Genomic DNA, 114,175 nt, shown 5'->3' on the forward strand with positions numbered 1-114,175 from the left:
TCCAGGAGATCCGCGAATGGTTCGACGGACCGGTCCTGCTGTCCGGCTCCATCGCCCACGGCCGCTCCGTCCTCGCCGCCCAGGCCGCCGGCGCCGACCTCGCCTACATCGGCTCCGCGTTCATCGCCACCGAAGAGGCCAACGCCGATCAGGGCTACAAGCAGATGATCGTCGACTCCACCGCCTCCGACATCGTCTACTCCAACCTCTTCACCGGCGTGCACGGCAACTACCTGCGCGGCAGCATCGAGGCCGCCGGACTCGACCCGCACAACCTCGCCGTGTCCGACCCCTCCGCCATGAACTTCGGCATCGGTGAGGACGCCGACACCGCTGCGAAGCCGGAAGCCAAGCCGTGGCGCGACATCTGGGGCGCCGGACAGGGAATCGGCGCCGTCGACGCCGTGGTCCCCGCGGCGGAGATCGTGGACAGGCTCGATCACGAGTATGCGGATGCGCACCAACGCCTCCGCAGACTCTGATCACTTCACGTCACTTCATGCTGCGCTCGATCACGCGTCGTCCCCGCGATGCACCCGCACCCGCGCCTGGGCATAGGCGGCGAGGGTCGATTCACCGATGATCGGGGTGGCCGTGAAGAACTCGATCGCGATTCCCTGCGTGGCCAACAGGTCGTCGGTCCACAGGTCGCGGATCCGCGGATCCACACCGCTCAGACAGAGTTGTCCGCCGACCGCGTCGAGTCGCCGGGCGTAGTCGGCGATCACGGTGAGGAAGGTGGCGCTGACGGTTGTGCGGCCGCGGAGTCGGAGGATCACCACCGGCGACCGGGCTGCTGCGGGGCCGGGGAGCCGCGCCTGGAGCGTGCGCGCGCCCGCATAGAAGAGGCTGCCGTAGACATCGAGGATGACGATCTCGTTGTCGGACAAATGTTTCGGTGCGGGGTCCTCCAACAGCCGGTCGCCCATCACCCGGAGGCGGACGACTTTCAGGTCCATCGCCTCCTGATTGAGCTGCAACACCAGCGACAGCGCGACGCCGATCCCCACCGCCGCGGTGACGGGAAGTAGAAGCGTGGCGACGAACGTGGTGGTGAGCGCGATCCGAGAGGTGAATCCGCTACTCCAGATCGCCATGACCCGGGTGACATCGAGGGACCCGACGGCGGCGATGATCAAGATCGCCGCGAGTGTCGGCATCGGAACCTGCCCGACCACACCCGCGAACGCCACGAGGATCGCCAGCATCCAGATCCCGGACCAGATCGACGCCCAGCGGGTGCGCGCCCCGGCGGCGTTGTTGAGCGCGGTCTGGCTCACCGATCCTCCGACCGGCATACCGCGAAACAGCGCGGCAGCCACGTTGCCGATGCCCTGGCCGGTGAAATTCCGATTGGGTTCGGACCGTGAACCATCGGGGTTCGGAACGGCTTCGGCGACACCTGCACCCTGCACCCTGCACCCTGCACGATGACCGCGACGGCGACCGATCCACTGATGAGACTGGGAGTGAGCACGGTCGCGTCCGGTAGATGCGGCAGCGGGAATCCGGTCGCGATCACCCCCACATCCGATACGCGGGTGACCGATCCCCAGCCGAAGACGACCATGAGCAGGGTCGGCACGATCAGCGCTGCCAGCGACGCGAACAGTCTCAGGCGCGTTCGGCCGAGGCCCGCCATGAGGACGAGGGCAGTGAGTCCCAGCACCAGCGACGGCCCGTCGATCTCACCGGGACGAGCGAGCGCATCCACAGCTTTCGTCAACGCGACCTGCCCCTCGGCGTCCGTCCCGAGCAGCGTCGGCAATTGTCCGAAGATGATGTTGGCGGCGATACCCATCAGAAAACCGGTCATCACCGAATGCGACACGAATCGTGTGTACCGGCCCAGCCGCAGTAGTGCGGCAGCGATCATGACAACGCCGCCGATGAGGGTCAGCAGCACCAGTGCCGACGGCCGGTCGTCGGGTGCGACGTTCGTCAACGCCGATCCGGCTGCCAGCGCCGATGCGCTCGTCGTGGTCACGATCATCAGCTTGGTGCTGGTGGACAGCCCGCCGAACAGCCTGCCTGCCATGCTGGCGTACAGGCCGTGCACGGGACTGACACCCGCCAGGACACCGGAGGCCATACCGTCCGGAACGCTGCCGATGGCGCCGGGGAGACCGGCGATCACGTCCGTGCGGGTCATCCGCTCCCGGGGCACCAGGGCGCGCAGGCGGCGGGAGAGCCCGCTCATCCGATTCGGCAGGCCGGTGCGTAGAGTTCCGAGGTGCCGTCGGGGCCCAGGACCGCCCGGGGGATGATCATGCTCGGCTCCTTCCACGGCGCCCGGCGAACCGTCGGTCCGGTCATCATGAGCCTTTCGCGGTCGGCCGCTTCATCCCCGCCGGGTGAGGCCAGCACTCGGCTGTGCGGGCCAGTATCGAAGAACGGCCAGTCCATTGAGGGGCGTGCCGACTCCGAACAGGAGCGATCGGATGATGCTGGTTCCGGAGACCCAACGTCGGACGTTGACCGAACTCGACGATCGCTTCAACCTGTCCTCGGGGGACCGCTCCGCGAAGAGGTCCGCGTTCTGGGCGATGTTGACGCTGTCGGCGATCATCGCGGTGGCAGGCGTCGTCGGGGACTCCACGGCCACCGTGATCGGCGCCATGATCGTCGCGCCACTGTCGACACCCATCCTCGGCGTCGGGCTGGGAATTACCACCGGCCGGGCCTCGCTGGTGGGCAAAAGCCTTCTCATGGTGGGGCTCGGTGTCGTGCTCGTCGTCGTCCTCGGCGCGGTGATCGCGCAGTTGGTGCCGAATCCCACCAATGTGCTGACGAATTCGCAGGTGCTCGGGCGTACGTCACCGACATTGATGGACCTGACGGCCGCACTCGCCACGGGTCTGGTCGGTGCCATCGCCGCCGCGCGCCGCGATGTCGGCGACGTCCTGCCCGGTGTCGCCATCGCGATTTCCCTGGTCCCGCCACTGGCGGTGGTCGGGGTCTGCCTGGGTTCCGGTGCGCCGGCCCTTGCGGTGGGGGCGTTCGTGCTGTTCGCGTCGAATGTCCTGGCCATGATCATCACCTCGAGTGTCGTGTTCGTCGCCGCGGGATACGCGGCCGAGGCGGACACGGGGGTAGGCGGCCGGCGCGGCCGGGCGTACGTCGTGCTCGCGGCCGCACTGGTGGCTGTCGCGATCCCAATGGTGGTCAACTCCCTGTCGTCGCTGTGGGCCCGCCAGATCGCGACCGCGGCGCAGCAGTGGCTGGACGACGTTCCCGGGGCACAGGTCACCGATGTGTCCTGGCAAGGCCACGTCGCGACCGTCGACGTCCTCGGCCCGGAGCAGTTGCCCCCGGTCAGCGCGCTGCAGGACTCCGTCGATGCGCTGGTGCCCTGGCACCCCGAGTTGCAGATCGTCCACACCGTCGGTTCGCGTCTGCCCGTCGAATGACGTGGAGCCGACCACAAGGTAATGAGTTCCCAAAATCGTTATCACCGCTCGAGGGTGATGCGAAGAAGACGGCGCGGGGCAAAAGCTGAGTAATTCGCACACGAGGTTTCCGGCTCGTTCCGAACGAATCGGCGCGGGGCGCGTGAGGTGGGGGGTGGACTGAGGAGGGAGCTCACATGCGGGTAGTGGTGCTGGGAGGTGACGGGTTCTGCGGTTGGCCGAGTGCGCTCCACCTGTCGGCGAGCGGGCACGACGTCACGATCGTCGACGATTTCGTTCGCCGGCGGGCGGACGACGAACTCGGGGTGCAGTCGTTGGCCCCGATCCGTTCCCTCGCCGAGCGGGTCGACGCGTGGCACGAGGTGTCCGGACGCGAGATCGCCGTCGTGGAGTTGGACGTGGCCCACGACTACGACGTGATGACCGAACTGCTCATCGACCTGTGCCCGGACGCCTTGGTGCACTTCGCCGAACAGCGGTCGGCGCCGTATTCGATGAAATCGCCGCCCCACAAGCGGTACACGATCGACAATAATCTCAACGCCACACACACCTGCTGGCCGCGGTTGTCCAGGCCGGCATCGACATTCATGTCGTCCACCTGGGGGCCATGGGGGTGTACGGCTACGAGACCGTCCCGGTGGACCTGCCCGAGGGGTATCTCACGGTCACCTGGGCGCCGTCAGGTCCTTCGGGTGGGCGGCATGGTGCAGGGGATTAACGGTGAGGACGCCGACATCTGCATGCGCCTCGCGGCGGCGGGTTTCCACAACGTGGCCGATCCGAAAGCCGTGTACTACAGCGAAACACCGGCGTCCTATGCCCACCTCCGTGAGCAGCGCACCCGGTGGTTCCGCAGCATCTACCACCTCGCTGCACGCAACCGGGCGGTCCTGCTGGACCGGCGCACGATGATCGGCACCTTCGTCCTGCCGTTCAATCTGGTCAACGCCGCGCGTCGTGCCATGCTCGCGCCGCTGCTCATCTACGCGGCGATCGCAGGATTCGCATTCCACACGACGTTCACGTCGCTGCGCTGGCAGCCCATCGTCGCCACGTTGCTGGGCATGTCCATGATCATGACCGTGATCGTCTGCCTGATCTGGCGGCCCGATTCGGTGAAGTACATCCCCGCCTACCTCTGCTTCCGCCTGCTCCGCAGCTACTTCACCCTGGCCGCAGTCCTGACGTTCGTCTACCCACCCATGTACCCCCGGATCCCCGGGAACCTGCGACTGTTCCGGCGTCGTCACCGCGCCGAGCCCAGTCTCACCCGTAGAGGATGAAATTGCTCGGATGCGTTGATTCGAGCGCCGTCGAGGGGCGATCGCTGGCACGCTGAAATCATGTCTCCCGCACCGAATCCGCCATCGGAATCGATCGTCCGGCAACAACACGTCCTCCGTGAACGCCTGCCGTTCTCCGACACCCAAGATTTCGACGATGCGAACCGAGGTCTCGTCGCCCGGCGCGAGCCGAACGCCGTGAAGGCCGACGGCGGAACGGTCTTGTGGGACAACGACACCTATGCCTTCCTCGACGGTGATGCCCCCGACACCGTGAACCCGAGCCTGTGGCGTCAATCCCAGCTGGTCGCGGTCGCCGGTCTGTTCGAGGTCGTGCCCGGCGTCTACCAGGTGCGCGGCCTGGACCTGTCGAACACCTCGTTCATCGAGGGGGACGAGGGCGTGATCGTGGTCGACACCCTGCTCTCCGCCGAGACAGGCAAGGCCGCGCTGGAGCTGTACAGGCAACACCGCGGCGACCGCCCCGTGAAGGCCGTCATCTACACGCACTCCCACGTCGACCACTTCGGTGGCGTCAAAGGATTCGTGTCCCAGGACGAGGTGGACGCGGGCACCGTGAAGATCTTCGCGCCCGAGGGGTTCGTCGAGCATGCCGTCTCCGAGAACGTGTATGTGGGGACAGCGATGGGCCGTCGCGCCGGCTACATGTACGGGGCGGCACTCGCCCGCGGACCGCAGGGCCAGGTCGGCGCCGGCCTCGGGCAGACCGTGTCGATCGGAACCGTCACCCTCATCGCGCCGACCGACCTCGTCACGACCACCGGCCACGAGGAAACCGTCGACGGCGTGCGCATGGTCTTCCAGATGGCGCCCGACACCGAAGCTCCGTCGGAGATGCTCATCTACTTCCCGGATTTCAAGGCGCTGTGCGCGGCCGAGGACGCGACCCACACGTTCCACAACCTGCTGACCCTGCGCGGCGCGGTGGTCCGCGACCCCCACGGCTGGGCGGGCTACCTCACGGAGACGATCGACCTGTTCGGCGGCGATGCCGAGGTCGTGTTCGCCTCGCACCACTGGCCCACCTGGGGTGCCGAGCGGGTGGTCGAGTTCCTGACGAGCCAACGCGATCTGTACGCCTACGTGCACGACCAGACTCTGCGGTTGATGAACAAGGGCTTCACGGGACCCGAGATCGCCGAACAGATGCAGTTGCCGCCCGCGCTCGAGAACACGTGGAGCGCCCGCGGCTACTACGGTTCGGTCAGCCACAACGTGAAGGCGATCTACCAGCGCTATCTCGGCTGGTTCGACGGCAACCCGGCCAGCCTGTGGGAGCACACCCCGGTCGAGCAGTCGAAGCGGTACGTCGAGTTCATGGGCGGCGCGGACGCGGTGGTCGCCAAGGCACGCGACTCGTTCGACGCGGGTGACTTCCGCTGGGTCGCGCAGGTCGTGAACCATGTCGTCTACGCACAACCCGACCATGCCGAGGCACGAGCGCTGCTCGCCGACACGTACGAGCAACTCGGTTACGGGGCCGAGAACGGTACTTGGCGCAGCTGGTACCTCTCGGGCACGACCGAACTGCGCGAGGGCAATTTCGGTACCCCCACCGAGACCGCGGCGCCTGACGTCGTGGCGCAGCTGACGCCGTCGATGCTCTTCGACGCCATCGCGATTCAGGTTCACGGCCCGAAGGCGTGGGACGAGAAGCTGTCGATCGACGTCGTCCTCACCGACGCCGACGAACGCTACCGCCTGCTGCTCGCCAACGGAGTGCTGACATACAGCCCCCGTCCACAGAAAGGCGACGCCGACGCAACGCTCACCACGACGAAGAAGGCACTGCCTGCGCTCGCCCTCGGATCCCTGTCCGCCGACGACCTCGCGAAGGCCGGCATCGAGGTGAGCGGCGACGGATCGGTCCTCGCCCGCCTCGCCGCACTGCTGGAGCCGGGCGACGCGAACTTCGCGATCGTCACCCCGGACTGACGCGGTCCGGATGCGACGACGGCGCCCAGCTCACCCCGTGACCGGGAGCCGGACGCCGTCGGCGTAATCGTCGGGAAACTCAGTGCCCGCCGTTGTCCTTCAGACGCTTCAGTGACGCCTCGACCTCGGCCTTCGCCTCGGCCAGCCCGACCCAGTCGGCGGCCTCGACGTGCTTGCCCGGCTCGAGGTCCTTGTAGTGGACGAAGAAATGCTTGATGGCGTCCAGTTCGAACTGCGGGACATCGCCGATGTCCTGGATGTGATCCCAGCGCGGATCGCCCGCCGGAACGCACAGCACCTTGTCGTCGCCGCCGGCCTCGTCGACCATCTTGAACATGCCGACCGGGCGTGCCTCGACGATGACGCCGGGGAACACGGACTCGGGGAGCAGGACCAGCGCGTCCAGCGGGTCGCCGTCCTCGCCGAGGGTGTTGTCGATGAAGCCGTAGTCGGCCGGGTAGCCGAACGCGGTGTACAGGTAGCGGTCCAGCTTCACGCGACCGGTCACGTGGTCGACCTCGTACTTGTTTCGCTGACCCTTGGGGATCTCGATGGTGACGTCGAACTCCACGCCGATTCCTCGCTGTCGTGTCGATGATGATTCGGGGAGAGGATATCGGGTCGAGGATAAGGTTGGGAGTCTGACCACCCACGAATCACAGTAAAGACGGAGGCGCGTTGCCGGGCCAGGGAAAGAAGAAGATGGGCTCGTTGGCGGGACGCCACCGTCGGAACATGCGAATCCTGTTCGCGTCGGTCGTCGTCGTGGTGCTCGCGATGGCGGCTGTTCTGGTGGTCGCGGTGACTGCACACAACGCGTCGGCGGGCCGGGGTGAACTGACGATCGCCCCGGAACCTGCGCCGATCATCGCGGCCCCGCAGGTCACGCCGGTCCCGGACGACGCCCCCATTCCGTCGGCGCAGGGAATTGCCGCGGCCGTCGGTCCGGCCGCCGCCAACCCGGACCTCGGCAAGTTCAGCGGAACCGTGGCCGACGCGGTCACCGGTCAGGTGTTGTGGAGCGTCAACCCGCAGACCCCGATGACGCCCGCGTCGACCACGAAGGTCCTCACCGCAGGATCCGCGCTGCTGTCGCTGCCGTCCGATCACCGCGTGTCGACGACGGTGGTGCAGGGGTCGGCTCCCGGCCAGATCGTCCTGGTCGCCGGTGGCGATCCCACCCTCACCGCGAAACCGGTCGGCGAGAACGGCTACTACCCGGGCGCGGCGCACATCTCGCAACTCGCCGATCAGATCCGGAATGCGGGCATCCAGGCGACGAGCATCGTCGTCGACACGAGCATCTATTCGGGCGACACCATGGCGCAGGGGTGGTTCCCGACCGACGTCGGTGCCGGATTCATCACCCCCACCGAACCGATCATGATCGACGGCGGCCGGTCCGACCCACTCGTCGACGAGTCGCCGCGCAGTTCGACGCCCGCACTGGACGCCGGGCGAACGCTCGCCGGTGCGCTCGGCATCGACCCGTCCGCGGTCGCGTCCGGTGTCGCGGCGCCCGGTGCGGCCACCGTCGCCAGCGTGCAGTCCGCGCCGCTGCGCGACCGATTGCAGCAGATGATGGAACACTCGGACAATGTGCTGGCCGAAGCGATCGGGCGGGAGGTTGCCATGAATGCGGGCGCGGAAGCATCGTTCACGGGAGCCGTCGCGGCCATCGGCCGGACGCTGTCCGGCGCCGGATTCGACCTGTCGGGGCTCACGCTGCACGACGCCAGCGGATTGTCCGTCGACGACCGGATCGCACCGCAACTGCTCGACCAGGTCCTGACGGCCGCCGCGGGTGACGGCAAACCCGCGCTCCGGCCGATGCTCGACTACCTGCCGGTGGCAGGCGCCACGGGCAGCCTGTCGGACCGGTACGCCTCCGGGAACCGCACCGGCGCCGGATGGGTGCGGGCGAAGACCGGCACCCTGTCCACGGCCAGCGCCCTCGCCGGGTACGTGGTGGATCAGAACGGGCGGGTTCTCACGTTCGCGCTGATGTCCAACGACCGGCCGCCGGAGGTCAGTCGTCCCGCCCTCGACGCACTGGCGGCTGCGCTCCGCACGTGCGGGTGTCAGTGATGGCCGCCGAGGGAAACGCCTTCCGCGGCGCCGTCGACTGGAACCTCGCAGCGAGGACCGGGGTGAAACTCGCTCGCAGCGGCCCGGCCACGTCGCGGTACACGGCCGAGACCGTGGTCGCGGAACTGGCCGACGCGTCGATGCGCGCCGAACTGCCCGTCCGGGAGGTGACCGGCCTCGCGGACGGGCTGCCCGTCCCGACCGCGCAGATCCTCGACCGGGCGGGCTGGATCCACGCCGCGGCGCACTCGATGTCGCAACTCACGGGCGGCGACGCCGCTCCCGGCCTGCTGGTCGGCAAACCGGCGGGCATCCAGGCCGGGGCGATGCTCGCGTACCTGTCCTCGGCGATCCTCGGCCAGTACGACCCGTTCACCGGTGACAACGGGACCCTGCTGCTGGTCGCGCCCAACGTGGTGTCCGTCGAGCGGACACTGCGGGTGCAGCCCAGCGACTTCCGGTTGTGGGTGTGCCTGCACGAGGTGACGCACCGGGTGCAGTTCTCCTCGTCGCCGTGGCTCACCGGGTACATGCAGCAGTCGGTGGAGACCCTCGGATCCGCCGACGACGAATCCGTCGCCGACATCGTCGGCCGGCTCTCCGCGGCGATCCGCGACCGGGGGCACACCGAACCGGACGAGTCCGGCGCACCCGGCGGCATCGTCGGACTGCTGCGCGCCACCCAGGCCGAGCCGCAGCGCGAGGCACTCGACCGGCTCCTGGTGCTCGGCACCCTCCTCGAGGGACACGCGGATCACGTGATGGACGCGGTCGGACCCGCCGTCGTGCCGTCGGTGGCCGCCATCCGCGCCGCGTTCGACAACCGGCGCCGCCGCAAGAGCAACCCCGTGCAGCGCGTCATCCGGGCGCTGCTCGGGATGGACGCGAAGATGGCGCAGTACGTGCGCGGCAAGGCGTTCGTCGACGCCGTCGTGGACAAGGTCGGGATGGAACGGTTCAACGTCGTCTGGACCGGCCCCGACACCCTGCCCCGACTCGCGGAGATCGACCATCCCGACGCCTGGGTGTCCCGGGTACTGGGCTGATCCGGGAGATGCTGCTTCCCGAGGAGCCGGCGATCCTCGAGGTTCGTCACGCCGTGCGGCGGTGGATCGCGGCGCACGCCCCGGACGGTGACGTCGCGGTAGGGCTGTCGGGCGGCGCCGACTCGCTCGCGCTGACGGCGGCGGCGGCCGCGGAGGCGCGTTCGGTCCGCGCCCTGGTCGTCGATCACCGGCTGCAGCCGGGGTCGGCTGACGTGGCCGGGGAAGCGGCCGCACGTGCGCGGGTCCTCGGCTGCGCGACCGCCGAGGTGCTCCCCGTCGACGTCACCGGGCCCGGTGGGCTCGAGGCCGCCGCCCGGCAGGCCCGGTACCGCGCCCTCGACGCGGCCCGCGGAACCCGCCCGGTGCTGCTCGGACACACCCTCGACGACCAGGCCGAAACGGTGCTGCTGGGGCTGTCGCGCGGTTCGGGCGGCCGATCCATCTGGGGGATGAGCGCTTACGACAGTCCGTGGGGACGACCGCTGCTGGACGTGCGGCGTGCGATGACCCGGCAGGCCTGCGCGGAGCTGGGCCTCGCCCCGCACGAGGATCCGCACAATTCGTCACCCGACTTCGTGCGGGTGCGGTTGCGCACCGAGGTGCTGCCGCTGCTCGAGGACGTCCTGGGCGGCGGTGTGGCCGGCGCCCTGGCCCGCACTGGCGAGCATCTGCGGGAAGAGGGGGCCGTGCTCGACGCGGCGGCCGCCGACCTTGCAGCGAAAGTCGTGGTGGACGGCGAAATCGACGCGGCTCTCCTCGCGCTGTCGGCCCCACCCGTGCGGCGGCGGGTTCTGCGCAGCTGGCTGCTGGGAGCGGGGGCGCGCGGGCTCGGAGACACCCAACTGCGGGCCGTGGACGACCTCGTCGCGCGGTGGCGCGGGCAGGGACACGTGGCGGTCGGGGGCGGAACACCGGACGCGAGGTTGGTGGTCCGCCGACGACGTGGCAGGCTGAACGTCGGATTGGACGACCAACGAAGGGTTTGATCGCGTGTACGAAGGCGACATCGCATCGGTACTGATCTCCGAGGACGAGATTCGTCGACGTACCGTCGAACTCGCCGAGGAAATCGCCAAGCGCTACCCGGAGGGCGCCCCGGAAGGGGATCTGCTCCTGGTGGGTGTCCTCAAGGGCGCCATCTTCTTCATGACCGACTTCGCGCGGGCCCTTCCCATCCCCACCCAGATGGAATTCATGGCCGTCAGCTCCTACGGGTCCTCCACGTCGTCGTCCGGCGTCGTCCGCATCCTCAAGGACCTCGACAAGGACATCGCCGGCCGGCACGTGCTGATCGTCGAGGACATCATCGACTCCGGTCTCACGCTGTCCTGGCTGATGCGCAACCTGTCCAGCCGTAACCCCGCCTCGCTCGAGGTCGTCACCCTGCTGCGCAAGCCCGACGCCATCAAGGTCGACGTCAACGTCGCGAACGTCGGCTTCGACATTCCCAACGAATTCGTCGTCGGTTACGGCCTCGACTACGCCGAGCGGTACCGCGACCTGCCGTACATCGGAACGCTCGAGCCGTCCGTCTACGGCGGCTGAGTTCGACCCGTCAGCGGACGGGGTCGTGGGACACGGCCAGCTCCAGCGCCCGGAGGTCCTGCTCCAGCTGCCGGAACAGCCAGTACACGCCGACGAACGCGAAGATGCCGCCGACGCACAGGATGCGGACCGCGATGATCACCAGCGTGATCTCGTCGGGCGACAGGAACGTCACCCCGGCCACCCCGGCCAGCGGAACCGACGCGGCCACGGCCAGGTACAGCGTGCTGCGACGGTCGAGACCCCGCAGCTTGTGGGCGTCGGCGCTGCTGGCGATGTCCTGCGGCAACAGGGTCGGGTAGATGCAGCGCACCGCGAAGAACGCGACCACGAAGAACGGGTACGCCACCGACACGGCGCCGCACACGATCAGTGACGCGATGAAGTGCACATACGCCCCCGGTGGCACGTTCCCCGCCGCGAGCTGCAGCGAAATCGGGTAGGCGATCCCCGCGATGAGCCACAACCCGAACACCACCAGCACCACGCGGTCGCCGAGCAGCAACGTGTCGGTGCGGGCACGGGCCAGCGCCTGACGGTCGTACGTCTTTCCCTTCCGCAGCCCCCGCGGAACGAGCAGCGGATACCGGCACCAGTACAGCAGCAGGATCGCGCCCAGCGGGAACGCGATCGAGTTGATCACCAGCTGGATCCCCTCGAACGACTGCTGGGCCTGCGGCGTCAGATTGCTGATGATCAGCATCTTGTTGTGGTGGTAGTTGTACGCGCCGGCCAGGGCGTTCGGCACCGCGATACCGATCACCAGAATCGGCAGCGCGAACCGGCGCAACCGCATGCGCCAACTGTTCGGCGGCGGATCGACGAGATCACGGGCCCGCGGGTTCAGGCACAGGTCGAACTGCTGGGCCAGTTCGGCGCCGGACGACCACCGGTCCGCCGGCTTGGGCGCCAGACACGTCAGCAGTACCCGGCGCAGCGACGGCGGGCAGTCGGCGGGCAACTGGTTCAGGAATTCCGGGTCGACGTCGCGGCTGCGGCTGTTGAGCATCGCCTCGAGTGCGGCGAGCGACTCGCTCGACACGTCCTCGTCCTGGAACGGGCGCCGTCCGCACATCAGCTCCCACAGCATCACGCCGAGCGCGAAGATGTCGCTGCGGGTGTCGAGGTCCGCCGCCGTTCCGGGCATTCCGCGGTGACACGCCTCGAGTTGCTCGGGGGACATGTAGGCGAGGGAACCGCCGAAGTAGGCGAGCGGGGACGCCCCGGTGACGGTGTCGCTGAAACTGATGTTGAAATCGGCGAGCTTGGGCACGCCCTCCGCCGTCAGCAGGATGTTGGCGGGTTTGATGTCGCGGTGCAGGACGCCGCGTTTGCCTGCGTAGTCGAGGGCCTCGGCCAGTCGCCGTCCCAGCCACGCGATCGTCTCCGGCCACGTCAGCGATGCGATCTCGTCCCGCACACTCGAGTCGGTGGGCCTGATCTCGCCCTTCTCCCGCATCTCCTCGTCGACCACGTCCAGCAGGAGCCTGCCGTTCCGGTCCTGTTCCGGGGTGACGCGGACACGACGCAGAACCCGCAGCAGCGTGCCGCCCGGCAGGTATTGCATGTACAGGAGGCGCAGCTGCCGGTCCTCGAGCAACCGCTGGTCGAACACCCGCACGATGTAGTCGTGGTCGAGTTGCGCGAGGGTCTGCGGCTCGTTTCCCTTGTCGTGCGAGATCTTCACCGCGACGAGCCGCTGCATCGACCGCTGGCGTGCCAGGAAGACCCGGCCGAACGCGCCGCTACCCAGACCCATCAGCAGGTCGAAGTCGTCGACCTGCTGCCCGACCTCCACGTCGTCGAGAGCCGCGCTGCTCGGCGGCGTCGTGATGAGTGTGTCCGGTTGCCGGGCCGTCACGGTCGGAGCGGCCGTCGCGGTCTGGTCGGCGGGTGCGGTGCGCTCGGCGGCGGCGGTCTGTTCCGCAGCAGCGGTCTGCTCGGCAGTCATCGTCAGTGCCGACAGGGTTTGCTCAGCGGTCACCGTCGACGGGCCGGCCGCGACCGTCGCTTCGCTGGTCTGTTCGGAGTTCGTGGCTCCGACGGTTCGTTCGGCAGAGTCCGATCCAGCGGCCGATCCGTCTCTGCCCGACCCGTTTCCTCTGTTCATTGCACATCGAGGGTTCTACTGGGCGGGTTCTCTGGGCACATCGAGTTGTCTGGAGCGGTGTGAAGAGTCCCAACCAGGGACAAGCGAATGGTAACCCCGCAGACCTACCGCATCCAGCGCGAATACTGGAAATCCCTGGTCCGCGGCACCATATACTCGTGAGATGGGGCATTCCCCGTTCACTCCCGCCGCCGTCGTCGCCGAGCAGGTCCGCTCGGGCGTCGCGAGCCCCGGGGAGGCCGTGGAGGCCTCGCTCGCCGCCATCGCGGAGCGTGAACCCAAGATCCGGGCGTTCGTCACCGTCCTCGAGGAGCAGGCCAGAGCCGACGCGGCAGCGCTGTCACGACGACCGGATCTGGCCACTCTTCCGCTGGCGGGAGTGCCTGTCGCGATCAAGGACGTCATCCCCGTGGCCGGACTGCCGATGCGCGAGGGATCGACGGCGACCAGCGCTGAACCGAGAGCTACCGATCACGCCGTCGTCGCACGACTGAAAGCGGCGGGAGCCGTGGTGGTGGGACTGACGACGCTCCCCGAACTGGCGGTGTGGGGATCCACCGACGCGCCCGGCCACATCACCCGCAACCCGTGGAACCTGTCCCGGACCTGCGGTGGTTCGTCCGGGGGCGCCGCCGCTGCCGTGGCCGCGGGAATGGTGCCGCTGTCCCACGGGACCGACGGGCTGGGTTCGATTCGCATCCCCGCGGCGAACTGCGGGGTGTTCGGCATCAAACCGGGCCGCGGGGTCGTGCCGTCCGAGCTCGGTGCCACGTCGTGGTTCGGGATGGCCGAGAACGGGCCGCTGGCCACGACCGTCGGCGACGCCGCCCTGATGCTGTCCGTGCTCGCCGACCGTCCCGACCTCGCCCGGATCGGCGCGTCGGAGCCGCTGCGCATCGCGGTGGCCTCAGGCTCGCCCACGTTCCTGGCCACGGTCGACCCGCAGTGGCGGGACGCGGCCGTCCGCGCCGGCACGGAGCTGACCGGTTCGGGGCACGACGTCGAACCGGCGACGTTGCCGTACCCGGTCAACCTGCTTCCCGTCCTCGCCCGCTGGACCGCGGGAACGGCCGCCGACGCGAAAGGGCTCGACCTGCGGCAACTGCAACCGCGGACCCGCAGGCATGTCGCGCTGGGCCGGGCACTGGGCCGATTCGTCCGCCCGGCGCAGGTCGACAAGCTCGAGGAGTCGCTGCGCGAGTTCTTCGAGAACTACGACGTCGTCATCACGCCCGCGCTCGCGCAGCCGCCGCTCGCGGCCACGGCGTGGAGTGAGCGGTCGTGGGCGTCGAACGTGGTGGCCAATGTGCGGTACGCCCCGTTCAGTGCGTTGTGGAACCTCGTCGGCTGGCCGGCGGCGAGTGTTCCGGTCGGCACGCACTCGCATTCGGGCACACCGCTCGCCGTGCAGATCGCGGCGCCGCCCGGCGGTGAGGCGAGAATCCTGGCACTCGCCGCCCACATCGAGCGGGTCGGCGGCTGGCCGAGGGTCGCGCCCGTCCGGTGAAACCCCGCACATTCGTATCCGGATCGAGTCCCGGGGAACCGATGGGCCTCCGTGTGCGTTGACAGAAGAGAGACCGCTCGCGACAGCGGTTGGCTGCTACCTGGAGTCGCCGGGGTGCCTTCGCGGTAACCTGGTTTGTCCGGTTGGCAGCCGGAAGGCGCACCCGGAAGACCCGCACTCTCGAAAGGACCGGCCAGCTCGGCCGACCTGTATGAACCGTAAGACTGTGTTTCGAAACCTGGCGATAGTCGCCGGCATCCTGCTGGTGATCTACGCCTTCAGCTACTTCGGCAACGACACGCGCGGATTCAAGAGTGTCGACACCTCGGTGGCGATCGCGCAGCTCGACGCCAACAACGTCGACAAGGCGCAGATCGACGACCGGGAGCAGCAGGTGCGCCTGTGGCTGAAGGACGGCAACGACGCCACCGACGGCAAGACCGAGATCCTCGCCAAGTATCCGGCGTCGGCGTCCGAGCAGATCTTCAACGAGATCTCCGACAAGGGCCTGCAGAGCTACAACACCACGGTCACGCAGGAGAGCTGGCTCACGTCCATCCTGCTGTTCGTCCTGCCGATGGTGATCCTGCTCGGCATCTTCTTCTTCGTGATGAGCCGCATGCAGGGCGGCGGTCGCGGCGGCGTCATGGGCTTCGGCAAGTCGAAGGCCAAGCAGCTGTCGAAGGACATGCCGAAGACGACCTTCGCCGACGTCGCGGGTGCGGACGAGGCCGTCGAGGAGCTCTACGAGATCAAGGACTTCCTGCAGAATCCGGCGCGCTACCAGGCACTGGGCGCGAAGATTCCCAAGGGCGTCCTGCTCTACGGCCCGCCCGGAACCGGTAAGACGCTGCTCGCCCGCGCGGTGGCAGGTGAGGCCGGGGTCCCCTTCTTCACGATCTCCGGTTCGGACTTCGTCGAGATGTTCGTCGGTGTGGGTGCGTCCCGTGTGCGGGACATGTTCGACCAGGCCAAGCAGAACAGCCCCTGCATCATCTTCGTCGACGAGATCGACGCCGTCGGACGCCAGCGTGGCGCGGGCCTCGGTGGCGGCCACGACGAGCGCGAGCAGACCCTCAACCAGTTGCTGGTCGAGATGGACGGTTTCGGTGACCGCACCGGCATCATCCTGATCGCGGCCACCAACCGCCCCGACATCCTGGACCCGGCGCTGCTGCGCCCGGGCCGCTTCGACCGGCAGATCCCGGTCGGCGCCCCCGACCTCGCCGGTCGCCGCGCCATCCTCAAGGTGCACTCGCAGGGCAAGCCGATCGACCAGCATGCCGACCTCGAGGGCCTCGCCAAGCGCACCGTCGGAATGTCGGGCGCCGATCTGGCGAACGTCATCAACGAGGCCGCGCTGCTCACGGCCCGCGAGAACGGCACCGTCATCACGGAGGCCGCGCTCGAGGAGTCGGTCGACCGCGTCGTCGGCGGTCCGCGCCGCAAGAGCCGCATCATCAGCGAGCACGAGAAGAAGATCACCGCGTACCACGAGGGCGGGCACACTCTCGCCGCGTGGGCGATGCCCGACATCGAGCCCGTCTACAAGGTCACCATCCTCGCCCGCGGCCGCACCGGCGGTCACGCGATGACGGTGCCCGAGGACGACAAGGGCCTGATGACGCGGTCCGAGATGATCGCCCGGCTCGTGATGGCGATGGGTGGCCGCGCGGCCGAGGAACTCGTGTTCCACGAGCCCACCACCGGCGCGTCCTCCGACATCGACATGGCGACGAAGATCGCCCGGTCGATGGTCACCGAATACGGCATGAGCGCCAAGCTGGGCGCGGTGCGGTACGGGCAGGAGGGCGGCGACCCGTTCCTGGGCCGCTCGATGGGTCAGCAGTCCGACTACTCCCACGAGGTCGCGCGCGAGATCGACGAGGAGGTGCGCAACCTCATCGAGGCCGCGCACACCGAGGCGTGGGCCATCCTCAACGAGTACCGCGACGTGCTGGACATCCTGGCCACCGAACTGCTCGAGCGCGAGACCCTCACCCGCAAGGATCTCGAGAAGATCTTCCACAGCGTCGAGAAGCGCCCCCGCATCACTGCGTTCAACGACTTCGGCCACCGGACCCCGTCCGACAAGCCGCCGGTCAAGACGCCGCGGGAACTCGCCGTCGAGCGTGGTGAGCCGTGGCCCCAGCACCCCGAACCGGTGTTCGCACAGCAGCAGTCGCAGCCGGTCCCGCCTCAGCAGCAGTACCCGCACCCGGCGCCCGCCAACGGCTACTCCCAGCCGGCGCCGACCCGGCCGCAGGGTGGGATGACGCAGCCGCGTCCCGATTACGGCGCCCCCGCGGGCTGGTCCGCTCCGGGCTGGCCGCCCCGCGATCCGGGCAACCAGAACCCGGAGGGTCAGTACCCCGGTAATCAGGGTCCCGTGAATCAGGGGCCCGGCAATCAGGGGCCGAGTAACCAGGGTCCTCCGGGGAACCAGTGGAACCCGCCGCACGAGCAGCGCGGCACCGGGGACGACGACGCGCAGACGAGGCCCTGGAAAGGACCGGACGGATCGAACTGATCCGCCCGACACTAGGCTGTTGCTTCGGGACGGTCGGTCCCGGTACTGGAGGAGTTTCGGTTGTCGGTGAATCATCTCGGTAGTGAGCCCGTCGCACTCGAGACAGGCCGGGTGTTCGATCAGCCGCGGGCCGAGGCGGCGGTGCGTGAACTGCTGATCGCGATCGGTGAGGACCCGGACCGTCCCGGACTCCGCGACACACCGGCCCGGGTTGCCCGGTCGTATCGGGAGGTCTTCGCGGGCCTCTACACCGACCCGGACACCGTCCTGAACACGACGTTCGACGAGGGGCACCAGGAATTGGTGCTGGTCCGCGACATCCCGCTGTACTCCACGTGTGAGCACCATCTCGTGTCGTTCCACGGCGTCGCTCACGTCGGGTACATCCCCGGCCGGACGGGCAAGGTGACGGGGCTGTCGAAGCTGGCCCGCGTCGTCGACCTGTACGCCAAGCGTCCACAGGTCCAGGAGCGGCTGACCAGCCAGATCGCCGATGCGGTCATGCGCAAGCTCGACCCGCGCGGCGCCATCGTGGTCATCGAGGCCGAGCACCTGTGCATGGCGATGCGGGGAATCCGCAAGCCCGGTGCGAGTACCACCACCTCCGCGGTGCGTGGTCTGCTCCAGTCCAGCGCGGCCTCACGTTCCGAGGCTCTGGACCTTATTCTGCGGAAGTGACCGTGATCGAGTTGCCCTCGCCGGGCCGAACCGTGGTGATGGGCGTCCTCAACGTCACCACCGATTCGTTTTCCGACGGGGGCCGTTTCCTCGATCGCGACGCGGCGCTACAACGCGGTCTCGAGCTGAAGCGTCTCGGCGTCGACATCGTCGACGTCGGCGGCGAGTCCACCCGACCCGGCGCGGCCCGGGTCGATCCCGACGTCGAGGCCGCACGGGTCGCACCCGTGATCGCGGACTTGGTGCGCGAGGGTATCTGCGTCAGCGTCGACACGATGCGGTCCTCCGTCGCGGAGGCCGCGATCGAGGCGGGCGCGTCGATCATCAACGACGTGGCCGGTGGCCGCGCGGATGCGGCGATGGCGTCGGTCGTCGCGAACGCCGGGGTGCCGTGGATTCTGATGCACTGGCGTTCGGCTGCCGACTACGTGCACCGCGGTACCGCCGACCATTACGACGACGTGGTCCGGGAGGTCCGGGACGAACTGATGACCCAGGTCGACCTGGCCGTGAAGGCCGGGGTGGATCAGGGTTCCCTGGTGCTCGATCCGGGTCTCGGTTTCGCGAAGAACGCCGACCACAACTGGGCGCTGCTGAAGGCGCTGCCCGAATTCAACGAGCTGGGTTTCCCCGTGCTCATCGGAGCCTCCCGCAAACGATTCCTGGGCGCGCTGCTGGCGGACGCGGACGGCGAACCCCGGCCACCGGCAGGCCGGGAGACCGCGACGGCCGTCGTGTCGGCGCTGGCCGCGACGCACGGCGCGTGGGGAGTGCGCGTGCACGACGCGCAGGCGTCCCTCGACGCCATCGCTGTGGCCGAGGCCTGGACAAAGGGTGCAGCCGGACGTGAGTGATCGAATCGAGTTGCGCGGCTTGAAGGTTCGTGGCAACCACGGCGTCTTCGAACACGAGAAGCGGGACGGTCAGGACTTCTACGTCGACATCACCGTCTGGATGGACCTCGCGGTCGCGGCCGCGTCGGACGACCTCGCCGACACCCTCGACTACGGCGGGCTGGCCGAGCGCGCGGCCGCGATCGTCGCCGGTCCGCCGCGGGACCTCATTGAAAACGTGGCCGCGGAGATCGCGGACGGGGTGATGACCGACCCTCGCGTCCGGAGCACCGAGGTGGTGTTGCACAAGCCGTCCGCGCCGATCCCGCTGACCTTCGCGGACGTGGCGGTGGTTGCACACAGGTCGAGGCCATGAGCCGCGCGGTGCTGTCGATCGGGTCGAATGTCGGCGACAGCCTGGCCCATCTGCAGTCCGTCCTCGACGGGCTCGACGGCGCGGTCGTGGCCGTCTCGGCGGTGTTCTCGACGGCGCCGTGGGGCGGTGTCGAGCAGCAGGACTTCCTCAACGCGGTCGTCCTCGTCGACGACCCCGCGCTCGACGGCTACGGCTGGTTGCGGCGCGGGCAGGAACTAGAGACGGCCGCCGACCGGGTGCGCACCGAGCGGTGGGGCCCGCGCACGCTCGACGTCGACGTCGTCACGTGCGGCGACGTTCGCAGCGACGACCCCGGACTGACCTTGCCGCACCCGCGGGCGCACGAACGCGCCTTCGTGCTGATTCCGTGGCTGGACGTCGACCCCGAGGCCGTGCTGCCCGTGGACGGGGCGAGCACCCGGGTGGACTCGCTGCTGGCACTGCTGGACGAGGACGAACGGGCCGGTGTGCGCCGGACGGACCTCGTCCTGAACCGGCGGTCGCGATGAAGCCGGAACCGACGGGCACGATGAAACCCACCCGGATCTGGGATCTGCTGTTCCTGGCCGCTCTCGCCCTCGCCGCTACCTGGATTCTGGTTCGCGTGTTCTACGGGTCGTTTCCCCCCATTCCCGTGTACGCCGGGGCATCGCTGTATCCGGTCGCGCTGATCGAGGTCGTTCTCGCGTTCATGGTGCGATCCCGGGTCAGCAATCATCAGGTGGGCGACGGCCCGCGTCAGCTGCACCCCATCACCGCCGCCCGGGTGGCGGCGCTCGCGAAGGCGTCCGCGCTCGTCGGTGCGGCGACGGCCGGCGTGTGGGGCGGTTTCCTGCTGTACCTGCTTCCGCAGCGTTCGGTGCTCCGGGCGGCGGTCTCGGACAGCCCCGGAGCGTGGGTGGGTCTCGTCGCCGCATTGGCGCTCGTCGGCGCGGCACTGTGGCTGGAACACTGCTGCCGCACCCCCGACGACCCGTCGGACGAGCCGGCGCATTAGGACTGTGGGGGATCGCCGCAGGTCGGATGGAATGCGCGGCGCACCCTTGTGGGCCAAGTACCCTGGCACCATGACGAATCCTGGTCGCCTGAAGTCTGCGCGCCGCAACAGGCGCAGCGCGAGCCAGATGATCGTTGCGGGGTTGCTGGCTCTCGCGGTGATCGCGTCCCTGTTCCTGATCTTCAGCGACAGCGTCCAACTCCTGAGAGTGGGCCTGGTGGCGGCACTCTGGGCCGCGACGATCGGTGCCATCGCGATGACGAAGTACCGGCGCGAGTCGGCGCTGGACAAGGCGAAGGTCAACGATCTGCAGACCGTGTACGAGTTGCAGCTGGAGCGGGAGATCTCGGCGCGGCGCGAATACGAACTCACCGTGGAGAAGCGGGTGCGCAGCGAAGTGCGCGCCGACGCCGACGAACTTGCCGCGCTGCGGGCCGAGCTCTCGTCGCTCCGCAAGAATCTCGAGGCGTTGTTCGACGGCGCGATGCCGACCGAACGGATCGCGCTGCGTGCGGATTCGACGCGTGTGCAGGAACTCGCCGGGGGCTCGTACAGCAGCTATCAGCCTGCCGCGTCCGGCCTGTACGTCCCGGGTGCGGGACACGCCGCCGGGGCGGGGCATCAGAGCGGTTCGGCTCAGCAGTCGCAACCGTTCGCGAATCCGGACGACGATCCGGTCACCGCCGAGACGTCGATCGTGGAGCCCCTCGACGCCGGCCGAGTCGAACCCGAAATCGAGGTCGAGCCGGAACCGGAGCCCGTCGCCGAGGTGGTGCCCGCGCCGAAGCCTGCACCGAAGCCCGAACCGAAGCCTGCACCGAAGGCCGAATCGAAACCCGCACCGAAGCCCGAACCCGAGGTCGAGGCGGAAGCGGAGCCCGAACCCGAACCCGAGGGACGTCGCGGGCGTCGGCGGGCGGCCGAGGACGAAGAACAGTCCGGCGCGCATTCGAACGGGCTGTCCGTCGCCGAGATCATGGCGAACATGCAGTCGGTATCGGGGTCCGCCCAAGCCGGCGGCGGCAGGCGTCGCCGCGCCGAATAGCGTCGGACGCGCCCGGGACAACCCGCACGGTGTGAGGCATATATCACTCTGCCGGCGCATGGCGGGGTGCGTTCGAGCCGGGCTATCCTCACCTGGAACGTCTGGTACCCGCCGAGCGGGACTGGAACGAACGAGAGGACGAAGGTGACCTCTTTCGGGATCACTAATGGCCCTGCGCCTGCGAGGTTGACGGTAGGAATCGTCTCCGCCGGCCGGGTCGGTACAGCAATCGGTGCCGCGTTGGAGCGGGCAGGTCACGTCGTCGTCGCCTGCTCGGCGGTTTCCGACGCGTCACGTCACCGGGCACGCACCCGGCTCCCCGAGACCGAGGTCCTGCCGGTGGCAGAGGTCGCCGCGCGCTCGGAACTGCTGATCCTCGCAGTTCCCGACGCCGAACTGCCGTCGCTGATCGCGGGCCTGGCCTCCACCCGGGCTGTCCCCAACCGCGCGATCGTGGCCCACACGTCCGGAGCCAACGGCATCGGAATCCTCCAACCGCTCACCGAGCAGGGCATCGTGCCGCTCGCAATCCACCCGGCGATGACGTTCACCGGGCACGACGAGGACACCGTCCGTCTCTCGTCCGCGTGTTTCGGCGTCACCGCCGCCGACGACATCGGGTACGCCATCGGGCAGTCGCTGGTGCTCGAGATCGGCGGGGAGCCCGTCCGGGTCCGCGAGGACATGCGGCCGCTCTACCACGCCGCGCTCGCCCACGGCAGCAATCATCTCGTCACGCTCGTCGTCGACGCCGTCGCCGCGCTGCGGGTCGCGCTCGAAGGCCAGGAACTGCTCGGTCAGGAATTGATCGGCGACGAGCCCAACGGTCTGGCCGAACGTGTTCTGCAGCCGCTGCTCTCGGCGGCACTCGACAACGCGCTGCGGCGCGGACCGTCGGCTCTGACGGGGCCCGTCGCACGGGGCGACTCCCAGGCGGTGGCCACGCACCTGCGGGTACTCGAGGAAGTCGATCCGCAGATCGCGGCCGGCTACCGCGCCCTCTCACTGCGGTCGGCGCAACGCGCCGGCGCGTCACCCGAACTGCTCGACATCCTGGAAGACCGGAGGTGAGTTCCGTGAGCGATCTGCACGGCGGATACAAGCGCGGAGAACTGACCGTGCACCACGACCCGCAGATTCTGACGCGGGTCTCGAAGGCGCTGCGCGGCGTCGGTCGTCAGGTCGCGCTCGTGCCGACGATGGGGGCCCTGCACACGGGCCACCTGGAGCTGGTGCGTCAGGCCAAGCTGACCGGCGCGGTGGTGATCGTCTCGATTTTCGTCAACCCGTTGCAATTCGGGGCGGGCGAAGACCTCGACGCCTACCCGCGCACCGTCGACGCAGACCTCGAACTGCTGCGCGAGGCGGGAGTCGAGCTGGCGTTCGTGCCCACCGCGGCCACCATGTACCCGGCAGGACCGCGGACGACGATCCTTCCCGGACCGCTCGGCGCCGAACTCGAGGGCGCGTCTCGGCCGACGCACTTCGCCGGCATGCTGACCGTGGTCGCCAAGCTGCTGCAGATCGCCGCGCCGCACGCCGCGTACTTCGGCGAGAAGGACTACCAGCAGCTGACGCTGATCCGGCAGATGGTGACCGATCTGAACTTCGACGTCCGGATCATCGGGGTGCCCACCGTGCGTGAGCACGACGGACTCGCGCTGTCCTCGCGGAACCGTTACCTCGATGAGGCGCAGCGCAACGCGGCGACCACATTGTCCGCGGCGCTGATCGCGGGGGCGCACGCCGCCGCCGGTGGCGCCGAGGCGATTCTGGCCACCGCCCGCGAGGTGCTGGCGTCGACCCCCGAGGTCGACGTCGACTACCTCGAGGTGCGGGGCGTCGATCTCGGTCCCGCCCCCGAGCGGGGAGACGGCCGGCTGCTCGTCGCAGCCCGGGTCGGAACCACCCGCCTGATCGACAACGTCGGTGTCGCCGTCGGCACCGGATTTCTCGAACGTGACACCGAGGCGTCGGACCCGTCCACGCCGGACGAGCTTCTTTCCCGCTAGAAGAGTAAGGACCGGAACATGTTTCGCACCATGATGAAGTCGAAGATCCATCGCGCCACCGTCACCCACGCCGACCTGCACTACGTGGGTTCGGTGACGGTCGACCAGGATCTGATGGACGCAGCAGACCTGCTCGAGGGCGAGCAGGTGTGCATCGTCGACATCGACAACGGCGCGCGGCTCGAAACCTACGTCATCGCCGGCGAGCGGGGGAGTGGCGTCATCGGAATCAATGGTGCCGCTGCGCATCTGGTCAAGCCCGGCGACCTCGTCATCCTCATCGCCTACGGCGTCATGAACGAGCAGGAAGTGCGGGACTACGAACCGCGTGTCGTGTTCGTCGACGCCGCCAACACGCCGGTCGAACTCGGCGCCGACCCGGCCCACGCGCCGGAGGGCTCCGGCCTGATCACCCCGCGCATGCTGTCGACGCTCGACGCCGAGCGCGAATCCAGTCTGGTCTGACCCATGCTCCTCACCGTCGACGTCCGGAACACCAACATTGTTCTCGGACTGTTCACCGGTACCGGTGAACACTCGAAGTTGGTGCAGGACTGGCGGATGCGCACCGACGCGAGGATGACGGCCGACGAGCTGGCCCTGATCTTCCGCGGGCTTCTGGGCCGGCACACCGACCAGATCACCGGTGTGTCCGCGCTGTCGACGGTGCCGTCGGTGCTGCGGGAGATCCGCGTGATGCTGACGCGGTACTGGGGGCACGTGCCGCACGTGCTGGTGGAGCCCGGGGTGCGAACCGGTGTCCCGCTGCTCGTCGACAACCCCAAGGAGGTCGGCGCCGACCGGATCGTGAACAGCCTTGCCGCGCATCACCTCTACGATGCGCCGTGCATCGTGGTCGACTTCGGGACCTCCACGTGCGTCGACGTCGTGTCCGCGAAGGGCGAGTTCCTCGGCGGCGCCATCGCGCCCGGTCTCGAGATCTCCTCGGACGCCCTCGCGTCGCAGTCGGCGGCGCTGCGCAAGGTCGAACTGGTGCGTCCCCGCTCCGTCGTCGGCAAGAACACCGTCGAGTGCATGCAGTCGGGTGCGGTGTTCGGGTTCGCCGGCCTCGTCGACGGACTGGTGCGTCGCGTGCGCAGGGAACTTCCCGCGTTCTCCGGTTCCGATGTGGTGGTGATCGCGACCGGTGACCGTGCGCCGCTGATCATGCCCGAGACCGAGACCGTCGACGAGCACGAGCCCGACCTCACCCTCGAAGGGCTGCGCCTGGTCTACGAGCGGAATCAGGCCCGCCGGGGAGCGCGTCGCAGTCCGCTCGAGTGATGGGTTCCCTCTTCGTGGAAGTTATGTCAGAATGGTCCCCGTGAATCTCTGCACGAGTGCTCAGGAGTGTTGTCGAGGCTGAACGCTGCCTTGACCAATTCACACTTCTGGGAGTCTCTCTCGTGCTCGCAACGTATTCTTCTGCATCTGTACCCACCCGTCTTCGCCCGGCCGATCTGCTGCGCATCACCGATCAGGGTGCCTCCGAGGTCCTCGACGGCCGCCACGACGTGCTACTTCCGCAGAGGTGGCCCACCGACGAGCGCTGGTCGACCCGGCTCTACTCGGACGACGACGTGGATGTCTGGCTGATCAGCTGGGTTCCCGACCGGAACACCGAATTGCACGACCATGCAGGCTCTTTCGGCGCGCTCACCGTTCTCAGCGGCGCCCTGTCCGAGTTCCGTTGGGCGGGTGACCGACTGCGTCACCGTGTCCTCGGCGCGGGCGATCAGGCGTCGTTCCCGCTCGGCTGGGTCCACGACGTGGTGCGGGCGCCCGACGCACCCGGGGCGGAGGTGGTGACACCGACGCTGAGTGTGCACGCCTACTCACCGCCCTTGTCTGCCATGTCCTATTACGAGGTCACCGACCACGGCACCCTGCGCCGTACCCGGACCGAGCTCACCGATCTCCCCGAGGGTGGTTCGAAGTGAACATCGACCAGATGCTCGAAGAGGCCCGCACCCAGATCGACCGCATGTACGCGTTCGAACTGCCCGAGGCCGTGGCGCGCGGCGCGATCGTCGTGGACATCCGGCCGCAGGCGCAGCGGGCGATCGAGGGAACACTGCCCGGCGCGCTCGCCATCGAACGCAACGTTCTCGAGTGGCGCTGCGATCCCACCAGCTCGGCGCACCTGGCGCTGGCCGTCGATCACGACGTCGAGTGGATCATCGTCTGCTCCGAGGGCTACACCTCGAGTCTCGCCGCGGCGGCCCTGCAGCAGCTGGGCTTGCACAAGGCGACCGATCTCGTCGGCGGGTACAAGGCGATCAAGGCGGCGGGACTGCTGGGGTCGCTCGTCGCGACGCGGCACTGCGCGCGGGAGCTGGCCACCGTCTCGGCCCACTGACGGCGAGCCCTCTCGGCCCACTGACGGCGAGCCGTCTCGGCCCACTGACTCAGTACGCTGACCTCGGAATAGGGGGACGCGGGGCTGTCGATTAGGCTGGTGACCCGTGAGTGAAGTAGCAGCCCAGCCAGTCGACGACACCCCCGAGCAGCTTCGGATCCGCCAGGAGAAGCGTGAGCGCATCCTCGCGGAGGGGCGCGAGGCGTACCCGGTGTCGGTGGCGCGCACCCACTCGCTGGCGGAGATCCGGGCCAAGTATCCGGAACTCGAGCCCGACACGGCCACCGGCGACCAGGTCGGTGTCGTGGGCCGGGTGATCTTCGTCCGGAACACCGGCAAGTTGTGCTTCGCGACGCTGCAGGAAGGCGACGGCACCCAGCTGCAGGCGATGATCAGTCTCGCCGCGGTCGGGGAGGACGCGCTCGCGTCCTGGAAGGCCGATGTCGACCTCGGTGACTTCGTGTTCGTGCACGGTGAGGTGATCAGCTCCCGTCGCGGTGAGCTGAGCGTGATGGCCGATTCGTGGCAGATCGCGTCCAAGTCGCTGCGGCCCCTCCCGGTTGCGCACAAGGAGATGAACGAGGAGTCCCGCGTCCGGCAGCGTTATGCCGATCTGATCGTGCGCGCGGAGGCGCGGGAGAATGCGCGCAAGCGGGTGGCGGTAGTTCGTGAGCTTCGGAACGCGCTCGAGCGTCGCGGGTTCCTCGAGGTCGAGACGCCGATGCTGCAGACGTTGCACGGCGGCGCCGCGGCGCGGCCGTTCGTCACCCATTCCAATGCGCTCGACATCGATCTCTACCTTCGAATTGCGCCCGAGTTGTTCCTCAAGCGGTGCGTTGTCGGCGGTATCGAGAAGGTGTTCGAGATCAACCGGAATTTCCGCAACGAGGGTGTCGATTCGACGCACTCGCCGGAATTCGCGATGCTCGAGACGTACGAGGCGTACGGCACCTACGACGATTCGGCCGCCATGACTCGCGAGCTCGTCCAGGAAGTGGCGCAGGCCGCTTTCGGTTCACAGATCGTCACCCTCGCGGACGGCACCGAATACGACCTCAGTGGTGAATGGAAGACCCTCGAGATGTACCCGTCGCTGTCGCAGGCGATCGGTGTCGAGGTGACCCCCGATACGACGGTCGAGGAATTGCTGGCTCTCGCCGAGAAGGTGGGCCTCGAGGTCCCCAAGGACAAGGGTTACGGGCACGGCAAGCTCGTCGAGGAACTGTGGGAACACCAGTGCGGTGATCAGTTGTTCGAGCCGACGTTCGTCCGTGACTTCCCGGTCGAGACGTCACCGTTGACCCGTGACCACCGCAGCAAGGCGGGCGTCACCGAGAAGTGGGACCTGTACATTCGCGGATTCGAGTTGGCCACGGGCTATTCGGAATTGGTGGACCCGGTCATCCAGCGTGAGCGGTTCGTCGATCAGGCGCGGCTCGCGTCGGCCGGTGACGACGAGGCGATGGTCCTGGACGAGGAATTCCTCGCGGCGATGGAGCAGGGAATGCCGCCGACCACCGGTACCGGAATGGGAATCGACCGTCTGCTCATGGCTTTGACGGGATTGGGAATCCGGGAAACAATCCTCTTTCCCATTGTTCGTCCTTCTTCTCGCTGATTCACCAGGGTGAATTCACGCGGTTGAATTAGATCCATTCCTCGTATTCCGATTCGGAAGAACAGGGGTATGGTTACCTCCGGGTCGTAGCTCACGTTGACGATGAGATGTCGCTTCATTCGAGAGGAAATTCATCCCATGGCAAAGAAGGTCACTGTCACCCTGATCGACGATGTCGATCAAGAGGCGTCTGCCGACGAGACGGTCGAGTTCGGACTCGACGGTGTTCAGTACGAGATCGATCTTTCCTCGGAGAATGCGGCGAAATTGCGCGAGCAGCTCGATGTGTGGGTTTCTCACGCCCGCAAGGTGAGCTCGCGCAAGCGCGGCAAGGCGGTCGCGGCTCCCGCGGCCACCAAGTCCCGAGTTTCGGTCGATCGCGAGCAGAGTGCCGCCATCCGTGAATGGGCGCGGAAGAACAACAAAAAGGTTTCTGCCCGTGGACGTATCTCCGCCGAAATAATCGACGCCTACAACAAGGCGAACTGAAAGTTAGCTGGGAACAGAATTCTCTGATTCGCTCCGCGAAGCGACCTGGGCTGTTACCGTCCCGCTCTGATCCGATAATCGGGTAAGGCTGGGGGTAGCTGTGCGTCGCTTCGTGTCCGTGTCGGGAATCCTGTTCCTGGCATTCGTGATGTGGGCGGGCGCGGGGGTGGCGACCGCGGCGCCCGTCTATCCGGTTCCGGACTCCTTCCTCGCCGGTGTGCCGCTCGAACTGGGAAATCCGGGCGGTTCGGCCCCCGGTTCGAACGACTGGACCTGCCGGCCGAGTGACGCCCACCCCGAACCGGTGGTCCTCGTCCACGGCACCGGGGGCGCGCGCCAAACCAACTGGGCGGTATATGCACCGCTTCTCGCCAACGAGGGCTACTGCGTGTACTCCCTCACATACGGCAATTTCCCCGACCTGCCGTGGCCGCTCGACGCGATCGGCGGGATGACACCGATCGACACCGGCACCGCTCAGATCGCCGCCTTCGTCGACGAGGTGCTGTCGAGTACGGGGGCGTCGAAGGTCGACCTGGTGGGACATTCCCAGGGCACCGTGCAGGCGAACAATTACGTGAAGTTCTTCGGCGGTGCCGGCAAGGTCGCGAAGATCGTGTCGCTCGCACCGCCGTGGCACGGCACGTACGGAAACGATCAGGTCAGTGCCGGCCGGTTCATGCGCTCGCTCGGCATCGACGACGAGGTGGCGGCCGGTTTCCCTGTCTGCGGGGCCTGCCCCGAGATGCTGCAGGGTTCGGCGTTCATCGACCGGATGCGTGCGGGCGGCGTCTACGCGCCCGGCATCGACTACACGAACATCACCACCCGCTACGACGAACTCGTCGTCCCGTACACGAGCGGCCTCGAACCGGGACCGGACACCACCAACATCGTCGTACAGGACGGATGCGAGCAGGACTACTCCGATCACGTCGCGGTGGCGGGTTCGGCACGCGCCGCGGGTTTCGTCCTGAACGCGCTCGATCCCGCGCATCCGCGCGACGTGCCGTGCCGGTTCGTCGCCCCCGTCGCGGGGTAGCCGCCCCGGACTGCATTCCGCTGCGCCGCCGGTTACCCGGGGAGCTCCGACCAACCCGCTGGTATGGACGCCGACGCCGACCGAAACGAACGGGTAGCGAATTCACAGCTCGCCGACATACCCTGTCCGGATACGCAGGCCTCGTGCCCTTCGGGGTGCGGGCCGCCGACCTCGGTTACTCCGGTGGCTACGAAAAGGTGGTCCGAATCGCCTCCGCTCGACCTGTTCGCTCCAGGCGTACAGCGAAAGGGAAACGATTGCCGGAGCTGGGGCGTTGAATACGGATAAGCAGGCCTGCTCTCCCACCTAAAGGGGTGGAGGGGCAGCAGGTCGATCGGCAGCCAACTACAGTAATAGATGGGGTCGTGGAACCTTCGTCGGTTCGGGGCTTCTGCCCTCGGAGCAGGCGCTGGCGATCTGCTTGTAGTGCCGGAGCGAAACGCGGCGAACAGGGACGAGACACCCGGTCTCGTGACTGCACGTCGGAAAGTGTGAGGGAGAGCGATGTTCGAGAGGTTCACCGATCGCGCACGGCGCGTTGTTGTCCTGGCTCAAGAAGAAGCCAGGATGCTCAACCACAACTACATCGGTACGGAGCACATCCTGCTCGGCCTCATTCACGAGGGCGAAGGTGTCGCTGCCAAGTCGCTGGAGTCGTTGGGCATCTCCCTCGAAGGAGTGCGCAGCCAGGTCGAGGAGATCATCGGCCAGGGCCAGCAGGCCCCGTCCGGCCACATCCCCTTCACCCCGCGTGCCAAGAAAGTCCTGGAGCTCAGCCTGCGCGAGGCACTGCAGCTCGGACACAACTACATCGGCACGGAGCACATCCTGCTCGGCCTCATCCGTGAGGGTGAAGGCGTCGCGGCGCAGGTGCTGGTCAAGCTCGGCGCCGACCTCAACCGGGTGCGTCAGCAGGTCATCCAGCTGCTCTCCGGGTACCAGGGCAAGGAGCCGGCCGAGTCCGGCGGCACGCGCGGCGAGGCGGGCACCCCGTCCACGTCGCTGGTGCTCGACCAGTTCGGTCGCAACCTCACCCAGGCGGCCCTCGAGGGCAAACTCGACCCCGTCATCGGCCGCTCGAAGGAAATCGAGCGTGTCATGCAGGTGCTGTCGCGCCGTACCAAGAACAACCCTGTGCTGATCGGCGAGCCCGGTGTCGGTAAGACCGCCGTCGTGGAGGGTCTCGCTCAGGCCATCGTCAACGGCGAGGTCCCCGAGACGCTCAAGGACAAGCAGCTGTACACGCTCGACCTCGGGTCGCTCGTGGCCGGCAGCCGTTACCGCGGTGACTTCGAGGAACGCCTGAAGAAGGTCCTCAAGGAGATCAACACCCGCGGCGACATCATCCTGTTCATCGACGAGCTGCACACCCTCGTGGGTGCAGGCGCGGCCGAGGGCGCCATCGACGCGGCCTCGATCCTCAAGCCGAAGCTCGCCCGCGGTGAGCTGCAAACCATCGGTGCCACCACCCTCGACGAGTACCGCAAGTACATCGAGAAGGACGCCGCCCTCGAGCGCCGGTTCCAGCCGGTGCAGGTCGGCGAGCCGACGGTGGAGCACACCATCGAGATCCTCAAGGGTCTGCGCGACCGCTACGAGGCGCACCACCGCGTGTCCATCACGGACGGTGCTCTCGTCGCCGCGGCCACCCTCGCCGATCGCTACATCAACGACCGCTTCCTGCCGGACAAGGCCATCGACCTCATCGACGAGGCCGGAGCCCGGATGCGCATCCGCCGGATGACCGCACCGCCGGACCTCCGCGAGTTCGACGACAAGATCGCCGACGCCCGCCGCGAGAAGGAGTCCGCGATCGACGCGCAGGACTTCGAGAAGGCCGCGAACCTGCGCGACAAGGAGAAGACCCTCGTCGCTCAGCGCGCGGAGCGGGAGAAGCAATGGCGTTCCGGTGACCTGGATGTCATCGCCGAGGTCGACGACGAGCAGATCGCCGAGGTCCTGGGTAACTGGACCGGCATCCCCGTGTTCAAGCTCACCGAGGAGGAGACCACCCGTCTGCTCCGCATGGAGGAGGAGCTGCACAAGCGGATCATCGGTCAGGAAGACGCGGTCAAGGCTGTCGCCAAGGCCATCCGTCGTACCCGCGCAGGCCTGAAGGACCCGAAGCGTCCGTCCGGTTCGTTCATCTTCGCCGGCCCGTCCGGTGTCGGTAAGACGGAGCTGGCCAAGTCGCTCGCCAACTTCCTGTTCGGCGAGGACGACGCCCTCATCCAGATCGACATGGGCGAGTTCCACGACCGCTTCACGGCGTCGCGGCTGTTCGGTGCCCCTCCCGGCTACGTCGGCTACGAAGAGGGCGGGCAGCTCACCGAGAAGGTGCGCCGCAAGCCGTTCAGCGTGGTCCTGTTCGACGAGATCGAGAAGGCACACCAGGAGATCTACAACACGCTCCTGCAGGTGCTCGAAGACGGCCGTCTCACCGACGGTCAGGGCCGGACCGTGGACTTCAAGAACACGGTGCTCATCTTCACCTCGAACCTCGGCACCTCGGACATCTCCAAGGCTGTGGGTCTCGGCTTCACGTCCGGCAAGGGCGACGAGTCGAACTACGAGCGGATGAAGCTCAAGGTGCACGACGAGCTGAAGAAGCACTTCCGTCCCGAGTTCCTCAACCGCATCGACGACATCGTCGTGTTCCACCAGCTCACCACCGAGCAGATCGTGCAGATGGTGGACCTGATGGTCGCGCGCGTCGAGGTGGCCCTGAAGAACAAGGACATGACGATGGAGGTCAGCGAGAAGGCCAAGGCGCTGCTGGCCAAGCGTGGCTTCGATCCGGTCCTGGGTGCACGGCCGCTGCGTCGCACCATCCAGCGCGAGATCGAGGACCAGCTGTCGGAGAAGATCCTCTTCGGGGAGGTCGGACCCGGTCAGATCGTGTACGTCGACGTCGACAACTGGGACGGCGAAGGCGCGGGCGAGGACGCGAAGTTCACGTTCCGCGGAGAGACCAAGCCGGTCACGGTGCCCGACGAGGTTCCGGTCGACCTGGCGAAGTCGGGCGCAGCCGACTCGGAGTAAGACAGGCAGTAGACGAACGGGCCGCCGGTGGTTTTCCACCGGCGGCCCGTTCGTGTGTGCGGGGTCAGGCGCTCTTGCGCCCCGACCAGTTGGCGAGCCGCTCGGTGGGGCCCGCCGTCGGCTGCGGTTCGACGACCTCCGCGAACGGCACGTGCCCGCCCCGGGTTTCCGCGGGGATCGCGTGCCGGGCGACTTCGAGCATCGCTTCGGCCAGTTCCGGTCGGGTTTCGGAGGGTTGCCCGGTGGCGATCGCGAGGTCCCAGCCGTGCACCAGGGTCTCGTTGATGTATCCCCAGATCGCGGCGCGGCCGGGCACCGTGCCCCACGGTGCGGTCACCGTCGCGTCGAGGCGGTCGTCGCCGGTCCAGACGGGCCACATGCGGTGGGTGGCGGAACGGTACGCGTCGCCGTACCCGCCCGCGGGGATGTCGGTGACGATCAGCGGAACGGTGCCTGGGTCGCCGCCCTCGCCGATCACTCGGGCGCGTTCCACAGTCGCGACCAGGTGGCCGAGCAGGGTTCGGACGTCGAAGTCGGCGCACGGTGTCGACGCCGTCAGCTGGTCTTCGCGCACGGTGTCGATGAGGCCGGTGGTCCAGGCGAGGGCTTCGCGGTACAGGGGTCGGGGATCCGTCGTGTTTGTCATGAGCCAACTATCGCCGCAATACATGACATCTTCTGTCGTGTATTTCTGCGAGACTTTTCGCATGCGCGCCGACCGCCTGCTCTCGCTCGTCCTCCTGCTCCGCAACCGCGGGCGGATGTCCGCTTCGGCCCTGGCCCGCGAACTGGAGGTGTCACCCCGCACGGTGCTGCGGGACATCGACGCGCTGTCGACGGCGGGAATCCCGGTCTATGCGGAACGCGGCCGGGACGGCGGTTTCGAACTGCTCCCGGGATTCACCACCGACCTCACCGGTCTGACGGTGGACGAGGCGAAGGCACTCCTGGCGGCGGGTTCGGCGGTGACGTCGGAATCGCTGGGCATGGCGCCGGCGTTCGCGTCGGCGATGCGCAAGGTGGTGGCGGCGATGCCGGACGCGCACCGCGCGGCGGCGACGAAGGTGGCGGAGCGGGTGTTCGTCACCCAGGGCACGTGGCTGACCGACGCGCAACAGGCCGACGACCATCTGGGGCTGATCCAGCAGGCGGTGTTCGTGGGACGGCGGCTGAGCATCCTCTACGCGTCGCGGGGCGACGATGCCGCCTGGCGCGTCATCGACCCGCAGGGGCTGATCCACGCGGCGGGACGGTGGTACCTGGTGGCGACGGACGCCGGACGCGACCGGACCTATCGGCTCGAGCGGATCGAGGACGTTCGCGAACTCGACGAGCCCGCCCAGCGATCCGCCGACATCGACCTCGCCGCGATCTGGGAACGTCGGCGCGCGGCATTCCGGGCGCGGGGGACGCCGGTGCTCGCCGACATTCTCGTCCGCCGGGAGCGACGCGACGATCTGGTGGAGCGCGTCTTCGACGTCCGATCCGAGGGGCCGTTCGACGACGACCGGGTGCGCCTGGAAGTCGTGTTCGGCGACGACGCCCACGCGAGTGGGGTGCTGTGGTCGTTCGGTGAGGACGCGGAAGTGCTGGCACCGGACGATCTGCGGGCCGCCCTGCGTTCCCGGGCGCTGCGGATGTCCGCTCGGTACGAGTAGGTTCGACACGTACACCCGAAGAATCACGAGAGGATGTGGCATGCCGACACGTACCGCACGGACCGCTTGGAACGGATCGCTCGAACAGGGAAGCGGCCAGGTGGAACTCACCAGTTCCGGTGTCGCGACCTTCGACGTCTCGTTCCCGAAGCGGGCGGCCGAGGAGGCGGGTGGAACCACCAGCCCGGAGGAACTGATCGCGGCGGCGCATTCGTCCTGCTACGCGATGCAGCTGTCCGCACTCATCGCGGAGGCCGGCGGAACCCCGCAGAGCCTGGAGGTGAAGGCCGATGTCTCACTCGGACCGGACAACCCGGGTTTCAAGCTCACCGGCATCAAGCTGACGGTCCGCGGCGAGGTGGACGGTCTCGACGCCGACGGCTTCGCCAAGGCCGCCCAGGCCGCGAAGGAGTCGTGCCCGGTGAGCAAGGCGCTCACCGGTGTCGAGATCACGCTGGACGCGGCACTCGAATCCTGAGTGCAGCCGGCTACTGCCGGGTGAACCGTGCGCGCACTTCCTCCATCTTTGCCTGAAGTTCGTCCGGGCTGATGACGCCCTTGTCCATCAGCGCGTGAGCGGTGGCGACGACGGACCGGGAGCGGACGGGGAAGTCGCGGTAGACGGTTTCGCCCAACTGGTCCTCGGTGTGGCGCCTGTCGCGATTGTCCCAGGCGCCACGCCAGGACAGGCATTCCGCGGTGGCCTGCATGCTCGATTCCCACGGGTCGGGTTTGCGATCGAGGTCCGGCAGCGTCACGTCGTCGCGAGTTGTCTCCGGCGTCAACGTGTTCAGGATGACGTCGTAACCCTTGTCCGTCATCATCGTGCGGTTCCTCCGTTGTCCGAGGGTGGTGTGGTTGCCGTCCAGTCGACCTGCGGGACGGCGACGCCGATCATGGTGTCGCGGGTGACGATCGACGCGAGCTGTTCCTCGCTCCACCCGTCGGTGCCCTCCGGGCGCATCGGCATCACCATGAACCGCGATTTCTGATTCGAATCATGCACGCGCACTTCGACATCCGCCGGGAAGTGCAGGCCGAACTCCGCGATCACCTCGCGGGGCCAGCGCACCAGCCGGCGGCGATAGTTGGGCGTGCGGTACCAGTCCGGAGACATGCCGAGAACCGGGCGCGGGTAGCACGAACACAACGTGCAGACGATCACGTTGTGGACCTTCGGGGTGTTCTCCAGCACGTAGAAGTACGTGTAGTCGCTCGGCGTGCCCGACCCGGTGGGATCGCGCCAGTCGATCCCCACCTCCTTGCAGGTCTCGGTGCCGTCGGCCAGCAGTCGCTTCTTGAATTCCGGATCCACCCACGCCTTCGCGACCAATCGCGAACCACCCGACGGCCCCACCGATTCGGCCCATTCCGAGAAGCGGCGGTGATCCTCGCGGGAGAACAGGCCCTTGTCGATGGACAGTTCCCGGATGGCGGTCTCCAGGACCCCGAATTCGCTGATCTCCTCCGAGGCCTGGATCGGTGCGTGATCGTCGTGCGAATGCGTCATGTGTCCGCCTCTCCTGCCGGCTCGAGCCAGCGCTCGGAGCACTCGGTTTCCAAAGTGTCGATCTCGAATCCGGTGTAGCGGGGCCACAGGTCGGTCTGCTGGAAGCGGACGACGTAGAACGGTTCGGTCCGTCCGTCGTCCACCCGCCCCCACGCCTCGTCCTCGGGGATCACCCACTCCGGGCGGTGTTCGACGACGACGCCGGTGTGTCCGCGGATGAATGCCTGCGTACGGGTGTGAAACATCGACGTCGCGTTCTTGACGGTGACGCGGTCGCCGATCTCGAACTTCTTCGTCATGACCGGCCTCCCGCCGCTGTCCCGCCGGCGGTCCGGGCCCGCACCTCGTCGATCTTGGCGGAGAGTTCGTCCGGTGTGATCAGGCCCTTGTTGATGAGTGTCTTGGCTGCCACCGTGATCCACCGCGCGTAGTACGGCAATCCGAAGTAGAGCGTGGCACCCAGGTCGTTCTCGGCCCGGCGGCGCTCCTCGGAGTTCCACACGCCCCGCCAGCCGAGGCATTCGCACGTGACGTACGTGCTCATCTCCCAGTCCTCTTCGACCTTCTCCTCGTACTTGACGGGGAGGGCGGGCTGGCCGCCGACGTCGTGCAGGACGTGCCGCAACGCATCGAACGCGGAATTGGACAGGTAGTACGGCGAATCCATCTCTTCGTGATGGACGGGGCCGTACCCCGCCACCCTGTTCGCCTGTGCTTCGAAATCTGCTGGAGAGTTCATCGCGTGCTCCGTAGTGGTGCAACTAGTGACAGGGAACTCCCAGGAGATGGCGGCCGTCGTGCATCAATTCGTGCAGGTACATGCCGCTTCGGGAGATCGCGCCCTGGTCGAAGCCGACCAGGTAGAGGGTGAGCAGAGCGAGCAGGACGACTCCGACGGCAATCAGCACGACGGCGAGTGATTCGACGGACTTGCTCGGTGAAGAGACGTAAACCATGGCTACTCCTGGAGGAGTTCGGGTTCCGCACTTATCGGCCGCCCAGTGTCCGGGCATTGCGACGATCACCCTCACTCGGCGGCACGATCGATACGACGTTACTCGCGCCGTGTCGACACCCTCACCGTACCGTTCGGTCGAATTCTTTGTGCGTAAATGCAGCGCGGCGAACCAAGACACGCTCCCGCCGAACCAGCCGGAACAGAATACGGCACCGATCTGTTCCACAGGACTGTGACGACACAGCAGAACGCCGACGGCGACATCGAGATCGAAATCTGGTCCGACGTGGCCTGTCCCTGGTGCTACATCGGTAAGCATCGCTTCCTGTCGGCCCTCGCCGAGTTCGAGGGACGCGACCGCGTGACCGTGGTGTGGCGCTCGTACCAGTTGTCCCCGGACACCCCGGCAGGGCAGCGGCGCAGTGAACTCGACGCCCTCGTGGAGAGCAAGGGGATGCCGCCGGAACAGGTCCGGCAGATGTTCGGGCACGTTGCGCAGACGGCGGCCGACGAGGGCCTCCGTCTCGACTTCGATTCGGTGATCGCGGCCAACACGTTCGACGCGCACCGGCTGATCCATCTCGCGGGTGACAGGCGAGATGACGTGGTGGAAGCGCTGTTCCGCGCCCACTTTGCCGAAGGTGCCGTGATCGACGACCGCGAGACCCTCGTCGACATCGCGTCGCGGGCCGGGCTCGACGCCGATACCGTGCGCGCCGCGCTCGCGTCCGATGCCGCGGCGGACGCCGTCCGGGCCGATCTCGAGACGGCGCGTGCGCTGCAGGTGTCGGCGGTGCCGTTCTTCGTCGCCAACCGGCGCGTCGCGGTGTCCGGTGCACAGCCGAAGGACGTGTTCCTGCAGCTTCTGGTGCAGGCGAGCGCGGACGATCAGGTGCGCGCGACGTAGCGATTCGCGCAGGCCGAACCATGCAGCGCGGCGACCACCGCGACGAGATGCGTGACCCGGCCTCTTGCCAACACCCGGAACGGCGGGCAGATTGAAATGCACGTCGTCGGCAGGGAGGCACTGTGCACGAGCAGGCAGGAACCCGAGATGCATGGCCCGCTTTGAAGGTGGACGACTGGACGTCCACGAGGGAAACCCTGCACATGTGGACGCAGATCGTCGGGAAGATCCGGCTGGCTCACGCACCGTTGATCAATCACTGGTGGCAGGTGCCGCTGTACGTGAGCCCCCGTGGCCTGACCACGTCGACCATCCCGTACGGCACCGGCTGTTTCGACATCGAGTTCGACTTCTTCGACCAGCAACTGGTGATCCGCACGAGTGAGGGCGCCAGGGGGACGGTTGCACTCGAACCGAAGTCGGTGGCCGACTTCTACGCGGAGACGATGGACACGCTGGCCGAGCTGGACGTGACGACGACGATCCTGGCCCGGCCCAACGAGGTGGAGCCCGCGGTGCCGTTCGCGCAGGACACCCAGCACTGCTCGTACGACGGGGAGTCGGTGCGCCAGTTCTGGCGGCAGCTGGTGCAGGCCGACCGTGTCCTGCACGAGTTCCGCTCCCATTTCATCGGGAAGGTCAGCCCGGTGCACTTCTTCTGGGGCGCGCTGGACCTGGCCTGCACCCGGTTCTCGGGACGGACCGCGCCGACTCACCCCGGGGGAGCACCGAATTGCGGAGACTGGGTGATGGTGGAGGGCTACTCACACGAGCTGAGTAGCTGCGGGTTCTGGCCGGGCGGCGGCGCGGAAGGCGCGTTCTATGCGTACGCCTACCCGGAACCGGACGGCTTCGCCGACTATCCGGTGGGGCCGGACGGTGCCTTCTACAGCCCGGAGTTCCGGCAGTTCCTGCTGCCGTACGAGACCGTCCGGACCGCGGACGATCCCGATGCCGCCCTGCTGCAGTTCCTGCACGGCACGTACGACGCGGCCGCCGACCGGGGTGGCTGGGACCGGGCCGCCCTGGAGGCGGACCCGGCCCGATGGGACAACTCCCGCTGACGCCGAACTCAGACGGCGTTCGCCGCGGCGGGCGTCTTCGCCCGGCTGGCCCGCTCCGTGAGGAACGCGAAGCCCAAGCCGAGCACCAGCCACAGCGTCGCCTGGGTCGCGAGCGACGACAGGCGGAACTGCCACAGCAGCACTGCGGGGAAGTCGTCACCCACTTCGTTGACGGTGGGCAGCACGAGGTATCCGATGGTCACGACCACGAGGAAGGCGAGAACCGGTGCCGCGATCCGCACCGACAGGAACTCCTGCGCCACCACTGCCTTCGACGCGAACACCGAGGCCACCACCGCGAGCAGTCCCAGCACGACGGCGGCGAGCCACAGCCAGGTGCGCTGGTTGATCGTGTCCGGGTCCCCGACCGCCGGCGGGTTGGCGGGGTACTTGAAGAACGGCACCGCCTCGATGGCCAGCCACCCCAGCGTGGCCAGTGTCAGACCGAGTACCGGCCCCGACAACGTGGTCACCCGGCGCGCGTAGTGGGCGACGACGGCGAAGATCGCGCCGAGCGCGAGCCCCGCGAGGGAGGTGGCGAGAAACAGCCCGAAGCGCTGTCCGTTGCGACTGACCAGTGCATCTTCCTCGTCGTGGGAGTGCCCGGCCGGCTCGTCCGCCGCGGATGTGTCGTGCGTGTGCTCCGGGGCTTCCGCTGCGCTGTGCGACTCTTCGATCGCGATGGCCGCGTCGATGTGCGACTCACCGAGGACGAATGCGACGCCACCGGCCAGGATGCCTGCGATGAGGCCGGCGAGCAGACCGCGGATGAGGAGTTTCGTGAAGGAATCGGTCAGTGGCATGGCAGACCCAGGAGGTGGCGTCCGTCATGCATCAGTTCGTGCATGTACATGCCACTGCGCGAAATCGCGCCCTGGTCGAATCCCACGAGGTAGAGAGCGAGCATCGCGAACAGAACGATCGCGAAAGAGATCACGGCGAGACGGGTCGTGTCGACCGACGAGCCGGGTGCGTAGGCGAGTGCCATAGTTCCTCCTGGGATTTCGCGTCCCCTAGGTCCAGGCGATGGCCGCAGTATCTGGCTGTCGAGGTGGTTCCCGTGAAGGACTACTCCGATTTACAGTGGCGCGACCGCTCCGGGATTACACCGGATTCCTGCCGAACCATCGCATTGTCCTGCGAACTTTTGCACCCGGCGGGCCGTCGTGTCAATCCTTCCGCCCCGCCGCACCGCTCAGCTCTTGTTCGCCGCCGTGACGTCGAGAACGACCTCGAACTCCAGCAGCGACGCCCCGGACGCCACCGGCTTCTGCCGCTCACCGGCGTGCGCCTCCCTGGCCGGACCGTCGCGCCACGCCGCGAAAGCCTCTTCGCTCTCCCACTGCGTGACGACGAAGTAGCGGTTCTCGCCCTTCACCGGACGGAGGAGCTGGAAGCCGAGGAAGCCGGGAGAGTTCTCCACGGCGTGCGCGCGTCCCGCGAAGCGCTTCTCGAGTTCGGGGCCCGCGCCCTCGGGGATGTCGATTGCGTTGATCTTCACCACTGCCATGCGGGCGAGGTTACTCCGCTAGCGTCGGAGAGGTGGCGGGTGAGAGTGCGTTGCACGACGAGGGTGGAACGGGACAGCCGATTCTGCTGCTGCACGGGCTGATGGGCAGCGCCCGGACATGGGGGCGGCAGGTGCCGTGGCTCCGCGAGCACGGCCACGTCTTCACGTTCGACGCCGCCGGTCACGGACGTCCCACACCTCCGGAACTGACCACCGAAGCGTTCGTCGACGACCTCGCCGCCGCCCTCGCCCCCGTCACCGAGCCCTGGGTCGTGATCGGCCATTCGATGGGCGCTCTCCACGCCTGGTTCCTGGCGGCCGAATACCCGGAGAAGGTCGCGGCGCTGGTGCTCGAGGACATGGCACCCGACTTCCGTGGCCGCACCGCGGAGAACTGGGCGGCGATGATCTCGAACTGGCCGCAGCCGTTCGCGACACGGGAGGACCTGTTCGAGTTCTTCGGCCCGGTCGCCGGACAGTACTTCCTGGATTCGTTCGAGAAGCGCGCCGACGGGTGGTACCTGCACGGGGACGTCGACACGTTCCGCGACATCTCCGAGGAGTGGGGTGGCAGGCACTTCTGGGATCAGTGGGCGGCGGTCACGGTGCCGGCGCTCCTGATCGAGGGCGAGTTCACCATCACCCCCGACGGCCAGATGCGGGCCATGGCCGAGCAGCATCCCGGCGCCCGGTACGTCCGGATCGAGCAGGCCGGGCACCTCGTCCACGACGACCAGCCGGAGCAGTACCGGAAGGTGGTCGAGGAATTCCTGGACGGGCTCCGCTGAGAGCCGCAATTCCGTAGCCGGCTGCCGCGATGTCCCTGCGGGGTGAATGGTTGCCAGCCCCGGGGTGTCTATCGCCCGGCGCGGTGAAGCCTCACGCTGGTTGAAAGCCCGGGAGTCCGGGACCTCAACCGCTAATCGAAGGCGCGCAATGTATTTCGATTTCCGTGACAAGCCCGAACGTCTCTGTGTCAAAGAGATGGTTCACGGCTACAACATATCCTGCTGCCTATTCGTGGCCGTCGAGCTGGAGCTCGCCGATCTGCTGGCGGAGGGCCCGCTATCGCTTGTCGATCTCGCCCGACGAAGCGGAACTGATCCCGATGCGCTGAAGCGGATCCTCCGTCTGCTGATGAGCGCCGGGATCTTCTCGGTGGACGAGCAGGACAAGTACACACTCACGCCGCGAGCGGAGTTCTTGCGCAGGGATGACCCGGAATCGATCGCAAGCGAGGTGGAGCTCTTTGCCGGCGCAGAAACGTACCTGGCCTGGAGCGAGCTGCTCCATTCCGCGCGTACGGGACAGACGGGATTCGGCCAGTTCTTCGGCAAACCCCTCTTCGAGTACCTGGCCGATCACCCCGATTCCGCCCAGCGCTTCCATCTCGGCTGGCACGAGATCTCGATCCGCGCCGGTCTCGAGACCGCGGAAGCGGTCGATTTCACGGACAATCGGCACGTCATCGATGTCGGCGGCGGCTACGGCATCGTGACCGCCCAGCTGTTGCGCAAATACGGTCATCTGCGGGCCACGATCTACGACCTGGAGTTCTCGCTGGCCAGGACCGGTCACACGTTGCGGGAACATGGCGTCGACGAGCGCTGCGACATCGTGCCCGGCGACGGCCTGGAAGAGGTGCCCGGCGGGGGCGACGTCCACCTGCTCAAGAGCGTTTTGCACACGATGAACGACGACGACTCGGTGCGCATCCTAGCCAATTGCGCGAACGCGCTCGAGCCCGGCGGCCGGATCCTGGTCCTGGAGCGGGTGATCAGCGAGGACGGCGGATACGTCTGGGGAAACGTGGTAGACGTCGCCATGCTGGTCATGACGGGCGGCCGCGAGCGAACGATTCAGGACTACGCGCGCGTGTACGAGCGCGCCGGCCTCGAACTCACCGGCAGTACGCTCCTGCCCTGCGGCTTCAGCGTAATCGAGGGCGGGAAGTGAGACCGGCGCGCGAGCCCGTGCATCCCTCGAGTGGACGTCGAGGAGCTGGGTCGGCATGGCTCACATATTGATCGTCGGCGGACATGACGAGACCTTCCGGATGATCGAGGATCTACCGGTCGAGCTGTCTGTTTTTCAGAATTCCGAATCGGTCACCGCGCGGCAGACGAGGCGCGCCCACCGGCTGTGCGTATTCGACTACCGCAACCAGACCGAGGCGCTCTGCATGGCGCGGGCGCTGCACGAAGTCCAACCCGTCGATGCCGTCGTGTCATTCACCGAGCACGGCCTCATGCCGGCCGCCGTGATCAAAGAGGCTCTAGGCATCAAGGGCAACACGCTGGAAGCCGTCCGGTTGACCCGCGACAAGATCGCCATGCGCGAGCACATGGCCGGCCGTGATTTCGGAGCTGTGCTGACCCGAAGCTGCCATTCAGCCTCCGAGGTACGGAGCTTTCTTCGCGCAGTGGGCGGCCCGATTGTCGTCAAGCCGGCCGCAGGCTCCGGCAGTTCCGGCGTCTTTCGCGTCTCGAGCCTCGACCAGGTCGAATCCGCATTCGCCCGATCTCGCGGCGAGTACCCCGGGCCGACCCTCGTCGAAGAGTTCATCGACGGCCCCGAATACAGCGTCGAATCCTTCAGCACGGATGGCCGGCACGACATCATCGCGGTGACCCACAAGACCACGACCGGCCCGCCACGGTATATCGAAACCGGTCATCTGATGCCGGCCGTGATCGCAGCATCGGCCCTTGCCGAGATCCGCGGTCTCGTGACCGATTTCCTCAATTCGATCGGTCATTCCTTCGGGCCCGCCCATACCGAAGTGCGTTTCGGCCCGTTCGGTCCCCGGATCATCGAGGGCAATACCCGCCCGGGCGGCGACTTCATTTGGGAGCTGGTGCTCCGTGCGATGGGTCGCGACCTGGTCCGGGAGTCGATCTGTCATCTTGCCGGACTGCCGCCGCAGTCGCGAACACCCGGGCGCGGAGCGGGCTGCGTCGCATTCTTCGCCTACGAGAATGTGGTGATCGAACGCGTGCAGGGCATCGAGGCCGCGCGTCGGGCCGAGGGGGTAATCCGGTTGCAGTGTTCTCTCGAACCGGGGCAACACCTCGGTCCGCTCCGATCCTCCGCGGATCGACAGGGCGTCATCGTCGCGGTCGGCACCGATCTCGGGGACGCCGAGCGCCGGCTGGCCGACGCGCAGGCTCAGATTCGGGTAGACACGAGCCCACTCCCGCGCTGACAGGGCAGATCCAACGCACTGCCCGATCAGCAGGAGGTGGGGCGGCGCGTGGACTGCTCGATCGGCATCACACGCACGGTCGTCAAAATTTCGCGAATGAGTGCTGTCACTTCAGAGCTCGACCGACCGGTGACGATGCCGCTGACTGGTAATTCGAAATCGAAATAGCTCACGGTCTCCGGAAGCGGAGCGTCTGCATCCAGCTCCTTCCATCGAACAACATCCGGGTGGGTTCGAAATCTTTCTCCACCCCGTATCGCGCAGTGCCGCGACCGAAGCAGGTGACCGGGGAACATGAAGTCCCCGTAGACCTTGCTACTCGCCGTCCGCTCGAACCACCGGCTCAACGGATTCATTTCGAGAGGTGACCAATCGAGGTTGCACGCCAAACTGGCCGCGACCAGGTCGATGCCCGTGGCAAGCCGGAACGTCTCCTTGATATGTCCGCCGCCCGGGCGGGCGCCGACCTCCAGGAACACCATTCCCTCTGCGGTCTCGATCATTTCGAGATGAAATGGGCCATTGTCGATGCCCACGGCCCGGAGGTACTCGACCGCTGTCGTGCAGCGCCCACCGTCGTCGTCGACTTGAATCGATCCCTGCGGAACTCCCTGGGCGAACTCGAGGCAAGTGCCCAGATATCTGCTGGCGACGATCGCCACCGGCGCACCGGCAAGCATCACGCCATCGAAGTGGAAGATCGGCCCCTCCACATATTCTTCGAGCTGGAAGCGCTCCGGATCCCAGTCCTCCAGGCCTGGCGGGTTATCGAGAATCGCCGTGCCCGCGTCAGCGTAGGTCGCGAAAACGAAAACATCCTTGCTGGCGGTTCCATCGAGTGGTTTGAGCACCGTCTTCCCGGCCCACGGAGCGGCATCGGCGGACGAAGCGGTGAGTGCCTCGTCGCAGCGAACAAATTTGGGCACGCGAAGTCCGCATCCTGCGACCGCGGCTTTCATCGCTACCTTGTCGTTCACGATGTGGACCTGCTCCGGTGATATTCCTTCTACTCCGAGACTCCGTCTTATCTGCGCTGCGTCCATCATCTCGTATTGGGAGACGCTGATGACCCTGTCGAAGGAATCGCCGGGGGAGAACAGGGTGCGAACCTCCTCCGCCAGGCCTGCTCGACCCGGCCGTTCGACCGTTTTGCAGGGAAGGTCCGGCGGCACGGTCGCAAGTTGCGCGCTGGTGCCCACGTAGACGACATCGTGAACTTCATGATCGATGACACGATGGTATTCGATGAAGGAGTAGGGAACGCGGTGGAGGATCAACAGTTTCATTCAGATGACTCCGCTGGATGGAATACCGATCGGCGTAATGGACTTTCGCTCTCCAGTAGTATCCCGAGGCGACGGGCGTGGAGCCAGTAACCCTTGGGGGGACAGATCGCCCACCTCTCGTGGTCGTTATCGAATGGCGGACCGGCCGCGGGTCACGTGCCGATACTCGGTTGCAATCGCATCGACCAATGCGGACTTCGCATACCGGATCTCGTCGATGCCGGCAACCCCCATGATTTCGATCGCAGTGCCACACAGAAATGCGGCGTCGAACGACCCGATCTCGTTGTAGGCGATATCGCGTTCCGTTACCGAGAGATTCAGTCGCGGGCACAGCTCATCGATGATCACCCGTCGGGTGATTCCGTCGAGCGCTAATTCGGCAGTGGGCGTGAACAATGCGTCTCCCTTGGCGAAGAACACGTTCGAGCCGCTCGACTCGCAAACAACGTCGGCTGTCGAGAGAAACAGCACATCGTCGTAGCCGGCAGCCCGTCGGTGGTGGCTCAAGAAGCTCAACGCGTAGGTCGACGACGTTTTCGCCTGATACGGGTGACACGAGGCGGGTGCACGCCGCCACGTCGCCGTCGAGAGCCGATACCGCTCCGCGGTCGAGTTCGACGGAAACGGCAGGGCGAACAGGACCACCTTGCTGGAAGAGCCCTGCGCCTTGAAGCTCACATCCGTGTCGTCGTAGAAGACCAAACACTTTATGTACGCATCGGCCAGATCGTTGGCCCGCACCAATTCGCGGCAGGCATCGGCCAAGTCCGCATTCGAATAGTGCAAGGTGTGCCCGAACAACTCGGCGGACCGGCGCAACCTGGCTACGTGGTCGTCACATTTGAAGATGCTTCCGCCGTACGTGCGGATACCGTCGAATACCGATGTGGCATACGATAACCCATGAGTGGCGGGTGACAGGCTCACCTCGTCGAATCGGACGAATTTTCCATCTGCCCAAACTGTTTCGCTGATCATCTAGTCTCCATGTCGCGATCTCGCGTATTCCTGCATCGCCTGTGTACGCCTCGTGTTGACCGGAATCAGCCAGTTGTCCAGATCGACGATGTGAATTGCACCCACCCGGCCCTTGGCGTCGATGGCGCCTCGACCGAGGCAGATGTCCGTGAAACCCAGCCGATCCGCGAAATGATACATCTGGTAGTAGTCGGCGATATACAGATTCAACCCGCGCGGAATTCGGTCATGGTCCAGTCCCCGAACGAGCTTGGTGAACACGCCACGCTGATCGTCGGCGTAGCTCAGTGATCCGGCCAATGGAGTACTCGAAGACTTGTCGTAGTCCAGCTTCACGAAGTATTTCTCACCTTCGGGCGAGCGTGCCAGCATCTGTAGTACATCGCTCGTGTATAGGTTCCTCGCGTGTCCGTATTTGGCCACATTCAATGCCTGAAGGCCGGCGAAATCGCGCAGGACTCGATCGTCCTGCGCCAATTCCGAGAGACGGTGTATCTCGGTTGTGCACGCCGCCTCAGCCTTCCTCGTGAGCCTGACGATCGATTTGTATTGACTGGCTCCTACCGCTGTTCGCAGGGCGAGGTCCACGCTTCGCGAAGACCGGAAGAATGCCGCCTGCATGAATGGAACGGCAATGACGTCGGCGCGCCGACAGCGATCGTTTCTGCGAACGGAAGGGACCAGCAACCAGTCGGCCGTTGATGCCAGACTCGACAATTCCGCCAGTGTCCGATCGTCGGGCTCGTCGCACACGGGCATGTAGAAGTATCCGGGTGCGACGTACGCTCGCTCGTGATGCAGGGCGTCATCGTTGCTCACGCCGTCATGAAGCACCGCGTTCCAGTGCGCGATGTTCCTCAGCGGAAGTTCTGGCCGTGGAACGTCGTGACTGTTACAGAACGCATTGCGTTGGGGTAGCCATTCCATGGTCTTCCTCCTTTCCATTCCGGTTCCGATCGGCTGTCGTGGGCGGCCGGCCAGAATTCTCGACGAGACGCCGCTCACCGTTGAAGTGGAAGACCCGATTGGCAAGTGTGGCCAGCTCGGGATTGTGCGTGATGATGAAGAAAAGCGTGTCCGGCAGCGCGGAGATCAAGGTCCGCAATAGCGAGAGTTCTGCTCCTGCACTCAACTCGGAAGTCGCTTCGTCGAGAATGGCGATCGCTGGGCGATTGATCACAAGGTCGAGGAGCGCCAGCCGCTGCAGTTCCGTCTTGCTCAGACTCAACTGGCCGGTGGCGGGGACGGGCTCGTCGAATCCGGAGCGTAGTCGCCTGACGACGTCTGACACGTCGAGATAATCGACCGCGCAAGCTAATTCGAGCGGCGGCGGGCTGTTGAAGTGTTCGATCAGTCGTCCCGGCTTGAAGATCGGACTCGACGTCAGTAGCAGGATGTCCTCGGCGTGGGAATTCGAGACGTATCCCGTCGTTCGGCCCAATGTCGAGACGGCGCCTGTTGTCGGCTGCAGACTGCCGACGACCAACTTCGCAAATGTCGACTTCCCGACCCCGCTCGGGCCCATGACGACCACGACGTCTCGGCTGGCGAACGACTCCGAAAACTCCTCCAGCAGCACCGCCCCGGTGCGCGGCGCGACGTACGCGACCTCCGACAGCGACACGAGCGGTGCGTCTTCGGCTGCTGAGCCGGTCCAGCACGGCGTCGGTTCGATCAAAGGCATGTGCAGACGATCCGCGCTGTCGAGAACCTGCCTGAGGTCTACCAGGCAGCGGCCCGCTCGGGCGAAAACAGCGATGAGGCTGTACGAGAGACTGAGCGCGAGAACACTGGTGAGGCCGGGTCCGCCGCCGACATGGACAAACACGGTCGAACCGATGACGACAGACAGGAAGAGGACCCCCATCAAATCGAGCTTGTAGTTGAACCAGCGGCGCGCGCCCGCATTGTCCATCGAAGCGAAGGCACGATTCATCAAACTCTTGTTCAGCCAATTTACGAGGGCCGAGTTGTCGCGTGCCAAGTCGAATCGAGCTGAGCTCCAGGTAATGGCCTCGACCCGCTCCAACACTGTCGACGTCGTACCGATCTCTTTGTCGTTGAACTCCTGCAGTCGCCTACCCGACCGCTTCGAACTGTGCCAGTAGGCGAAGCACATCGCAGCGAGGGGCAACAGGACGAAAATGTTCTTGCTCAATACGAACCCCGCGGTCGTGAGCAGTAGCGTGGCCGCACCCAGCGTATTCAGAAGTACTTCTGGCAGAACTTCGTCGATACGTCGTTGATCCCAAGTCAGTTTGCCTTGATAGTCCTGATAGTCCTGATAGTTCGGATAGTCCTGATCGGCCTCGTCGAAGGCCGACCTGGAGGGCTTTGGACTCGTGACTGCCGTGAAGTATCTCAGACACTTCACGGATGCCGCCATGATGCTGCGCTTGACTATGAGCAGAGAGGTGAACATCGACAGCAGTGCCCCAGCCGACAGTGCAGCGATGAGGGCTATCGCTGCCGTCCGCGCATTCGTCGTCGAAATTCCGCTGGCAGCGATGTAATCACCGACAATCGTCAGAACGTCGCGGCACGCAAACAGGACGCATGCGACAACCGCGACCTTCGCGACGCCCAGGTTGATCAGACTGCGGCGTGACGAGTTCGCGAATTCCGGTCGGTCCATGGCCTGGGGACGGCGCGACCGATCCTCTCGAGCGAGCCGATTTTTGCCGTCGTGAACAGTGTTCGCCGCCCGTGGTGCGAGGTTTCGTATCACCTCCACTACCTCGCCCCCGGCCACCACCCAAATCTCGTCTGCGGCATCTATTTCATCGGGCTTGTCCGTTGCGTAAATGACCGTGGTGTCGCGCCATGGCCCGCGCAGAAGCGAGGCCAACAGCCCACTCGCCAGGTCGTCGTCCAGCCCTGCCGTGGGCTGATCCAGGTACACGAACGTCGGTTCGGCCAATATTGCCCGCGCCAGTTCGAGGCGCTTTCCCTGTCCACGGGACACGTCCCAGCTCTCGGTCCGGTCGCGTGACTTGCTCGAGAGGTAGTCGTCGTAGAAGGTTTCGGGAAGTCGGGACAGATTCAAGGCTCGACGGGCCTCGTCGTCCGCGAATTCGCTTCGATAGAGACACATATTCTCGTAGAGTCCGCCAGGGAATATCCACGGTTCATCCGGTACGAAGAATGTTTTGTTGCTCACTTGACTGCTGCGGCGTGCACCGATTTTCAGAACGGATGTCTTGCCACTGCCTGCCCCTCCGACCACGGCGATGTGCTTCGCCGTGGTTTCCGGTAGGGGCGTTGCCGCGGCGTCGGTGTCCAGTGGGTGGGGACTGGATAAATACTTCGCGACGTTGGTGTGCCCGACGATGCCCTGGGAAAGGCTCTGAACAATGAAGGGAATATTGTTGGCGACGGATTTCAAACCTCCCACCAGCGCCATTGCGGACAACAGGCCCGCTGGATCGACGTACCCGACGTGGGCCAGCTGGGTGAATACCGCGGCAAGCATGGCAACGATCGGGGTGAGCGTCGATATGAGATTGATCCGCGCGACAAGACGCGCCGCTTTCAGGAGCGCGCGCTCCTCACCGTCTCGCTTGTCGGCATAGCGCCGAAAAAGTTCGTCGTTCCAGTTCTTGAGCCACGCGAGTAGGCGATTGTTCATTGAGAACAGGCCGACTTCGATGCGATCTGCCGCCGTCGCCGATAGTGCAGCATGCGCGGCATTCAATTGTTTGGCGTTCCAGTAGATCACCCCGGAACTCATGAGAATCACCGACAGAGCCGACAGGGCACTCAGCCCCAGCGCCACGAAGAAGTACGCGGAGGTGAAGGAGATGGTTGCCAGTGCCAGAATGATGAATATCATTCCTGACCAGGCGTTTTCGACGCGTGATGCCTCCCGGTCCAGCATTGTGACAAGGTCGACTGGTTGGTCGGAAGGGGAAACGCTGCGTTTCTTGTGCAGCAGCCTTTGCTCGATGTACGTCCGGGCTCCGATGCCTACCACGTCGGCTTGCATGAAGGTGTGATTCAACGCAAGCCACGCCAAGTACGTCAATACGATGCAGGTGATACCGAGCGTGAGGTTCGTCGTGAGCGCTGAACCGCCTGCGACGAGGTGCTGGATCAGCGATTTCAGCGTGAGCGCAGCACCGAAGGCGCATCCTGCATTGATCGCGATGGCCACGAGCCCGAGCATGATGTCACGACGGAGCCCGCCGAAGACGGATCTGCTGAGTCGCTCGCCTCGGGGCGCGTTCACGCTGTCCCGTTGCGCCGCATCACACCACCGCTGCCACCTGGCAAGATGCGAGGCGTTGGGCGACGGGTCGAGCCGAGTTCGAGGTTTGGGAGCCTCGAACCAGACCATTCTCCTGAGGACGCTCAGCATGTGGAGTACGTGGGGACCGCCGTGTCGGCCAGGGCGATCGACGCGATTCTGTCGCACAATTGGGTGATCATCTTCCATCCTTCGGCGAGTGCTTCGCGGAGTTCCCGGATCTCGGCCGGCGTTGCTCGATCGAGCAGATCCATACCCATGCTCACGTGCTCGCCGTCGTCGTCTCCGTGTTCTTGGAAGTGCGGGATTGCCGGAAACGCGCGCGCCGCTTCCCGGTGCCAGATTTCGCCACTACCTTCCAGCACCACATGCATCAGCAGAGTGCGCACCATGTCGCTCCGGTAGAGCATTTGATGCCTGAACCACTCCATTGTCGATACGAACGTCGCATCGGTGACCGGTGCGTGCGCTGATCCCCGTTGGTTGCGCAGGTTGTCGTTATGGCCCAGTTCCTCGACCAGATGGTCGAGCGCTACCTGCTTGTGCGCCGCATCGGTGGTCATCGCGACTCGCAGGTGCAGCAGGTCCTGAAACACGTCCGACCAGGTTTGCTGGCAGTCGAGCAGCCGTTCCCGAACCCGTGGGTCGTCGAAGGAGGGGTCGTCGATCAGCCGCAACAGGTTGCTGGTTCCGAATTGCTGCAGGTAATTCTCGTTGTCTGCCAGGAGCACAGCCGCCCGATTCGGTACCTCGCTTGCAAACACCGCGTTCGGCTTCTCGGCGTCCTCGTAGAGGGCCTTGCCGTTGAACTGGATCGAGAGCGCCCAGAATCCGTCCCGGGTTCCTTCGAAGCCGTGCCAGGAGTCGCCGGGTACGAGGATCATGTCTCCCGCGACGACCTCCTGCTCTGCATCCCCCATCGTTCGTCCGGAACCTTCGCAGATCAGGATCAGGCTGGATTCGGGGTGCTTGTGCACCGCCAGCACCTCACCGCACTCCAACCGGACCCAGCTGATCGCCAGATTGCTGGAAGTGGGAATGAATTGCGCCAACCGAGGGTGCCGGCTGAATATCTTGACGACACCCAGGTCGTGTCTGTTCCCGCCGACAACCGCTTCGTTGATCGTCTCGAGTGCGTTTCTGGCGATTATCTGCATAGATTTCTTCCTTCTGTGAGGCACGTGCGAATAGCTGCTATCGACCTGGCTCGAGCACTGGTGTCGTTCCCAATCCTGGGCACGTGTGTGCCGGATGGACAGACACCCCAGGGGTGAAATCGTCACCCCCAGTAGAAGGGTGCCGGGAAAGCTCCCTAGGGTGTCTATCCGAATTCGCCGCGCGCCGTCGAAGATTGCTGAACACCGCAGTACGGATGAAAGGCGAGTTTCGCATTGATTTCCGAAACGATGCTCGAAGCCGAGGAGAAATTCGTTCGTTCCGGCGTGATCGGCGTCGGGGGCACGTGTCTTCAGGCTGCTGACGCGACGACCGATGAATTGTCCGGCCACAATATCGAGAGTGCGCTCAGGCAATGGGATTCGGGGTGCTCGGAGTTTCCCCATGCGGCTGTCGCGGACCATTACCGGACAGTCGGGCGTAACGGGGTCCGGCCCCACCTGGTGGCCATGCTGCGAAACTTCCACGGCAACAACCGTGCGAATCATGTTCTCGGCGCTTGGCTACCGATGACGTTCGATGCGCAGGACGGCGACTATTTCTCATACGTCGGGCTCGACTATTTCGACCAGGTCGTCGGGTGCGATGACGTCCAGCGTGTCGACGCATTCGTAGCTGCCGCGGCCCTGGACCTCGCGTTGCTGGAGGCGCGAGCACTCGGGAGATCGGCACACGCACCCCAGGCGGTCCGGGCGCGCGCAGCGACGCGGGTCGTGACACAACTCGCGAGACTCGCACCCGATTTCTCGCTCGACCCTTCCGTGGCTGAGGCTGGCCTCGAGGCGCTGAATCAGCCGGGCGCCGAATACAGTTCGTTTGCCTCAGTCGCCGCGCCGGCTCTCGATGGCCTCCCCGACGAGATCGGAACTGCAGTCCGGCTGACGTTGTTGCCGACGACTCGCCTGCACGACGAGCAGATGTTCATCCGCTGCATCCAGATCTTCGAAGGCCTGTATCGGCAGGTCGCGACGGCGATTTCGATGGCGATCATTGACGTGCACCACGGTCTGGCCGCAGCGGCAAAGGAGCGCCTCGACCAGGCATCGATCCGCCTCGAAGCGATGCCTGCGCTCTTTCGGGTTCTGACGACGATGCCGGTCGACGCCTTCTCGATTATTCGCGGCTTCACCCATGGGCGGAGCGCGGTGCAGTCGCGTGCGTTCCGTGAGATCGAGTTCTCCTGCGCTCCAATCGATCCTGGCGACTTCGAGCACAGTACGAAAATTGACGTCGGGGAGGCTACATTGCAGGACGTCTATCTCGCGATGCCGAAAACGCATCCGGATGCAAGCGTTCTCGAGACGTCGATGCGGCGCCTGGACCGCGCGTGGGGTGCGATGAAGCGAGGTCACTGGGGCATCACCCTGAAGGTCATCGGAACTGTACCCGGCACCGGCGGGACGGCAGGCGCGTCGTACTTGAAAACTGCTGCCATGAAGTCACTCTTCCCGCGGCTGTCCGAGGTGGCGTGAACATGAGCGACATCAACCACCGAGTCAGAAAACAAATCATGGGATACATCGTGTCCCAATCTATTTCAGCCGTCTGTGAACTGGGTGTGCCCGACCGACTGGCGGACGGCGCGTGCTTGCTCGACGATCTCGCGGCGAGCGTCGGCGCCGACGCCGACGCACTTGGCCGATTCTTGCGGGTACTCGTCGCAGAAAGCTTGCTCGAGGAAGACGGCGGAGGACGATTCGCGTTGACGGAGGCCGGTGAGCTCTTGCGGGCAGACACTCCGGGCTCGCTTCGCCACCTGGTCGGCCTGATGTCGAACGAGGCCTACCTCGTGTGGGGGCACGCAGCCCATTCGATCCGAACGGGGAAGGAATCGTTTTCGGCGGCTTTCGGCAAGCCGTACTTCGAATGGTTGTCCGAGAATCCCTCGGCAGCCGATGAGTTCGCACGGGGCCAGGCAGGGCTGGTCGAGCTGCGGTTGCTGCCTTTGCTCAACCACGACTGGTCCGGCGTGGGAACGGTCGTCGACGTCGGAGGCGGGACGGGCGCACTGATCACCCGGTTGCTCGATCGGCACGCGCATCTGCGCGGAATTCTGTTCGATCTGCCTCATGTGGTCGCGGAAGCGCCGTCGAAGTTCGGTTCGGCCGGCATCGGTGAACGAACGACAGTTGCGGGCGGGAGTTTCTTCGACGATGTCCCGGGGCAGGGTGACGTGTACGTGCTGTCTCAGATTCTGCACGACTGGGACGACGTGTCCGCAGGCAAGATCCTCGGCAGTTGTCGGCGAGCGATCCCGGCACGCGGACGATTGATGATCGTCGAGCAGGTCCTGCCGGAAGCAGCGACAACCCACCCCATGGCTCTGCTGGACCTCCACATGCTGGTTCTGCTGGGAGGTCGCGAGCGCACGATCACCGAATGGCGCCGACTGTTGACCGACCACGGATTCACGCTGGATTCGATCACGCACGGTCCCCGGTCGTCCGTCATCGAAGCGGTTCCGGTGTGAGCCGCTAGCTTCCCTCACCCGCGAGTGCGAAGAGGCCGTCGTCGGTCTGCTCGACGAGTCCGTCGACGAGCAGGGAGTGGAGGGCGCGGTCGCGCTGCCCGGGGTCGTCGAGCCACACCTGGTCGAGTCTGACCCGCTCGACGGGGGTGGAACTCTCGCGGAGCACGGCCATCAGCTTGCCGCGGACCTGACGGTCGGTGCCTGCGAACTTCTGGACCTTGCGGCGTTCGCCGGTGTGCGCGGGACGTCCGGCGTCGACCCAGGCGCAGGACGGCAGCGGGCAGCGTTCGCAGCCGGGGGTCCGGGCGGTGCACACGGTGGCCCCGAGTTCCATCAGGGCGGCGGAGAAGGTGGCGGCCCGCACGCGGGTGCGAGGCAGAAGCGTCGACACGTCGGCGAGGTCGCGGGTGGTCGACGGATTGCCCGGCTCGGCGCTTCCGTGCACGGCTCGCGCGACCACGCGGCGGACGTTCGTGTCGACGACGGGGACCCGCTGTCCGTAGGCGAAGCAGGCGACGGCCCGCGCGGTGTAGGCGCCGATGCCGGGCAGTCCGAGGAGGGTGTCGACGTCACTCGGAACCACGTCGCCGTGTTCGGCGGCCAGCACGCCGGCGCATTCGTGGAGTCGCAGCGCGCGACGCGGGTAGCCGAGCTTGCCCCAGGCGCGGAGCACGTCGGCCTGGCTCGACGCGGCCATGCGGGACGGGACGGGCCAGCGCTGCACCCATTCCTCCCAGATCGGGGCCACCCGGACGACGGGTGTCTGCTGCAGCATGATCTCGCTCATCAGGATGTGCCAGGCCGTCACACCGTCGCGGCGCCACGGCAGGTCCCGGGCCTGCGCCTCGTACCAGCTGATCAACGCGGAGGAATCAACGGCCACTTCGCCCTCACAGGTCCCTTCGTTCACGTGGGATACGGAATTTTCGCGCTCGTCATGTTCCCGTCGCGACGGCCCGGCAGGCCCGGTGCACAATGATCCCATGCCGAATTCCAACCCCATTTCCGCCTGGAAGGCCCTGCGACAGGGTAATGAGCGTTTCGTGAGCGGTAGCTCGCTCCATCCCAGCCAGGGCATCGCCGATCGGGCGAAGCTCGTCGGCGGCCAGCACCCCACGGCCGTCCTGTTCGGATGCGGAGACTCCCGTGTCGCCGCCGAGATCATCTTCGACCAGGGCCTGGGCGACATGTTCGTCGTCCGCACCGCAGGTCACGTGATCGACGACGCCGTGCTCGGGTCCATCGAATACGCCGTCGGCGTGTTGAACGTGCCGCTCATCGTCGTGCTCGGTCACGACAGCTGCGGTGCCGTGAAGGCGACGCTCGACGCCCTCGACGACGGCAACGTGCCGCCCGGGTTCATCCGCAGCATCGTGGAACGGGTCGCCCCGTCGATCCTCAAGGGACGCCGAGAAGGCCTCACAACCGTCGACGAACTCGAAGGTCGCCACGTGGTGGAGACCGGCGCGCTGCTCATGCAGCGGTCGCGCATCATCGCCGAGAAGGTCGAGGCAGGCACGTGCGCCATCGCCGGTGTCACGTACAAGCTGTCCGACGGCCGCACCCACCTGCAGGGAGCAGTCGGGGACATCGGTGAGCTCGTCGACTGATGGCGACACGCCGCGCCCGCTGAGCCGTTGCCGCGCGACGCCGAACTACCGTTGACGTCGTGCTGGAACCGAATGGACCGTTGCCCCCCGAGATTTACTGGCGCCGCAGGGCGCTGGCGATCGGCGGCGCCATCGTCGTGTTGCTGCTCGTCGTGTGGTTGATCAACTCACTTCGCGGTGGTGGCGACTCCGAGACGGATCCGGCAGCAGCGAGTTCGTCGCTGACCACTCCCGTCTCGATTTCCCCGACGGCGTCGGGTTCGTCCACGTCCAGCGGCGGGTCGGGCGGCTCCGGCGGCGGGGGTGGCGCGGCGGCAGCCGGCGGTGAGGCCTCCTCCGGGACGTCCGGCTCGTCCGGGGCGTCGAGCAGTGGCTCGTCGAGCAGCGCGGCTCCCAGCGGCCAGCCGGTTGCCGCGGGGCAGTGCCCGGACCAGTCGCTGGCCATCAAGGTGGCCGCGGACAAGCCGACGTACCCGGCCGGTGAGGAGCCCAGCTTCACGACGGTCGTCACCAACATCGGCACCACACCGTGCGAGCGTGATCTGGGCAGCAGCCTCCAGCAGGTGCTCGTCTACACGATCGACGGCGCGGTGCGCCTGTGGTCCAACATCGACTGCTTCCCGCAGTCCGCGGCGGACGTGCGCACCCTCGCGCCGGGTGAGCAGGCCCAGTTCACCGTGAAGTGGTCGGCCAAGACCTCGGCCCCCGACTGCCTGACGCAACCGGAACCCCAGCGTGATCCGGTGGGGCCCGGTGCGTACACCGTCGTGGGGCAGCTCGGTCAGCTCCGCAGCGCGCCGGAGCCGTTCAACCTCAGCTGATCCTCGGTGCGGCGTCGACGCGGGAGCGTCGGTCGAACTCCTTGTCGAGGTCGCGGAGATCGGGGTCGGCGAGCAGCGCCGCGAGAAGGATCCGGGCCTGACCTGCCCGGAGGTCGGTGGAGAACAACGCGCCCGCCGAGACGAGGTCGTGCCCGCCGCCCCCGCCGCCGTACGACGGGGAGATCGGGCCGTGGGGCACCCGGGTGGTGACCACCACGGGGATCCCGGCGGACACGCAGTCCCGGACGGCCTCGACGACGGCGGGATTCGCGTTCCCGGATCCGAGCCCGTCGAGCACCAGTCCCCGGGTTCCCGCGGCCCGGCACGCGTCGATCTGGACGCGGTCCGCCCCCGGATAGGCGGCGACGATGTCGACGCGCGTTCCGGAGATCGGATGCCAGGGCAGCGGGTCGCGACTTCGCGGGGAAATGCCGCCGTCCGGTTGGGCGGAGCGGAACGCGTCGAGTGACGTCGTGTCCGTCTTTCGTGTCCCCGACGCCGGGTGGAGGGCGCCGCCGAACGCGATCAGGACACCCGCGCCGCGCAGGGCGGGGTCTGCTCCCGCGGTGATCGCATCGGCGAGGTTGGCCGGTGCGTCGGACTCCGGGTGGTCGAACGTGCGCTGTGCGCCCGTGAAGACCACCGGTCGGGGGTCGGCGTGATGGAGGTCGAGCAGGTACGCGGTCTCCTCCATCGTGTCGGTTCCGTGGAGCACGACCACCGCGTCGAGGCCGGGATCGCGCAGTTCCGAGGCGACGGCGTCGCGGACCCGGTCCATGTCGGCGAACGTCATGCTCGAACTGTCCTTCGACATCAGGTCGACGACGCGGAGTTTCGTCCCGGTCTGCGCGGTGCCCAGCAGATCCGGGCCCGCGATCACCGGTCTGCTGACACCGTGCCGGTCCTGCCTGCTGGCGATCGTGCCTCCGGTGGTGACGACGGCGACTTTCGGCACTGTTGTCCTTTCTTGCTAAGCGGTGGGGCGGTCCGAGGCGAGGGTGCGGATGCGGTTCCTCGCGCCGAACCAGCCGATCACCAGCAGCGGGGCGATGATCGCGATGGACCCGACGGTCCACGTTCCGACGGGGTGATCGAACGCCATCAGTATGACGACGCATCCGAGGAAGGCCAGGGTGAGGAGCCCGGTGTAGGGGGCGCCGAACATCCGGAAACCGGGCCGGGCGAGTTTCCCGTCCTTCGAGAGTTTCCAGAGTTTCAATTGGCACAGCACGATCACGGCCCAGGCGCTGATGATGCCGAGTGCGGCGAGGTTGAGGACGATCTCGAACGCCTGCGCGGGGACGACGGCGTTGAGTCCGACCCCGAGCAGGATCACCAATCCGGTGAGGGCGATGCCGCCGTACGGGACGCCGGACTTGTTCATCCGGGCGGCGAACGCGGGCGCCGATCCGGCCATGGCCATGGAGTGCAGTATTCGGCCGGTGGAGTACAGGCCCGCGTTGAGCGAGGACAGTGCGGCCGTGAGCACCACGAGATTCATGATCGCGTCGGCGCCCTGCACATCGATGGAGCCGAAGAACGTGACGAACGGGCTCTCGCCGGCGTGGTACTCGGTGTAGGGGAGCAGCAGCGACAGCAGCAGGACGGATCCCACGTAGAAGACGAGGATGCGGACGATGACCGTGTTGATCGCCTTGGGGATGACCTTCTGCGGGTTCTTCGTCTCTCCCGCGGTGGTTCCCACGAGTTCGATCGAGGCGTAGGCGAAGACGACGCCCTGGATCACGACGATCGCGGGCAGGATTCCGTTGGGGAAGAGACCGCCGTTGTCGGCGATCATGCTGAAGCCCGGGGAGTGGCCTTCGATGGGCGTCCCGAACAGCACGAAGTAGATGCCGAAGCCGAGGAACGCGGCGAGGGCGACGACCTTGATCAGCGCGAACCAGAACTCCAGTTCACCGAACACCTTGACGGAGATGAGGTTCAGGCCGAGGACGAGTACGACTGCGGCCAGGGCGAACACCCATTGGTCGACGTTGCCGAGCGGTGCCCAGTATTTCTTGAAGAAGTTCATGTACAGAGCGACGGCGGTGACGTCGACGACCGCCGTCATCGCCCAGTTCATCCAGTACAGCCAGCCCGCGGCGAATGCCATCTTCTCGCCGAAGAATTCCCGCGAATACGAGACGAACGAACCGGACGTGGGCCGGTGCATCACGAGTTCGCCGAGAGCCCGAAGGATCAGGAAGGCGAAGAACCCGCACAGGGCGTAGACGAGGACGAGTGCGGGACCGGCCTGCTGGAGACGGCCGCCCGCGCCCATGAACAGTCCGGTGCCGATCGCTCCGCCGATCGCGATCATCTGGATCTGTCTCGGGCCGAGCGCTTTCCGATAACCGAGGTCTTCCTCGACGAAGATGTCTCCGGAGGTGTCGTCCTTCTCGATCGTCACGAGACCACCTCCGCGGCCGCGGCGACGGGTGCTCTGCGGTCCGCACCGGAGGCTCTCAGATTGGCGAGATGCTCGGGGCTGAGGAGGCGGTCGAGTTCGTCGCGGTCGAGCAGGCCAGCCTCGATCACGAGGTCGGCGACCCGGCGCCCGGTGACCAGGGCCTCCTGCGCGATCCGGGTGGACGCGGTGTATCCGATGTACGGGTTCAGTGCGGTGACGAGTCCGATGGAGTCCTCGACCCGGGCCCGCAGGAGATCGGTGTTGGCGGTGATGCCGAGCACGCAGCGGTCGGCCAGGATCCGGCAGGCGGCGCCGAGGTGCCGCATCCCCTCGGACAGGGAGTGCACGATGATCGGCTCGAACGCGTTGAGTTGGAGCTGCCCGGATTCGGCGGCCATCGTGATGGTGACGTCGTTGCCGATCACCTCGTACGCCACCTGGTTCAGGACTTCGGGAATCACCGGATTGACCTTGCCCGGCATGATCGACGAACCGGCCTGCACCGGTGGCAGATTGATTTCGTTCAGGCCCGCGCGCGGCCCCGACGACAGCAGGCGGAGGTCGTTGCAGACCTTGGACAGCTTCACCGCGATCCGCTTCAGCACGCCGGAGAGGTGGACGAACTGGCCGACGTCCTGGGTCGCCTCGACCAGGTCCGTGGCCAGGACGAGGGGGAGCCCGGTGAGGTCCCGCAGCGTGTCGCACGCCGCCTCCGCGTACCCGGCGGGAGCGTTCAGACCCGTGCCGATCGCGGTCGCGCCGAGGTTGATCTCGTGGACGAGGAGAGCGGCCTCGCCGAGGCGTGCCCGGTCTTCGTCGATCATCACGGAATACGTGGCGAACTCCTGGCCGAGCGTCATCGGGACCGCGTCCTGGAGCTGGGTGCGACCCATCTTCACCGTGTCCGCGAACTCCACGGCCTTGGCCGCGAACGCGTCCTGCAGCACGCGCATCGCGTCCAGCAGGTCGTCGATCGCGAAGATCGTGGCGATGTTGACCGCGGTGGGGTACACGTCGTTGGTCGACTGGCTGAGGTTGACGTGCTCGTTGGGGTGGAGCTCGGCGTACTCGCCGCGCCCGTGGCCGAGGATCTCGAGTGCCCGGTTGGCGATCACCTCGTTGGCGTTCATGTTGGTCGACGTCCCCGCACCGCCTTGGATGACGTCGACGACGAACTGCTCGTGCCAGCGGCCGTCGACGATCTCGCGGCACGCCTGCCCGATCGCGTCGGCCCGGCGGTGATCGAGGATCCCGAGCTTCTCGTTGGCGCTCGCGGCGGCCCATTTGACGAACGCGAGCCCGCGGATCAGGTAGGGGTTGGTGGAGATGGGGCGGCCGGTGATGGGGAAGTTCTCCACGGCCCGCAGCGTGTGGATTCCCCAATAGGAATCCGCAGGTACTTGGCGGTCGCCGAGCAGATCGTGTTCTGTTCGCGTTTCGAGCACTTGATCATTCCTCACAGGGATTCGCGCGAGCGTGTTCCGCACGATGCGGTGGACGGAGTCTGTTTGCCCGAGGAGGGGTAGATTTCTCGGTCGAGCCACCCGGCTATCCACCTGCCAGGCTGTCAGACAGGTGCAATTGTTACCGCGCTCACTCGCAGCCGTCAACCCCCGGGCGGTATCCCGTGTTGACGGCGACGCCGGGGCGTGGGAACAATATCCTCATGAACCTGTCAGACAGCTGGGCAGCCAGGCGTCCCGTCACGGCCCGGGTCAGCGCCGCGGAGGCCGTCCTCGCGGATCTCCGTGAGGCGATCACGTCCGGCGAGCTGTCCGTCGGGGAGCGACTCCCGTCCGAAGCGTCCCTCGCGGCACGGCACGGCGTCAGCCGTTCGGTGATCCGGGAGGCCCTCCGCTCGTGTCATGCGCTCGGACTCACGGAGACGAAGTCGGGCCTCGGCACGTTCGTCGTCAGCGATTCGATCGCCCGCGACCTCGACTTCGGGAACTACGCGGCGAACGAACTCGTCGAGGCCCGTCCGCACGTGGAGATCCCCGCGGCCGGCTGGGCGGCCCAGCGGCACACGGAGGAAGACCTGGCCGCTCTGCGCGGTCTGGTGGACCAGATGCGGGAAGAAGACGATCCCCTCGTCTGGGTGTCCCTCGACGCGCAGTTCCACGCATGCATTGCCCGGACCAGCCGGAACCGCGTGTTCGAATCCGTGATCGTCGACATCCGCGAGGCCCTCACCCGGCAGTCCGAGACGCTGAACCTCGTAACGGGGCGTCAGCAGAAGTCGAACGACGAGCACGACCGGATCGTGGACGGAATCGCCTCGCGCAGCTACGACAAGGCGGCCCAGGCCATGGCCGAGCATCTCGACGCCGTCCGCGTCGCACTGGAATCCGTGGTCGGAGAAGCCGATCCGGACCATCGACAGTAAGGAAGACACCATTTTCACTACGATTCCCCTCGACGCCCGGCACGCGCGATCGTGGCTACTGGTGTCCGCTTCGCGGACCGAGGATTTCGACCTCGCCGACCGGTGTGACGCCGATGCCGTCATCCTCGACCTCGAGGACGGTGTGGTCACCGCGGAACGATCCGACGCCCGGCGGTCCGTCGCCGAATGGCTCTCCGGCGGCGGTGCCGCGTGGGTCCGGATCAACGCCGCAACCACCGACGACTGGTCGGCCGACGTGGACGCGCTCCGGGGACTGTCCGGTCTGCAGGGCGTCATGCTGGCGAAAAGTGAATCCGGGCAACAGGTCCGGGACACCGCAGCCCGGCTCGGCGGTACGGTTCCGGTGCTCGCACTGGTCGAGTCCGCGCGGGGAATCGAGTTCGCGTACGAGATCGCGTCCGAATCCGCCACACTGCGATTGGCCTTCGGCAGCGGCGATTTCCGGAGGGACACGGGCGCCGGTGCGGAACCGGACGCGCTCGCGTACGCCCGGGGCCGCCTCGTCGTCGCGAGCGGCGCCGCCGGAATCGCCGCACCGATCGACGGACCCACACTTGCCGACGATCACGACACCCGGATCGAGGCGCTGGCCGTCACCCGGTCGATGGGGATGTCCGGCAAGCTGTGCATGAAGGCCGCGCACACGGGCGACGTCAATCGTGAGCTGAGCCCGACGGCCGCGGACGCGGCATGGGCGGACGAGGTGATCGACCGACTCGGCGTCGACGGCGCGGGTGTCCGGAGCGGCAGCGACCGGCCGCAACTCGCGCGAGCCCTGACCATCCGCACGCGGCTGGACGCGCTGCGGCTGTCGTACTAGTCGTACGGGCCGGAGATCGACGTCTCGGCGAGCCGGGACAGGCCCTCGCGGATGTGGCGCGCCCACAGCCCGCCGATGCCCTCCACCGACTGCAGGTCGGCGGCCGTCGCGGCCAGCAGCGACTGCAGCGTCCCGAACGAGCCGACCAGTCGGTGGATCTGGTTGAACTGAAGCCGGGGAACGCGGGTGAGCACGCGGTAGCCGCGGGGACTCATCGGCGCCTCGAGCGCCTCGATGGTGCCCGGGTACCCGAAGGCGCGGGCCAGCGTCGTGAGGTCGAGAAGGTCTGCGTCCGTGATCCGGTCGAGCGCGGTGAGCGATTTCTCGACGTCGTCGGCCGGCGCCGGGCCGGTGCCCGCCAGGTAGTCGCGCACGATGAGTTCCCGCGCCACGTCGTTGTCGCCGACGAGTTCCTCGAGCTGCAGCGCGAGCTGACGCCCGTCCGTGCCGAGTTCGAGCACGTCCTGCTCGATCTCGACGGACACCCGCCGCACCATTTCCAGTCGCTGCACCACGGTCAGTGCGTCGCGGAGCGTGACGAAATCCTCGATCTCCACCACCGACAGCTGGCGGGTGACCTCGTCGAGCCGCGCCTTGTACCGCTCGAGGGTGGCCACCGCCTGATTGGCGCGCGAGAGGATCGTGGCGGAACCGTCGATGACGTGCCGGATGCCGCCGACGTACACGCTGACGATGCTCATCGACTGGCTCACCGACACCACGGGGTAACCGGTCTGCATGGCAGTCCGCTCGGCGGCGCGGTGGCGGGTGCCGGACTCGACGGTGGGGATCTTGTGGTCGGGTACGAGCTGGACGTTGGCCCGCACGATGCGGGAGCCGTCGGTGGACAGGACCACGGCGCCGTCCATCTTCGACAGCTCACGCAGCCGAGTGGGGGCGAACTCCACGTCGAGCTCGAAGCCGCCGTCGCAGATCTCTTCCATCTGCTCGTCGTAGCCGAGGACGATCAGCGCACCCGTGCGACCGCGCAGAATGCGCTCGAGCCCGTCCCGAAGTGCCGTTCCGGGAGCCAACCGGGCAATCGTTTCGCGCAGCGCAGACGACGACTCGGCATCGTTCATCGCGCAATACTCCCGCTGAGGTAGGCGTCACTTGTCGGGGACCGTCGTGGAAACACGTCCGGACCCGCGTTTAGATTACCTATCCATGAGTGGTACCTGGACTTTGCCCGACGACCTGACCCTGCCGGAACTGGTCGACAGCTTTCCCGCCGCAGGTCAGCCCGTGCCGCAGCACTGGTCACGGTGCTTCGGGTGCGGCGACGAGTCGCCCGCGGGCATGTCCATGAGCTTCACCGCCGGGCAGGGACTCGACGTGTGGGGACGGCTCGAGGTAGCGCCCCGCTACCAGGGCGGTCCCGGAGTGATCCACGGCGGCATCCTGTCGACGGCGTTCGACGAGGCGCAGGGCATGGTCTGCCGCGCCGCAGCCGACGGTCCGGTGGTCACGGGTCATCTCGAGATCGACTTCGCCCGGCCCATACCGCTGGGCTCGGTTCTCGAGTTCCACGCCCGGATCGACGGCACGATCCGTCGCAAGGTGTACACCAGCGCCGAGGCGCGCATCGTCGAGGGACCGACGGCCGACCCCGACGTGGTGGTGGCGACGTCCCGGGGACTGTTCCTCACCGTCACGGCCGCGCACTTCGAGAAGACGATGGACTTCGTGGACGGTGTCCCGGAGCAGCCGTTCGGCACCTCGTCGATCTGAGCATCCGACCGTCACCGCAGCGACACAGTCCGCCTGAGCATCACCGCAGCGACACAGTCCGCCTGACCGTCACCGCAGCGACGCTATGGCAGCGCCGAGGTTCCCGACCTCGGTAACCCTCATTCCCTTGGGCGCCGCCCCGGAATCGAGGGGCACGATGGCGCGGCCGAATCCGAGCCGGTGTGCCTCCGCGAGCCGGCGCCCGACTCCCGCTACCCGCCGCACCTCGCCCGCCAGCCCCACCTCGCCGAGGATCACGAGCCCGTCCGGCACCGGCTTGTCACGCACCGCCGACGCGACGGCGAGCGCCAGCGCGAGATCGGCGGACGGTTCGGTCATCCGCATGCCGCCGACGGTGGCCGCGTAGACGTCGTTCTTCGCGATCGGCACGCCGCACCGGCGGTCGAGCACGGCCAGGACCATGGCGACGCGGGCGCTGTCGAGGCCGCTGACGGCGCGCCGAGGTGCAGGCATGGACGTGGCGGCCACGAGGGCCTGCACCTCGCCGAGGAGGGGTCGCTTGCCGTCCATCATGACGGTGACGGCGGTTCCGGGGACGGCCTCGGCGCGGTGGTGGAGGAACAGCCCGGACGGGTCGCTGATGCCGGCGATGCCGTCTTCGCGCAGCTCGAAGCAGCCGACCTCGTCGGCGGCGCCGAAGCGGTTCTTGACGCCGCGCACCATCCGCAGCGTGGAGTGTTTGTCGCCCTCGAAGTGCAGCACCACGTCGACGAGGTGCTCGAGCGACCGCGGGCCCGCGACGGCGCCGTCCTTGGTGACGTGACCGATGAGGAGCACCGGCACGCCGCTGGCCTTCGCGAGGGACGTGAGGGCGCTGGTGACGGCCTTGACCTGGGTGACGCCGCCGACCACGCCGTCGACGTCCGCGGCCAGCATGGTCTGCACGGAGTCGACGATCAGCAGGGTGGGGCGCACCTGCTCGACGTGGCCGAGGATGGTCGCGAGATCGGATTCGGCGGCGAGGTAGACCCGATCGTGGACGGCGCCGGTGCGGTCGGCCCGCAGTCGCACCTGCCCCGCGGATTCCTCACCCGTGACGTACAGGGACCGGTCGTCGGGACCGCGCCGGGCCCACTGGTGGACGACCTCGAGGAGCAGGGTCGACTTGCCGACGCCGGGCTCGCCGGCGAGGAGGACGACCGAACCGGGCACGACGCCGCCGCCGAGAACCCGGTCGAGTTCGTCGATGCCGGTTGGTTTGGCGCGGGTGGACGTGCTGTCGATGCGCGTGATCGGAGTCGCGGGGGTGGACGGAAGTACGGCTCCCGCTCCGGCTTTCGCGAGGGAGGCGCCGGGGCGGCTCGCGACCGCTGTGACGACCGGGGCCTCGTCCATCGATCCCCAGCTACCGCACTCTGGGCACCGCCCGACCCATTTGGGGACCGTGCACTGGCACGACGAGCACCGGAAACTGGACTTGAGTTTGGCCACCGGGCCAGCCTAGGTACCGGGTCCGACAGCGGACCCGGTCCGGTTGCTAGTGTCCGCCGCCTTCGGCTTCGGTGCCCGGCGACGTGTCCGACACGTGGCGCTCGGTCTCGTGGCCCGCGTCGACGGGAACGGAGACGGTGACGTTGCCGGCCTTCTCGAACTCGAACGTGACGGGGAAGGTGAGGCCCGGGCGGACGCCTTCCTTCAGGTTGTTCAGGGTGACGAGGACTACGTCGGTCGGGGCGTCGGCGTCGCCGGCGGACTGGCCCGCGGCCTCCGCGCTCTCGGCGGCGTCCTCGCCCGGCAGGCCGGCGACGAGCGCGGTCTGCGGCGCGATCTCCAGTCCACCGGTCTTGTCGCCGAGGGTGACGGACTGTGCGTAATCGGTGCTGATCTTGGTCAGCTTGTCCGGAGTGTCCTCGTTGTTGTTGATCGCGGTGAACGCGAGGACGGCGTTGCCGCCCGGCTCGAGGCTGTACTCCGCGGAGTTCGGGTAGACCACGTGGACGTTGCGCAGAGCGATCGACTCGACGTTCGCGCTGTTGCCGTTGACCGCGGCGACCTGACTCGACGTCTGGGTGATCTGGCCCGCACTGCACGCGGACAGCACGAGGGCTGCGCCGGCAGCGAGAGCGACGGCGGTGGCGACTCGGCGAGTCGGCTTGTCGAGAGCAGTCACGAGTTGTCCTCCGGGGTCAGGTTCGCACTTCAACTAGGCAGAGTAGTAGTTCGTCCGCGCGGCCTGCTCGCTGGGTAGTCACAATGGTTGTCTGCGTGCGGTTTCGGCGACGGAGAACCGCCCGATCGGGGTGTCCGGAATGCACGTATCGGGGGTCCTGTCAACCCCTACGGTCAGGCAACGATGCCCCTGACCTGCACCGTTGATGCGACCAGGATCCGGACACGTGTTAAACTCGAATGATCGAAAGGGGCACGGGACAGATGATTTTTAAGGTCGGAGACACCGTCGTATACCCCCATCACGGTGCGGCGCTGATCGAAGCAATTGAAACCCGCACCATCAAGGGTGAGCAGAAGGAATATCTCGTTCTCAAGGTTGCTCAGGGCGATCTCACCGTACGGGTTCCCGCAGACAACGCAGAGTACGTAGGCGTACGCGACGTCGTCGGCCAGGAAGGTCTCGACAAGGTCTTCCAGGTGCTGCGGGCACCGCACACCGAAGAACCCACCAACTGGTCACGTCGCTACAAGGCAAATCTCGAAAAGCTCGCGTCCGGTGACGTCAACAAGGTCGCCGAGGTCGTTCGCGACCTGTGGCGTCGTGAGCAGGACCGCGGCCTGTCCGCGGGAGAGAAGCGCATGCTCGCGAAGGCGCGGCAGATCCTTGTCGGCGAGCTCGCACTGGCAGAAGGCACCGACAGCGACAAGGCCGAGACCATTCTCGACGAGGTCCTCGCGGCCGCGTCCTAGACAGTCGCGATCAGTGGCCGAGGGAAAAGGTCCTGTAGTCGCACTGGTTCCCGCCGCAGGTCAGGGCGTTCGGTTGGGTGAAAATATGCCCAAGGCGTTCGTTGATCTGGGCGGGACGACCATGCTGACACGCGCGGTCGACGGGCTCCTCCAGTCGGGGGCTGTCGACCGCGTCGTCGTCATCGTCCCGGGTGAACTCGTCGAGTCGACGCGAACCCTCCTCTCCGGAAACGTCACCGTGGTGGCCGGTGGCAGCGAGCGAACCGATTCGGTTCGGGCCGGACTCGCCGCCGCGGACGACGCCGAATACGTCCTGGTGCACGATGCCGCCCGCGCGCTTACGCCGCCGTCGCTCATCGCCCGTGTCGTTGCCGAGCTGAGGTGCGGCCGCAACGCCGTCATCCCCGTCCTCCCGGTCACGGACACCATCAAGACCGTCGACGTCCTCGGTGCGGTCACCGGCACCCCCGAGCGGTCCGAACTGCGCGCCGTGCAGACTCCGCAGGGTTTCACCGCGGAACTGCTCCGACGCGCCTACGACGCCGCCGACGGCATCGCCACCGACGACGCGGGACTGGTCGAGCGGCTCGGGGAACGGGTCCGCAGCATCGTCGGAGAACCCACCGCATTCAAGATCACCACCCCGCTGGACCTGATGCTGGCCCGCGCGCTGGTGGAAGAGGGAGCGCACTAGTGCGAGTCGGAATCGGGACGGACGTCCACCCGATCGAGCAGGGGCGGCCGTGCTGGATGGCCGGCCTGCTGTTCGAGGACGAGAACGGCTGCGCGGGCCATTCCGACGGCGACGTGGCCGTCCACGCCCTGTGCGACGCCCTGCTCTCCGCCGCGGGACTCGGCGACCTCGGCTCCGTGTTCGGAACCGGGCGGCCCGAATGGTCCGGGGTGAGCGGTGCCGCGATGCTCGCGGAAGTACGCCGGCTCCTCGAAGAGGACGATTTCGGTGTCGCCAACGCCGCGGTCCAGGTGATCGGGAACCGACCGAAGATCGGACCGCGTCGAACCGAGGCGCAGAAGGTGCTGAGTGACATTCTGGGCGCACCGGTTTCGGTGTCCGCGACCACCACGGACGGACTGGGCCTCACCGGCCGCGGCGAGGGGATCGCCGCCATGGCCACCGCGTTGGTCATTCCCGGTGGAAGCGCCAGGTAGGATCGCTGGTCGTGACCCTGCGCCTATTCGACACCGAGACGCGGGCCTTGCGTGACTTCGTTCCGCTGGCCCCTGGACACGCATCGGTGTACCTGTGTGGCGCCACGGTGCAGGGCGACCCCCACATCGGTCACGTACGCAGCGGTGTCGCATTCGACGTGCTGCGGCGCTGGCTGCTCGCCCACGACTACGACGTGGCGTTCGTCCGCAATGTCACGGACATCGAAGACAAGATCCTGAACAAGGCCGCCGAGGCGGGCAGGCCGTGGTGGGAGTGGGCCGCCACGTTCGAGCGCTCGTTCACGTGGGCGTACCAGCAGCTCGGTGTGCTGCCGCCGTCCGTCGAACCGCGGGCCACCGGCCACATCACGCAGATGGTCGAGTTGATGCAGCGGCTCATCGACAACGGTCACGCGTACGCGGCCGGCGGCGACGTCTACTTCGACGTCCGCAGTTATCCGCAGTACGGCAGCCTGTCCGGGCACAAACTCGACGACGTCCACCAGGGCGAGAGCGCCGGCGAATGCAAGCGCGACCCCCGCGACTTCACGCTGTGGAAGGCGGAGAAGCCGGGCGAGCCGTCGTGGCCGACGCCGTGGGGCCGCGGCAGGCCGGGCTGGCATCTGGAGTGCTCCGCGATGGCCGAGTTCTATCTCGGACCGGCGTTCGACATCCACTGCGGCGGCCTGGACCTGGTGTTCCCGCACCATGAGAACGAGATCGCGCAGGCCAAGTGCGCCGGCGACTCCTTCGCGCAGTACTGGTTGCACAATGGCTGGGTCACCATGGGCGGCGAGAAGATGTCGAAGTCGCTCGGCAACGTGCTGTCCGTGCCGAACGTGCTGAAAAAGGTTCGGCCGCAAGAACTTCGGTACTACCTCGGCAGCGCCCACTACCGGTCGATGCTTGAGTACTCGGACACCGCCCTCGACGAAGGTGCCGCCGCGTACCGGCGCATCGAATCGTTCGTCATGCGCACCCAGGAGCGCGCCGGTGAGGTGCCGAGCGGTCGCTGGACGGACGCGTTCGCGCGGGCGCTCGACGACGATCTCGCCGTCCCCGCGGCGCTCGCCGAGGTGCACGGCAAGGTCCGCGAGGGCAACATCGCTCTCGATGGCGGTGACCTCGAGGGTGCGCGCGCGATCGCGTCGCAGGTCCGGGGCATGCTGTCGATCCTCGGTGTGGATCCGCTGGACGAGCACTGGACTCAGGAGACCGCGGATGCGTCCGCGGCAACCGATGCCCTGGACGTTCTGGTCCGGGCCGAACTCGAGCGCAGGCAGAGTGCCCGCGCCGAGAAGAACTGGGCTGTGGCCGACGAGGTGCGTGACCGTCTGATCCGGGCGGGCATCGAGGTCACCGATACCCCCAACGGGCCCGAGTGGTCTCTCAAGGCAGGACAGTAGTAATGGCTGGAAATTCGAGCAGGCGCGGAGCCATCCGCAAGGCCGGTACCAAGAAGGGGCAGGTCGCCGGATCCGGCGGCCAGCGCCGCAAGGGTCTGGAAGGACGCGGCGCCACCCCGCCCGCCGAGGCCCGCACCAAGCACCCCGCCGCCAAGCGTGCCGCCCGGGCCGCCCGGGACGCCGAGAAGCAGCCCGGCCGCGGTCGTCCGACCGCCGGTCGCAAGGTGCTCGACGGTCCCGAGAACGTGCTGGGGCGCAATCCCGTCGTCGAGTGCCTCCGTGCCGGTGTCCCCGCGACCGCCCTGTACGTCGCGGTGGGGACCGAGAGCGACGACCGCCTGAAGGAATCGGTTCAGCGGGCGGCCGACGCGGGCATCTCCATCCTCGAGGTTCCGAGGACCGATCTCGACCGGCTCAGCGCCAACGGCATGCACCAGGGCATCGCGTTGCAGGTGCCGCCGTACCGCTACGCGCACCCCGACGATCTCATCGCGGAGGCACGCAAGCATCAGGAGGCGCCGCTGCTCGTGGCCCTCGACAACATCACCGACCCCCGCAACCTCGGTGCCGTCGTGCGCTCGGTGGCCGCGTTCGGTGGGCACGGTGTGGTCATCCCGGAGCGGCGCAGCGCGTCGGTCACCGCGGTCGCCTGGCGCACCAGCGCCGGCGCCGCTGCGCGCTTGCCGATCGCCCGCGCCACCAATCTCACTCGCACGCTGAAGGATTGGGCGTCCAAGGGCGTTCAGGTGGTCGGGCTCGACGCGGGCGGCGACACCACACTCGACGAATTCGACGGTAGCGGTCCGGTGGTTGTGGTGGTCGGTTCGGAGGGCAAGGGGTTGTCGCGTCTCGTCCGCGAGAACTGCGACGCCATCCTCAGTATCCCGATGGCGGGCCCCGTCGAATCGCTCAATGCGTCCGTCGCCGCGGGTGTCGTGCTCGCCGACATCGCCCGTCGCCGCCGCAGCTAGCTCCCGTCACCTCGGGATCGGCGACGCCACCGCGCGGTGGAACCGGACCCGGTGTCCGGGTCGCAGTTGCGCGGCCATCGGTTGGTCCGCCTCGGCGACCACGGCGATCACAGGATAGCCGCCCGTCACCGGGTGGTCGGCGAGAAACAGGATGGGCCGGCCGTCCGGGGGCACCTGGAGAGCGCCGGCCACCATGGCCTCGCTCGGCATCTCGTCCCGCACCGAACGGTGCAGCGCCCCCGGACCCTGGAGCCGGGCGCCCACCCGGTTCGTGTCGGAACTGACCGTCCACGTCTCGCGGAGCAGCGCGGCGACGGATGCCGGGGTGAACCAGTCGTCCCGCGGTCCGAGCCGGACGCGCATCGTCACCGGATCCTCGGGTGTGACGGGCGGGGGGATGCTCTCGTCCGCAGGCCAGTCGCCCGCGTCCGCGCCGACCAGCAGCCGATCGCCCTCCGCCACCGGATCGGGGCCGATCCCCGACAGCGTGTCGGTGGACCGGCTCCCCATCACCGCGGGCACGTCGATACCTCCGCGGACGGCGACGTAGCTGCGCAGTCCCTCCGACGCGAAGGCGATCTCCAGAAGGTCGCCGGCGTTCAGGTGCAGCATCGTGTAGTCGGGGCGGGATTTCGAATTGACGGTGACGGGGTTGTGGGCGCCGGTCACGGCGACGCTGACGGTGCCGGCCGCGCGCACCGCGAGACCGCCGAGCGTGACCTCCAGCGTGGCTGCGTCGGAGCTGTTGCCCACCAGCCTGTTTGCGCTGTCGTGCGCGATCCGGTCGGCGGCACCCGACGCGCCGACGCCGATGGACGCGTAACCGGGGCGTCCGCGATCCTGCACGGTGGTGAACGGTCCGGTGCGCACGACCTCGAGCCAAGCCATCGTTCGATTGTCCCGTATCCACGGGTCTGTGGATACGCTCTCGACCATGTTGACCGCGACGCTGTACGGCCTCGGCACCGCCCTGCCCCTGCTGATCGGTGCCGCCATCGGGCTCCGCTACGACCTGCCGCGTCCGGTCCTCGCGGCCCTCATGGCGTTCGGTGCGGGAACGATGGTCGCCGCCGTGTCCACCGAGTTGTTTCAGCCGGCGTTCGAGACCGAGGGGATCTGGACCGCGGGCGCGGCCCTGTTCGCGGGGGCGCTCGTCTACGTGGTCGCCGACCGGCTGATCGAGAACAAACTCGGTGCGGGCGCCCTCGGCTGGGCATTGATGCTCGGTTCGCTGCTCGACGGGATCCCCGAGAACACCGCGCTCGGGGTGACGATCAGCAGTGCGGGTGGAGTGGTGCTGCTCGTCGCCGTCGCGGTCGGAAACGTGCCGGAGGCGGTCGCGGGCGCGGCGTCCATGCGGTCGCAGCCCAATTTCAACAGCGGTCGCGCGCTGTCGGTGTGGGCGGCCACCGCCGTCCTGCTGGTGCTGGTGGTGATCGCCGCCGACGCCGTGTCCGACACCATTTCCGACAGTGCCATCGCGACGATCCAGGCGTTCGCCGGCGGCGCGACCATCGCCGTGCTCGCCGACTCGTTGATGCCCGAGGCCTACCGGGAGGGCGGCTGGTGGGTCGGGCTGTCCACCGCCCTCGGGTTCCTCGTCGCGTTCGGGCTCGGCGCGTAGCCGAGCCCGAACGATTCGCTCACGCGGGCAGCGTGGCGACCGTGTACCCGTGCGCGGCAGCAACTTCCGCGGACAGCAGTTCTCCGTCGTAGGTGCTCAGGCCCGCCGCGAGTCCGGGGACGGTCGCGGTCGCGTCCTTCCAGCCCTTGTCGGCGAGCGCGACGACGTAGGGGAGGGTCGCGTTGGTGAGGGCGTAGGTGGAGGTGCGGGGCACGGCACCGGGCATGTTCGCGACGCAGTAGAACACCGAGTCGTGAACCTGGTAAGTCGGTTCGGCGTGCGTGGTGGGACGCGAGTCCTCGAAGCAGCCGCCCTGGTCGATGGCGATGTCGACGAGCACCGAGCCGGGCTTCATCCGCGAGACCAGGTTGTTGGAGACGAGGGTGGGGGCCTTGGCGCCGGGGACGAGGACCGCGCCGATCACCAGGTCGGCGTCGAGGACGGCCTGTTCGAGTTCGAGGGTGTTGGAGATGATGGTCTTGACCGAGCCCTGGTAGAGCGCGTCGATCTCGCGGAGGCGGGCGATGGACAGGTCGAGGACGGTGACGTCGGCGTGCATGCCGTGCGCGATGGCGATGGCGTTCTTGCCGGAGACGCCGGCGCCGATGACGACGACCTTGGCCGGGCGCACGCCGGGGACGCCGCCCATGAGGACGCCGCGGCCGCCGCCCTGGCGCATGAGGTGGTAGGCGCCGGCCTGCGGGGCGAGGCGTCCGGCGACCTCGCTCATCGGGGCGAGCAGGGGCAGGGACCCGTCGGCGCCGACCACGGTCTCGTAGGCGATGGAGGTGGTCTTCGACGCGAGGAGGGCGTCGGTGCAGTCCTTGGACGCGGCGAGGTGCAGGTAGGTGAAGAGCACCTGATCCTTGCGCAGCCGTGAATACTCTTCGGCAATAGGCTCTTTCACCTTCAGCAGCAGCTCGGCCGATCCCCAGACCGCAACCGCGGAGGAGAGGATCTGGGCGCCGGCGGCTTTGAAGTCCTCGTCCGTGAACGACGACCCGAGGCCTGCACCGGATTCGATGATCACCTCGTGGCCGCGTTCGGCGAGTTCGTGGACACCGGCGGGGCTGATGGCCACGCGGTACTCGTGGTTCTTGATTTCGCGGGGGATGCCGATCTTCATGGGAACTCCGTGCTGTTGGAAATTCGATTGGTAGGTGACAATGGTGAAGAAAGCTCCACTTCGTGCCAATAGTTGTGAAGATAATTCTCTAAGATGGGGGTCATGACTCGCGACTATTCGGATGCACCCACTGTGGGGCGGCTCTCGTCGAAGGATGTTCGGCCCACCGTGCAGATCGACGACGTCGACCGGATCCTGCTCGATCAGCTGTCCCGGGACGCGCGCACGCCGAACAATGCGCTGGCCGCGATGGCGGGGATTGCTCCGTCGACGTGCCTCGGCCGGGTGCGCTCACTGGTCGAGCGTGGCGTCATCCGCGGATTCCACGCCGACATCGACCCGGCGACGCTCGGGCGTGATCTCCAGGCGATGATCGCCGTGCGCGTGCAGGCCAGCGCACGACAGCATCTGGGCAAGTTGTCGCATCAACTCGCTCTGCTGGACGAGGTGCTGAACGTGTACTTCATCGCGGGCGCCGACGACTACCTGATCCACGTCGCGATGGCGAACAGCGACGAACTGCGGCGCTTCGTTCTCGAGCACCTGAGCGCCCACCCGGCAGTCGCGTCGACCGAGACGATCCTGATCTTCGAGCACGTGCGGCTCCGCCGCCCGTGAGTACTTGTTAACCGCCCGACGTTAATAAGTACTCACGAGCGGCGAAGCCGCACGATCAGCATGGCCGTGTGCAGCGACGTGCGGGACTCCGCGTCGTCGAGGTCGACGCCGAGCAGGCGCTGGATGGTGGCGAGTTTCGCATAGAGCGTGGGTCGGGACAGGTGGAGGTGTTTCGCGAGTTCGGTCTTGTTGCCGCCGAGTTCGAGGAATTTGCGCAGGACGTCGAAGTTGTCGTCGCCGTGCCGGGCACCGTGTTCGAGGAGTCCGCGGAGTTCGGTCTCCGCGAAGGCCTGGACCCGCGGATCGGTGCGGATGAGGGCGAGCAGACCGCGCAACCGGATGTCGGCTGCCCGGTGAAATACCTTGTCGCCCTGCGGCAACGACAGTGCGACCTCGGCAATGTGCGCGGATTCCGCGAGACCGCCCGCGGCGTCCAGCAGCCGGGTCGATTCGGGACCGACGCCGATGGCGGCGTGCAGGACGCCGTCGATTCGGGTGAGCGCGACGCGGATCGCCGCGCACAGTTCGCGCAGCGCGTCGGGCGCGGACGCCGGCGGGTGGGACAGGATCAGGTCGATCTGGCCGGCGCGCCGGTTCGCGGTGAGGGCCGTCTGCCGCGACGTCCGGACCGCGTGACGGACGGCGTCGAGCATGCGAACTCTGCGTCGCTGGGCGAGAACCTGGTCGGCGCTGGCGGTTTCGCTGACGCGCACGGTCATCGGCAGGTAGGTCAGTGCGGGGCGGAGGCCCAGTGCGTGGGCGCGGGCGGTCGCCTCGGCCTCATCCTGGATGCGTCCGCGGCGGAGTTCGTCGATCAGCCCGCTCTGGGCCTGTTGTTCGAGTGCTGTGCGGTCCTGCTCGACCATCCGGTTCAGGGCGAGGGCCTGCGCCGCCCGTTCGAGGGTCATCCGGGCCCGGCCTTCGGCGGCGACGGGGTGCGGGGCGACGAGTCGCCCCCACTCCTGCCGATGGGCGCCGACGGGCGTCGTCGTCCACGACTCCGGACCGTCGACGGCGGTCTGGTGCGACACGGGGGTCAACCGGGACCGGCGTTCCCAGTCGGCGAGGAGGTCCGCCGCCGCGGTTCCCTGCGCCGCGACGGCGAGGACCTGCCGGTTGAGGTCTTCGAGCACGATCGGTGCGCCGAGCATGCCGGCCGCGGCGTCGACGATCTCACCGAGCGACGCCCGTTTCATGCTCAGGTCGGTGAAGACCTCATGGGCGTGCCGGGCGAACGCGACCTCGTCGTACTGTTCCGCGACGATCGACCGGTGCACCGCCTCGGTGACCTCGACGAACCGGGTCTGGCGGTGCAGGGCGATCACGGGGAACGACAACCGGTCGGCGGCCCGCGCGACCCCGTCCGGCACGGTGTCGACGTGGACGCCGAGTTCGACGACGAGTCCGGCCGCACCCGCCGTGGCGAGGCCCTCGAGGTAGGAGATCGGGTCGTCCGCGAGCGGCCGACCGGTGGTGAGGACGAGTTCGCCGCCTTGGAGGAGATTCGACAGGTCGGGTAGATCGCTGACGTGCACCCACCGCACCGGTCGGTCGAGCGGCCCGCCGCCGATCACCTCGGGCAGTCCGGACCGGACGACCGGCAGCGCCAGGATGTCGACGATCGTCGGTTGCATTTACGCAGTGTAAAACAGTGGCCCCATCGATTGACAGATCGTCGGGCCTCGGGGGCGGGTTGACGGACCAGAGTGAAGGCATCGCAGTTCGCGCGGAGTTCCCGCGTCTCGGCTCTCTCGGTAAGGACACCCACCCCATGACACACAGTGACGCCGCCCGGACCATCTCGCACTCCGGCGAAGGCCGGATCATCTCGCACTCCGGCGAAGGCCGGATCATCTCGCACTCCGGCGCAGGCCGGATCATCTCGCACTCCGGCGAAGGCCGGATCATCTCGCACTGGTTCGACAACAAGACTTTTACCGGCACCAGCGGTGCCAGCGCGCCGGTGACGAACCCGGCAACCGGTGAGGTTACCGGTCAGGTCGCCCTCGCCAGCGTGGAGGATTCCCGCGCGGTGATCGACTCGGCCGCGGCCGCGTTCCCCGCCTGGCGGGACACCTCCCTGGCCAAGCGCACCCAAATCATCTTCAAGTTCCGGGAACTGCTCAACGAACGCAAGGGCGAGTTGGCGGAGATCATCACCTCCGAGCACGGCAAGGTCGTCTCCGACGCGTTGGGTGAGGTGTCCCGCGGTCAGGAGGTCGTCGAGTTCGCGTGCGGTATCGCGCAGCTGCTCAAGGGCGGCATGACCGAGAACGCGTCCACGAACGTGGATGTGCATTCGATCCGCCAGCCCCTCGGGCCGGTCGGGATCATCTCCCCGTTCAACTTCCCCGCGATGGTGCCGATGTGGTTCTTCCCCGTCGCGATCGCCGCCGGCAACACCGTTGTGTTGAAGCCCTCGGAGAAGGACCCGACCGCCGCCATCTGGATGGCCGAACTCTGGGCCGAGGCCGGACTCCCCGCCGGAGTGTTCAACGTCCTCCAAGGCGACAAGACCGCCGTCGACGAGTTGCTCACCCACCCCTCCATCAAGGCCATCAGCTTCGTCGGGTCCACCCCGATCGCGCAGTACGTGTACGCCACCGGCACCGCCCACGGCAAACGCGTCCAGGCCCTGGGTGGGGCGAAGAACCATGCCATCGTCCTCCCGGACGCCGACCTGGACCTGGCCGCCGACGCCATGGTCAACGCCGGCTTCGGCTCCGCCGGGGAGCGCTGCATGGCCATCAGTGCCCTCGTCGCGGTCGGCGACATCGCGGACGAGTTGGTCGGCAAGATCAAGGAGCGCACCGACACGTTGAAGATCGGTGACGGTACCCGCGATTCGGACATGGGTCCGTTGGTGACGAAGGTGCACCGCGACAAGGTCGCCTCCTACATCGACGCCGGCGAAGCCGCCGGGGCGACGATCGTCGTGGACGGCCGCACCGTGCAGCCCAATGGCGGGGCGGATGGGTTCTGGCTCGGACCGACCCTGATCGACCACGTCACCACCGACATGAGTGTGTACACCGACGAGATCTTCGGACCGGTCCTGTCCGTGATCCGCGTCGAGAGCTACGAGCAGGCCCTCGAACTCATCAATTCCGGACCGTTCGGCAACGGCACCGCCATCTTCACCAACGACGGCGGCGCGGCGCGCCGGTTCCAGAACGAGGTCGAGGTCGGCATGGTCGGCATCAACGTCCCCATCCCCGTTCCCACCGCGTACTACTCCTTCGGCGGCTGGAAGAACTCCCTGTTCGGCGACACCCACGCCCACGGCACCGAGGGTGTGCACTTCTTCACCCGCGGCAAGGTCGTCACCAGCCGCTGGCTCGACCCCAGCCATGGTGGCATCAATCTCGGCTTCCCCCAGAACAACTGAGCAGGAAAGGACCTACGGTCATGACTACGACAGTCTCGCAGGCACTCCTGCCCACCGGTCAGTCCCTCGACGCGGCCCGGGTGGAGGGGGAGCGGGCGTACGCGCTCGACCGCGCGCACGTGTTCCATTCGTGGTCGGCGCAGGAGCAGATCACCCCTATGACGATCCTCGCGTCCGAGGGTTCGTACGTGTGGGACGGCGCCGGGAACCGGATGCTCGACTTCTCCTCCCAGCTCGTCAACACGAACATCGGGCACCAGCATCCGAAAGTCGTTGCAGCCATTCAGGAGCAGGCCGCGAAGCTGTGTACGATCGCACCGCAGTACGCGAACGACGCCCGCTCCGAGGCGGCCCGGCTCATCGCCGAGCGGACCCCCGGCGACCTGAACAAGGTGTTCTTCACCAACGGCGGCGCGGACGCCAACGAGCACGCCGTGCGCATGGCACGCCTGCACACCGGCCGCTACAAGGTGCTCTCGCGCTACCGCTCGTACCACGGCGGCACGGACACCGCGATCAACCTCACCGGTGATCCGCGCCGCTGGCCCAACGACTACGGCAACAGTGGGGTCGTCCACTTCCACGGGCCGTTCCTGTACCGGTCGCAGTTCCACTCGGAGAACGAGCAGCAGGAAACCGAGCGCGCTCTCGAGCACCTCGACCAGCTGATCCGGCTGGAGGGACCGAACTCGATCGCGGCGATCGTGCTCGAATCGGTTCCCGGGACCGCGGGGATCATGGTGCCCCCGCCCGGGTACATGGCCGGTGTCCGCGAGATCTGCGACCGCTACGGCATCGTGTTCATCGCCGACGAGGTGATGTCCGGGTTCGGCCGGACCGGGAAGTGGTTCGCGATCGATCATTTCGATGTCGTTCCCGACCTGATCACGTTCGCGAAGGGCGTCAATTCCGGTTACGTCCCGCTCGGTGGTGTCGCGATCAGCGAGAAGATTGCGGCGACGTTCGCCAACCGGCCGTACCCCGGCGGACTCACCTATTCCGGTCACCCGCTCGCCACCGCCGCCGCCGTCGCGACGATCACCGCGATGGAGGACGAGCGGATCGTCGAGAACGCGGCCCGGATCGGCAGCGAAATTCTCGGACCCGGACTGCGTGGCCTCGCCGACCGGCACCCGTCGATCGGTGAAGTCCGCGGCCTCGGAGTGTTCTGGGCGATCGAACTCGTCGCGGACCGCGCCACGAAGGAACCGCTCGCGCCGTACGGTGCGTCCAGTCCGGTGATGAACGAGGTGATCGCGGCGTGTAAGACAGCAGGAATGCTGCCGTTCGCCAATTTCAACCGCATCCACGCCGTGCCCCCGTGCACCGTCACCGAGGCCGAGGCTCGCGAAGGACTCGCGATCCTCGACACGGTGCTCGACATCGCGGACGCGCACCCCGCTTCCTGATACACCCCGTCCGACGACACACCCGTGTCCCGACACTCGATCCGTCCCGCGGTCAATGGCGCCCGCGGGACGGATCTTTCTCGTTTCCACGACAATCACCCGGCGCCCGGATCTCAACGGAGAGAATCTATGAGCACGACCACGTCCACGCTCGCACCGTCCCTGCCGGAAGGCTACGTCGAAGAACAGGATCGGCCGCCGCTTCCCGACGTCGCCATCCTCGATCGGCTCACCGCCGACGCATTCGACCTCCACGTCGACCACCTCGGCCCGCCCGAGAACCGGCACTTGCGCATCACGCTGTACAGCGGGGGCGCGACCGTGTCGCTCGAGCGGGTGCTCCGACTTCTCGGGAGTCTCGACCTCGAGGTCGTCGACCAGCGGACGTCGGTGTTCCGCCGCGCCGACGGACTGGTGTGCAGGCTCTACGACTTCCGGGTGTCTGCGGGACCACTCGTCGCGTCCGCCGTCGCCGCGGGATCCGTCGAACCCGAATCGGTGCTGGAGACCTTTCGGGCGATGTGGTCGGGACAAGCGGAGGCCGATCGGTTCAACGTGCTGGTGCTCGCGGCCGGCCTGACCTGGCGGGAAGTCGTGCTCGTGCGTGCGTATGCCCGCTTCCTGCGGCAGAGTGCCCTGCCCTATGATCAGGGCCGGATCGAGGCGGTCCTGCTGTCCCGTCCCGAGTTCGCGTCTGCGCTCGTCGCCCTGTTCCACGCGCACTTCGATCCGCGCCGGCACTCCGCCGACAAGGTCGAAATCCGCCGACACGCAGTCGAATCACTCCTCGAGGAGGTCGAGGGTCTCGACGCCGACCGCATCCTCCGCGCGTACGTCAATCTCGTCTCGGCGACCACCCGCACCAACTTCTACCGGGAGGGGACGCTTTGTGCGGCCCGGCCCCAGCTGTCGCTGAAGTTCCGATCCGGCGAGATCGACGAGCTTCCGCGACCGCGGCCGGTCTACGAGGTCTTCGTGTACTCACCGGACATGGAGGGCGTGCATCTGCGATATGGACCCGTCTCGCGCGGTGGGCTGCGCTGGTCCGACCGGCTCGACGACTACCGCACCGAGATCCTCGGACTCGTCAAGGCGCAGGCGGTGAAGAACGCCGTGATCGTGCCCGCGGGCGCCAAGGGCGGTTTCGTCGTCCGCAACCCGTCGTCGACCGGTCTCGCGTGCTACCGGCAGTTCATCTCCGGACTGCTCGATGTCACCGACAACCGTTCGGACACAAACGAATTGGTCCACCCGGACGGTGTCGTGTGCAGGGACGGCGACGACCCCTACCTCGTCGTGGCGGCGGACAAGGGCACGGCCACGTTCTCCGATGCCGCCAACGAGGTGGCGCGGGGATATGGGTTCTGGCTCGGTGACGCGTTCGCCTCCGGCGGGTCGGTCGGATACGACCACAAGAAGATGGGCATCACCGCGAAGGGCGCGTGGGTGAGCGTCACCCGCCACCTGGACGAACTCGGGATCGACGTCGACCGTGACGAATTCACGGTGGCGGGGATCGGCGACATGAGCGGCGACGTCTTCGGGAACGCCATGCTGGCGAGCACCGGCATCGGACTCGTCGCCGCCTTCGACCACCGGCACGTCTTCGTCGACCCCACCCCCGCCGGGGACCAGGCATGGCAGGAACGTCGCAGGCTGTCCGGGCTGCCGAGGTCGTCCTGGGCCGACTACGACCGGACCCTCATCAGTGCCGGCGGCGGCGTCTGGTCACGCGAGAGCAAGTCGATCCCGGTGAGCAGCCAGATGCGGACGGCGCTCGGACTCGACCCGTCGGTGACGGCACTGACATCACCGGAGATGATCCGCGCCATCCTCGCCGCCCCGGTGGACCTGCTGTTCAACGGCGGAGTCGGAACGTACGTCAAGGCCTCGGCGGAACCGCACGCGGATGCGGGTGACAAGGCGAACGACAACGTCCGGCTCGACGCCGGGCGGCTGCGGGCCCGGTCCGTCGCCGAGGGCGGCAACCTGGGGATGACGCCCCTCGCCCGGATCGAGTTCGCCCGCGCAGGCGGTCGGGTCAATACCGACGCGCTGGACAACTCGGCCGGAGTGGACTGCTCGGACCACGAAGTGAACATCAAGATCCTGCTCGACTCGCTGCCGACCGATCGAAGCCTCGACCCGGCTCGGCGCTCGGACGTGCTGGCGGCGCTCACCGACGACGTGTCGGAACTCGTACTCGCGAACAATCGCACGCAGAACCGTGTGCTCGGAGATTCCCGCTGGAACGCGGCCCGGATGATCGATGTCCACGAACGGATGGTGACCGGCCTCGTCGAGCACCGTGGACTGGATCGGGAACTGGAGGCACTTCCGGACGCCGACGGCTTCGCCGCGTTGTCCGAGGCCGGACTCGGATTGACCTCGCCCGAACTGGCGACGCTCCTCGCCCACGCCAAGCTGGATCTGAAGGCGGATCTCGAGGATTCGGACGTCTTCTCCGACAAGTACTTCTCCGCACGGCTCGGCCAGTACTTCCCGGTCGCGCTGCGCAGCGTCGCCCCCGTCGACGCCCATCCCCTCCGTCGGGAGATCCTCGCCACCGAGATCGTGAACGACATCTTCGCCCGTGGCGGGCTCACCTACGCGCACCGCCTCCGCGAGGAGACGGGCGCGGGCCCCGCGGATGTGGTGCGCGCGTTCGTCATCACGTCGGAGGTGTTCGGGCTCGCGGAACTCTGGTCCGACATCGCCGCGGCGAAGCTGGCGCCGGCAACGGAATACGAACTGGTCGTCGAGGCGCGCCGTCTGCTCGACCGCGCGTCGCGGTGGTTCCTCGCGCACCGTCGCCAGCCGCTGTCCGTGGACGCCGAGATCGACAGCTTCCGCCGCGACGTCCGGACGCATTCCGCCGAGGTCGGTGGGTGGCTCCGGGGCGGCGAAGTGCTGGCCATGGAGGCGTCGCGCCGCCGGTACGACGAGGCAGGCGTCCCGGCGTCCGTTGCCGGGCGCATCGCGGACGGGCTCTACCGGTTCAGCCTGCTCGACATCGTGGACGTCGCCAGCGAGGTGGGCCACGACGTCGCCGACGTGGCACCGCTGTACTTCGCCCTCTCCGATCACCTCGGCGTGGACCGGTGGCTGATCAAGGTGTCCGCACTTCCGCGTGGTGAACGCTGGCACACCCTCGCTCGTCTGGCGCTGCGAGACGACCTGTACCGGTCGGTCCGGCTCCTGACGCGCGACGTCCTGTCCTCGGGTGAGTCCGGGGATGCGCCGGACTCCCGGATCCTGCTGTGGGAGACCGCGAACCGGGCCCGGATCGAACGCGCGCGTCGGACCTTGGACGAGATCGACGCCACGTCCACTCACGATCTGGCGTCGCTGTCGGTCGCGGCGCGGCACGTGCGGTCTATGGCGGATCCTAAGTGACACAACGCCTGTGAGTACTTATTAACCGCGGCGGTTAATAAGTACTCACAGGCGCGGAGCGCACTTACAGGGTGCGCGCGGGGTCTTCGTCGTCGTGGACGAAGTCGGCCTCGACCGCCGAGGCCGGTTCCTTCCACACCCACGGCTGACCGTCCTGGACGACGCGACGGTAGGCGTACAGCACGATCGACAGCGACAGGACGACGACGCCGACGATCAGTTCCTTCGTGCTGCCGTAGCCGGTGATGGACGCGCTAAGCGCACCGACGACGACCATGATCGTGTCGACGATCACGAGGAGGCCCGCGATGTACACCCACTGCTTGCCGAGCTTGATGGGGCGATGGGCGTCCGGCTCGTCGCGGCGAAGGTTGAGGAAGCCGGTCAGCGAGAGGATGTGGCAGATGAGGTAGCCGACGATGCCGGCGACGATGACGGCGAGCGCCTCACCGACGAACAGGATCAGGATGACGTTGACGAGCAGGTCGAGGGACATGGCCCGTCCCGGAACCTTGAACCGGTTGAGCTCGCCGAGCTGCCTGATGGTGAGACCCTCGCGGGCGCTGCCGTGGAGTACGCGTCCGCCGTCGGCGGTGGTCATGACCATCAGGAGGACGAGGCCGGCGATGAGGCAGATCGCCATCACGATGTCGCCGCCGGGAATGAGGGTTTTGAACACGGTCAGGTAGAACGACACGGGGTTGTCGGCGACATCGGCCTGGTCGACGAGTCCGCCGACTCCGAGCGGGACGAGGATGTAGACGGCGATCACGAAGAAACCGGCCAGTCGCAACGCAATTCGGCTGTCGCGGATGGTGTCGCGGAACTCCGGGACGAAGGAGGCGACCGCCTCGATGCCGTAGACCGACCAGGCGAGGACGAACATCCACGCGATGGCGGTGCGCCAGCCCGCTTCACCGCTGGCCGCGATGTCCCAGTGCAGGTTGCTCATCGACCAGCTGTCGGACAGGAGCGGGGCGGCCGCGAAGACGATGATCGGGACGAGGACGAGGGCGCCGGTCGCGTACATCAGCCACATCGCGGGCCGCATGCCCAGCACGTTCAGTCCCCAGCCCAGAAACAGGACGCCGAGTGCGATGACGTGGGGTAGTCCGATGGTGGCGAGTCCCGTGGAGAACGTCCACGTCTGTTCGGGGAACCATTCGGCCTGTACCAGTTTCCCGATCTGGAGACCGTAGATGGCCAGCGAACTGGACCAGGAGAACCAGTAGCCGTACGTCGCGAGCGGGCCGACGAGGGTCGACCGGGTCCGCCAGCCCTGATGGGCGTACATCGAGATCCCGCCGACCTTGTCGACGAACATGCTGGCCATCTCGGAATAGATGAAGTTCTGGAGGCACGCCAGGACGGCGACGGCGCCCAGGAGGACGAGCGTCGTCCATGCGCCGATCAGGCCGATCGCGTACCCCATTCCGACGAACAGTGCGGCGGGGATCGAGAGGCTGATGGTGAAGCCGTCCCACCAGCGCAGGTTCTTCTCATAGGTGTGGTCGTCGGCGAAGGAATCGTGCAGGCTCACGGGAGTTCTCCAGTTCTGGGCCTTGTCGGCGCAGTATGTGTATTCAGAATGCGGCCCTCGGCGACGCGAGTCGAGTGGGGGAGGCCGATGGACCGCCGCAAGTGTGTGATTCAAGACACTAACACCGCGCAATGCGTCGCACAAGATGGAATATGTCTATGTATTGCGTATTCACTGGACGTTTGCATCAATGAAATGCAGCATTCTGCCCCCGCAACGCCACTGATCTCGTTGTTCTGGCTAGAGTCGATTCATGTCACAGCACACTCTGGACGAACTGGACCGCGCGATCCTGCGGCAACTCGAAGACGACGGACGGCGAGCGTTCCGGGAAATCGCGCGCAACCTGGGCTCGTCCGAGGCGACGGTGCGGGCGCGCGTGAAGCGCCTGCAGGATCTGAACATCCTGCGCATCGTCGCGTTCGCCGATCCCGAGCGGCTGGGCGACTCGCAACTTGCTCTCGTCTTCCTGACTGTCGATCCGGATCGGCACCAGCAGGTGGTGGACGCGCTGACCGAGATGCCGGAGATCACCTATGTCTCGACCCTGCTGGGGCGCGCCGACATCTGCGTCGAGGTCGGCAGCGCGAACAACTCCGAACTGTGGGCATTCCTGAATCAGCATGTCAGCACCATCGAGGGCGTGCGTACCACCGAGACCACCTCGATTCTCAAGGTGCACAAGCTGCGGTACGGCACGCCCTCGCGTGGGTAGTGCTACTGACCGGCACGGAACACCGTGCGGTGCCAGTCTTTTCGTGACACCCCGGAGATGTCGCTCATCACGTGCTTAACGGTGAGGTACTCCTCGAACGAGTACGTCGACATGTCCTTGCCGAAGCCGGACGCACCGACCCCGCCGTGCGGCATCTCGCTGATGATCGGGATGTGATCGTTGATCCATACACAGCCCGCGGCGATGTCCCGCGATGCGCGCTGCGCGCGGTACAGGTTCGTCGTCCACGCCGACGCGGCGAGGCCGTAGTCGGTGTCGTTGGCCCGGCGGATCGCGTCGTCGTCGCCCGAGTGGCGGCTGACGGTGAGCACGGGTCCGAACACCTCGTCGCGGTACACCTCCGCGTCCTCGGTGACGTCGGTGATCAGGGTCGGGAGGTAGAAGGCCCCGGGCAGGTCGGGGGCAGATCCGCCCGTCACGATCCGGAAGCCGGCGGCACGGGCGCGCTGCACCATGCCGTCGACCCGGTCGCGATGGGCGAGCGTGATCAGCGATCCGAGGTCGGTGTCCGGGTGGTACGGATCGCCCACGACTACCCGTTCCATCAGTTCGGCCACGCCGGCGACGAAGTCGTCGTACAACGAGTCCGCCACGATCGCGCGGGTCGCCGCGGTGCAGTCCTGGCCGCCGTTGATCAGCGACGCCGCCACCGCGCCGTGCACGGCCGCATCGAGATCCGCGTCGTCGAAGACGACGAACGGGGCCTTGCCGCCCAGTTCCAGCTGGACGCGGGTGCCGTTCACGGCCGCCTGCGCCATCACCGTCCGGCCCACGGCGGTCGATCCGGTGAAGGTCAGGACGTCGATTCCGCGATGTCCCGCCAGGGCCGCGCCGACCACGGCGCCCGTGCCCGTCACCACGTTGAACACGCCGTCGGGCAGACCGGATTCGGTGGCCAGCCGGGCGAGCCGCAGCGTGGTGAGCGGGGTCAGTTCACTCGGTTTGAGCACGACCGTGCATCCGGCGGCCAGCGCCGGAATCACCTTCCACACCGCCATCTGCAGTGGGTAGTTCCACGGCGTGATCGATCCGACGACGCCGACGGCCTCGCGGCGGATGCTCGACGTGTGGTCGGGGGAGTATTCGGCCGAGGCCTTGCCCTCCAGATTGCGCGAGGCCCCGGCGAAGAAGTCGATGTTGTCGATGCTTCCCGGCACGTCGAACTCGCGGGCGAGCCGAATTGCCTTGCCGGTCTGCGCTACTTCCTCGCGGGCGAACAGTTCGGCGTCGCGTTCGAGCGCGCGGGCGAGCGTCGTGAGGACTGCCGCGCGCTGGGACGGCGCCGCCCCCGACCAAGCGGGGAAGGCGGTGCGCGCGGCCCGGACGGCGGCATCGACGTCGGAGGCGGTCGCCAGCGTCAGCGTCGTGACGGGTCTGCCCGTCGCCGGATCGACGATGCGGTGGGCGTCGCCGGAGCCCTCGGCCGGGGATCCGGAGATCCAGCAGCCGGGCACGGTGGCCGGCAGGTCGAGCGAGGTGGACGGCGGACAAGGGACCGAGACGGTCATGAGATCACTCCAAGACGGGGGCGAAAAGATTCACCCACAGTAGAGAAGCGATGCGGTGTTGGCTACCCGTCGTCGCGAATTTGCTCATCGAATGGGACAAAATTCTGCGTATTGCGTCGAAAATTTCGCCTCAACTACTTGAATTCGCGGTCACAAAGCGTCAGGATTGACGCATGCCGGATCGAACCTCGGAGTTCGACGATCTGCCGGGGCGATCAACCCGAGTTCGGTCGACGGGCCCGGCCCGGACCGAACTCGACTGAACCGAAACACAATTGAGGACTACGATGACTGCAGTCACCGAACAAGCCACGACAACCGGGCTCGAAGCGGCCGCCCGCCGCCACCTGTGGGGGCATTTCTCCCGGCACGGGGAGAAAATCACCCCACCGATCATCACCCGCGGCGAGGGCGCCCGGATCTTCGACGCGGCCGGCAAGAGTTACCTCGACGGGTTGTCCGGGCTGTTCGTCGTCCAGGCCGGGCACGGCCGCCGCGAACTCGCCGAGGCCGCCGCCACACAGGCCGAACAGCTGGCGTTCTTCCCGCTCTGGTCCTACGCCACCGAACCCGCGATCGAACTCGCCGAACGCCTCGCCGGCTACACCCCGGGCGACCTGAACCGGGTGTTCTTCACCACCGGCGGCGGCGAGGCCGTCGAAAGCGCCTGGAAACTGGCCAAACAGTACTTCAAGAAGGTCGGCAAACCCGGCAAACACAAGGTCATCTCCCGCTCCATCGCCTACCACGGCACCCCCCAGGGGGCGCTGGCGATCACCGGCATCCCCGCCCTGAAGGCCCCGTTCGAACCGCTCACTCCCGGCGCGTTCCGGGTCCCCAACACCAACCTCTACCGCGCCCCCGAACCCCTCGGCGCCGACCCCGAGGCGTTCGGGATCTGGGCCGCCGACCGGATCGCCGAGGCCATCGAATTCGAGGGCCCCGACACCGTCGCCGCCGTCTTCCTCGAACCCGTCCAGAACGCCGGCGGCTGCTTCCCACCGCCACCCGGCTACTTCGCACGGGTCCGGCAGATCTGCGACGACTACGACGTGCTGCTCGTCTCCGACGAGGTGATCTGCGCGTTCGGCCGGATCGGGTCGATGTTCGCGTGCGACGACTTCGGGTACGTCCCCGACATCATCACCTGCGCCAAGGGGATGACATCCGGGTACTCACCGATCGGGGCGATGATCGCCTCCGACCGGCTGTTCGAACCGTTCGCCGACGGGCAGTCGATGTTCGCCCACGGCTACACCTTCGGCGGCCACCCCGTCTCCGCGGCGGTGGCGCTGGCGAACCTGGACATCTTCGAACGCGAGGGCCTCAACGCCCATGTGGCCGAGCAGGCGCCGGCGTTCCGGGCCACCCTCGACAAGCTCACCGACCTGCCGATGGTCGGCGACGTGCGCGGCGAGGGCTTCTTCTACGGCATCGAACTGGTCAAGGACAAGACCACGAAGGAGTCGTTCACCGACGCCGAGGCCGAACGGGTGCTGCACGGATTCCTCTCCACCGCCCTGTTCGACGCCGGCCTGTACTGCCGCGCCGACGACCGCGGCGACCCGGTCATCCAACTCGCCCCACCGCTGATCTGCGGGCAACCCGAATTCGACGAAATCGAAACCATCCTGCGCAGCGTCCTCACCGAAGCCTGGACCCTGCTGTAACGCAACCGGTCCCACGCCGGAAGGCGGCACCTCGACAACGGCGTCGAGGTGCCGCCTTTCTGTTTTCCGGTGCGCCGCACGTGCGCATCGTCTCCGTGGCGCGCCGAGCCGGCGAACCTCGAGGGGCGTCGCTGCGCAATGCGTAGCAGGGCTAGTGTGATCGACGCAAAAACAAAGCAATTCTCGGGTTGTGTAGCGCTTTGCGTGCTGTTAGTGTGGTGTGCAACACGCAAAGCGTTGAATCGATGCTATTCGATAACGCAACGCGCAGCATCGAGTCGTACTCGCCGCCGGAGAGTGGCGCAATCAGAGGAGCGTGTCTTGACGATTCAGGACTTTCCCGCTGCAGACTGGCCGGGCAACAAGGCGGCCGCGGTGTCGTTGACCTTCGACGTCGACGCGGAAGCCGGCTGGCTGGGGGAGGGCGACGAGTACGCGCGCCGTCTGACCATCCTGTCCGAGGGCCGCTACGGCGTCACGCGCGGAGTGCCGCGCATCCTCGATCTGCTTGCCCGGTACGACATCTCGGCCACGTTCTTCGTCCCCGGACACACCGCGGAGCACCACCCCGCGATGGTGGAGAGCCTGCTCGACGCGGGACACGAAATCGGCCACCACGGACACCTGCACCTGCGCAGCGACAAGGTGAGCGCACAGCAGCAGATCGACGAGATCGACAAGGGCCTCGAGGCGCTGGAGCGGCTGGGCGTCCCCCGGCCGCGGGGATACCGCTCCACCTCCTGGGAACTCACCCCGGAGACGTTCGCGTTGCTCGTCGACCGCGGATTCCTCTACGACTCCAGCTGCATGGGCGACGACCGCCCGTACGTGGAGTCCTGGGACGGGCTCGAGATCCTCGAACTGCCCGTGCACTGGTCGCTCGACGACTGGCCGCGCTTCGGCTGGAACATCGACGGCGGCGGCAACGTCGCCGATCCAGAAGAGCTGCGTCGTTGCTGGACAGCCGAATTCGAATCGGCCCGCGCCGAACGCAGGCACACGAGCTTCACCATGCATCCCGAGGTCATCGGACGCCCCTACCGGCTCGCCCAATTCGAGCAGGTCGTGGCGCACATGGCCGAATCCGGCGACGTGTGGTTCGCCCGCCTCGACGAGGTCGCCGCACGGGTGGCGCCGCGACTGCAGGTCGCGTCGTGACGCGCCGGTTCCGCTCCACGCAGACCCGGCCGTGGGACCGCGGCTACGAATTCGGGAGCGTTCACGCGGAACAGGTCGGCGCCTGCGTGGCCGCGTACCGGCAGTTGTTCGACCGCGCCGCCGGCTCGGCCGTCGACCTGGACCACTGGGGAGCCGTCGCCCTCGAGCGGATCACCGAGGCCGCACCCGCGCTCGCCGAGGAGATCGACGGCATCGCTGAAGGAGCCAGCCTGCCGGTCACCGCGGTCGCGGCGATCAATGCGCGTACCGAAGTGCTTGCAGCAGTGGGTTCGTCCTCACCGAGCGAGTGCTCGACCGTCGTCAAGCTCGGGAACGGGGCGGCGCCAGTTTCCGTGCAGGCGTGGGACTGGTTCGCCGAACTCGCCGACCTCTGGCTCGTCTGGGAGATCCCGCACGAGAACGGGCACCTGACCACCACGGTCACCGAATACGGCATCGTCGGCAAGATCGGCGTCAACGACCGCGGCCTGGGCGTGCACTTCAACATCCTCCATCACACCGAGGACGGGAACGGGATCGGCGTCCCGGTGCACGTGCTGGCCCGCGCCGTGCTCGACGAGTCGCGCGACCTCAACCACGCGCTCGTCCGGCTCGCCCGGGCGGACGTGTCCGCGTCGACGTCGCTGACGCTCGTCGCGAGCACCGGCGGTGAATCCGCCGCCGTGAGCGTCGAACTCAACCCCGGCGGGATCGGCTACGCGCTGCCGGACCCCGACGGACTCCTCGTCCACACCAATCATTTCCTCAGCAGTCCGGCGAACCTGCACGACAAGGAACTCCGGGACGGACCGGACACCGTCATCCGATTCGACCTGCTCCACCGTCGACTGTCCGGCCGGCCGGACGTCGATGTCCCCACAGTCCTCGAGGCGATGACGTCACACCTGCTCGGCGGCGGAGCGACGTGCTGCCACGTCGACTCGGCCCTGCCTGCGTCGGCACGCTTCGAGACCCTCGCCACCGTCTCGCTCGACGTCGAGAACGGAACCCTGACCGCTCACTCCGGTGGGCCCTGCACCATCCTTGCCGATTTCGCGGCACCGACCAAGGAGAACACCGTGCTGAAACTGAAGCGCATCGACAACATGGACATCCTCACGCGCGATGTCGACGCACTCGTGGAGTTCTACCACGGCGTCCTCGGGCTCCCCTTCCACCTCCCGTACGAGAAGGACGAGGAGTGGGCGGCGATCGACCTGGGCAACGTGACGCTGTACATCTTCAAATCCGAAGTGGGCGAACACGCGCCGCGCCGCACCGCGATCAACCCCGACAACGCGCCCGGCTACGACTCGATCGCGTTCGAGGTCGACAGCCTCGACGAGGCCGAGGCCGCGCTGGACGGGCGCGTCGAATGGGTCGACGAGCGGATCCAGTGGAAGCACCCCAGCGGCACCTGGTACCAGTACCGTCCGTTCTTCGACCCCGACGGCAACATGCTGTACGTCACCGAGCCGCACATCGTCGGAGCCGAAGCATGAGTCCGGCCGCCATTCCCACTGTGCGGCTGGACGACCGCGTCGCACTCGTCACCGGCGCGGCCCGGGGCATGGGCGCCGCCCACGCGCGGACCCTCGCGTCCCGCGGAGCCGACCTGATCGTAGCCGATCTCGACACCGCAGAACTGTCGGCCGTCGCCAAGGAGATCCGCGACAGCACCGGCCGCCGCGTCGAATGCCTCGCACTGGACGTCACGACACCGGACGCCGGTGAGCGGGTCGTCGCCGTCGCGAACGACAGCTTCGGCCGCCTCGACGTCCTGGTCCACAACGCGGGCATCATGCACGACTGGAAGACGCTGAGCGAGACACCGGTCGAGAACCTGCGGCCCTACCTCGACGTCAACGTCCTCGGCCCGTACGCCATCACCCGCGCCGCGACGCCGCTCCTCGCCCGCAGCGAGGCACCGCGCGTCATCTTCATCTCCTCGCAGTGGGGGCAGGTTCCGGACGGACACTCCTACGGCTACATGGTGTCCAAGACAGCGCAGCTCGGCCTGATGAAGGCGCTGTCCGCCGAACTCGTCGCGCGGAAGATCCTCGTCAACGCCGTCGCCCCGGGCGCGATCCACACCCGGATGGTTCCCGACGAGGTCTATGCCGAAGAGCTCGCAGCCGTACCCCTCGGCCGTCTCGGCGACGCCCACGAAATCGCCGCGGCCGTTGCCTTCCTCGCCTCCGACGGAGCCGCATTCATCACCGGTCAGACCCTCGCGGTCAACGGTGGAGCGCTCGTCGTCGGCGCCTGATCTCCCGAAAGGACCCTCGTGACCACCTCCATCCCCACCCCCACCAAACGTGAACTGGCCGAGGCGGCGATGCGCCGCTCCTGGTTCCCGGTCGCGCGAATCCGCGACCTCGACACGCCCCAGACGGCCACGCTTCTCGGCGTCGGCCTGGTGATCTACCGCGACGGCGAGGGACGGATCTCGGTGCAGTCGCGGCGTTGCCCGCACCGCGGCGGCGACCTGTCGATGGGCGAAGTGCACCGGAGTTCCATCGGCTGCCCGTACCACGGCTGGGAGTTCTCCAGCACCAACGGCAGTTGCAGCCGCATCCCGTCCCTGGCGGATCAGGGCAAGATCCCGCCGCGCGCGTCGATCGCCACGTACCCCGCAGTCGAGCGGTTCGGGCACGTCTGGACCGTGCTCGAGGACCCGATCCGCGACATGTACGAGATCGAGGAGTGGCAGGGCCTCGACCTCGAATGGCTCGCCGCCGACCCCATCGACTCGTCGGTCGGCGTCGGCGTGACGATCGAGAACTTCCGCGACGTCGCGCACTTCCCCTTCGTCCACAAGGTGTCGATGGGCCCGACCCCGGAGGTCGTCGAACCGCTGGACGTCAACCGGGACGGTCTCGACGTCTGGATGGACCGGCCGCTCGACGCGGGCTCCGGCGACTGGGCCGGCGACGGCGACTGCATGATGCGGTACCGCTGCTCCGCACCGGGTCTCGCGTCCATCACCTACCACTACGAGAAGCTGGGACGCCGCGTCGTCGCCGGGTTCCCGTCGCCGATCGACTACGAACACGTCAAGATCTTCTGGGGCGTCGCCAACGAGGTCGGCTACCGCGGCGCCGACCTCGAGGAATGCCTGCGCGTCGAGGAAATGGTGTACCTCGAGGACATCCCGATCGTCGAATTCATCGAACCCCGCGAAATCCCCTGGGATTCCGAGTTCCAGGAGTTCTCCGTGCCCGCCGACCTGTTCACCCTCAACTACCGACGGTCGTTCACCGAGCTGATGACCCGTGTCGAGGACGGCAGCCATGTCAACGAGTTCGTCTGATCCGCAGACGCTTCCGCTGCGCGTCGTCGCCGCCCGCTGGGAGGCCGAGTCGATCACCTCCTACGAGTTCGCCCGCGCCGACGGCGGTGAGCTGCCCGCCTGGGTACCCGGTGCCCACGTCGACGTGCACCTGCCGTCGGGGACGGTCCGGCAGTACTCGCTGTGCGGCGACCCCGCCGACACGTCGCGGTACCGCATCGCCGTCCTCGAACTACCTTCGGGCCGAGGCGGTTCGGTGGAGGTCCACCGCGAACTGCGTCCGGGGCGCCCGATCCGGATCGGCCTGCCGCGCTCCAACTTCGCCCTGGCCGACGCCGAGCGGTACGTGTTCGTCGCCGGCGGAATCGGCATCACCCCGATGCTGCCGATGATCCGGGAAGTGCAGCGGCGCGGTCGAACCTGGGAACTGGTGTACGGCGCGCGCACCGCCGAGCACTTCGCGTTCGTGAGCGAACTGGACGCGTCCGCGGTGCGATTGGTGCCGCAGGACACGGACGGTCACCTCGACCTGGCGTCCGTCGTCGAGTCCTCGTCGGGGGCGGCGGTCTTCTGCTGCGGTCCCACACCGCTCATGGACGCGCTGGTGGAACGGATGTCGCAGGCGGGTCGCGCCGGCGACCTCCACCTCGAACGGTTCGCCGCGGCGGCCCCCGCAGTCGAGTCGGGCGGAGAATTCGAGGTCGAACTGGCCCGCAGCGAGAAGGTCGTGTCGGTGCGTCCCGATCAGACGGTGCTCGAGGCCGTCCGCGACGCCGGCGTCGACCATCCGTCGTCCTGCGAGATGGGCATCTGCGGGTCCTGCGAGGTGAAGGTCCTCGGCGGCGACGTCGACCACCGCGACGACCTCCTCACCGAAAGCGAACGCGCGCAGTGCAACAGCATGATGATCTGCGTGTCCCGGGCAAGGGGAGCCCGCCTGGTCCTCGACCTGTGAGTACTTATTAACGTCGGGCGGTTAATAAGTACTCACGGGCGCGAAGCGCACCACGACGCCGGGGCGGAGCAGGGCCGGGGGAATGCGGTCGGCATCCCAGATCGGTTCGTCCGTGGTCCCGATGAGCTGCCAGCCTCCGGGCGAGCTGCGGGGATAGATTCCGGTGAACTCCCCGCCCAGCGCGACGGTCCCGGCGGGAACGGAGGTCCGGGGCGTCGCGCGGCGCGGCACGTGAAGTTCGGGCGCACCGCCGGAGAGGTACCCGAAACCCGGTGCGAAGCCGCAGAACGCCACCGTCCACGGTGTCCCGGTGTGCGCGGCGACCACACCGTCGACGCCCAGACCGGTCAGCTCGGCCACGTCCTCGAGGTCGGGGCCGTCGTAGCGCACCTCTATCCGGATCTCCTCCGGGGCATCGTCGGCGACCGGCGGCGCCGGCTCCGTGGTCCGCACCCACTTGGCGACGCGGTCCCGGCTGGTCGCGCCGTGGTCGAACCGGACCAGGATGGTGCGTGCCGCCGGAATCACCTCCACGACCCCGGGCGGCCGGGACCCGTCCAGGGCACGGAAGTGCGCGAGCACGGTGCCGAGATCCTCGAACTCGGCGAGGATCGCGCTTTCTCCGACGTCTAGGATGCGCATCACACGAACGGCTCCACCGTGATGCCGTCGGTGTCGAGCAACGACCGGATGGCGGTGGCCATCTCGACAGCCGCGGGCGTATCGCCGTGGACGCAGACGGATTCGGCGGCGACCGTGAGCACCGTACCGTCGACCGCCTCGACGGTGTGATCGACGACGAGTCGGCGGACCCGCTCGGCCACGACCACCGGATCGTGCAGGACGGCCCCGTCCGTCGTCCGGGGCACCAGAGTGCCCTCGGGGGTGTACGCGCGGTCAGCGAAAGCCTCGGTGACCGTCCGCAGTCCGGCCTTCTCGGCCTCCTCGAGAAACATCGAACCGGGCAGACCGAGAACCGGAAGCGTCGGGTCGTACGCGCCGACCGCCGCGACCACCGCCCGGGCCTGCTCGCGGTGATGCACGATCGCGTTGTACAGCGCGCCGTGCGGTTTCACGTACGCCACCGCGGATCCGGAGACCTGAGCGAGACCGTCCAGGGCACCGATCTGATAGACGACGTCGGCGGTCAGATCGCGCGGAGAGACGTCGATGAACCGGCGTCCGAACCCGGCGAGGTCGTGGTAGCCCACCTGCGCCCCGATCCGGACCGTCAGCTCGGAGGCCGCGGAACAGGTGGCCATGAGGGTCGCAGGGTCGCCCGCATGAAACCCGCACGCCACGTTCGCGCTGGTCACGAGCTTCAGCATCGCCAGGTCGTCGCCGAGGGTCCAAGCGCCGTAGCTCTCGCCGAGGTCGCTGTTCAGATCGATTGCCGGCACATATTCGATACTAGGGTTCCGAGTGCCGTCTTGTAGATTCTCTCGCGGGGGCGGGCGGAACCGGTGAGGGACCTGCTGCGTCAGAACAATTGACCGCGCGTGGTGGAGTGCGCCATCGGAGGGGGAAACGTGACCGACCCGGCATACATCAAGGATCCCGAGAACTTTCATTCGGACCAGTGGGATCACGCGCGGATTGCGAGTGCCGTCGCGGGCATGGACGTCGAGCTCGTGAGCGGCATCGCGAGAGCCTGGACCGAACTGGGGACGACGGCCCACGACGCGATCGTCGAATTCAGCGATGCAATCAAGAAGACGATCGGCGAGAGCTGGCAGGGAACTGCCGCGTCGGCGGCTTCCGGCGAGACCCAGCGGTACTCCTCGTCCGCGGCGCAGGCGCAGGAGCAACTCCACGGAGTGGCGGCGGCATTGACGCCGCTGGCCGAGACGGTCGCATCTCTGCGGTCGCAGGTCCCCGAGACCATCGGCACCGGACTGTGGGACAAGCTGACACCCTGGGACACGGACACCGAGGACGAGTACTACCGGCGCGAAGGCGAAGCGCGCGAGAAGATGGCTGCGATCTACAACCCCGGACTCGCGACGTCGGACGGCAACGTCCCGTCGTTCACCACACCGGAAAGCATCGTCGATGTGCGGTCGGGTCAGGCCGGCCCCGGTAACGAGCAGGCCAGCGGCACGCCGAATTCGAGCGATCGGGTCGGGGCACCGAGCGTCGCGCAGCCTACCTCCGGCGAGGCTCCCGCGAGCGACCCGTCCGCCGTGTCCGCTGGGGATGGCGCGCCGGCGCCGGACGACACGCAGCCGGACGCCGCAACCGCGCCGTCGACGGCGGCGACCGCACCGGCGTCGACGGCCACTGCCTCGGTGACGGGGGATCAGACGCAGAGCAGGCCGGGTCTCGCACAGGGCGTTGATTCGTCCGCGGGTGCCGGATCGCGATCCGCGGGCGCCGGAGCAGGCGGCGGAGCCGCTGGTGGGATCGGTGTCGGCGGGCTCGGCGGCGGTGTCGGCGCCGGAAATCGGGCAGGGTCCGTGGCGAGGCCGGGCTCCACACCCGGGGCCGCGGGGGTGGCAACCGGTGGTCGGACGGGTGCCGGGATGCGCGGCACCGGCCCAATGGGTGGCGGAATGATGGGCGGCGGCGGTGCAGGAGCCGGCAAGGGCGGCGGCGAGGACAAGGAACACAAGACGCCCGACTACCTGATCACCCTCGACAACGGCAACGAGTTGATCGGCAAACTGCCCCTCGTCTCGCCACCGGTGATCGGCGCATGAGCATGCACAATTGGCGGTTGCGTCCCGAACTGTTCGACGCGCTGTGGGCCGGCACCGGGCAGGATCGCATCCCGTACCCGTTCCGGATCGTCAGCGCGCACCCCGGTCTCAACGCCTATGTGGCAGAGCAGAACCGGTTACGCGAATCCTTCGCGGGAGCCGAACACGACGACGTGAAGTCGGCGCTGGCGGTTCTCGCCGAGCCCGAGGTGTATGTCGAGATCTCCGGTTCCACCGTCGACGAGACACCGATCCGCATCATCGGCGCGCAGGGGCGGGGATGGGCGGTGATCGCCGCCCAACTCCCCGGCCGGGCACCGCACATCGGTGGCGACGTGGTGGTCGGCGCAGGTGCGGCCGGGCGACTCGGCGCGCAACTGGTCGGCCTGATCCCGCAGAACGCCGCCGGCCGGCACCGGTTTCGGCGGGACGAGGAGGACCTCGGCTTCTCCCGGGGAATCCTGCAGGACGTCAATCGGGTGGCGCCCCCTCCGCGACTCGAATCCGCCGTGCAACGCGGATACGCGGGGCGCGGGAAGGTCAGGGTGTTCCGCGGACCCCGCTACGGCACCGGCAGGGACGTCGGCGTCATGCAGTGGATCGACATCGCCGGCGACGGCCGCTACCTGATCGGTCCGCACGATCCCGCCGCCGCGCACCCGGCAGGCCCCGACCAACTCGTATCGTCGCTCGACACCCTCATCAGGGTCGGTACCACTCCTCGCACAGGGTCGGTCGGCGGGCGCGGTTGGTAGATTGCCACGCGCCGGCGATTCCACAGGTGGGACACAGCAGCACACACGGAGGGGACACAACCATGGCGGGGCCAGAAGCACCGGAAGCCGGATGGAAGGCTTTCACCGAAAACATCGTCGGAGGAGGCAGGCTCGAACTCGACCCCGCCGGCATCGAGCAGTGCATCAAGCTGTGCCAGGAGCATGCGGAGCTGATGGGCGACTTGGCTGACAACGCTCGTCAGAAACTTCGTGCAGCTGACTTGGGAATTGGAGAGCACGACATCGACTCGGCCAAGCAACTGGCACGGAAGTTCGATGAGAAGGCCATCGGCGGCGGTGACATCGACTTCGCGAACACGGCGGTGGGTCTGTTCGGTGCGCATCAAACGTATGCGAAGGACATGAAGTCGATGTTCGAGGCGGTCCTCGCGCGCTACAACGAGCAAGATGCGGCGATTGCCTTGAGTCTTGGTTCGGTCGGAGGGGACTTATGAACCGTCCGTTGGGTGGCTTCGCCTTGGTGCTCGGCGTTGCGGTGGTAGGCGCAATCGCAGGTTGTTCAACCCCGGTGGATGGTGCAGCTGCGCAACAACCGGCTAGGGAGATCGCGTTCCACCCATGTGACGGCCTTACCCCCGAGGCACTTCAAGCGGCGCAGATCGATGTGCGCCCGGGATCGCGACTGTCGGACGAGCCTGCAAATCGATCATGCTCATTTCGATCACGCAACCCGGACTACGGCGTCGTCATCTCCGCAATCGGTGAAACACCGGACAGCGTGAAGAGCGACGACCGCTTCGCCGTCCTGAGTGAGACGGAGATCGGCGGGCGGCGTGCGCTGGTGTCGGATTTTCGCGGGGGCAGTGCGTGCACGGTGTCGGTGGCGATTGAGCCGGGGATTCTCGAGTTCATGATCGGGTACAGCGAACTGGAGGATTTCACGACTGTCGAGGCGGCGTGTGATCAGGCCACGAAGGTGGCGACGACGTTGGCGCCTTATTTCCCCGACCATTTGTAGGGGAGCCGAACTGAGCCGCCACTTTCCGCGAATCGATGGCCGAACTGGCCTTCACAAGCCCGAAAGTGGTGGCTCAGTGCGAGTGGGCGGCGTGCGAGTGGGCGATGCGTCCGGCGTTTTTGCGCCGTGAGGATCCGCTGAGTCTGCAGACGAGGTAGATGATGAACGAGATCGAGGTGACGAAGCTGGACACCGGCACTCCGGGTGCGAGGGAGAGCAGGATGCCGCCGACGGCGGCGAGTTCGGCGAACACGATCGACAGGATCGTGGCCTTCAGCGGGCTGGCGGTGACGTAGGCGGCGGCTGCGGCGGGGGTGATGAGCAGTGCCATCACCAGCAGCGCCCCGACGATCTGGACGCCGAGGGCGGCCGTGATGCCGACGAGGACGGCGAACACGATCGACAGCGCGCGCACGGGGACGCCGCGGGCTTCGGCGACGTCGGGGTCGGTGCTCGCGAAGAGGAGGGGACGGTAGATCAGGCCGAGGACCCCGATGACCAGGACGGCGCAGAGCAGCAGCAACTGCAGGCCGCTGTTTCCGGGGGCGACGATCTGGCCGATCAGCAGCGAGAAACTGGTGCCGGTGCGGCCTTGATACGACCAGATGAACAGCACCGACAGGCCGAGGCCGAACGCCATGATCACACCGATCACGGAGTCGCGATCGCGGGCCTTCGCACCGAGCAGCCCGAACAGCACCGCCGCGACCACCGACCCGGCGATGGCGCCGGCACCGACGCTGACCCCGATGAGCAGGGCCGCCGACGCACCGGTCAGGGACAGTTCGCTCGTGCCGTGCACGGCGAACGACATCTGCCTGCTGACGATCAGCGGGCCGATGGCTCCGGCGAGCAGTCCGAGGATGGCGCCCGCGATCAATGCCTGCTGGACGAAGTCGTACTGCAGGAGGTCGACCGTGGCGGAGACGTCGAACATGTGCGACATCGCGTCGGTGAACTTGTTGCTCATGCGTGTCCCTCGTCTGTGTGGTGCACACCCTCGCCGGGGCGGAGACCGCCCGCGCTGCCGAGTGCGTCGATGGCGTCGCCGGTGCCGATGACGACGAGGCGGCCGCGCACGTGCAGCACCTCGACGTCGGTGCGGTACAGCTCGGACAGCACCTCCGACGTCATGACCTCTTCCGGTGCGCCGATGCGGAACTGTCCGTCGACGAGGTAGAGCACGCGGTCGACGAGCGGGAGGATCGGGTTGATCTCGTGGGTGACGAACAGCACCGCGGTGTCGTGGGTGCGTCGGCGCCGGTCGATGAGTCCCGACACGAGGTTCTGGTTGGCGAGGTCGAGGCTCAGCAGCGGTTCGTCGCACAGCAGGATCTGGGGGTTGCCGACGAGGGCCTGCGCGATCCGCAGTCGTTGCTGCTCGCCGCCGGACATGGAGCCGATCGGCGCGTCCGCGTAGTGCTGCGCGCCGACTTCGGCGATCGCCGCGTCGACGATCGCCCGGCGTCGGCCGCGCCGGAGGAGACCGGTTCCCCACTGGTGGCCGTCGACACCGAGCCCGACGAGGTCGCGGCCCCGCAGCGGCAGCCCGTCGTCGAGCGACTTCTGCTGGGGGATGTACCCGACGTGCGAATTGCCCTTCCGTGCCGGGGTTCCGGCGATGCGCGCGCTGCCGGAACTGAGGTCGAGCTGGCCGAGCAGCACCTTGAGCAGCGACGTCTTGCCCGACCCGTTGGGTCCGAGGACGGCGACGAATTCACCGGGTTCCACGGTGAGGTCGAGGTCCTGCCAGAGTGTGCGTTCGCCGAAGGACAGCCGCGCCCCCGTCAATTCCAGTGCGGGGACGCGACCGTTGCCGGTGTTCGTCGAAGTGGGTTCTGTCACAAGCCGATCAGTTCTATTGCAGAGCCGCGGCGAGCGACTCGGCGGTATTGGTCTGCCACTGAATGTAGTCCAGGCCTTCGGGCAGGGTTTCGGTCACCTCGACGACGGGGATGCCCGCCGACTCGGCCGTGGCCCGCACGTCCTGGGTGACCCGGTCCTGGGTCTGCACGTTGTAGACGAGGGCCTGCACCTGCTTGTCGGTGAGCAGTTGCCGTGTCGCGGCGATGGCGGCGGGCGCGGGATCGTTGCCGTTCTCGATGGCGCTGGTGAAGTCGGGTGGGGTGACGTCCTTCAGCCCCGCCGACTGGAGCAGGTAGTGGGCGATCGGTTCGGTCTGGGCGACGGGCGCGCCCGGGTGCGCGGCGGCGATGCCGTCGGTGATCGTGGAGATCTGCTCGAGCTGACCGTGGAAGGCGGCGGCGTTGGCCTTGTACGCGTCGGCGTTGTCGGGGTCGAGTTGGCCGAGCTTGTCCGCGATGGACTGCGCGGTGGCGTCGACGGTGTCGACGTCGAACCAGACGTGCTCGTTGACGTCGCCGTGGTCGTGGCCCTCGTGCGAGTCGCCGCCGGCCGCGTGTTCGTCCTCGCCTTCGTGCGCGCCACCCTGGAGGAGATCGAACGCGTTGACTGTGAGTTGATCGCTGTTGCCGGTGCCGATGATGTCGTCGACGAAGTGGTCGTAGCCGCCGCCGTTGTAGACGATCAGCGACGCGTCGGTGAGCTTGGCGGCGTCGGCGGGGCTCGCCTCGAAGGAGTGCGGGTCGGACGACGGCTCGGTGACGATCGACGTGACGTCCACCTTGTCACCCGCGACGGCCTGCGCGACGCTGCCCCAGACGTTCGTCGACGCGACGACGGTCAGCGTGCCGTCGCCGGTGGTGTCGGAGCCGCACGCGCTGAGGGTGAGGGTCGCGGCGACCGACAGCCCGACGGCGGCCGTGGCGGCACGAAAACCTGAGGAAACGCGCACAGAAAACTCCTGACACAGAGACGAACGCTAAACGCTATTGGAAACCGTTACCGTTGCACTTTAGCGGATCGGTCCTGGTAGTGCACTTTCGGTGCAGCCCCGACGCGCCGGAACGCCGGCCAGGTACTAACGTCCCCCTATGCCCAGGTCTCGACAACCTCGTCGCCAAGCCACGCTGGCGTCGCTCGCGGCCGAGCTCAATATTTCGCGAACAACGGTGTCCAATGCCTACAACCGGCCGGATCAACTGTCCGCGGAACTCCGTGACCGGGTGCTGCAGGCGGCGAAGCGCCGCGGGTACCCGGGGCCCGACCCGGTGGCGCGCTCACTGCGCACCCGCAGGGCAGGCGCCGTGGGACTGCTGCTCACGGAGGCCCTCAGCTACTCCTTCCGCGACCCGGCCGCGATGAGCTTCCTGTCCGGACTGGCCGAGTCGTGCGAGGCGGCCGGGCAGGGTCTGCTCCTGATCCCGGCGGGCCCGGGACGCGAGGAGGCCGACGCCGCCGCCGTCGTGCAGCAGGCGGGTGTCGACGGGTTCGTGGTGTATTCGGTCGCGGACGACGACCCCTACCTCGCGGCGGTGTGCGAGCGGCACATCCCGATGGTCGTATGCGACCAGCCTCGCGAGATCCCGGGGGCGTCGCTCATCGGAATCGACGACCGCGGCGCGATGCGCGGCCTCGCCGACTACCTGATCGGCCTCGGCCACCGCGACATCGGTGTGCTGAGCATGCGGCTGGGACGCGACCGGTCGGACGGGGTGGCCGACGCCGAGCGTCTGCGGTCACCGAACTTCCACGTCCAGCGCGAACGCATCGAGGGGGTGCGCGACGCGATGGCGGACGCCGGCCTGGACCCGGGGACGCTGACCGTCGTCGAGCGTTTCGAGCACACCGGGAAGTCGGGGCATGCCGGGGCCGCGCAGGCGCTCGGGGTGAATCCGCGGATCACCGCGCTCGTGTGCACCACCGACGTTCTCGCCCTGGGCGCCTTGGACTGGGCGCGTTGGCAGGGCATCGACGTGCCCGGACAGCTGTCGGTCACCGGGTTCGACGGCGTCGACGACGCGCTGCGCGAGGGCCTGACCACGGTGCGGCAGCCGCAGGAGGAGAAGGGTCGCCGGGCCGGCGGCGCCCTGCTGATGTCGCCGTCGCACTCCGGTGTCGCGACCGTCGAGATGCTCGAGACGGAACTGCTGCGCGGAACGACCGCCGGGCCGGCCAGGCGCTGACCGACCCGATGCTCTAGGCCAGGAGCTGGGCGCAGCGCAGCAGCCCGAGGTGGCTGTACGCCTGGGGGTGGTTGCCCAGTGAGCGTTCGGCGACGGGGTCGTATTCCTCGCTGAGCAGCCCGGTCGGTCCGGCGGCGTCGACCAGTTGCGCGAACAGCGCCTCCGCCTGCGACCGCTGACCGATCAGCAGGTACGCCTCGACCAGCCAGGCCGCGCACAGGTGGAAGCCGCCCTCGGTGCCGGGCAGTCCGTCGTCGTGGTGGTACCGGTACACGGTCGACCCGCTGCGCAGTTCGGCCTCGGTGGCGGTGACGGTGGCCGCGAACTTCTCGTCCGACGGGTCGATCAGCCCCGACAGTCCGATGTAGAGGGTGGCAGCGTCGAGGTCGGTGCCGTCGTAGGCGGCGGTGTACGAGCGGACCTCGTCCTTCCAGCCCTTCTCGCGGACCTCGTCCGCGATCTTGTCGCGCAGCGGCGTCCAGCCAGGTTCGATGTCGCGGCCGAAGTGCTCGGCGAGCGCCACCGCCCGGTCGACGGTGACCCAGCCCATCACCTTGGAGTACACGTGGTGACGCGGGTTGTCGCGGATCTCCCAGATTCCGTGGTCGGGTTCGAACCAGCGACGCTCCACCGCCTCGACCATGGCGCACACCAGTTCCCAGTCGCGGTCGTTGAGCGCGACCTCGACGCCCTGCTTCTCGCGGGCATGGGACAGGTCGTGGATGAGTTCGACGATGGGTCCGAACACGTCGAGTTGCACCTGCTGATTCGCCGCGTTGCCGATGCGGACCGGACGCGAGCCGGCGTATCCGGGCAGCGAGTCGATGACGGCCTCGGGCGGCAGACCGGCACCGTGCAGCGTGTAGAGAGGGTGCAGGCGTTCGGGGCCGGGGAGTGTCTCGAGGACGTCGTGCACCCAGTCGAGGTAGCCCTCGGCCTCGCTGAGCGAACCGATGCTGACGAGTGCGGACGCGGTGAGCGCCGCGTCGCGCAGCCAGCAGTATCGGTAGTCCCAGTTGCGGACGCCGCCGATCTCCTCGGGCAGCGAGGTGGTGGCGGCCGCCATGATCGCCCCGGAGTCGACGTGCACGAGGCCACGCAGGGTGAGCGCCGAGCGCTTCATCAGGTCGGGTTTCAGGGTGGGCAGGGTGAGGCTCTTCGCCCAATCCGACCAGTACGATTCGGCGACGGCGCGCCGCTCCTCCTCGGGCGTCTCGGACGGCCCGATTTCCTCGGTGCCACAACGCAATTCCAGCACTATGTCGCCGCCGGACGGGTCGACGACGGCATGCGCGGTCTGCTGGTTGCCGTCCGACGTGACGTTCCACTGCACGCCGGGGGAGCGCAGGACGATCGGCTCGTTGGTGCCGTGCACCCGCAGTCCTTCGGCGACCGCCTCGAGGATGACCTGGCCCTGCCCGAACTCGGGTCGCGGCGCGAACGTCACGACTGCGGCGGCCTTCCCGCTGATCACCCGGGTCAGGTCGGTGCGGCCCTGGCGGACGTCGTGCGGCAGGTAGTCGGTCACGGCCAGGCTGGCCCACCGGGTCTGCACGGTCATCGTGCTGTCGATGTACCGCTGGCTCAGCGGCAGGGCGCTGCGGTGCGGGCCGACGCTGAAGTGACCGGCTTCCGGCCCGCCGAGCAGGTGCGCGAACACGGACGCCGAGTCGGGTTCGGGATGACACAGCCACGTGAGCGTCGCGTCGGGGGTGACGAGGGCGACGGTCCGCGGGCTGGCGAGCATGGTGAGGCGCTCGATCGGCGGCGCGTGCGCCCCGGACAGCCAGGTGCGGCGCTCCTCGAGCAGGAACGCGAGAGCAGCGGCGACGTCCTCGGTGGACGAGACCCGGTATTCGGCGAGGCTGTCGCCGGGTCCGACCTTCACGCCGAGGTCGGGGCCCTGGAGGCGGGCGAACGCCTTCTCGTCGGTGACGTCGTCGCCGACGAAGACGGCTGCGGTCGCGCCGTCCTGGTGTCGGATCAGGTCGAGCGCATGGCCCTTGTCGGTGGCGACGACGGCCAGTTCGATGACGGACTTGCCCTCGGTGACCTGGACCCCCACGCGCTGCCCGGCGTCGGCGCGGACCGCGGCCAGGGCCTGTGCGCCTTCCTCGGCGTCGGCGTTGCGGACGTGGAGTGCGACGCTCGCCGGTTTCGCCTCCACCGACGTGCCGGCGTGCAGGGCGGCGATCCGCCTGAGCTCCTCGGTGATCTCGACGAGAAGCTTCTTGGCGTCGGCGTCGATCGCATGGATGAACCCGATGTCGAATTCCGAGCCGTGGCTGCCGACCAGCTGCACCTCGGCGGGCAGCCGCGACAGCGCGGCGAGGTCTTTGAGGGCCCGGCCCGAGATCACGGCCGCCGTGGTTCCGGCGAGGCTGGCCAGGGCGCGGAGCGCGCGCACCGATTCGGCGTGCGGAAATGCCTTCTCGGGGTCGGAGACGATGGGGGCCATCGTGCCGTCGTAATCGGACGCGACGAGCAGTCGAGGGGTCCGCGCCACCCGGGAGAGGGCACGACGAAGTTCGATGGGCAGATCATGGGCGCTCACACGTTCAAATCTAGGGGATGTGACGGCTGTGAGCGCGTTCTCGGCGAGGGCTGTGCCCCGATCGCGTCCTACTCGGGTCTGCGGCTTCCGTCACCGAGCAGCAGTTCGACGGTGAGTTCGAGCCGATTCGCGACATCGGTCGCGGACGAGCGGCGTGTGAGCCAGGCCACCAGGTTCGACAGCCACACGTCGGAGATGACGCGGGCGACGGCCAGCTGGTCCTCGGTGGGCTCGGTGTCGGTCATCGCGCGGGCGAACAGGCGGTCCATCAGCTTGCCCACCTGATCGACCTCGGCGGCCGCGGAGGCGTCGGCGAACATGAACGCGCGCGTCATCGCCTCGGTCAGCAGCGGGTCGCGCTGCATGGCCCGGGTGATCTGGCTGAGGATCAGCTGCATCCGCTCGAGCGGGTTCCGGCCGGGCGGGTTCTTTCCGCGCGAGTCGATCCGCTCGAATTCGCGGGCGAGCGCCGACACCAGCAGGTGAACCTTCGACGGGAAGTAGCGGTACAGCGTGCCCACGGCGACGTCGGCGCGTTCGGCGACGGCCCGCATCTGCACGGCCTCGTATCCGCCCTTGGAGGCCAGGGCCAGGGTGGCGTCGAGGATCCGCTTGCGCCGTTCCTTCTGCGCGTTGGAACTGAGATCGTCCTCGCCCAGCGTCGCCGCAGCGACCGTCGTGGACCGTGATCGAGAGCTGGTCGTCATTACCTGTTTTCCTTCGCGCCTTGACTCATGGCCAGGTGTCATATTAGAACACGTTCTAGACGAATGTGTCATTCAGGAGAGGCGGATACCCGTTGTGACTATCGCCACCACCGACGAACAGAGGGCCGCAGCGGGTTCGATCCAGGCATGGGCGCGGTCGACGGACCCGCTGGTCACAGTACGGCAAGGACCAGCAGATTCGTGGCGGACGCCGTGGCGGTCCTTCTCCTCGATCGGAATTTTCTCCGTTGCCGTGCCCGAAGAGGTCGGCGGGTCGGGGGCGGGAATCGTCGACCTCGCCGCCATGCTCGAACAGGCCGCAACCGAACTCGCCCCGGGTCCTGTTCTCTCGACGGCTCTCGCCGCTCTCGTCGTCGGGCGCAGCTCGGGTGCCGCCGCGAAACGGTGGTCCGAGGAACTCGCCGACGGCGCGATGCCGTGCGCGGTGGCCCTCGGCAGCAACCCCCCGGTGAACGCGACGCTCGGAGCCGACGGAGGACTGACGGTCACCGGCGACGCGGGCTTCGCGATCGGCGGAGATGCCGGGGTGTCCGTGCTGCTGCCCGCCGACGCGGGCGACGGTGTCGTGTGGTGCCTGGTCGACGGCGAGGCCGACGGCCTGGACGTCACGGTTGCCGACACGATCGACAAGAGCCGTCCGCTCGCCCGGGTGCGCTGCGACGGCGTGGCGGTGGCGGCCGACCGGGTGATCGCGGGACTGCGGGACGGGCTGGTCCGCGATCTCGCCGCGACACTGGCCGCGGCGGAGGCGTCCGGGATCGCGAGCTGGTGCCTGCGAACGGCGGTGGAGTACGCCAAGATTCGCGAGCAGTTCGGCAAACCGATCGGCTCGTTCCAGGCGATCAAGCATCTGTGCGCGGAGATGCTGTGCCGCGTCGAACAGTCCGGTGCGGCGGCGTGGGACGCGGCTGTCGCGGCGGAGCGCGCCTGGGATGCGGACGGCGGCGAGCTGCCCGTCGCGGCCGCGGTCGCGGCGTCCGTCACGCTCGACGCCGCGGTCGAGACCGCGAAGGACTGCATCCAGGTGCTCGGCGGCATCGGCTTCACCTGGGAGCACGACGCCCACTTCTATCTGCGCCGGGCCACGTCGCTGCGGCAGCTGCTCGGCGGTTCCGCGCGCTGGCGGGCGCGGGTCACGGAACTGACGCGCGCGGGTGCCCGCCGGCATCTGACGATCGACCTGACCGGCCTCGACGACGAACGGGCGCGGATCCACGCCGAGATCGCGGAGCTGATGGCGCGGCCGGAATCCGAGCGACGCGCGGCCCTGGCGGACTCCGGCTACCTGGCCCCGCACTGGCCCGCACCGTACGGTCGCGGCGCGCGGGCCGCCGAGCAGATCCTGATCGAGGAGGAGCTGGCGGCCGTCGGGGTCGGCAGGCCCGACCTCGTGATCGGCTGGTGGGCGGTTCCGACCATCCTCGAGCACGGGAGCGCCGAGCAGACCGCGCGCTTCGCGACCCCGACGCTGCGCGGGGAGATCGTCTGGTGCCAGCTGTTCAGCGAGCCCGGCGCCGGTTCCGACCTCGCGGCGCTGCGCACGTCCGCGGAACGGGTGGACGGCGGGTGGAAGCTGAACGGCCAGAAGGTGTGGACGTCGCGGGCGCAGGAGGCGGACTGGGCGATCTGTCTGGCCCGCACCGACCGGGACGTGCCCAAGCACAAGGGCATCAGCTATTTCCTCGTCGACATGTCGAGCCCCGGCATCACCATCTCGCCGCTGCGCGAGATCACCGGCGACGCCCTGTTCAACGAGGTGTATCTCGAGGACGTGTTCGTGCCGGACGACCTGGTGGTCGGGAATCTCGGCGACGGCTGGACGCTGGCCCGCACCACGCTGGCAAACGAACGGGTGGCGATGGGCGGGGGCTCCTCGCTCGGTGCCGCGACGGAGGAACTGCTCGCGCTCGCGGGGGACGGCGACCCGGTGACCGACGACAGGCTCGGCCGGCTCATCGGCACCGCGCTCGTCGGTTCACAACTCGAACTGCGCACCACGCTCCGGCAGCTGGACGGCCAGGACCCCGGACCCGAATCGAGTGTCCGCAAGCTGGTCGGTGTCCGTCAGCGGCAGGCCGTCGCCGAATTCGCGATGGAACTCGGCGGCACGGACGGCTGGGTGGAGGGTCCGCTGGCGCGGGAGTTCCTCAACACGCGGTGCCTGTCGATCGCGGGCGGAACGACGCAGATCCTGCTGACCGTCGCGGCCGAGCGCATCCTCGGTCTCCCGCGCGGCTGAGCCGGACGGCGATCGGTCTTTCGCGCGTTCCGGGATGGTGATACAACTAGAACACGTTCTAAATCGAAGAGGGGATTGTCAGCGTGGACTTCACTCCGGACGAAACCCAGGAGGCCGTGGCGCAGGTCGCGGCCGGACTGCTGGCCCGCGACCTCGACGGCGACGCCCTCTGGGCCGCGTTCGCCGACGCCGATCTGCTCACCCTCGCCCTTCCGGAACGCCTCGGCGGTGAAGGGCTGTCGGTCACCGACGTCGGCGCGCTGCTCACCGAGGTCGGGCGCACGGCGGCGCAGGTCCCGGCCCTTGCGACACTCGGGTTCGGCGTGCTGCCCATCGTCGCGCTCGGCGACGACGCGACGCAGGACGCACTGCTCACCGGACTCGACGCCGGACGTACGTTCACCGCCGCCCTCGCGGAACCCGGCGCGCAGTTCCCGGCACGACCGTCCGTGACGGCGGTCGCGGACGGCGACGGCTACTCCGTCACCGGGCGCGTGCTCGCCGTTCCGTACGCCGAGCAGGCGCACCGGATCCTGGTGCCGACGGATGCCGGGGTGGTGCTCGTGGATCCGGGTGCGGACGGCGTCACGCTCACCTCGACTCCGTCGGCGTCGGGGAGTCCCGAATCCGCGATCACGTTCGACGGTGCGCGGGGTGCACTGCTCGCGGCCGGCGACGACGCGGTGCAGACGCTGTACCGCATCGCCCTCGCGTCGATCGGGGCCGTGGCTGACGGACTGCTTTCGGGTGCAACCGCTCTGGCGGCCGAACACCTCGCCACCCGCAATCAGTTCGGCAGGCCGCTCGCCACGTTCCAGGCCGTGTCCCAGCAGATCGCCGACGTCTACGTCACCTCCCGCACGCTGCATGTGTCCGCGCTCGCGGCGTCGTGGCGGGTGTCCGAGGGACTGGACGCGCAGGACGACCTCGACGTGATGGCGTACTGGATCGCCGCGGAGGTGCCCGCGGCCATGCAGGTGCTGCACCATCTGCACGGTGGGATCGGCGTCGACGTCACGTACCCGCTGCACCGCTACTACTCGACCGCCAAAGACCTGGCCCGCCTCGTGGGCGGCGCCTCGTACCGACTCGACCTCGTGGGGGCCCGGTGTTCATCGATCTGACCGACGAGCAGCGTGAACTGCAGGCGGAACTCCGGCGTTACTTCTCCGGGCTGCTCTCCCCGGCCGAGGCGGAGGTGATGCGCACGGAGCGCCACGGCGCCACCTACCGCGAGGTCATCCGTCGGATGGGCAAGGACGGCTGGCTCGGTGTGGGCTGGCCGGTGGAATTCGGCGGCCGCGGCTTCGGCGAGATCGAACAGCAGATCTTCGTGAACGAGGCTGTGCGAGCCGATGTTCCGCTGCCGTCGGTGACGCTGCAGACGGTCGGCCCGACACTGCAGGTGTACGGCACGGAGGAGCAGAAGCGGAAATTCCTGCCCGCGATCCTCGCCGGCGAGGTGCACTTCGCCATCGGCTACACCGAACCGGAGGCGGGCACCGACCTCGCGGCGCTGCGGACCACGGCCGTGCGGGTCGGCGACGAATACGTCGTCAACGGGCAGAAGATCTTCACCACCGGCGGCCACGACGCCGACTACCTGTGGCTCGCCGTCCGCACGGGCTCGGCGGATTCGCGGCACCGCGGCATCTCCATCCTCATCATGGACACCAAGGACCCCGGCTACAGCTGGACGCCGATCATCACGTGCGACGGCGCGCACCACGTCAACGCCACCTACTACACCGACGTCCGGGTGCCTGCGGACATGCTGGTCGGCGAGGAGAACCAGGGCTGGCGGCTGATCACCACCCAGCTCAACCACGAACGGGTCATGCTCGGGCCGGCCGGGCGGGTCGGGGGACTCTACGACCGCGTCCGCGACTGGGCGGCCGCACACGACCTGCTCGGCGAACCGGACGTGCGGCGGGTGCTCGGCGAGATCCACGCGACGTACCGCCTCAACGAACTCCTCAACTGGCAGGTGGCGTCGAGCGAGTCGGACGCCGTCGACGTCGCCGACGCGTCCGCGACGAAAGTGTTCGCCACCGAACGCATTCAGCGGATCGGCCGGCTCGTCGAGGAGATAGTCGGACGGTACGGCGACCCGTCCGAGCCGGCGACCGCGGACCTCGTGACGTGGCTCGACATGCAGGTCAAGCGCAACCTCGTCATCACCTTCGGCGGCGGGGTCAACGAGGTGATGCGCGAGCTGATCGCGACCGCAGGCCTGAAACTTCCCCGAGTCCCGCGATAGGAGCGCCGCGCGTGATGAGTTCCGAACAGATTCTCGCTGCCGCAGACGAGGTCCGGGCGGCGGGCCCGAGCGCACCTCGCGCCGGACGCGACCCGATCAACCAGCCGATGATCCACAACTGGGTGGAGGCGATCGGCGACAGGAATCCGATCTACGTCGATGACGCGGCCGCGCGGGCGGCCGGACACGACGGCGTCGTCGCCCCGCCCGCGATGGCGCAGGTGTGGACGATGCAGGGCCTGAACGCCGTTCGGCAACCCGACGACCCGCTGGGCCGCATGACGAACATCCTCGACGAGGCCGGGTACACATCCGTCGTCGCCACCAACTGCGATCAGGTCTACCACCGTTACCTGAAGATCGGTGAGGACGTCACCATCACCACCACCCTGGAGGACGTGGTGGGCCCGAAGAAGACGGGACTCGGGGAGGGCTTCTTCTTCACCACCCGCAGCGTGTGGCGGGACGCCGCCGGAGAACCGGTGGCCGAGATGCTGTTCCGGATCCTGAAGTTCATGCCGAAATCCACTGCGGCGCAGCCGTCCGGGAACGGGCAGGGTCCGTCGTACGACGATCTGGACCCGACGAAGATGATGCGGCCCAGCGCCTCCCAGGACACCCAGTTCTTCTGGGACGGCATCGCCGCGCACGAATTGCGGATCCAGCAGCGTGCGGACGGGTCGCTGCAGCACCCGCCGGTGCCTGCGCTGTGGAAGGACAAGACGGAGGCGACGGAGTACGTCGTCGCGTCGGGCCGCGGCACGGTGTTCAGTTACGTCGTCCACCACGCGCCGAAGGTCCCGGGACGCTCGCTGCCGTTCGTGGTGGCGCTCGTCGAACTGGAGGAAGGCGTCCGGATGCTCGGCGAGCTGCGCGGGGTCGAGCCCGCCGACGTCACGATCGGGATGCCGGTGGAAGCGACCTACCTCGACTTCCCCGGCGACGACGAGACGGGCGGCACGCCGTGGACCCTGTACGCGTGGCAGCGCGGAGCGAAGGAGCAGTCATGACGTCCACACTCGATGTCGCGGTGGGAACGACGCTTCCGGAGCTGTCCGTCACCGGCGACCCGACGTTCGTCGTCTCGGCTGCACTCGCGACGCGCGACTTCCAGGACGTCCACCACGACCGCGACCTGGCGCAGCGGCGCGGATCGAAGGACATCTTCGTCAACATCCTGACCGACACCGGGCTGGTGCAGCGGTTCGTCACCGACTGGGCCGGACCGACCGCGGTGATCAAGTCGATCGCGCTGCGGCTCGGGGTCCCGTGGTACGCCTACGACACCCTCACGCTGAGCGGCACGGTGGCGTCGGTGGACGACGGGGTCGTGACGCTCGACGTCGTCGGGAAGAACGATCTCGGCGACCACATCACGTCGACGGTGACCCTCGTCCTGGACGGACGCACGAACGGAGCGAGTGCATGAGCGGGCTGTCGGGCAAGGCTGTCATCGCCGGGATCGGCGCCACCGATTTCTCGAAGGACTCGGGACGCAGCGAATTGCGGCTGGCGGCGGAGGCGGTCACGGCGGCCCTGGACGACGCCGGGCTGGACCCCGCAGACGTCGACGGCCTCACCTCCTTCACGATGGACACCAACACCGAAGCCGCCGTTGCCCGTTCGGTCGGAATTCCGGACCTGAAGTTCTTCAGCCGCATCCACTACGGCGGCGGTGCGGCGTGTGCGACCGTGCAGCAGGCGGCGATGGCCGTGGCTACCGGTGTCGCCGACGTGGTGGTGGCGTACCGGGCGTTCAACGAGCGGTCGGGGACGCGGTTCGGGCAGGTGAACTCCGGCCTGGTGCAGCAGGTGAACTCGTCCGGCACCGACAACGCGTTCTCCTACCCGCACGGTCTGTCTACGCCGGCGGCGTTCGTCGCGATGGTCGCCCAGCGGTACATGCACGAATACGGCGCCACGAGTGAAGATTTCGGACGGGTCGCGGTCACCGATCGCAAGCATGCGGCCACCAACCCGAACGCCTTCTTCTACGGCAAGCCGATCACACTCGAAGACCACCAGAACTCCCGCTTCATCGCCGAGCCCCTGCACCTGCTCGACTGCTGCCAGGAATCCGACGGCGGCATCGCGATCGTCGTCACGTCACCGGAGCGGGCGAAGGACCTGAAGCAGACACCGGCGGTGATCGCGGCGGCGGCCCAGGGTAGTGGCAGCGACCAGTACATCATGACCAGTTACTACCGTCCGGACCCCGCGGGACTTCCCGAGATGGAGCTGGTCGGCAGGCAGCTGTGGGATCAGGCCGGACTCGGACCGCAGGACATGGATCTGGCCGTCCTCTACGACCACTTCACACCATACGTATTGATGCAGCTCGAAGAACTCGGCTTCTGCGGCCGCGGCGAGGCCAAGGATTTCATCGCCGACGGGGCCATCGACCTCGACGGCGCCCTGCCGCTCAACACTCACGGAGGCCAGCTCGGCGAGGCCTACATCCACGGGATGAACGGCATCGCCGAGGGGGTACGTCAGATCCGCGGCACGTCCGTGAACCAGGTGCCCGGGGTTCGGACCGTCCTCGTCACCGCAGGCACCGGCGTACCTACGTCGGGGTTGGTACTGACGGCCTGACAGCTGCCCGCGTCCGTCTGCGCGCAATATGTTTCGCGACGTAGCCGGCGTCGCGGCCCACCCCGCCGGTGAGCATCGACGCGAATGCCTGCAGGAATGGCAGCCCGACGAAATACAGTCCCGGATGGTCCGGCGAGACGCCGCGGGACTGCTCGGGCCAGCCGTCCGCACCGGTGACGGGGATCTGGATCCAGGACGTGTCCTTGCGGAACCCGGTGCACCAGACGACGTTGCGGACGTCGAGGGCCGTACCGTCGTTGAGGACGGGTTTGCCGTCGCGCACATCCGTGACCTTCGCGGGACGGTGGTCCACACCGGCCGCGGCCAGGTCGGCGCGTTTGACCCTGAGCAGGGGTCCGCCGCCCGAGCGGACGTGGGGGCGCATCTTCCGCCCGATCGGCGTGCGTTCCGTCAGTACGTGATTGGCCAGAAACCACATGATCGGGATCGCGACGTGGGCGATGCGCCCCTCGAGGTCGAACGGCACCTCCCCGCGGACCGGCCCGCAGATCGTGGTGCGATGCGAACGGGACACCTCCAGTGCGATATCCGCCCCGGAGTGGCTGCACCCGACGACCAGCACCGGCCCGTCCTGCAGTTGGGAGGGATTGCGGTAGTCGCTCGAATGCAGCTGCCGGATCCGGGGATCGAGGCGCTCGGCGACATCCGGGACCACCGGATTCTGCCAGGTCCCGGACGCGACGACGACGTTGTCGGCCTCGAACCGCTCCGTCCCGGCAGTGACGACATACCGGTCGCCGGCACGGGACAGGGCGTCGACGGTGACGCCGGTCCGGACGGGCAACGCGAACCGCTCCGCGTAGGCCTCGAAGTAATCGGCGACCTCGTCCTTGCCCGGCCAGGACCAGGCCCGGGCAGGAATGCCCCAGCCGGGCAGGCCGTCGTACCGGGCGGGACTGTAGAGCCGGAGCGAATCGAACCGCTCCCGCCAGACGTCGCCGACGCGGTCGTGGGCGTCGAGGATCACGAAGCGCTGTCCGTGTCTTGTGAGGTGGTACCCGGTGGCGAGGCCGGCCTGTCCGGCGCCGATCACGATTGTGTCGAAATGTTCTGTGGACATCGTCTGTCTTCTTCCCTGCGGTGATCGGTGGTCATGTTCGACGTTATGACCGGGGCCGATCCGGGCGCGTCGGGAAAAAGGCGCAGATACGTACGACCGTATGGGTGCTTTTATGCAGACGGTTCGACGAGGTGATGCTCGTAGGCGTATGCCGTGGCGGCGGACCGCGACGAGATGCCCAGCTTGACGAAGATGTTGCTCAGGTGCCGCGCGACCGTCTTCTCGCTGAGAAACAGTTCCGTCGCCACCGCGCGGTTGCTCTTGCCGGCCGCGACGAGACGGAGCACGCACACTTCGCGCGGTGTCAGCGGAGTGCTCGCCGTCGAGTCGGGCCGGAACTCCGCCTTCAGCCGCTCGAGGTCCGGGACCGCGCCCAGTTGCCGGTAGGCGGCGGACGCGAGGTCGTGCTCCATCTGCGCGGTGTCGTCGTCGCCGAGGTCGCGGCAGACCAGCGCGACCGACTCCCGGACCCGCGCGCACTCGTACGGCGCCCCGATGTCCTGCCAGCGTCGCCAGGCGTCGCGCAGAACGGTCAGCGCGTCGCTGCCCCGCCGTTCGGCGTGCAGCACCGATCCCGACGCCTGCGCGGACAGTGCGCACAGGTAGGGGATCGCGAACCGTGTGGCGATCGAGTCGAGTTCGTCGGCGGCGACGCGCGCGGCCGTGACGTCGCCGGCGGCGAGCAGGATGTCCACGCAGGCCGGCAGCAGCCGGGCGCGTTCCACCGCGCCGGTGGACTCGTCCACCGCACAGCGGATCGACGCCGCCGCGCTGCCCACCCGCCCCTGCGCCATCCGCAGCAGCGCGAGTCCGGGCTGCGGTCGCCTGCCCCAGCGGTTCGCCTCCAGGAACAATTTCTCGGCCTGGGCGATCTCGCCGCGCAGCCGGTGCAGGTCGGCCATCACGTAGGCGGCGGACCCGACGCCGGCATGCGAGGCGAGGCGCTCATGCGCCCGCCGCGCCGAGTCCATCGCCGTCGGCCAGTCGCCCTGCAATTGCAGGATTTCGGCGCGGTGGACGAGACACTGACCGCGGTACGGCACGAGGTCGGGTTGCGCGGAACACCACTCCTCCAGCGCCACAGTCCATTCCCGGGATCGGCGGAGATCGCACATGTTCTGGCACTGCTCGATCACGGCGCAGTACACGATCCCCGCGACGACCGGTGACACCTCGTCGGACGTCACCGCGACCATCGCCTCGTCGAACGCGGACACCGCCTCGGCGACGTCGCCCAGGAGCACGAGCGAATGGCCGGTGCCCAGCATCCCGAGCGTCGTCAGATCCGGGTCGGCGAACCGGATGCCCACCTCCGTCACCGCGCCGAAGATGTCCCGGGCGGCGGCGCCGTCGCCCTCGTCGATCCGTCGCAGCCCCTGCGGCACCATCAGGTAGCCGCGCTCCGCGCAGTCCGCACCCGCGGTGTCCAGCAGCCGCTGGGCCTTGCTCAGCCAACCGCCGCCGCGCGCGTGCTCGCCGCGCATGATCAGGACGAACGAGAGCCAGAACGCGCACCGCGCGGAGCGCACCGGTCGATCCGCGCGGACCCAGTCATGCACCGCGCGTTCCCACCATGCGGTGCTGGACTCGTCCTCACCGAGCAGGTAGGCGGCGGTGGCGAGCAATTCGAGGTCGTCACCGGACAGTGGGTTGCGGCGGTCGGCGCTCGACAGTCGCGCGTAGGTGTCGCGCCAGTCTCGTCGATCGAAGGCCGCACGGCCCGTCCGGAGTTCCGCCGCCGCGTCGGCCATCACTGTCTCCTGCCGAAGATGTGCGCGCTGACCTGCTCGGATTTCAGACTACCGCCGCACCGGGCCGCCCGGGAACGTCGAATATTCGCTGCACCCTGTCGGTGCCTCGAGTCACACTGGGTCGACACGCCAACGGATGGGAACTTCTGATGGTCGATGCGATAACGGCAGAGGGTCTGGTCAAGAAGTACGGCAAGGTCACCGCGCTGGACGGCGTCGACATCGCTGTCCCCTCGGGAACCGTCACGGCGCTTCTCGGGCCCAACGGCGCCGGCAAGACGACGGCGGTGCGGGTCTTCACCACGCTCCTCGTCCCGGATGCCGGCCGGGCGCAGGTCGCCGGTCTCGACGTCGTGCACGACGCGCGGGTCCTCCGATCCCGGATCGGCGCGTCGGGGCAGTACGCGGCCGTCGACGAGTACCTCACCGGTTTCGAGAACCTGGAAATGGTCGGGCGGCTCTACCACCTCGGGGCCAAACGGAGTAAGGCGCGGGCCCGCGAGTTGCTCGAACAATTCGATCTGGTCGAGGCGGGCGATCGTCCCGTCAAGGGCTACTCGGGCGGCATGCGCCGACGTCTCGACCTCGCCGGCGCGCTGGTGGCCGAGCCGGAAGTGCTGTTCCTGGACGAACCGACCACCGGGCTCGACCCCCGCGCCCGGCTGGCGCTGTGGGACGTCATCGACAACCTCGTCGCCAAGGGCACCACTCTGTTGCTGACCACGCAGTACATGGAGGAGGCCGAGCGACTCGCCGACCAGATCGCGGTGATCGACCACGGCTCGGTCATCGCCCGCGGAACCGCCGACGAACTGAAGGACCGGGTGGGCGGTGAGCGCATCGAGTTGAGCGTCCGGGAGGGCATCGACCTCTCC

At 67.5% G+C, this 114,175-nt stretch carries 108 protein-coding genes, 2 pseudogenes and 1 riboswitch (2 of these 111 only partly in view); of the genes and pseudogenes, 70 read left to right on the forward strand and 40 right to left on the reverse strand.

Annotated features, from left to right (window positions below):
- On the forward strand, positions 1–482 hold the 3' portion of the coding sequence (locus ACFTWF_RS18725; RefSeq protein WP_378462691.1) for an NAD(P)H-dependent flavin oxidoreductase. Its footprint begins 502 nt before the window's first position; 482 of the gene's 984 nt are visible here — the last part of the coding sequence; its start codon lies off the left edge, out of view; its stop codon occupies positions 480–482.
- Between the two features lie 30 nt (positions 483–512).
- On the opposite strand, the gene ACFTWF_RS18730 is transcribed toward ACFTWF_RS18725, so the two are convergent.
- From ACFTWF_RS18730 to ACFTWF_RS18740, 3 genes and pseudogenes are all read right to left on the reverse strand, one after another.
- The gene (locus ACFTWF_RS18730; protein ID WP_378462896.1) at positions 513–1,160 is read right to left on the reverse strand and encodes an STAS domain-containing protein; all 648 of its coding nucleotides are present in this window, start codon (positions 1,158–1,160) and stop codon (positions 513–515) included.
- Positions 1,143–1,340, reverse strand: a pseudogene (locus ACFTWF_RS18735) (SulP family inorganic anion transporter); the annotation flags it as partial. The pseudogene ACFTWF_RS18735 and the gene ACFTWF_RS18730, both read right to left, overlap by 18 nt.
- Positions 1,277–2,200, reverse strand: coding sequence for a SulP family inorganic anion transporter (locus ACFTWF_RS18740; protein ID WP_378462692.1), 924 nt, complete (start codon positions 2,198–2,200; stop codon positions 1,277–1,279). The gene ACFTWF_RS18740 and the pseudogene ACFTWF_RS18735, both read right to left, overlap by 64 nt.
- 241 nt (positions 2,201–2,441) lie before the next feature.
- Here ACFTWF_RS18740 and ACFTWF_RS18745 point away from each other — a divergent pair, with 241 nt between their 5' ends.
- The 4 genes and pseudogenes from ACFTWF_RS18745 to ACFTWF_RS18760 all read left to right on the forward strand — a co-directional run bounded on the left by ACFTWF_RS18745 (position 2,442) and on the right by ACFTWF_RS18760 (position 6,652).
- Positions 2,442–3,410: a DUF389 domain-containing protein gene (locus ACFTWF_RS18745; RefSeq protein WP_378462693.1), complete on the forward strand. Its 969-nt coding sequence runs from the start codon at positions 2,442–2,444 to the stop codon at positions 3,408–3,410.
- Positions 3,411–3,586: 176 nt separating this feature from the next.
- Positions 3,587–4,086 (forward strand): annotated as a pseudogene (locus tag ACFTWF_RS18750) (NAD-dependent epimerase/dehydratase family protein); the annotation flags it as partial.
- Positions 4,087–4,153: 67 nt separating this feature from the next.
- Positions 4,154–4,696 (forward strand): glycosyltransferase, encoded by a 543-nt coding sequence (locus ACFTWF_RS18755; protein WP_378462897.1) that lies wholly within the window; start codon positions 4,154–4,156, stop codon positions 4,694–4,696.
- Between the two features lie 60 nt (positions 4,697–4,756).
- Positions 4,757–6,652 (forward strand): alkyl/aryl-sulfatase, encoded by a 1,896-nt coding sequence (locus ACFTWF_RS18760; RefSeq protein WP_378462694.1) that lies wholly within the window; start codon positions 4,757–4,759, stop codon positions 6,650–6,652.
- A gap of 79 nt (positions 6,653–6,731) precedes the next feature.
- Here ACFTWF_RS18760 and ACFTWF_RS18765 read toward each other — a convergent pair whose 3' ends face one another.
- Positions 6,732–7,223, reverse strand: a complete 492-nt coding sequence (locus ACFTWF_RS18765) for an inorganic diphosphatase (RefSeq protein WP_185727237.1) — start codon at positions 7,221–7,223, stop codon at positions 6,732–6,734.
- Positions 7,224–7,354: 131 nt separating this feature from the next.
- Here ACFTWF_RS18765 and dacB point away from each other — a divergent pair, with 131 nt between their 5' ends.
- From dacB to hpt, 4 genes are read left to right on the forward strand one after another with little or no spacing between them, the layout of a single operon-like run.
- Complete coding sequence (dacB, locus tag ACFTWF_RS18770; protein WP_378462898.1) at positions 7,355–8,740, forward strand: D-alanyl-D-alanine carboxypeptidase/D-alanyl-D-alanine-endopeptidase; 1,386 nt, start codon at positions 7,355–7,357, stop codon at positions 8,738–8,740.
- Positions 8,740–9,786 (forward strand): zinc-dependent metalloprotease, encoded by a 1,047-nt coding sequence (locus tag ACFTWF_RS18775; protein ID WP_378462695.1) that lies wholly within the window; start codon positions 8,740–8,742, stop codon positions 9,784–9,786. The genes dacB and ACFTWF_RS18775 overlap by 1 nt, the downstream gene beginning before the upstream one ends.
- 8 nt (positions 9,787–9,794) lie before the next feature.
- Positions 9,795–10,772, forward strand: coding sequence for a tRNA lysidine(34) synthetase TilS (gene tilS, locus ACFTWF_RS18780; protein WP_378462696.1), 978 nt, complete (start codon positions 9,795–9,797; stop codon positions 10,770–10,772).
- A 4-nt stretch (positions 10,773–10,776) separates the two neighbouring features.
- Positions 10,777–11,331, forward strand: a complete 555-nt coding sequence (gene hpt / locus ACFTWF_RS18785) for a hypoxanthine phosphoribosyltransferase (RefSeq protein ID WP_005244976.1) — start codon at positions 10,777–10,779, stop codon at positions 11,329–11,331.
- 10 nt (positions 11,332–11,341) lie between these two features.
- On the opposite strand, the gene ACFTWF_RS18790 is transcribed toward hpt, so the two are convergent.
- Positions 11,342–13,441: a serine/threonine-protein kinase gene (locus ACFTWF_RS18790; RefSeq protein WP_378462697.1), complete on the reverse strand. Its 2,100-nt coding sequence runs from the start codon at positions 13,439–13,441 to the stop codon at positions 11,342–11,344.
- Between the two features lie 163 nt (positions 13,442–13,604).
- Between ACFTWF_RS18790 and ACFTWF_RS18795 the strand changes: the two genes are divergently transcribed.
- The 18 genes from ACFTWF_RS18795 to ACFTWF_RS18880 all read left to right on the forward strand — a co-directional run bounded on the left by ACFTWF_RS18795 (position 13,605) and on the right by ACFTWF_RS18880 (position 31,969).
- Positions 13,605–14,948 carry an amidase gene (locus tag ACFTWF_RS18795; RefSeq protein ID WP_378462698.1) on the forward strand — a complete coding sequence of 448 codons (1,344 nt, stop codon included), beginning with the start codon at positions 13,605–13,607 and terminating at the stop codon, positions 14,946–14,948.
- Between the two features lie 211 nt (positions 14,949–15,159).
- Positions 15,160–17,478: an ATP-dependent zinc metalloprotease FtsH gene (gene ftsH, locus ACFTWF_RS18800; protein WP_378462699.1), complete on the forward strand. Its 2,319-nt coding sequence runs from the start codon at positions 15,160–15,162 to the stop codon at positions 17,476–17,478.
- A gap of 60 nt (positions 17,479–17,538) precedes the next feature.
- Entirely contained in the window at positions 17,539–18,156 is a 618-nt protein-coding gene (gene folE, locus ACFTWF_RS18805; RefSeq protein WP_043826734.1) for a GTP cyclohydrolase I FolE, read from the forward strand.
- Positions 18,153–19,010 carry a dihydropteroate synthase gene (gene folP / locus ACFTWF_RS18810; protein WP_378462700.1) on the forward strand — a complete coding sequence of 286 codons (858 nt, stop codon included), beginning with the start codon at positions 18,153–18,155 and terminating at the stop codon, positions 19,008–19,010. The genes folE and folP overlap by 4 nt, the downstream gene beginning before the upstream one ends.
- Positions 19,003–19,365, forward strand: a complete 363-nt coding sequence (folB, locus tag ACFTWF_RS18815) for a dihydroneopterin aldolase (RefSeq protein WP_378462701.1) — start codon at positions 19,003–19,005, stop codon at positions 19,363–19,365. Before folP ends, folB begins: the two co-directional genes overlap by 8 nt.
- Positions 19,362–19,874 carry a 2-amino-4-hydroxy-6-hydroxymethyldihydropteridine diphosphokinase gene (folK, locus tag ACFTWF_RS18820; protein ID WP_378462702.1) on the forward strand — a complete coding sequence of 171 codons (513 nt, stop codon included), beginning with the start codon at positions 19,362–19,364 and terminating at the stop codon, positions 19,872–19,874. Before folB ends, folK begins: the two co-directional genes overlap by 4 nt.
- Positions 19,875–19,894: 20 nt before the next feature.
- The gene (locus ACFTWF_RS18825; protein ID WP_378462899.1) at positions 19,895–20,362 is read left to right on the forward strand and encodes a DUF3180 domain-containing protein; all 468 of its coding nucleotides are present in this window, start codon (positions 19,895–19,897) and stop codon (positions 20,360–20,362) included.
- Between the two features lie 70 nt (positions 20,363–20,432).
- Positions 20,433–21,407, forward strand: a complete 975-nt coding sequence (locus ACFTWF_RS18830; protein ID WP_378462703.1) for a DUF6779 domain-containing protein — start codon at positions 20,433–20,435, stop codon at positions 21,405–21,407.
- A gap of 144 nt (positions 21,408–21,551) precedes the next feature.
- On the forward strand, positions 21,552–22,478 hold the full coding sequence (locus ACFTWF_RS18835) for a Rossmann-like and DUF2520 domain-containing protein (RefSeq protein ID WP_378462704.1): 927 nt from the start codon (positions 21,552–21,554) through the stop codon (positions 22,476–22,478).
- Between the two features lie 5 nt (positions 22,479–22,483).
- Entirely contained in the window at positions 22,484–23,419 is a 936-nt protein-coding gene (gene panC / locus ACFTWF_RS18840; protein WP_378462705.1) for a pantoate--beta-alanine ligase, read from the forward strand.
- An 18-nt stretch (positions 23,420–23,437) separates the two neighbouring features.
- On the forward strand, positions 23,438–23,884 hold the full coding sequence (gene panD, locus ACFTWF_RS18845) for an aspartate 1-decarboxylase (RefSeq protein WP_072947359.1): 447 nt from the start codon (positions 23,438–23,440) through the stop codon (positions 23,882–23,884).
- Positions 23,885–23,887: 3 nt separating this feature from the next.
- Positions 23,888–24,703: a type III pantothenate kinase gene (locus ACFTWF_RS18850; protein WP_378462706.1), complete on the forward strand. Its 816-nt coding sequence runs from the start codon at positions 23,888–23,890 to the stop codon at positions 24,701–24,703.
- A 122-nt stretch (positions 24,704–24,825) separates the two neighbouring features.
- Entirely contained in the window at positions 24,826–25,359 is a 534-nt protein-coding gene (locus ACFTWF_RS18855; RefSeq protein WP_378462707.1) for a cysteine dioxygenase, read from the forward strand.
- Positions 25,356–25,778 (forward strand): rhodanese-like domain-containing protein, encoded by a 423-nt coding sequence (locus tag ACFTWF_RS18860; RefSeq protein ID WP_378462708.1) that lies wholly within the window; start codon positions 25,356–25,358, stop codon positions 25,776–25,778. The genes ACFTWF_RS18855 and ACFTWF_RS18860 overlap by 4 nt, the downstream gene beginning before the upstream one ends.
- A 106-nt stretch (positions 25,779–25,884) precedes the next feature.
- Positions 25,885–27,396 carry a lysine--tRNA ligase gene (lysS, locus tag ACFTWF_RS18865; RefSeq protein WP_378462709.1) on the forward strand — a complete coding sequence of 504 codons (1,512 nt, stop codon included), beginning with the start codon at positions 25,885–25,887 and terminating at the stop codon, positions 27,394–27,396.
- Positions 27,397–27,534: 138 nt separating this feature from the next.
- Complete coding sequence (locus tag ACFTWF_RS18870) at positions 27,535–27,885, forward strand: Lsr2 family protein (RefSeq protein WP_005244957.1); 351 nt, start codon at positions 27,535–27,537, stop codon at positions 27,883–27,885.
- 100 nt (positions 27,886–27,985) lie between these two features.
- Entirely contained in the window at positions 27,986–28,927 is a 942-nt protein-coding gene (locus ACFTWF_RS18875) for an esterase/lipase family protein (RefSeq protein WP_378462710.1), read from the forward strand.
- A 504-nt stretch (positions 28,928–29,431) separates the two neighbouring features.
- On the forward strand, positions 29,432–31,969 hold the full coding sequence (locus ACFTWF_RS18880; protein WP_185727254.1) for an ATP-dependent Clp protease ATP-binding subunit: 2,538 nt from the start codon (positions 29,432–29,434) through the stop codon (positions 31,967–31,969).
- A gap of 64 nt (positions 31,970–32,033) precedes the next feature.
- On the opposite strand, the gene ACFTWF_RS18885 is transcribed toward ACFTWF_RS18880, so the two are convergent.
- A complete protein-coding gene (locus tag ACFTWF_RS18885) occupies positions 32,034–32,615 on the reverse strand; it encodes a TIGR03086 family metal-binding protein (protein ID WP_378462711.1) in 582 nt (193 codons plus the stop codon).
- 61 nt (positions 32,616–32,676) lie between these two features.
- On the opposite strand from ACFTWF_RS18885, the gene ACFTWF_RS18890 reads away from it, so the two are divergent.
- On the forward strand, positions 32,677–33,627 hold the full coding sequence (locus ACFTWF_RS18890; RefSeq protein WP_378462712.1) for a helix-turn-helix transcriptional regulator: 951 nt from the start codon (positions 32,677–32,679) through the stop codon (positions 33,625–33,627).
- A 40-nt stretch (positions 33,628–33,667) separates the two neighbouring features.
- Positions 33,668–34,105 (forward strand): OsmC family protein, encoded by a 438-nt coding sequence (locus ACFTWF_RS18895; protein ID WP_005244949.1) that lies wholly within the window; start codon positions 33,668–33,670, stop codon positions 34,103–34,105.
- Between the two features lie 10 nt (positions 34,106–34,115).
- On the opposite strand, the gene ACFTWF_RS18900 is transcribed toward ACFTWF_RS18895, so the two are convergent.
- From ACFTWF_RS18900 to ACFTWF_RS18920, 5 genes are read right to left on the reverse strand one after another with little or no spacing between them, the layout of a single operon-like run.
- Positions 34,116–34,451 carry a ScnB gene (locus tag ACFTWF_RS18900; RefSeq protein ID WP_378462713.1) on the reverse strand — a complete coding sequence of 112 codons (336 nt, stop codon included), beginning with the start codon at positions 34,449–34,451 and terminating at the stop codon, positions 34,116–34,118.
- A complete protein-coding gene (scnC, locus tag ACFTWF_RS18905; protein ID WP_378462714.1) occupies positions 34,448–35,137 on the reverse strand; it encodes a thiocyanate hydrolase subunit gamma in 690 nt (229 codons plus the stop codon). Before scnC ends, ACFTWF_RS18900 begins: the two co-directional genes overlap by 4 nt.
- Positions 35,134–35,436: an SH3-like domain-containing protein gene (locus ACFTWF_RS18910; protein ID WP_378462715.1), complete on the reverse strand. Its 303-nt coding sequence runs from the start codon at positions 35,434–35,436 to the stop codon at positions 35,134–35,136. The genes scnC and ACFTWF_RS18910 overlap by 4 nt, the downstream gene beginning before the upstream one ends.
- Positions 35,433–35,876, reverse strand: a complete 444-nt coding sequence (locus ACFTWF_RS18915; RefSeq protein ID WP_378462716.1) for a hypothetical protein — start codon at positions 35,874–35,876, stop codon at positions 35,433–35,435. The genes ACFTWF_RS18910 and ACFTWF_RS18915 overlap by 4 nt, the downstream gene beginning before the upstream one ends.
- Before the next feature lie 22 nt (positions 35,877–35,898).
- A complete protein-coding gene (locus ACFTWF_RS18920; RefSeq protein WP_012691521.1) occupies positions 35,899–36,093 on the reverse strand; it encodes a CbtB domain-containing protein in 195 nt (64 codons plus the stop codon).
- Positions 36,094–36,327: 234 nt separating this feature from the next.
- On the opposite strand from ACFTWF_RS18920, the gene ACFTWF_RS18925 reads away from it, so the two are divergent.
- Positions 36,328–37,002, forward strand: a complete 675-nt coding sequence (locus ACFTWF_RS18925; RefSeq protein WP_378462717.1) for a DsbA family oxidoreductase — start codon at positions 36,328–36,330, stop codon at positions 37,000–37,002.
- A 122-nt stretch (positions 37,003–37,124) separates the two neighbouring features.
- Complete coding sequence (locus ACFTWF_RS18930; protein WP_378462718.1) at positions 37,125–38,066, forward strand: DUF5996 family protein; 942 nt, start codon at positions 37,125–37,127, stop codon at positions 38,064–38,066.
- Positions 38,067–38,074: 8 nt separating this feature from the next.
- Here ACFTWF_RS18930 and ACFTWF_RS18935 read toward each other — a convergent pair whose 3' ends face one another.
- The 3 genes from ACFTWF_RS18935 to ACFTWF_RS18945 form a co-directional block, all read right to left on the reverse strand.
- Entirely contained in the window at positions 38,075–38,869 is a 795-nt protein-coding gene (locus ACFTWF_RS18935) for a CbtA family protein (RefSeq protein WP_378462719.1), read from the reverse strand.
- On the reverse strand, positions 38,860–39,054 hold the full coding sequence (locus ACFTWF_RS18940; protein ID WP_005244930.1) for a CbtB domain-containing protein: 195 nt from the start codon (positions 39,052–39,054) through the stop codon (positions 38,860–38,862). The genes ACFTWF_RS18935 and ACFTWF_RS18940 overlap by 10 nt, the downstream gene beginning before the upstream one ends.
- A 22-nt stretch (positions 39,055–39,076) precedes the next feature.
- Positions 39,077–39,210: riboswitch (cobalamin riboswitch) on the reverse strand.
- Positions 39,211–39,261: 51 nt separating this feature from the next.
- On the reverse strand, positions 39,262–39,576 hold the full coding sequence (locus tag ACFTWF_RS18945) for an antibiotic biosynthesis monooxygenase (RefSeq protein WP_185727264.1): 315 nt from the start codon (positions 39,574–39,576) through the stop codon (positions 39,262–39,264).
- 32 nt (positions 39,577–39,608) lie between these two features.
- Here ACFTWF_RS18945 and ACFTWF_RS18950 point away from each other — a divergent pair, with 32 nt between their 5' ends.
- From ACFTWF_RS18950 to ACFTWF_RS18960, 3 genes are all read left to right on the forward strand, one after another.
- On the forward strand, positions 39,609–40,364 hold the full coding sequence (locus ACFTWF_RS18950) for an alpha/beta fold hydrolase (RefSeq protein ID WP_378462720.1): 756 nt from the start codon (positions 39,609–39,611) through the stop codon (positions 40,362–40,364).
- 148 nt (positions 40,365–40,512) lie between these two features.
- Entirely contained in the window at positions 40,513–41,532 is a 1,020-nt protein-coding gene (locus tag ACFTWF_RS18955; RefSeq protein ID WP_378462721.1) for a methyltransferase, read from the forward strand.
- Positions 41,533–41,587: 55 nt separating this feature from the next.
- Positions 41,588–42,781: an ATP-grasp domain-containing protein gene (locus tag ACFTWF_RS18960; RefSeq protein ID WP_378462722.1), complete on the forward strand. Its 1,194-nt coding sequence runs from the start codon at positions 41,588–41,590 to the stop codon at positions 42,779–42,781.
- Positions 42,782–42,807: 26 nt separating this feature from the next.
- Here the strand turns inward: ACFTWF_RS18960 and ACFTWF_RS18965 are convergent, their stop codons facing one another.
- The 5 genes from ACFTWF_RS18965 to ACFTWF_RS18985 all read right to left on the reverse strand — a co-directional run bounded on the left by ACFTWF_RS18965 (position 42,808) and on the right by ACFTWF_RS18985 (position 50,937).
- Positions 42,808–44,067, reverse strand: coding sequence for an acetyl-CoA carboxylase biotin carboxylase subunit family protein (locus tag ACFTWF_RS18965; RefSeq protein WP_378462723.1), 1,260 nt, complete (start codon positions 44,065–44,067; stop codon positions 42,808–42,810).
- A gap of 126 nt (positions 44,068–44,193) precedes the next feature.
- Positions 44,194–45,048: an aminotransferase class IV gene (locus ACFTWF_RS18970; protein ID WP_378462724.1), complete on the reverse strand. Its 855-nt coding sequence runs from the start codon at positions 45,046–45,048 to the stop codon at positions 44,194–44,196.
- Positions 45,049–45,975, reverse strand: coding sequence for a hypothetical protein (locus ACFTWF_RS18975; RefSeq protein ID WP_378462725.1), 927 nt, complete (start codon positions 45,973–45,975; stop codon positions 45,049–45,051).
- Positions 45,941–49,405, reverse strand: a complete 3,465-nt coding sequence (locus tag ACFTWF_RS18980; RefSeq protein WP_378462726.1) for an ATP-binding cassette domain-containing protein — start codon at positions 49,403–49,405, stop codon at positions 45,941–45,943. Before ACFTWF_RS18980 ends, ACFTWF_RS18975 begins: the two co-directional genes overlap by 35 nt.
- On the reverse strand, positions 49,399–50,937 hold the full coding sequence (locus ACFTWF_RS18985; RefSeq protein ID WP_378462727.1) for a cupin domain-containing protein: 1,539 nt from the start codon (positions 50,935–50,937) through the stop codon (positions 49,399–49,401). The genes ACFTWF_RS18980 and ACFTWF_RS18985 overlap by 7 nt, the downstream gene beginning before the upstream one ends.
- Positions 50,938–50,979: 42 nt before the next feature.
- Between ACFTWF_RS18985 and ACFTWF_RS18990 the strand changes: the two genes are divergently transcribed.
- Positions 50,980–51,942, forward strand: coding sequence for a hypothetical protein (locus ACFTWF_RS18990; RefSeq protein WP_378462728.1), 963 nt, complete (start codon positions 50,980–50,982; stop codon positions 51,940–51,942).
- 38 nt (positions 51,943–51,980) lie between these two features.
- Entirely contained in the window at positions 51,981–52,940 is a 960-nt protein-coding gene (locus tag ACFTWF_RS18995) for a methyltransferase (RefSeq protein ID WP_378462729.1), read from the forward strand.
- 4 nt (positions 52,941–52,944) lie between these two features.
- Here ACFTWF_RS18995 and ACFTWF_RS19000 read toward each other — a convergent pair whose 3' ends face one another.
- Positions 52,945–53,823, reverse strand: a complete 879-nt coding sequence (locus ACFTWF_RS19000) for an A/G-specific adenine glycosylase (RefSeq protein ID WP_378462730.1) — start codon at positions 53,821–53,823, stop codon at positions 52,945–52,947.
- 100 nt (positions 53,824–53,923) lie between these two features.
- On the opposite strand from ACFTWF_RS19000, the gene ACFTWF_RS19005 reads away from it, so the two are divergent.
- Together ACFTWF_RS19005 and ACFTWF_RS19010 are read left to right on the forward strand one after the other, a co-directional pair.
- Positions 53,924–54,550: a carbonic anhydrase gene (locus tag ACFTWF_RS19005; protein WP_378462731.1), complete on the forward strand. Its 627-nt coding sequence runs from the start codon at positions 53,924–53,926 to the stop codon at positions 54,548–54,550.
- A gap of 59 nt (positions 54,551–54,609) precedes the next feature.
- The gene (locus ACFTWF_RS19010) at positions 54,610–55,371 is read left to right on the forward strand and encodes a hypothetical protein (protein WP_378462732.1); all 762 of its coding nucleotides are present in this window, start codon (positions 54,610–54,612) and stop codon (positions 55,369–55,371) included.
- On the opposite strand, the gene ACFTWF_RS19015 is transcribed toward ACFTWF_RS19010, so the two are convergent.
- The 3 genes from ACFTWF_RS19015 to ACFTWF_RS19025 are packed head-to-tail and all read right to left on the reverse strand — an operon-like array spanning position 55,364 to position 59,229.
- A complete protein-coding gene (locus tag ACFTWF_RS19015; RefSeq protein WP_378462733.1) occupies positions 55,364–56,326 on the reverse strand; it encodes an asparaginase in 963 nt (320 codons plus the stop codon). The two genes, ACFTWF_RS19010 and ACFTWF_RS19015, sit on opposite strands and share 8 nt — an antisense overlap.
- A gap of 15 nt (positions 56,327–56,341) precedes the next feature.
- The gene (locus tag ACFTWF_RS19020) at positions 56,342–57,784 is read right to left on the reverse strand and encodes an amino acid permease (RefSeq protein WP_378462734.1); all 1,443 of its coding nucleotides are present in this window, start codon (positions 57,782–57,784) and stop codon (positions 56,342–56,344) included.
- Positions 57,781–59,229, reverse strand: a complete 1,449-nt coding sequence (locus ACFTWF_RS19025) for an aspartate ammonia-lyase (protein ID WP_378462735.1) — start codon at positions 59,227–59,229, stop codon at positions 57,781–57,783. The genes ACFTWF_RS19020 and ACFTWF_RS19025 overlap by 4 nt, the downstream gene beginning before the upstream one ends.
- A gap of 221 nt (positions 59,230–59,450) precedes the next feature.
- Here ACFTWF_RS19025 and ACFTWF_RS19030 point away from each other — a divergent pair, with 221 nt between their 5' ends.
- The gene (locus ACFTWF_RS19030) at positions 59,451–60,170 is read left to right on the forward strand and encodes a FadR/GntR family transcriptional regulator (protein WP_378462736.1); all 720 of its coding nucleotides are present in this window, start codon (positions 59,451–59,453) and stop codon (positions 60,168–60,170) included.
- A gap of 58 nt (positions 60,171–60,228) precedes the next feature.
- On the forward strand, positions 60,229–61,011 hold the full coding sequence (locus ACFTWF_RS19035) for an HpcH/HpaI aldolase/citrate lyase family protein (protein WP_378462900.1): 783 nt from the start codon (positions 60,229–60,231) through the stop codon (positions 61,009–61,011).
- Here the strand turns inward: ACFTWF_RS19035 and disA are convergent.
- Positions 61,008–62,093 (reverse strand): DNA integrity scanning diadenylate cyclase DisA, encoded by a 1,086-nt coding sequence (gene disA / locus ACFTWF_RS19040; protein WP_185727281.1) that lies wholly within the window; start codon positions 62,091–62,093, stop codon positions 61,008–61,010. The two genes, ACFTWF_RS19035 and disA, sit on opposite strands and share 4 nt — an antisense overlap.
- An 85-nt stretch (positions 62,094–62,178) precedes the next feature.
- Between disA and ACFTWF_RS19045 the strand changes: the two genes are divergently transcribed.
- Complete coding sequence (locus ACFTWF_RS19045; RefSeq protein WP_378462737.1) at positions 62,179–62,742, forward strand: PaaI family thioesterase; 564 nt, start codon at positions 62,179–62,181, stop codon at positions 62,740–62,742.
- 69 nt (positions 62,743–62,811) lie between these two features.
- Here ACFTWF_RS19045 and radA read toward each other — a convergent pair whose 3' ends face one another.
- Both radA and ACFTWF_RS19055 read right to left on the reverse strand, forming a co-directional pair.
- Positions 62,812–64,194, reverse strand: a complete 1,383-nt coding sequence (radA, locus tag ACFTWF_RS19050; protein ID WP_378462738.1) for a DNA repair protein RadA — start codon at positions 64,192–64,194, stop codon at positions 62,812–62,814.
- A 46-nt stretch (positions 64,195–64,240) separates the two neighbouring features.
- Complete coding sequence (locus tag ACFTWF_RS19055; protein ID WP_378462739.1) at positions 64,241–64,873, reverse strand: hypothetical protein; 633 nt, start codon at positions 64,871–64,873, stop codon at positions 64,241–64,243.
- 263 nt (positions 64,874–65,136) lie between these two features.
- On the opposite strand from ACFTWF_RS19055, the gene carD reads away from it, so the two are divergent.
- The 5 genes from carD to rlmB are packed head-to-tail and all read left to right on the forward strand — an operon-like array spanning position 65,137 to position 69,172.
- Positions 65,137–65,625 carry an RNA polymerase-binding transcription factor CarD gene (gene carD / locus ACFTWF_RS19060; RefSeq protein ID WP_005262216.1) on the forward strand — a complete coding sequence of 163 codons (489 nt, stop codon included), beginning with the start codon at positions 65,137–65,139 and terminating at the stop codon, positions 65,623–65,625.
- A 13-nt stretch (positions 65,626–65,638) separates the two neighbouring features.
- Complete coding sequence (gene ispD, locus ACFTWF_RS19065; RefSeq protein ID WP_378462740.1) at positions 65,639–66,319, forward strand: 2-C-methyl-D-erythritol 4-phosphate cytidylyltransferase; 681 nt, start codon at positions 65,639–65,641, stop codon at positions 66,317–66,319.
- Entirely contained in the window at positions 66,319–66,795 is a 477-nt protein-coding gene (gene ispF / locus ACFTWF_RS19070; protein ID WP_185727286.1) for a 2-C-methyl-D-erythritol 2,4-cyclodiphosphate synthase, read from the forward strand. The genes ispD and ispF overlap by 1 nt, the downstream gene beginning before the upstream one ends.
- Positions 66,796–66,806: 11 nt before the next feature.
- Positions 66,807–68,201, forward strand: coding sequence for a cysteine--tRNA ligase (gene cysS, locus ACFTWF_RS19075; RefSeq protein ID WP_378462741.1), 1,395 nt, complete (start codon positions 66,807–66,809; stop codon positions 68,199–68,201).
- A gap of 2 nt (positions 68,202–68,203) precedes the next feature.
- The gene (rlmB, locus tag ACFTWF_RS19080) at positions 68,204–69,172 is read left to right on the forward strand and encodes a 23S rRNA (guanosine(2251)-2'-O)-methyltransferase RlmB (protein WP_185727288.1); all 969 of its coding nucleotides are present in this window, start codon (positions 68,204–68,206) and stop codon (positions 69,170–69,172) included.
- A gap of 6 nt (positions 69,173–69,178) precedes the next feature.
- Here rlmB and ACFTWF_RS19085 read toward each other — a convergent pair whose 3' ends face one another.
- Positions 69,179–70,060 carry a biotin-dependent carboxyltransferase family protein gene (locus tag ACFTWF_RS19085; protein ID WP_378462742.1) on the reverse strand — a complete coding sequence of 294 codons (882 nt, stop codon included), beginning with the start codon at positions 70,058–70,060 and terminating at the stop codon, positions 69,179–69,181.
- A gap of 46 nt (positions 70,061–70,106) precedes the next feature.
- Between ACFTWF_RS19085 and ACFTWF_RS19090 the strand changes: the two genes are divergently transcribed.
- Positions 70,107–70,796 (forward strand): ZIP family metal transporter, encoded by a 690-nt coding sequence (locus ACFTWF_RS19090; RefSeq protein WP_378462743.1) that lies wholly within the window; start codon positions 70,107–70,109, stop codon positions 70,794–70,796.
- 19 nt (positions 70,797–70,815) lie between these two features.
- Here the strand turns inward: ACFTWF_RS19090 and ald are convergent, their stop codons facing one another.
- Positions 70,816–71,922 carry an alanine dehydrogenase gene (gene ald / locus ACFTWF_RS19095; protein ID WP_378462744.1) on the reverse strand — a complete coding sequence of 369 codons (1,107 nt, stop codon included), beginning with the start codon at positions 71,920–71,922 and terminating at the stop codon, positions 70,816–70,818.
- A gap of 102 nt (positions 71,923–72,024) precedes the next feature.
- Here ald and ACFTWF_RS19100 point away from each other — a divergent pair, with 102 nt between their 5' ends.
- Entirely contained in the window at positions 72,025–72,540 is a 516-nt protein-coding gene (locus ACFTWF_RS19100) for an Lrp/AsnC family transcriptional regulator (protein ID WP_378462745.1), read from the forward strand.
- Between the two features lie 32 nt (positions 72,541–72,572).
- Here the strand turns inward: ACFTWF_RS19100 and ACFTWF_RS19105 are convergent, their stop codons facing one another.
- Positions 72,573–74,174, reverse strand: coding sequence for a PucR family transcriptional regulator (locus ACFTWF_RS19105; protein ID WP_378462746.1), 1,602 nt, complete (start codon positions 74,172–74,174; stop codon positions 72,573–72,575).
- A gap of 137 nt (positions 74,175–74,311) precedes the next feature.
- Between ACFTWF_RS19105 and ACFTWF_RS19110 the strand changes: the two genes are divergently transcribed.
- The 3 genes from ACFTWF_RS19110 (at position 74,312) to ACFTWF_RS19120 (ending at position 80,733) form a co-directional block, all read left to right on the forward strand.
- Positions 74,312–75,928 (forward strand): CoA-acylating methylmalonate-semialdehyde dehydrogenase, encoded by a 1,617-nt coding sequence (locus ACFTWF_RS19110; protein ID WP_378462747.1) that lies wholly within the window; start codon positions 74,312–74,314, stop codon positions 75,926–75,928.
- A 20-nt stretch (positions 75,929–75,948) separates the two neighbouring features.
- Positions 75,949–77,337: an aspartate aminotransferase family protein gene (locus ACFTWF_RS19115; protein WP_378462748.1), complete on the forward strand. Its 1,389-nt coding sequence runs from the start codon at positions 75,949–75,951 to the stop codon at positions 77,335–77,337.
- Between the two features lie 129 nt (positions 77,338–77,466).
- Positions 77,467–80,733 carry an NAD-glutamate dehydrogenase domain-containing protein gene (locus ACFTWF_RS19120; RefSeq protein ID WP_378462749.1) on the forward strand — a complete coding sequence of 1,089 codons (3,267 nt, stop codon included), beginning with the start codon at positions 77,467–77,469 and terminating at the stop codon, positions 80,731–80,733.
- A 64-nt stretch (positions 80,734–80,797) separates the two neighbouring features.
- Here ACFTWF_RS19120 and ACFTWF_RS19125 read toward each other — a convergent pair whose 3' ends face one another.
- A complete protein-coding gene (locus ACFTWF_RS19125) occupies positions 80,798–82,273 on the reverse strand; it encodes an APC family permease (RefSeq protein ID WP_378462750.1) in 1,476 nt (491 codons plus the stop codon).
- Between the two features lie 253 nt (positions 82,274–82,526).
- On the opposite strand from ACFTWF_RS19125, the gene ACFTWF_RS19130 reads away from it, so the two are divergent.
- Positions 82,527–82,988 carry an Lrp/AsnC family transcriptional regulator gene (locus ACFTWF_RS19130; RefSeq protein WP_378462751.1) on the forward strand — a complete coding sequence of 154 codons (462 nt, stop codon included), beginning with the start codon at positions 82,527–82,529 and terminating at the stop codon, positions 82,986–82,988.
- A gap of 2 nt (positions 82,989–82,990) precedes the next feature.
- On the opposite strand, the gene ACFTWF_RS19135 is transcribed toward ACFTWF_RS19130, so the two are convergent.
- The gene (locus ACFTWF_RS19135) at positions 82,991–84,517 is read right to left on the reverse strand and encodes a gamma-aminobutyraldehyde dehydrogenase (RefSeq protein ID WP_378462752.1); all 1,527 of its coding nucleotides are present in this window, start codon (positions 84,515–84,517) and stop codon (positions 82,991–82,993) included.
- A 287-nt stretch (positions 84,518–84,804) separates the two neighbouring features.
- On the opposite strand from ACFTWF_RS19135, the gene ACFTWF_RS19140 reads away from it, so the two are divergent.
- The 6 genes from ACFTWF_RS19140 to ACFTWF_RS19165 all read left to right on the forward strand — a co-directional run bounded on the left by ACFTWF_RS19140 (position 84,805) and on the right by ACFTWF_RS19165 (position 91,592).
- On the forward strand, positions 84,805–86,187 hold the full coding sequence (locus ACFTWF_RS19140; protein ID WP_378462753.1) for an aspartate aminotransferase family protein: 1,383 nt from the start codon (positions 84,805–84,807) through the stop codon (positions 86,185–86,187).
- Between the two features lie 321 nt (positions 86,188–86,508).
- A complete protein-coding gene (locus ACFTWF_RS19145; RefSeq protein WP_378462754.1) occupies positions 86,509–87,345 on the forward strand; it encodes a polysaccharide deacetylase in 837 nt (278 codons plus the stop codon).
- Positions 87,342–88,847: a C45 family autoproteolytic acyltransferase/hydolase gene (locus tag ACFTWF_RS19150; RefSeq protein WP_378462755.1), complete on the forward strand. Its 1,506-nt coding sequence runs from the start codon at positions 87,342–87,344 to the stop codon at positions 88,845–88,847. Before ACFTWF_RS19145 ends, ACFTWF_RS19150 begins: the two co-directional genes overlap by 4 nt.
- Entirely contained in the window at positions 88,844–89,614 is a 771-nt protein-coding gene (locus ACFTWF_RS19155; protein WP_378462756.1) for an SDR family NAD(P)-dependent oxidoreductase, read from the forward strand. The genes ACFTWF_RS19150 and ACFTWF_RS19155 overlap by 4 nt, the downstream gene beginning before the upstream one ends.
- 18 nt (positions 89,615–89,632) lie before the next feature.
- A complete protein-coding gene (locus tag ACFTWF_RS19160) occupies positions 89,633–90,658 on the forward strand; it encodes a Rieske 2Fe-2S domain-containing protein (RefSeq protein ID WP_378462757.1) in 1,026 nt (341 codons plus the stop codon).
- Positions 90,639–91,592 (forward strand): PDR/VanB family oxidoreductase, encoded by a 954-nt coding sequence (locus ACFTWF_RS19165; protein WP_378462758.1) that lies wholly within the window; start codon positions 90,639–90,641, stop codon positions 91,590–91,592. Before ACFTWF_RS19160 ends, ACFTWF_RS19165 begins: the two co-directional genes overlap by 20 nt.
- Positions 91,593–91,613: 21 nt before the next feature.
- Here the strand turns inward: ACFTWF_RS19165 and ACFTWF_RS19170 are convergent, their stop codons facing one another.
- Complete coding sequence (locus ACFTWF_RS19170; protein WP_378462759.1) at positions 91,614–92,234, reverse strand: allophanate hydrolase subunit 1; 621 nt, start codon at positions 92,232–92,234, stop codon at positions 91,614–91,616.
- Complete coding sequence (locus ACFTWF_RS19175) at positions 92,234–92,992, reverse strand: LamB/YcsF family protein (protein WP_378462760.1); 759 nt, start codon at positions 92,990–92,992, stop codon at positions 92,234–92,236. Before ACFTWF_RS19175 ends, ACFTWF_RS19170 begins: the two co-directional genes overlap by 1 nt.
- Positions 92,993–93,121: 129 nt before the next feature.
- On the opposite strand from ACFTWF_RS19175, the gene ACFTWF_RS19180 reads away from it, so the two are divergent.
- The 4 genes from ACFTWF_RS19180 to ACFTWF_RS19195 all read left to right on the forward strand — a co-directional run bounded on the left by ACFTWF_RS19180 (position 93,122) and on the right by ACFTWF_RS19195 (position 96,046).
- A complete protein-coding gene (locus ACFTWF_RS19180) occupies positions 93,122–94,291 on the forward strand; it encodes a hypothetical protein (RefSeq protein ID WP_378462761.1) in 1,170 nt (389 codons plus the stop codon).
- The gene (locus ACFTWF_RS19185; protein WP_378462762.1) at positions 94,288–95,046 is read left to right on the forward strand and encodes an ESX secretion-associated protein EspG; all 759 of its coding nucleotides are present in this window, start codon (positions 94,288–94,290) and stop codon (positions 95,044–95,046) included. The genes ACFTWF_RS19180 and ACFTWF_RS19185 overlap by 4 nt, the downstream gene beginning before the upstream one ends.
- A 62-nt stretch (positions 95,047–95,108) precedes the next feature.
- Positions 95,109–95,522 carry a hypothetical protein gene (locus ACFTWF_RS19190; protein ID WP_378462763.1) on the forward strand — a complete coding sequence of 138 codons (414 nt, stop codon included), beginning with the start codon at positions 95,109–95,111 and terminating at the stop codon, positions 95,520–95,522.
- Positions 95,519–96,046: a DUF3558 domain-containing protein gene (locus ACFTWF_RS19195; RefSeq protein WP_378462764.1), complete on the forward strand. Its 528-nt coding sequence runs from the start codon at positions 95,519–95,521 to the stop codon at positions 96,044–96,046. Before ACFTWF_RS19190 ends, ACFTWF_RS19195 begins: the two co-directional genes overlap by 4 nt.
- Positions 96,047–96,119: 73 nt before the next feature.
- On the opposite strand, the gene ACFTWF_RS19200 is transcribed toward ACFTWF_RS19195, so the two are convergent.
- The 3 genes from ACFTWF_RS19200 to ACFTWF_RS19210 are packed head-to-tail and all read right to left on the reverse strand — an operon-like array spanning position 96,120 to position 98,861.
- Entirely contained in the window at positions 96,120–97,016 is an 897-nt protein-coding gene (locus ACFTWF_RS19200) for a metal ABC transporter permease (RefSeq protein WP_378462765.1), read from the reverse strand.
- Positions 97,013–97,891 (reverse strand): metal ABC transporter ATP-binding protein, encoded by an 879-nt coding sequence (locus tag ACFTWF_RS19205; RefSeq protein WP_378462766.1) that lies wholly within the window; start codon positions 97,889–97,891, stop codon positions 97,013–97,015. Before ACFTWF_RS19205 ends, ACFTWF_RS19200 begins: the two co-directional genes overlap by 4 nt.
- 13 nt (positions 97,892–97,904) lie before the next feature.
- Positions 97,905–98,861: a metal ABC transporter solute-binding protein, Zn/Mn family gene (locus tag ACFTWF_RS19210; RefSeq protein WP_378462767.1), complete on the reverse strand. Its 957-nt coding sequence runs from the start codon at positions 98,859–98,861 to the stop codon at positions 97,905–97,907.
- A 139-nt stretch (positions 98,862–99,000) separates the two neighbouring features.
- Here ACFTWF_RS19210 and ACFTWF_RS19215 point away from each other — a divergent pair, with 139 nt between their 5' ends.
- Complete coding sequence (locus tag ACFTWF_RS19215; RefSeq protein ID WP_378462768.1) at positions 99,001–100,092, forward strand: substrate-binding domain-containing protein; 1,092 nt, start codon at positions 99,001–99,003, stop codon at positions 100,090–100,092.
- 13 nt (positions 100,093–100,105) lie between these two features.
- On the opposite strand, the gene otsB is transcribed toward ACFTWF_RS19215, so the two are convergent.
- Positions 100,106–102,646, reverse strand: a complete 2,541-nt coding sequence (gene otsB, locus ACFTWF_RS19220; RefSeq protein ID WP_378462769.1) for a trehalose-phosphatase — start codon at positions 102,644–102,646, stop codon at positions 100,106–100,108.
- Positions 102,647–102,714: 68 nt separating this feature from the next.
- Positions 102,715–103,353 carry a cholesterol catabolism transcriptional regulator KstR gene (gene kstR, locus ACFTWF_RS19225; RefSeq protein WP_005566090.1) on the reverse strand — a complete coding sequence of 213 codons (639 nt, stop codon included), beginning with the start codon at positions 103,351–103,353 and terminating at the stop codon, positions 102,715–102,717.
- Positions 103,354–103,447: 94 nt separating this feature from the next.
- Between kstR and ACFTWF_RS19230 the strand changes: the two genes are divergently transcribed.
- From ACFTWF_RS19230 to ACFTWF_RS19255, 6 genes are all read left to right on the forward strand, one after another.
- Complete coding sequence (locus ACFTWF_RS19230) at positions 103,448–105,613, forward strand: acyl-CoA dehydrogenase (protein ID WP_378462770.1); 2,166 nt, start codon at positions 103,448–103,450, stop codon at positions 105,611–105,613.
- An 83-nt stretch (positions 105,614–105,696) separates the two neighbouring features.
- Positions 105,697–106,737, forward strand: coding sequence for an acyl-CoA dehydrogenase family protein (locus ACFTWF_RS19235; RefSeq protein ID WP_378462771.1), 1,041 nt, complete (start codon positions 105,697–105,699; stop codon positions 106,735–106,737).
- Positions 106,722–107,873 carry an acyl-CoA dehydrogenase family protein gene (locus ACFTWF_RS19240; RefSeq protein WP_378462772.1) on the forward strand — a complete coding sequence of 384 codons (1,152 nt, stop codon included), beginning with the start codon at positions 106,722–106,724 and terminating at the stop codon, positions 107,871–107,873. Before ACFTWF_RS19235 ends, ACFTWF_RS19240 begins: the two co-directional genes overlap by 16 nt.
- A gap of 14 nt (positions 107,874–107,887) precedes the next feature.
- Positions 107,888–108,883 carry a bifunctional MaoC family dehydratase N-terminal/OB-fold nucleic acid binding domain-containing protein gene (locus ACFTWF_RS19245; RefSeq protein WP_378462773.1) on the forward strand — a complete coding sequence of 332 codons (996 nt, stop codon included), beginning with the start codon at positions 107,888–107,890 and terminating at the stop codon, positions 108,881–108,883.
- Positions 108,880–109,302: a MaoC family dehydratase gene (locus ACFTWF_RS19250; protein WP_378462774.1), complete on the forward strand. Its 423-nt coding sequence runs from the start codon at positions 108,880–108,882 to the stop codon at positions 109,300–109,302. The genes ACFTWF_RS19245 and ACFTWF_RS19250 overlap by 4 nt, the downstream gene beginning before the upstream one ends.
- A complete protein-coding gene (locus ACFTWF_RS19255; protein WP_378462775.1) occupies positions 109,299–110,468 on the forward strand; it encodes a lipid-transfer protein in 1,170 nt (389 codons plus the stop codon). The genes ACFTWF_RS19250 and ACFTWF_RS19255 overlap by 4 nt, the downstream gene beginning before the upstream one ends.
- Here the strand turns inward: ACFTWF_RS19255 and ACFTWF_RS19260 are convergent.
- The gene (locus ACFTWF_RS19260; protein WP_378462776.1) at positions 110,440–111,549 is read right to left on the reverse strand and encodes a flavin-containing monooxygenase; all 1,110 of its coding nucleotides are present in this window, start codon (positions 111,547–111,549) and stop codon (positions 110,440–110,442) included. The genes ACFTWF_RS19255 and ACFTWF_RS19260 overlap by 29 nt on opposite strands.
- Positions 111,550–111,659: 110 nt before the next feature.
- On the reverse strand, positions 111,660–113,300 hold the full coding sequence (locus ACFTWF_RS19265; RefSeq protein ID WP_378462777.1) for a LuxR C-terminal-related transcriptional regulator: 1,641 nt from the start codon (positions 113,298–113,300) through the stop codon (positions 111,660–111,662).
- A 149-nt stretch (positions 113,301–113,449) separates the two neighbouring features.
- Here ACFTWF_RS19265 and ACFTWF_RS19270 point away from each other — a divergent pair, with 149 nt between their 5' ends.
- On the forward strand, positions 113,450–114,175 hold the 5' portion of the coding sequence (locus tag ACFTWF_RS19270; RefSeq protein ID WP_378462778.1) for an ATP-binding cassette domain-containing protein. 231 nt of this gene lie beyond the right edge of the window; only the first 726 of its 957 coding nucleotides appear in the window; the start codon lies at positions 113,450–113,452; its stop codon lies off the right edge, out of view.

The organism is Rhodococcus sp. NPDC056960 (assembly GCF_042674125.1).
In the GTDB taxonomy this organism is placed as follows: domain Bacteria; phylum Actinomycetota; class Actinomycetes; order Mycobacteriales; family Mycobacteriaceae; genus Rhodococcus_F.

Bases quoted from the DNA above. Each gene is read 5' to 3' on its own strand.
- ACFTWF_RS18730 (WP_378462896.1), bottom strand. From the start codon at position 1,160: ATGCCGACACTCGCGGCGATCTTGATCATCGCCGCCGTCGGGTCCCTC.
- ACFTWF_RS18740 (WP_378462692.1), bottom strand. From the start codon at position 2,200: ATGAGCGGGCTCTCCCGCCGCCTGCGCGCCCTGGTGCCCCGGGAGCGG.
- ACFTWF_RS18745 (WP_378462693.1), top strand. From the start codon at position 2,442: ATGATGCTGGTTCCGGAGACCCAACGTCGGACGTTGACCGAACTCGAC.
- ACFTWF_RS18755 (WP_378462897.1), top strand. From the start codon at position 4,154: ATGCGCCTCGCGGCGGCGGGTTTCCACAACGTGGCCGATCCGAAAGCC.
- ACFTWF_RS18760 (WP_378462694.1), top strand. From the start codon at position 4,757: ATGTCTCCCGCACCGAATCCGCCATCGGAATCGATCGTCCGGCAACAA.
- dacB (WP_378462898.1), top strand. From the start codon at position 7,355: ATGGGCTCGTTGGCGGGACGCCACCGTCGGAACATGCGAATCCTGTTC.
- ACFTWF_RS18775 (WP_378462695.1), top strand. From the start codon at position 8,740: ATGGCCGCCGAGGGAAACGCCTTCCGCGGCGCCGTCGACTGGAACCTC.
- tilS (WP_378462696.1), top strand. From the start codon at position 9,795: ATGCTGCTTCCCGAGGAGCCGGCGATCCTCGAGGTTCGTCACGCCGTG.
- ACFTWF_RS18790 (WP_378462697.1), bottom strand. From the start codon at position 13,441: ATGAACAGAGGAAACGGGTCGGGCAGAGACGGATCGGCCGCTGGATCG.
- ACFTWF_RS18795 (WP_378462698.1), top strand. From the start codon at position 13,605: ATGGGGCATTCCCCGTTCACTCCCGCCGCCGTCGTCGCCGAGCAGGTC.
- ftsH (WP_378462699.1), top strand. From the start codon at position 15,160: ATGAACCGTAAGACTGTGTTTCGAAACCTGGCGATAGTCGCCGGCATC.
- folK (WP_378462702.1), top strand. From the start codon at position 19,362: ATGAGCCGCGCGGTGCTGTCGATCGGGTCGAATGTCGGCGACAGCCTG.
- ACFTWF_RS18825 (WP_378462899.1), top strand. From the start codon at position 19,895: ATGAAACCCACCCGGATCTGGGATCTGCTGTTCCTGGCCGCTCTCGCC.
- ACFTWF_RS18830 (WP_378462703.1), top strand. From the start codon at position 20,433: ATGACGAATCCTGGTCGCCTGAAGTCTGCGCGCCGCAACAGGCGCAGC.
- panD (WP_072947359.1), top strand. From the start codon at position 23,438: ATGTTTCGCACCATGATGAAGTCGAAGATCCATCGCGCCACCGTCACC.
- ACFTWF_RS18850 (WP_378462706.1), top strand. From the start codon at position 23,888: ATGCTCCTCACCGTCGACGTCCGGAACACCAACATTGTTCTCGGACTG.
- ACFTWF_RS18870 (WP_005244957.1), top strand. From the start codon at position 27,535: ATGGCAAAGAAGGTCACTGTCACCCTGATCGACGATGTCGATCAAGAG.
- ACFTWF_RS18880 (WP_185727254.1), top strand. From the start codon at position 29,432: ATGTTCGAGAGGTTCACCGATCGCGCACGGCGCGTTGTTGTCCTGGCT.
- ACFTWF_RS18885 (WP_378462711.1), bottom strand. From the start codon at position 32,615: ATGACAAACACGACGGATCCCCGACCCCTGTACCGCGAAGCCCTCGCC.
- ACFTWF_RS18890 (WP_378462712.1), top strand. From the start codon at position 32,677: ATGCGCGCCGACCGCCTGCTCTCGCTCGTCCTCCTGCTCCGCAACCGC.
- ACFTWF_RS18895 (WP_005244949.1), top strand. From the start codon at position 33,668: ATGCCGACACGTACCGCACGGACCGCTTGGAACGGATCGCTCGAACAG.
- ACFTWF_RS18900 (WP_378462713.1), bottom strand. From the start codon at position 34,451: ATGATGACGGACAAGGGTTACGACGTCATCCTGAACACGTTGACGCCG.
- scnC (WP_378462714.1), bottom strand. From the start codon at position 35,137: ATGACGCATTCGCACGACGATCACGCACCGATCCAGGCCTCGGAGGAG.
- ACFTWF_RS18910 (WP_378462715.1), bottom strand. From the start codon at position 35,436: ATGACGAAGAAGTTCGAGATCGGCGACCGCGTCACCGTCAAGAACGCG.
- ACFTWF_RS18915 (WP_378462716.1), bottom strand. From the start codon at position 35,876: ATGAACTCTCCAGCAGATTTCGAAGCACAGGCGAACAGGGTGGCGGGG.
- ACFTWF_RS18920 (WP_012691521.1), bottom strand. From the start codon at position 36,093: ATGGTTTACGTCTCTTCACCGAGCAAGTCCGTCGAATCACTCGCCGTC.
- ACFTWF_RS18935 (WP_378462719.1), bottom strand. From the start codon at position 38,869: ATGCCACTGACCGATTCCTTCACGAAACTCCTCATCCGCGGTCTGCTC.
- ACFTWF_RS18940 (WP_005244930.1), bottom strand. From the start codon at position 39,054: ATGGCACTCGCCTACGCACCCGGCTCGTCGGTCGACACGACCCGTCTC.
- ACFTWF_RS18945 (WP_185727264.1), bottom strand. From the start codon at position 39,576: ATGGCAGTGGTGAAGATCAACGCAATCGACATCCCCGAGGGCGCGGGC.
- ACFTWF_RS18955 (WP_378462721.1), top strand. From the start codon at position 40,513: ATGTATTTCGATTTCCGTGACAAGCCCGAACGTCTCTGTGTCAAAGAG.
- ACFTWF_RS18960 (WP_378462722.1), top strand. From the start codon at position 41,588: ATGGCTCACATATTGATCGTCGGCGGACATGACGAGACCTTCCGGATG.
- ACFTWF_RS18965 (WP_378462723.1), bottom strand. From the start codon at position 44,067: ATGAAACTGTTGATCCTCCACCGCGTTCCCTACTCCTTCATCGAATAC.
- ACFTWF_RS18970 (WP_378462724.1), bottom strand. From the start codon at position 45,048: ATGATCAGCGAAACAGTTTGGGCAGATGGAAAATTCGTCCGATTCGAC.
- ACFTWF_RS18975 (WP_378462725.1), bottom strand. From the start codon at position 45,975: ATGGAATGGCTACCCCAACGCAATGCGTTCTGTAACAGTCACGACGTT.
- ACFTWF_RS18980 (WP_378462726.1), bottom strand. From the start codon at position 49,405: ATGCTGAGCGTCCTCAGGAGAATGGTCTGGTTCGAGGCTCCCAAACCT.
- ACFTWF_RS18990 (WP_378462728.1), top strand. From the start codon at position 50,980: ATGACGTTCGATGCGCAGGACGGCGACTATTTCTCATACGTCGGGCTC.
- ACFTWF_RS18995 (WP_378462729.1), top strand. From the start codon at position 51,981: ATGGGATACATCGTGTCCCAATCTATTTCAGCCGTCTGTGAACTGGGT.
- ACFTWF_RS19005 (WP_378462731.1), top strand. From the start codon at position 53,924: ATGCCGAATTCCAACCCCATTTCCGCCTGGAAGGCCCTGCGACAGGGT.
- ACFTWF_RS19030 (WP_378462736.1), top strand. From the start codon at position 59,451: ATGAACCTGTCAGACAGCTGGGCAGCCAGGCGTCCCGTCACGGCCCGG.
- disA (WP_185727281.1), bottom strand. From the start codon at position 62,093: ATGAACGATGCCGAGTCGTCGTCTGCGCTGCGCGAAACGATTGCCCGG.
- ACFTWF_RS19045 (WP_378462737.1), top strand. From the start codon at position 62,179: ATGAGTGGTACCTGGACTTTGCCCGACGACCTGACCCTGCCGGAACTG.
- carD (WP_005262216.1), top strand. From the start codon at position 65,137: ATGATTTTTAAGGTCGGAGACACCGTCGTATACCCCCATCACGGTGCG.
- rlmB (WP_185727288.1), top strand. From the start codon at position 68,204: ATGGCTGGAAATTCGAGCAGGCGCGGAGCCATCCGCAAGGCCGGTACC.
- ACFTWF_RS19085 (WP_378462742.1), bottom strand. From the start codon at position 70,060: ATGGCTTGGCTCGAGGTCGTGCGCACCGGACCGTTCACCACCGTGCAG.
- ACFTWF_RS19090 (WP_378462743.1), top strand. From the start codon at position 70,107: ATGTTGACCGCGACGCTGTACGGCCTCGGCACCGCCCTGCCCCTGCTG.
- ald (WP_378462744.1), bottom strand. From the start codon at position 71,922: ATGAAGATCGGCATCCCCCGCGAAATCAAGAACCACGAGTACCGCGTG.
- ACFTWF_RS19100 (WP_378462745.1), top strand. From the start codon at position 72,025: ATGACTCGCGACTATTCGGATGCACCCACTGTGGGGCGGCTCTCGTCG.
- ACFTWF_RS19105 (WP_378462746.1), bottom strand. From the start codon at position 74,174: ATGCAACCGACGATCGTCGACATCCTGGCGCTGCCGGTCGTCCGGTCC.
- ACFTWF_RS19110 (WP_378462747.1), top strand. From the start codon at position 74,312: ATGACACACAGTGACGCCGCCCGGACCATCTCGCACTCCGGCGAAGGC.
- ACFTWF_RS19115 (WP_378462748.1), top strand. From the start codon at position 75,949: ATGACTACGACAGTCTCGCAGGCACTCCTGCCCACCGGTCAGTCCCTC.
- ACFTWF_RS19120 (WP_378462749.1), top strand. From the start codon at position 77,467: ATGAGCACGACCACGTCCACGCTCGCACCGTCCCTGCCGGAAGGCTAC.
- ACFTWF_RS19130 (WP_378462751.1), top strand. From the start codon at position 82,527: ATGTCACAGCACACTCTGGACGAACTGGACCGCGCGATCCTGCGGCAA.
- ACFTWF_RS19135 (WP_378462752.1), bottom strand. From the start codon at position 84,517: ATGACCGTCTCGGTCCCTTGTCCGCCGTCCACCTCGCTCGACCTGCCG.
- ACFTWF_RS19140 (WP_378462753.1), top strand. From the start codon at position 84,805: ATGACTGCAGTCACCGAACAAGCCACGACAACCGGGCTCGAAGCGGCC.
- ACFTWF_RS19155 (WP_378462756.1), top strand. From the start codon at position 88,844: ATGAGTCCGGCCGCCATTCCCACTGTGCGGCTGGACGACCGCGTCGCA.
- ACFTWF_RS19165 (WP_378462758.1), top strand. From the start codon at position 90,639: ATGTCAACGAGTTCGTCTGATCCGCAGACGCTTCCGCTGCGCGTCGTC.
- ACFTWF_RS19170 (WP_378462759.1), bottom strand. From the start codon at position 92,234: ATGCGCATCCTAGACGTCGGAGAAAGCGCGATCCTCGCCGAGTTCGAG.
- ACFTWF_RS19185 (WP_378462762.1), top strand. From the start codon at position 94,288: ATGAGCATGCACAATTGGCGGTTGCGTCCCGAACTGTTCGACGCGCTG.
- ACFTWF_RS19190 (WP_378462763.1), top strand. From the start codon at position 95,109: ATGGCGGGGCCAGAAGCACCGGAAGCCGGATGGAAGGCTTTCACCGAA.
- ACFTWF_RS19195 (WP_378462764.1), top strand. From the start codon at position 95,519: ATGAACCGTCCGTTGGGTGGCTTCGCCTTGGTGCTCGGCGTTGCGGTG.
- ACFTWF_RS19200 (WP_378462765.1), bottom strand. From the start codon at position 97,016: ATGAGCAACAAGTTCACCGACGCGATGTCGCACATGTTCGACGTCTCC.
- ACFTWF_RS19215 (WP_378462768.1), top strand. From the start codon at position 99,001: ATGCCCAGGTCTCGACAACCTCGTCGCCAAGCCACGCTGGCGTCGCTC.
- kstR (WP_005566090.1), bottom strand. From the start codon at position 103,353: ATGACGACCAGCTCTCGATCACGGTCCACGACGGTCGCTGCGGCGACG.
- ACFTWF_RS19245 (WP_378462773.1), top strand. From the start codon at position 107,888: ATGAGTTCCGAACAGATTCTCGCTGCCGCAGACGAGGTCCGGGCGGCG.
- ACFTWF_RS19250 (WP_378462774.1), top strand. From the start codon at position 108,880: ATGACGTCCACACTCGATGTCGCGGTGGGAACGACGCTTCCGGAGCTG.
- ACFTWF_RS19255 (WP_378462775.1), top strand. From the start codon at position 109,299: ATGAGCGGGCTGTCGGGCAAGGCTGTCATCGCCGGGATCGGCGCCACC.
- ACFTWF_RS19260 (WP_378462776.1), bottom strand. From the start codon at position 111,549: ATGTCCACAGAACATTTCGACACAATCGTGATCGGCGCCGGACAGGCC.
- ACFTWF_RS19265 (WP_378462777.1), bottom strand. From the start codon at position 113,300: ATGGCCGACGCGGCGGCGGAACTCCGGACGGGCCGTGCGGCCTTCGAT.